This is a genomic window from Streptomyces sp. NPDC051684 (genome assembly GCF_044453445.1).
Taxonomy (GTDB): Bacteria; Actinomycetota; Actinomycetes; order Streptomycetales; family Streptomycetaceae; genus Streptomyces.
In genome coordinates, this window is the sequence record NZ_JBITCS010000020.1 from 47,093 (window position 1) to 162,435 (window position 115,343).

Annotated in this window: 102 protein-coding genes and 1 riboswitch (1 of these 103 cut by a window edge); of the genes, 22 read left to right on the top strand and 80 right to left on the bottom strand. The window is 71.1% G+C overall.

Features of this window, described 5'->3' with window-relative positions:
• Positions 1–96 precede the first annotated feature (96 nt).
• From fxsA to ACIA8D_RS23970, 4 genes are all read right to left on the bottom strand, one after another.
• The gene (gene fxsA, locus ACIA8D_RS23955) at positions 97–693 is read right to left on the bottom strand and encodes an FxsA family membrane protein (RefSeq protein WP_399235252.1); all 597 of its coding nucleotides are present in this window, start codon (positions 691–693) and stop codon (positions 97–99) included.
• Between the two features lie 58 nt (positions 694–751).
• Complete coding sequence (locus ACIA8D_RS23960) at positions 752–1,525, bottom strand: polyprenol monophosphomannose synthase (protein ID WP_399235254.1); 774 nt, start codon at positions 1,523–1,525, stop codon at positions 752–754.
• A 553-nt stretch (positions 1,526–2,078) separates the two neighbouring features.
• Positions 2,079–3,701, bottom strand: coding sequence for an amidohydrolase (locus ACIA8D_RS23965; protein WP_399235256.1), 1,623 nt, complete (start codon positions 3,699–3,701; stop codon positions 2,079–2,081).
• A 362-nt stretch (positions 3,702–4,063) separates the two neighbouring features.
• A complete protein-coding gene (locus tag ACIA8D_RS23970) occupies positions 4,064–4,504 on the bottom strand; it encodes an Lrp/AsnC family transcriptional regulator (RefSeq protein WP_161306038.1) in 441 nt (146 codons plus the stop codon).
• 233 nt (positions 4,505–4,737) lie between these two features.
• Between ACIA8D_RS23970 and ACIA8D_RS23975 the strand changes: the two genes are divergently transcribed.
• Entirely contained in the window at positions 4,738–5,190 is a 453-nt protein-coding gene (locus ACIA8D_RS23975) for a hypothetical protein (protein ID WP_399235257.1), read from the top strand.
• A gap of 28 nt (positions 5,191–5,218) precedes the next feature.
• Here the strand turns inward: ACIA8D_RS23975 and ACIA8D_RS23980 are convergent, their stop codons facing one another.
• Together ACIA8D_RS23980 and ACIA8D_RS23985 are read right to left on the bottom strand one after the other, a co-directional pair.
• Positions 5,219–6,337, bottom strand: a complete 1,119-nt coding sequence (locus tag ACIA8D_RS23980; RefSeq protein ID WP_399235259.1) for a phosphotransferase family protein — start codon at positions 6,335–6,337, stop codon at positions 5,219–5,221.
• A gap of 28 nt (positions 6,338–6,365) precedes the next feature.
• Positions 6,366–7,445 carry a hypothetical protein gene (locus tag ACIA8D_RS23985; protein WP_399235440.1) on the bottom strand — a complete coding sequence of 360 codons (1,080 nt, stop codon included), beginning with the start codon at positions 7,443–7,445 and terminating at the stop codon, positions 6,366–6,368.
• A 403-nt stretch (positions 7,446–7,848) separates the two neighbouring features.
• Between ACIA8D_RS23985 and ACIA8D_RS23990 the strand changes: the two genes are divergently transcribed.
• Complete coding sequence (locus tag ACIA8D_RS23990; protein ID WP_399235262.1) at positions 7,849–8,208, top strand: hypothetical protein; 360 nt, start codon at positions 7,849–7,851, stop codon at positions 8,206–8,208.
• 46 nt (positions 8,209–8,254) lie between these two features.
• Here the strand turns inward: ACIA8D_RS23990 and ACIA8D_RS23995 are convergent, their stop codons facing one another.
• Complete coding sequence (locus tag ACIA8D_RS23995) at positions 8,255–9,424, bottom strand: acyl-CoA dehydrogenase family protein (protein ID WP_399235263.1); 1,170 nt, start codon at positions 9,422–9,424, stop codon at positions 8,255–8,257.
• 309 nt (positions 9,425–9,733) lie between these two features.
• Here ACIA8D_RS23995 and ACIA8D_RS24000 point away from each other — a divergent pair, with 309 nt between their 5' ends.
• Entirely contained in the window at positions 9,734–10,975 is a 1,242-nt protein-coding gene (locus ACIA8D_RS24000; RefSeq protein WP_399235265.1) for a glycoside hydrolase family 18 protein, read from the top strand.
• A gap of 58 nt (positions 10,976–11,033) precedes the next feature.
• Here the strand turns inward: ACIA8D_RS24000 and ACIA8D_RS24005 are convergent, their stop codons facing one another.
• Entirely contained in the window at positions 11,034–11,663 is a 630-nt protein-coding gene (locus ACIA8D_RS24005) for a TetR/AcrR family transcriptional regulator (protein ID WP_399235267.1), read from the bottom strand.
• A 110-nt stretch (positions 11,664–11,773) separates the two neighbouring features.
• Positions 11,774–11,926: an SCO1431 family membrane protein gene (locus ACIA8D_RS24010; protein ID WP_399235269.1), complete on the bottom strand. Its 153-nt coding sequence runs from the start codon at positions 11,924–11,926 to the stop codon at positions 11,774–11,776.
• 111 nt (positions 11,927–12,037) lie between these two features.
• Here ACIA8D_RS24010 and ACIA8D_RS24015 point away from each other — a divergent pair, with 111 nt between their 5' ends.
• Positions 12,038–13,381: a M1 family metallopeptidase gene (locus tag ACIA8D_RS24015; RefSeq protein ID WP_399235270.1), complete on the top strand. Its 1,344-nt coding sequence runs from the start codon at positions 12,038–12,040 to the stop codon at positions 13,379–13,381.
• A gap of 69 nt (positions 13,382–13,450) precedes the next feature.
• On the opposite strand, the gene ACIA8D_RS24020 is transcribed toward ACIA8D_RS24015, so the two are convergent.
• The gene (locus ACIA8D_RS24020) at positions 13,451–14,845 is read right to left on the bottom strand and encodes a peptidase C39 family protein (protein WP_399235272.1); all 1,395 of its coding nucleotides are present in this window, start codon (positions 14,843–14,845) and stop codon (positions 13,451–13,453) included.
• 203 nt (positions 14,846–15,048) lie between these two features.
• Here ACIA8D_RS24020 and ACIA8D_RS24025 point away from each other — a divergent pair, with 203 nt between their 5' ends.
• Entirely contained in the window at positions 15,049–15,690 is a 642-nt protein-coding gene (locus ACIA8D_RS24025) for a uridine kinase (protein WP_399235274.1), read from the top strand.
• A 406-nt stretch (positions 15,691–16,096) separates the two neighbouring features.
• A complete protein-coding gene (locus tag ACIA8D_RS24030; protein WP_399235276.1) occupies positions 16,097–17,959 on the top strand; it encodes an AAA family ATPase in 1,863 nt (620 codons plus the stop codon).
• A gap of 217 nt (positions 17,960–18,176) precedes the next feature.
• On the opposite strand, the gene ACIA8D_RS24035 is transcribed toward ACIA8D_RS24030, so the two are convergent.
• From ACIA8D_RS24035 to ACIA8D_RS24075, 9 genes are all read right to left on the bottom strand, one after another.
• Positions 18,177–19,259, bottom strand: coding sequence for a hemolysin family protein (locus ACIA8D_RS24035; RefSeq protein WP_399235278.1), 1,083 nt, complete (start codon positions 19,257–19,259; stop codon positions 18,177–18,179).
• Complete coding sequence (locus ACIA8D_RS24040; RefSeq protein WP_399235280.1) at positions 19,256–20,593, bottom strand: hemolysin family protein; 1,338 nt, start codon at positions 20,591–20,593, stop codon at positions 19,256–19,258. Before ACIA8D_RS24040 ends, ACIA8D_RS24035 begins: the two co-directional genes overlap by 4 nt.
• A gap of 322 nt (positions 20,594–20,915) precedes the next feature.
• Entirely contained in the window at positions 20,916–21,353 is a 438-nt protein-coding gene (locus ACIA8D_RS24045; protein ID WP_399235282.1) for a PH domain-containing protein, read from the bottom strand.
• A gap of 11 nt (positions 21,354–21,364) precedes the next feature.
• Positions 21,365–22,222, bottom strand: a complete 858-nt coding sequence (gene hisG, locus ACIA8D_RS24050; RefSeq protein WP_399235284.1) for an ATP phosphoribosyltransferase — start codon at positions 22,220–22,222, stop codon at positions 21,365–21,367.
• Between the two features lie 55 nt (positions 22,223–22,277).
• The gene (locus tag ACIA8D_RS24055) at positions 22,278–22,550 is read right to left on the bottom strand and encodes a phosphoribosyl-ATP diphosphatase (RefSeq protein ID WP_399235285.1); all 273 of its coding nucleotides are present in this window, start codon (positions 22,548–22,550) and stop codon (positions 22,278–22,280) included.
• Between the two features lie 34 nt (positions 22,551–22,584).
• Positions 22,585–23,070, bottom strand: a complete 486-nt coding sequence (gene ribH, locus ACIA8D_RS24060) for a 6,7-dimethyl-8-ribityllumazine synthase (RefSeq protein ID WP_399235288.1) — start codon at positions 23,068–23,070, stop codon at positions 22,585–22,587.
• Positions 23,071–23,109: 39 nt separating this feature from the next.
• Positions 23,110–24,390 (bottom strand): bifunctional 3,4-dihydroxy-2-butanone-4-phosphate synthase/GTP cyclohydrolase II, encoded by a 1,281-nt coding sequence (locus ACIA8D_RS24065; RefSeq protein WP_399235292.1) that lies wholly within the window; start codon positions 24,388–24,390, stop codon positions 23,110–23,112.
• Positions 24,387–25,037, bottom strand: coding sequence for a nicotinamide riboside transporter PnuC (locus tag ACIA8D_RS24070; protein WP_399235294.1), 651 nt, complete (start codon positions 25,035–25,037; stop codon positions 24,387–24,389). The genes ACIA8D_RS24065 and ACIA8D_RS24070 overlap by 4 nt, the downstream gene beginning before the upstream one ends.
• Positions 25,034–25,636 (bottom strand): riboflavin synthase, encoded by a 603-nt coding sequence (locus ACIA8D_RS24075; protein WP_399235296.1) that lies wholly within the window; start codon positions 25,634–25,636, stop codon positions 25,034–25,036. Before ACIA8D_RS24075 ends, ACIA8D_RS24070 begins: the two co-directional genes overlap by 4 nt.
• A 160-nt stretch (positions 25,637–25,796) precedes the next feature.
• A riboswitch (FMN riboswitch) is annotated at positions 25,797–25,929 on the bottom strand.
• A 133-nt stretch (positions 25,930–26,062) separates the two neighbouring features.
• On the opposite strand from ACIA8D_RS24075, the gene ACIA8D_RS24080 reads away from it, so the two are divergent.
• Together ACIA8D_RS24080 and ACIA8D_RS24085 are read left to right on the top strand one after the other, a co-directional pair.
• Positions 26,063–26,977: an RNA polymerase sigma-70 factor gene (locus ACIA8D_RS24080; protein WP_399235297.1), complete on the top strand. Its 915-nt coding sequence runs from the start codon at positions 26,063–26,065 to the stop codon at positions 26,975–26,977.
• A 90-nt stretch (positions 26,978–27,067) separates the two neighbouring features.
• A complete protein-coding gene (locus ACIA8D_RS24085; protein ID WP_399235299.1) occupies positions 27,068–27,802 on the top strand; it encodes an SDR family oxidoreductase in 735 nt (244 codons plus the stop codon).
• Between the two features lie 310 nt (positions 27,803–28,112).
• On the opposite strand, the gene ACIA8D_RS24090 is transcribed toward ACIA8D_RS24085, so the two are convergent.
• Positions 28,113–29,279 carry an ROK family transcriptional regulator gene (locus ACIA8D_RS24090; RefSeq protein WP_399235301.1) on the bottom strand — a complete coding sequence of 389 codons (1,167 nt, stop codon included), beginning with the start codon at positions 29,277–29,279 and terminating at the stop codon, positions 28,113–28,115.
• A gap of 94 nt (positions 29,280–29,373) precedes the next feature.
• Here ACIA8D_RS24090 and ACIA8D_RS24095 point away from each other — a divergent pair, with 94 nt between their 5' ends.
• Together ACIA8D_RS24095 and ACIA8D_RS24100 are read left to right on the top strand one after the other, a co-directional pair.
• Entirely contained in the window at positions 29,374–30,588 is a 1,215-nt protein-coding gene (locus tag ACIA8D_RS24095; protein WP_399235303.1) for an MFS transporter, read from the top strand.
• Between the two features lie 123 nt (positions 30,589–30,711).
• Positions 30,712–32,109 (top strand): uracil-xanthine permease family protein, encoded by a 1,398-nt coding sequence (locus tag ACIA8D_RS24100; RefSeq protein ID WP_399235305.1) that lies wholly within the window; start codon positions 30,712–30,714, stop codon positions 32,107–32,109.
• A 1-nt stretch (position 32,110) separates the two neighbouring features.
• On the opposite strand, the gene ACIA8D_RS24105 is transcribed toward ACIA8D_RS24100, so the two are convergent.
• The 9 genes from ACIA8D_RS24105 to ACIA8D_RS24145 form a co-directional block, all read right to left on the bottom strand.
• Positions 32,111–32,671, bottom strand: a complete 561-nt coding sequence (locus ACIA8D_RS24105) for a UbiX family flavin prenyltransferase (RefSeq protein ID WP_399235307.1) — start codon at positions 32,669–32,671, stop codon at positions 32,111–32,113.
• On the bottom strand, positions 32,668–34,098 hold the full coding sequence (locus ACIA8D_RS24110) for a UbiD family decarboxylase (RefSeq protein ID WP_399235309.1): 1,431 nt from the start codon (positions 34,096–34,098) through the stop codon (positions 32,668–32,670). The genes ACIA8D_RS24105 and ACIA8D_RS24110 overlap by 4 nt, the downstream gene beginning before the upstream one ends.
• On the bottom strand, positions 34,085–34,828 hold the full coding sequence (locus ACIA8D_RS24115; RefSeq protein ID WP_399235310.1) for a hypothetical protein: 744 nt from the start codon (positions 34,826–34,828) through the stop codon (positions 34,085–34,087). The genes ACIA8D_RS24110 and ACIA8D_RS24115 overlap by 14 nt, the downstream gene beginning before the upstream one ends.
• Before the next feature lie 312 nt (positions 34,829–35,140).
• The gene (locus ACIA8D_RS24120) at positions 35,141–36,070 is read right to left on the bottom strand and encodes an amidohydrolase family protein (RefSeq protein ID WP_385763128.1); all 930 of its coding nucleotides are present in this window, start codon (positions 36,068–36,070) and stop codon (positions 35,141–35,143) included.
• A gap of 75 nt (positions 36,071–36,145) precedes the next feature.
• Positions 36,146–38,389, bottom strand: coding sequence for a molybdopterin cofactor-binding domain-containing protein (locus ACIA8D_RS24125; protein ID WP_399235312.1), 2,244 nt, complete (start codon positions 38,387–38,389; stop codon positions 36,146–36,148).
• Positions 38,390–38,479: 90 nt separating this feature from the next.
• Positions 38,480–39,199, bottom strand: a complete 720-nt coding sequence (locus ACIA8D_RS24130) for a GntR family transcriptional regulator (protein WP_399235313.1) — start codon at positions 39,197–39,199, stop codon at positions 38,480–38,482.
• 12 nt (positions 39,200–39,211) lie between these two features.
• Complete coding sequence (locus tag ACIA8D_RS24135) at positions 39,212–40,681, bottom strand: nucleobase:cation symporter-2 family protein (RefSeq protein ID WP_399235316.1); 1,470 nt, start codon at positions 40,679–40,681, stop codon at positions 39,212–39,214.
• Between the two features lie 87 nt (positions 40,682–40,768).
• Entirely contained in the window at positions 40,769–42,172 is a 1,404-nt protein-coding gene (locus tag ACIA8D_RS24140) for an amidohydrolase family protein (RefSeq protein WP_399235318.1), read from the bottom strand.
• Between the two features lie 115 nt (positions 42,173–42,287).
• Positions 42,288–43,412, bottom strand: a complete 1,125-nt coding sequence (locus ACIA8D_RS24145; protein WP_399235442.1) for a glycoside hydrolase family 6 protein — start codon at positions 43,410–43,412, stop codon at positions 42,288–42,290.
• Positions 43,413–43,570: 158 nt separating this feature from the next.
• Here ACIA8D_RS24145 and ACIA8D_RS24150 point away from each other — a divergent pair, with 158 nt between their 5' ends.
• On the top strand, positions 43,571–44,284 hold the full coding sequence (locus ACIA8D_RS24150; RefSeq protein WP_399235320.1) for a DUF5995 family protein: 714 nt from the start codon (positions 43,571–43,573) through the stop codon (positions 44,282–44,284).
• A gap of 83 nt (positions 44,285–44,367) precedes the next feature.
• On the top strand, positions 44,368–45,303 hold the full coding sequence (locus ACIA8D_RS24155) for an LLM class F420-dependent oxidoreductase (protein WP_399235321.1): 936 nt from the start codon (positions 44,368–44,370) through the stop codon (positions 45,301–45,303).
• A gap of 10 nt (positions 45,304–45,313) precedes the next feature.
• Here ACIA8D_RS24155 and ACIA8D_RS24160 read toward each other — a convergent pair whose 3' ends face one another.
• The 8 genes from ACIA8D_RS24160 to rpe all read right to left on the bottom strand — a co-directional run bounded on the left by ACIA8D_RS24160 (position 45,314) and on the right by rpe (position 54,203).
• Positions 45,314–47,017 carry a flavin monoamine oxidase family protein gene (locus ACIA8D_RS24160; protein WP_399235323.1) on the bottom strand — a complete coding sequence of 568 codons (1,704 nt, stop codon included), beginning with the start codon at positions 47,015–47,017 and terminating at the stop codon, positions 45,314–45,316.
• Positions 47,018–47,094: 77 nt separating this feature from the next.
• Positions 47,095–47,886, bottom strand: coding sequence for a carbon-nitrogen hydrolase family protein (locus tag ACIA8D_RS24165; protein ID WP_399235325.1), 792 nt, complete (start codon positions 47,884–47,886; stop codon positions 47,095–47,097).
• A 159-nt stretch (positions 47,887–48,045) separates the two neighbouring features.
• Positions 48,046–48,498, bottom strand: a complete 453-nt coding sequence (locus tag ACIA8D_RS24170) for an Lrp/AsnC family transcriptional regulator (RefSeq protein WP_399235327.1) — start codon at positions 48,496–48,498, stop codon at positions 48,046–48,048.
• A gap of 10 nt (positions 48,499–48,508) precedes the next feature.
• On the bottom strand, positions 48,509–49,990 hold the full coding sequence (locus ACIA8D_RS24175; RefSeq protein WP_399235329.1) for an amino acid permease: 1,482 nt from the start codon (positions 49,988–49,990) through the stop codon (positions 48,509–48,511).
• A 329-nt stretch (positions 49,991–50,319) separates the two neighbouring features.
• Positions 50,320–51,762: a GuaB1 family IMP dehydrogenase-related protein gene (locus ACIA8D_RS24180; RefSeq protein ID WP_399235330.1), complete on the bottom strand. Its 1,443-nt coding sequence runs from the start codon at positions 51,760–51,762 to the stop codon at positions 50,320–50,322.
• Positions 51,763–51,900: 138 nt separating this feature from the next.
• Entirely contained in the window at positions 51,901–52,188 is a 288-nt protein-coding gene (locus ACIA8D_RS24185) for a barstar family protein (protein ID WP_399235332.1), read from the bottom strand.
• 122 nt (positions 52,189–52,310) lie between these two features.
• Positions 52,311–53,294: a sugar-binding transcriptional regulator gene (locus ACIA8D_RS24190; protein WP_385763194.1), complete on the bottom strand. Its 984-nt coding sequence runs from the start codon at positions 53,292–53,294 to the stop codon at positions 52,311–52,313.
• A 222-nt stretch (positions 53,295–53,516) separates the two neighbouring features.
• A complete protein-coding gene (gene rpe / locus ACIA8D_RS24195; protein WP_385763103.1) occupies positions 53,517–54,203 on the bottom strand; it encodes a ribulose-phosphate 3-epimerase in 687 nt (228 codons plus the stop codon).
• 163 nt (positions 54,204–54,366) lie between these two features.
• On the opposite strand from rpe, the gene ACIA8D_RS24200 reads away from it, so the two are divergent.
• Positions 54,367–56,505, top strand: coding sequence for an MMPL family transporter (locus ACIA8D_RS24200; RefSeq protein WP_399235334.1), 2,139 nt, complete (start codon positions 54,367–54,369; stop codon positions 56,503–56,505).
• 57 nt (positions 56,506–56,562) lie between these two features.
• On the opposite strand, the gene ACIA8D_RS24205 is transcribed toward ACIA8D_RS24200, so the two are convergent.
• Both ACIA8D_RS24205 and fmt read right to left on the bottom strand, forming a co-directional pair.
• Entirely contained in the window at positions 56,563–58,002 is a 1,440-nt protein-coding gene (locus tag ACIA8D_RS24205; protein ID WP_399235336.1) for an RsmB/NOP family class I SAM-dependent RNA methyltransferase, read from the bottom strand.
• Positions 58,003–58,147: 145 nt separating this feature from the next.
• Positions 58,148–59,077 (bottom strand): methionyl-tRNA formyltransferase, encoded by a 930-nt coding sequence (fmt, locus tag ACIA8D_RS24210; RefSeq protein ID WP_399235338.1) that lies wholly within the window; start codon positions 59,075–59,077, stop codon positions 58,148–58,150.
• A 304-nt stretch (positions 59,078–59,381) separates the two neighbouring features.
• Here fmt and ACIA8D_RS24215 point away from each other — a divergent pair, with 304 nt between their 5' ends.
• The 5 genes from ACIA8D_RS24215 to ACIA8D_RS24235 all read left to right on the top strand — a co-directional run bounded on the left by ACIA8D_RS24215 (position 59,382) and on the right by ACIA8D_RS24235 (position 62,696).
• Positions 59,382–59,951: a hypothetical protein gene (locus tag ACIA8D_RS24215; protein WP_399235340.1), complete on the top strand. Its 570-nt coding sequence runs from the start codon at positions 59,382–59,384 to the stop codon at positions 59,949–59,951.
• A gap of 82 nt (positions 59,952–60,033) precedes the next feature.
• Complete coding sequence (locus ACIA8D_RS24220) at positions 60,034–60,480, top strand: hypothetical protein (RefSeq protein WP_399235341.1); 447 nt, start codon at positions 60,034–60,036, stop codon at positions 60,478–60,480.
• Between the two features lie 55 nt (positions 60,481–60,535).
• Complete coding sequence (locus ACIA8D_RS24225; protein ID WP_399235343.1) at positions 60,536–61,033, top strand: hypothetical protein; 498 nt, start codon at positions 60,536–60,538, stop codon at positions 61,031–61,033.
• A 60-nt stretch (positions 61,034–61,093) separates the two neighbouring features.
• The gene (locus tag ACIA8D_RS24230) at positions 61,094–61,846 is read left to right on the top strand and encodes a DsbA family protein (protein WP_399235345.1); all 753 of its coding nucleotides are present in this window, start codon (positions 61,094–61,096) and stop codon (positions 61,844–61,846) included.
• Positions 61,839–62,696, top strand: a complete 858-nt coding sequence (locus ACIA8D_RS24235) for a cytochrome c biogenesis CcdA family protein (RefSeq protein ID WP_399235347.1) — start codon at positions 61,839–61,841, stop codon at positions 62,694–62,696. The genes ACIA8D_RS24230 and ACIA8D_RS24235 overlap by 8 nt, the downstream gene beginning before the upstream one ends.
• A 206-nt stretch (positions 62,697–62,902) precedes the next feature.
• Here the strand turns inward: ACIA8D_RS24235 and ACIA8D_RS24240 are convergent, their stop codons facing one another.
• The 14 genes from ACIA8D_RS24240 to pyrR form a co-directional block, all read right to left on the bottom strand.
• Positions 62,903–65,044 carry a primosomal protein N' gene (locus ACIA8D_RS24240; RefSeq protein WP_399235349.1) on the bottom strand — a complete coding sequence of 714 codons (2,142 nt, stop codon included), beginning with the start codon at positions 65,042–65,044 and terminating at the stop codon, positions 62,903–62,905.
• 123 nt (positions 65,045–65,167) lie between these two features.
• A complete protein-coding gene (gene metK / locus ACIA8D_RS24245; protein WP_399235351.1) occupies positions 65,168–66,376 on the bottom strand; it encodes a methionine adenosyltransferase in 1,209 nt (402 codons plus the stop codon).
• Positions 66,377–66,667: 291 nt separating this feature from the next.
• Entirely contained in the window at positions 66,668–67,939 is a 1,272-nt protein-coding gene (gene coaBC / locus ACIA8D_RS24250) for a bifunctional phosphopantothenoylcysteine decarboxylase/phosphopantothenate--cysteine ligase CoaBC (protein ID WP_399235352.1), read from the bottom strand.
• 67 nt (positions 67,940–68,006) lie between these two features.
• Complete coding sequence (rpoZ, locus tag ACIA8D_RS24255; RefSeq protein WP_385763087.1) at positions 68,007–68,279, bottom strand: DNA-directed RNA polymerase subunit omega; 273 nt, start codon at positions 68,277–68,279, stop codon at positions 68,007–68,009.
• Between the two features lie 26 nt (positions 68,280–68,305).
• Positions 68,306–68,863, bottom strand: coding sequence for a guanylate kinase (gmk, locus tag ACIA8D_RS24260; protein ID WP_399235355.1), 558 nt, complete (start codon positions 68,861–68,863; stop codon positions 68,306–68,308).
• 72 nt (positions 68,864–68,935) lie between these two features.
• Entirely contained in the window at positions 68,936–69,259 is a 324-nt protein-coding gene (locus tag ACIA8D_RS24265; protein ID WP_026246651.1) for an integration host factor, read from the bottom strand.
• Between the two features lie 301 nt (positions 69,260–69,560).
• Positions 69,561–70,406 carry an orotidine-5'-phosphate decarboxylase gene (pyrF, locus tag ACIA8D_RS24270; RefSeq protein WP_399235356.1) on the bottom strand — a complete coding sequence of 282 codons (846 nt, stop codon included), beginning with the start codon at positions 70,404–70,406 and terminating at the stop codon, positions 69,561–69,563.
• Positions 70,403–71,509 (bottom strand): quinone-dependent dihydroorotate dehydrogenase, encoded by a 1,107-nt coding sequence (locus ACIA8D_RS24275; protein WP_399235357.1) that lies wholly within the window; start codon positions 71,507–71,509, stop codon positions 70,403–70,405. The genes pyrF and ACIA8D_RS24275 overlap by 4 nt, the downstream gene beginning before the upstream one ends.
• Positions 71,510–71,600: 91 nt before the next feature.
• Positions 71,601–74,909 carry a carbamoyl-phosphate synthase large subunit gene (gene carB, locus ACIA8D_RS24280; protein ID WP_399235360.1) on the bottom strand — a complete coding sequence of 1,103 codons (3,309 nt, stop codon included), beginning with the start codon at positions 74,907–74,909 and terminating at the stop codon, positions 71,601–71,603.
• Positions 74,902–76,044: a glutamine-hydrolyzing carbamoyl-phosphate synthase small subunit gene (gene carA / locus ACIA8D_RS24285; RefSeq protein ID WP_399235362.1), complete on the bottom strand. Its 1,143-nt coding sequence runs from the start codon at positions 76,042–76,044 to the stop codon at positions 74,902–74,904. Before carA ends, carB begins: the two co-directional genes overlap by 8 nt.
• Positions 76,041–76,622: a hypothetical protein gene (locus ACIA8D_RS24290; protein WP_399235363.1), complete on the bottom strand. Its 582-nt coding sequence runs from the start codon at positions 76,620–76,622 to the stop codon at positions 76,041–76,043. Before ACIA8D_RS24290 ends, carA begins: the two co-directional genes overlap by 4 nt.
• Positions 76,619–77,908 (bottom strand): dihydroorotase, encoded by a 1,290-nt coding sequence (locus ACIA8D_RS24295; RefSeq protein WP_399235365.1) that lies wholly within the window; start codon positions 77,906–77,908, stop codon positions 76,619–76,621. Before ACIA8D_RS24295 ends, ACIA8D_RS24290 begins: the two co-directional genes overlap by 4 nt.
• A 2-nt stretch (positions 77,909–77,910) precedes the next feature.
• The gene (locus ACIA8D_RS24300) at positions 77,911–78,891 is read right to left on the bottom strand and encodes an aspartate carbamoyltransferase catalytic subunit (protein WP_399235367.1); all 981 of its coding nucleotides are present in this window, start codon (positions 78,889–78,891) and stop codon (positions 77,911–77,913) included.
• 103 nt (positions 78,892–78,994) lie between these two features.
• Positions 78,995–79,567 (bottom strand): bifunctional pyr operon transcriptional regulator/uracil phosphoribosyltransferase PyrR, encoded by a 573-nt coding sequence (pyrR, locus tag ACIA8D_RS24305; RefSeq protein ID WP_399235368.1) that lies wholly within the window; start codon positions 79,565–79,567, stop codon positions 78,995–78,997.
• A gap of 242 nt (positions 79,568–79,809) precedes the next feature.
• On the opposite strand from pyrR, the gene bldD reads away from it, so the two are divergent.
• Positions 79,810–80,310 carry a transcriptional regulator BldD gene (bldD, locus tag ACIA8D_RS24310; RefSeq protein WP_266721805.1) on the top strand — a complete coding sequence of 167 codons (501 nt, stop codon included), beginning with the start codon at positions 79,810–79,812 and terminating at the stop codon, positions 80,308–80,310.
• Positions 80,311–80,553: 243 nt separating this feature from the next.
• On the opposite strand, the gene ACIA8D_RS24315 is transcribed toward bldD, so the two are convergent.
• From ACIA8D_RS24315 to ACIA8D_RS24385, 15 genes are all read right to left on the bottom strand, one after another.
• Positions 80,554–82,068, bottom strand: a complete 1,515-nt coding sequence (locus ACIA8D_RS24315) for an aminotransferase class V-fold PLP-dependent enzyme (protein ID WP_399235371.1) — start codon at positions 82,066–82,068, stop codon at positions 80,554–80,556.
• Positions 82,065–83,513 carry an MFS transporter gene (locus ACIA8D_RS24320; protein WP_399235373.1) on the bottom strand — a complete coding sequence of 483 codons (1,449 nt, stop codon included), beginning with the start codon at positions 83,511–83,513 and terminating at the stop codon, positions 82,065–82,067. Before ACIA8D_RS24320 ends, ACIA8D_RS24315 begins: the two co-directional genes overlap by 4 nt.
• Positions 83,514–83,706: 193 nt before the next feature.
• Positions 83,707–84,141, bottom strand: coding sequence for a transcription antitermination factor NusB (gene nusB / locus ACIA8D_RS24325; RefSeq protein ID WP_399235375.1), 435 nt, complete (start codon positions 84,139–84,141; stop codon positions 83,707–83,709).
• 2 nt (positions 84,142–84,143) lie between these two features.
• Positions 84,144–84,710 (bottom strand): elongation factor P, encoded by a 567-nt coding sequence (gene efp / locus ACIA8D_RS24330; protein WP_385763064.1) that lies wholly within the window; start codon positions 84,708–84,710, stop codon positions 84,144–84,146.
• Between the two features lie 61 nt (positions 84,711–84,771).
• Entirely contained in the window at positions 84,772–85,887 is a 1,116-nt protein-coding gene (locus ACIA8D_RS24335) for an aminopeptidase P family protein (protein ID WP_399235377.1), read from the bottom strand.
• A 328-nt stretch (positions 85,888–86,215) separates the two neighbouring features.
• Positions 86,216–87,091: a Pro-rich N-terminal domain-containing protein gene (locus ACIA8D_RS24340; protein WP_399235379.1), complete on the bottom strand. Its 876-nt coding sequence runs from the start codon at positions 87,089–87,091 to the stop codon at positions 86,216–86,218.
• Between the two features lie 134 nt (positions 87,092–87,225).
• Entirely contained in the window at positions 87,226–88,326 is a 1,101-nt protein-coding gene (gene aroB, locus ACIA8D_RS24345; protein WP_399235381.1) for a 3-dehydroquinate synthase, read from the bottom strand.
• Positions 88,323–88,841 (bottom strand): shikimate kinase, encoded by a 519-nt coding sequence (locus ACIA8D_RS24350; RefSeq protein ID WP_399235382.1) that lies wholly within the window; start codon positions 88,839–88,841, stop codon positions 88,323–88,325. Before ACIA8D_RS24350 ends, aroB begins: the two co-directional genes overlap by 4 nt.
• Entirely contained in the window at positions 88,838–90,022 is a 1,185-nt protein-coding gene (gene aroC / locus ACIA8D_RS24355; RefSeq protein ID WP_399235384.1) for a chorismate synthase, read from the bottom strand. The genes ACIA8D_RS24350 and aroC overlap by 4 nt, the downstream gene beginning before the upstream one ends.
• 131 nt (positions 90,023–90,153) lie before the next feature.
• Positions 90,154–90,987, bottom strand: coding sequence for a shikimate dehydrogenase (locus tag ACIA8D_RS24360; protein ID WP_399235385.1), 834 nt, complete (start codon positions 90,985–90,987; stop codon positions 90,154–90,156).
• Positions 90,968–92,596: an endolytic transglycosylase MltG gene (mltG, locus tag ACIA8D_RS24365; protein ID WP_399235387.1), complete on the bottom strand. Its 1,629-nt coding sequence runs from the start codon at positions 92,594–92,596 to the stop codon at positions 90,968–90,970. Before mltG ends, ACIA8D_RS24360 begins: the two co-directional genes overlap by 20 nt.
• Positions 92,597–92,724: 128 nt before the next feature.
• Positions 92,725–93,189 carry a Holliday junction resolvase RuvX gene (gene ruvX / locus ACIA8D_RS24370; protein ID WP_399235388.1) on the bottom strand — a complete coding sequence of 155 codons (465 nt, stop codon included), beginning with the start codon at positions 93,187–93,189 and terminating at the stop codon, positions 92,725–92,727.
• Positions 93,189–95,861 carry an alanine--tRNA ligase gene (gene alaS, locus ACIA8D_RS24375; RefSeq protein WP_399235391.1) on the bottom strand — a complete coding sequence of 891 codons (2,673 nt, stop codon included), beginning with the start codon at positions 95,859–95,861 and terminating at the stop codon, positions 93,189–93,191. Before alaS ends, ruvX begins: the two co-directional genes overlap by 1 nt.
• Positions 95,861–96,226: a DUF6167 family protein gene (locus tag ACIA8D_RS24380; protein ID WP_385763046.1), complete on the bottom strand. Its 366-nt coding sequence runs from the start codon at positions 96,224–96,226 to the stop codon at positions 95,861–95,863. The genes alaS and ACIA8D_RS24380 overlap by 1 nt, the downstream gene beginning before the upstream one ends.
• An 8-nt stretch (positions 96,227–96,234) precedes the next feature.
• The gene (locus tag ACIA8D_RS24385) at positions 96,235–96,681 is read right to left on the bottom strand and encodes a DUF948 domain-containing protein (protein ID WP_385763044.1); all 447 of its coding nucleotides are present in this window, start codon (positions 96,679–96,681) and stop codon (positions 96,235–96,237) included.
• A gap of 185 nt (positions 96,682–96,866) precedes the next feature.
• Here ACIA8D_RS24385 and ACIA8D_RS24390 point away from each other — a divergent pair, with 185 nt between their 5' ends.
• On the top strand, positions 96,867–99,110 hold the full coding sequence (locus ACIA8D_RS24390) for an ATP-binding protein (RefSeq protein ID WP_399235393.1): 2,244 nt from the start codon (positions 96,867–96,869) through the stop codon (positions 99,108–99,110).
• Positions 99,111–99,163: 53 nt separating this feature from the next.
• On the opposite strand, the gene rpsD is transcribed toward ACIA8D_RS24390, so the two are convergent.
• From rpsD to ACIA8D_RS24415, 5 genes are all read right to left on the bottom strand, one after another.
• A complete protein-coding gene (gene rpsD, locus ACIA8D_RS24395) occupies positions 99,164–99,778 on the bottom strand; it encodes a 30S ribosomal protein S4 (protein ID WP_327664298.1) in 615 nt (204 codons plus the stop codon).
• 366 nt (positions 99,779–100,144) lie between these two features.
• Positions 100,145–101,512 carry a replication-associated recombination protein A gene (locus tag ACIA8D_RS24400; RefSeq protein ID WP_399235396.1) on the bottom strand — a complete coding sequence of 456 codons (1,368 nt, stop codon included), beginning with the start codon at positions 101,510–101,512 and terminating at the stop codon, positions 100,145–100,147.
• A 60-nt stretch (positions 101,513–101,572) separates the two neighbouring features.
• Positions 101,573–102,214, bottom strand: a complete 642-nt coding sequence (locus ACIA8D_RS24405) for a vitamin K epoxide reductase family protein (RefSeq protein WP_399235397.1) — start codon at positions 102,212–102,214, stop codon at positions 101,573–101,575.
• Between the two features lie 177 nt (positions 102,215–102,391).
• Positions 102,392–103,654: a histidine--tRNA ligase gene (gene hisS / locus ACIA8D_RS24410; protein WP_399235399.1), complete on the bottom strand. Its 1,263-nt coding sequence runs from the start codon at positions 103,652–103,654 to the stop codon at positions 102,392–102,394.
• A gap of 13 nt (positions 103,655–103,667) precedes the next feature.
• Positions 103,668–104,378 (bottom strand): MBL fold metallo-hydrolase, encoded by a 711-nt coding sequence (locus ACIA8D_RS24415; RefSeq protein WP_399235401.1) that lies wholly within the window; start codon positions 104,376–104,378, stop codon positions 103,668–103,670.
• Positions 104,379–104,520: 142 nt separating this feature from the next.
• Between ACIA8D_RS24415 and ACIA8D_RS24420 the strand changes: the two genes are divergently transcribed.
• Entirely contained in the window at positions 104,521–105,300 is a 780-nt protein-coding gene (locus tag ACIA8D_RS24420) for a peptidylprolyl isomerase (RefSeq protein ID WP_399235403.1), read from the top strand.
• A gap of 202 nt (positions 105,301–105,502) precedes the next feature.
• On the top strand, positions 105,503–106,735 hold the full coding sequence (locus tag ACIA8D_RS24425) for a DUF349 domain-containing protein (RefSeq protein WP_399235404.1): 1,233 nt from the start codon (positions 105,503–105,505) through the stop codon (positions 106,733–106,735).
• 134 nt (positions 106,736–106,869) lie between these two features.
• Here ACIA8D_RS24425 and ACIA8D_RS24430 read toward each other — a convergent pair whose 3' ends face one another.
• The 7 genes from ACIA8D_RS24430 to ruvA all read right to left on the bottom strand — a co-directional run.
• Positions 106,870–109,392, bottom strand: a complete 2,523-nt coding sequence (locus ACIA8D_RS24430; protein WP_399235406.1) for a RelA/SpoT family protein — start codon at positions 109,390–109,392, stop codon at positions 106,870–106,872.
• A 170-nt stretch (positions 109,393–109,562) separates the two neighbouring features.
• Complete coding sequence (locus ACIA8D_RS24435; RefSeq protein WP_399235407.1) at positions 109,563–110,102, bottom strand: adenine phosphoribosyltransferase; 540 nt, start codon at positions 110,100–110,102, stop codon at positions 109,563–109,565.
• 155 nt (positions 110,103–110,257) lie between these two features.
• A complete protein-coding gene (gene secF / locus ACIA8D_RS24440) occupies positions 110,258–111,394 on the bottom strand; it encodes a protein translocase subunit SecF (protein WP_399235409.1) in 1,137 nt (378 codons plus the stop codon).
• Between the two features lies 1 nt (position 111,395).
• The gene (gene secD, locus ACIA8D_RS24445; RefSeq protein WP_399235443.1) at positions 111,396–113,150 is read right to left on the bottom strand and encodes a protein translocase subunit SecD; all 1,755 of its coding nucleotides are present in this window, start codon (positions 113,148–113,150) and stop codon (positions 111,396–111,398) included.
• A 140-nt stretch (positions 113,151–113,290) separates the two neighbouring features.
• Positions 113,291–113,800 carry a preprotein translocase subunit YajC gene (gene yajC / locus ACIA8D_RS24450; protein WP_399235411.1) on the bottom strand — a complete coding sequence of 170 codons (510 nt, stop codon included), beginning with the start codon at positions 113,798–113,800 and terminating at the stop codon, positions 113,291–113,293.
• Positions 113,801–113,964: 164 nt separating this feature from the next.
• Positions 113,965–115,044 (bottom strand): Holliday junction branch migration DNA helicase RuvB, encoded by a 1,080-nt coding sequence (ruvB, locus tag ACIA8D_RS24455; RefSeq protein ID WP_399235413.1) that lies wholly within the window; start codon positions 115,042–115,044, stop codon positions 113,965–113,967.
• Positions 115,045–115,091: 47 nt separating this feature from the next.
• Positions 115,092–115,343, bottom strand: the end of a protein-coding gene (gene ruvA / locus ACIA8D_RS24460; protein ID WP_385763018.1) for a Holliday junction branch migration protein RuvA. The gene runs 360 nt beyond the window's last position; the window shows 252 of its 612 coding nt (coding positions 361–612); its start codon lies off the right edge, out of view — the gene reads right to left on this strand; the stop codon is at positions 115,092–115,094.

Consider the following 115,343-nt stretch of genomic DNA (forward strand, 5'->3'; position numbering starts at 1 on the left):
CTGTGCCCCACAACCCCCCCCCACACCCGGCGGGGGCCGCACACCCCGGGGGGGCCCGCCCCCGGCCGTTTGTCGTGGGCCCCGTGGGCCCGTCGGTCAGGGGGTGAGCGGCGGACGCGGGTCCGTGTCGTCCCCGCGCGGGCCCGGACGCTCGTCGTCCTTGACGACCTCGCCCTGGATCACGGTGCCGCCGGACTGGCGCATCCGGGCCTGCTGGAAGGCGTCACCGAACGGGCCCTGGCCCGCCGTCGCGCCCATCCGCCGCTCGACCTTGCGCTCGGTGTACCGGCTCAGCGCCGTGCGCAGCGGCGGAACGAGCAGCAGCAGGCCGAGCGCGTCCGAGATCAGCCCAGGGATCATCAGGAGCAGCCCGGCGAGCATCAGCAGCCCATTGCCCTGCGAGCGCTGCTCCGGGGGCTTGGAGGCCTCGGGAGAACCGCTCTGCTGGCGCTGCAGCGTCTCCGTGAGGTTCTGGAAGGCGCGGCGCCCCGCGGACTTCATCACCACGGAACCGGCCACGATGCCGGCCACCAGCAGGATGCCGAGCGTGAAACCGCCGATCGCGCCCGCCACCACCGTGAGCAGCCAGATCTCCAGGACCATCCAGGCCGCTACGCCGAGCGGCAGATACCTGCGGAGCCGGGAGCGCCGGGCTCCGGTGGACGGGTTACGAGGCGGAGTGCCAGTGGTCATGCCCCCAGTCTGCCTGGGGCCGGGTGCGATTGGCGTAAGCGGGGGATCAAGATCGCTCTCAGCGATCGCCCGGCTTGCGGCCCAGGACCTTGTCCACCCGCGCGCCCACGCCCCACGTGGTGACCCGCCACAGCGCTTCCACGACGATGTCCTTGCTCATCTTGGAGTCCCCGCGCTCGCGCTCCACGAAGGTGATGGGGACCTCGACCACGTGATAGCCCTCGCGCACCGCGCGCCGGGCCAGGTCGACCTGGAAGCAGTAGCCCTGCGAGGCGACCTCGTCGAGCCCGAGGCCCTCCAGGGTCTCCCGGCGGAAGGCGCGGTAACCCCCGGTGACGTCACGGATCGGGACGTCCAGGAGAAGGCGCGAGTACGTGGAGCCGCCGCGGGAGATGAACTGGCGGGACTTGGGCCAGTTGACGATGCGTCCGCCGGGCACCCAGCGCGAGCCCAGGACGAGGTCCGCGCCCTTGAGGGCGGTCAGCAGCCGGGGCAGCTCCTCCGGCTGGTGGGAGCCGTCGGCGTCCATCTCGACCAGGACCCCGTAGCCGTGCTCCATGCCCCAGGCGAAGCCCGCCAGGTAGGCGGCGCCCAGGCCCTCCTTGCCGGTGCGGTGCAGGACGTGCACCTGCTCGTCCTCGGCGGCCAGCTCATCGGCGAGTTTGCCGGTGCCGTCGGGGCTGTTGTCGTCGGCGACCAGGACGTGCGCGGCAGGCACGGACTCCCGGACGCGGCCGACGACGGGCTTGATGTTCTCCGCCTCGTTGTAGGTCGGGATGATCACCAAGGTCGTGCCCAGAGGGCCGAACGTCCGCCCACCGCCGTCGCTCACAGCTTCCCCTTAAAACTTCCGTCCACAAGAGGACCACCATAGCGAGCACCCCAGTTCACGCCGATAAGGCGCCCTGGATGAGCTGTCGAGAGCCGGAAACGGGCCGGGGAGAGCGGGACACGGAACCGCTCGCTGCGGATCGACGAATACTGCGGATCGGGGCCGGGCGTCCTTCGGGCCGACCTGGGGCCCGCTGGCTGCGGGTCGACCTAAAGCCGTTGTCTACTGAACGCCCGGGCCCCACCCGGGTCGCACCTGGCCGACCGGCCGGAACGTTCCAGCGCCCCGTGGCGCGGGCGCTGGGCCTGGCTCCCAGTGGTGGTACGCCGGTGCGGCGCACCACCCCCTGACCCAGCTGCGTTCTACGACTGCCTGGACTTCCCCGGTCGTGCCTGGAGGTGGTGGACCCGGCCGAACCTACCCGTCGACCGCCGCGCCTTGTCAACAGGCGTTCGACCTGCGGCTCTCCGCGAACTCCGCTGGTCAGCGCGGAGGATTCGCAGGTCGCACGGGACCGTGTCGCGGCAAGATCGAAGTCGTGGCGCCCCGGTTATCACTCGTCCGGCCGTACGAAGACCGGCTGACCGAAGACCACCGTCCGCAGGCAGACCGGGAGTTGGGCCCCCGGGGAAAGGTCCGGCAGGCCGGGCGTGCCGGAGCGCGGATCGGTCGACCAGCGGGCCACACGGTCGTCAGGCGCCTGCACGACCAGCTCGTCCGTGCGCCAGACGGCGTAGTCGGCGGGGGCGCCCGGGACGAGGATGCCCGCGTCGTCGCGGCCGACGGCACGCCAGCCCCCGCGCGTGTGGGCGGTGAACGCGGCGCGTACGGAGACGCGGTGTTCGGGCGTCCGGTGGAACGCGGCGGCGCGGATCGTGCCCCACGGGTCGAGCGGGGTGACCGGGCTGTCGGAGCCGAAGGCGAGCGGGACGCCGGCCTTCAGGAGGGCCGCGTACGGGTTGAGAGTGCGCGCCCGTTCGACGCCGAGGCGGTCGGCGTACATGCCGTCCTCGCCGCCCCACAGGGCGTCGAAGGCGGGCTGCACGGAGGCGGTGAGTCCGAACTCGGCGAAGGCGGCGACGGTTTCGGGCGTGAGCATCTCGGCGTGCTCCACACGGTGCCTGGCCGCGCGTACGCGCGCGAGGCCGACCCGTTCGGCCGCGGCGCGCATGCCGTCGACCACGGCGGTGACGGCGGCGTCGCCGATGGCGTGGAAGCCCGCCTGGAGGCCGGACTCCGTGCAGGCGACCACATGGGCGGCGATGTCCTCGGCCGACATGTAGGCGGTGCCGCTGTGCGGCGCGGCGGCGGTGTCCGCGTACGGCTCGTGCAGGCACGCCGTGTGCGAGCCGAGGGCGCCGTCGACGAACAGGTCGCCCGCTGCGCCCAGCGCGCCGAGTGCGCGGGCCCGTTGGATGTCACGGTCCGCCCAGTAGCCGGCCACGCGCGGGCCGGGCTCGGAGCGGGCGAGGTCGAGCAGGCCGGTGAAGTCGTCCTCGGAGGAGATGTCGGGGCCCGCGCACTCGTGGACCGAGCCGATACCGAGCGAGGCGGCGTGCTGGAGGGCGGCGCGCTGGGCCTCCGTACGCTGCTGGGGGCCCACGGCGGCGAGGGCGGCGGCGCGGACGGCGTGGTGGGCGTCACGGGCGAGGGGGCCCTCGGGGTCGAATCCGGGGCGGTCCGTGATGCCGGGGACGAGGCCGAGGAGGGCGGTGCTGACGGCGGCCGAGTGCACGTCGATACGGGAGAGGTAGACGGGGCGGCCGGCCGTGGCCTCGTCGAGTTCGGCGCGCGTGAGGGGCGTGCGGTCGGGCCAGCGGGCGGCGTCCCAGCCGTGGCCGAGGAGGACGCGGTCGGTGGGGTTGGCCGCGGCGTGTTCCCGTACGCGGGTCAGGGCCTCGGCGCGGGTGCGGGCGGCCGTGAGGTCGAGGCCGGTCAGGGCGAGGCCGGTCGACGTGGTGTGGACGTGGGCGTCGGTGAACGCCGGGGTCACCAGGGCTCCGTCGAGGTCGATCACCTCGTCCACGCCGTCCGTGAACGCGTCCGCCGCGCCCTCCGAGCCGACCCAGGCGACGTGGCCGGCCTCCACGACCATCGCTGTGGCGAACGGGTCGGCGGGGCTGTGGATCTCGCCTCGGCGGAGGAGGACGGTGCGGGGGGTGGGGGGCGTGCTCATGGTGACAGTTTCCCGTGTCCGCGGGGTGGGGTGTGCCGGGGGGTGGTCGAGGTCGAGGGTGTCGGGTGCGCGGCACCGGGGTTTTCGGCGTGGCCGGGGTCGACGCCGGCGCATTTGACTGTATCGGGGTCGACGCCCACCGACCTCGTTGCGCGGCACCGGGGGCCGCCTTGCCCACCCTGCCGCCCCAGGCGGCAGATTGCCCAAGTCGGTGGCGGCCCGCCGCCAAGGGCGGGGAGCAGCGGGGGCCGGGGCGGAGCCCCGAGGCGTAGGGGTGGATGGGCGCCACCCGGGTCGGGGCGGAGCCCTGTGGCGTGGGTGGGCGGCACCGGGCCGGGGGCCCCGACCCACCGGCCCGCCCGCTAGATGCGTGGAGGGCGCGCCTCGTACGGGGTCGAGAGGACGACCGTCGTGCGCGTGGAGACGCCCGCCAGGGAGCGGACTCGGGCCAGGAGGTTCTCCAGCTCGTGGGGCGTCTCGACCCGCACCTTGAGGATGTAGTTCTCGTCGCCGGCCACGCTGTGGCACGCCTCGATCTCCGGCACACCCGCGAGCCGCTCCGCGATGTCGTCGGGGGCGCTCGGGTCGAACGGCTTCACCGAGATGAACGCGGTGAGCGGCAGGCCGACCGACTCCGGGTCGACGACCGCGGCGTAGCCACGGATCACGCCGCGCTGTTCGAGGCGGCGCACCCGCTGGTGCACCGCGGACGTGGACAGGCCCGTGGCCTTGCCCAGGTCGGTGTAGCTCATCCGCCCGTCCTTGACGAGCAGCTGCACAATCTGTCGGTCGAGCTCCTCCATGCCGCTGAACCTACCCGTCCCTTGATCCTCACGGATACCTGAAGGAACGAGATGGGCGATACGTCTACCGCCGGACGGGCAAGTCCATTCGACATGTGACGAAGACCACAGGCCTGGGGCCGTGTCCACCGGCATGGAGTGATTACCTCGACGAGGAGCCGGGAAATGCTTGCTGTGGCCGAGGCCGCCACTCATGGACATCAGCGGCCGGCCCACCCGAGGGGGAGAATCCCATGCAGAGCATGAAGCGTTCCGGACGTCCTGGCGCGCGCGGCCGCCAGCAGGCGATCACCGAGCCCCAGCCGGAGGGCGTCGAAACCGACGTCTTCGGCACCGAGGGGGACGCGGGCGACGGATACGAGACGTTCGAGATGTACCGGGTGGCCTGCCCCGACTGCGGCAAGGCCATCGCCCTCCTCGCGGAGGAGGAGGTGCTGCCGGAGCACGCCCATGTCACGTCCCCCTGGGACCCGTTCGGCCTCACCGTCTGCGTCGGCAGCGGCAGGACCGTCACGGACGCGCTGCCCACGGACGACCTGGTGGGTGCCCAAGAGCAGGACGCCGCACTCCTGTTGACGCTCCCTCAGGGGCTCGACTGGCGTACACAGCCCTTCTCGCACGCCGGTGGCCCCGGATCGCGCCCCATCCGGGTGCCCGACCAGCCCTACCGCCGGGCCGCCGCCTGACCCCGATTCCGACCCTGATCCTGATCCGCTACGGGCGCTCGTCCCAGTAACTGCCCCGCACCATGGCCCGCAAGCTGTCGTGGTGCAGGATCAGTGTGTCCGGGTCCGCGGGCGCTTCTGCCTCGCCGAAGTGGATCTGCCGGTAGGCGACGCGGAGCATCACGACGGCGTGCCGCAGGGCCGCGTAGAGCGTGTAGAAGTCCATGTCGCGCGGGGTGTACCCGGTGAGTTGGGCGTACCGGGCCTCGACGCGGTCGCGGCGCAGGAAGTCCGGCAGTCCGCGCTGCCCGAAGGCCTCGGTCAGATCCTGGAAGAAGCGGTGCAGATAGACCGTCCAGCCGAGGTCGACCTCGCGCGGGGCGAGCGCCGCCATCTCCCAGTCGAGGACGGCGGCGGGCGCGAATCCGTCCTGCTCGTAGATGATGTTTCCGATGCGGGCGTCGCCCCAGTTGAGGACGGAGGGGCCCGGCTCCCGCGGCCACAACTCCTCGAGGCGCGCGAAGGCGCTCTCGATGAGGGGCGAGGGGCCGCGGCCCGCCACCACCCAGGCGTAGTAGGCGCGTTGGGCGTCCACGTGCCGGCGCAGCGGGCTCCCCTCCCCCGGCAGTTCCAGGAAGGACGCCTCGGCCGCCGGTACGCCGTCGTGCAACCGCGCCACCACCTGGACGCTCGCGTCCTCCAGGCGTTCCCGCTCGTCGTCGGTCGCCTCGTGCAGCCAGTTCCCCTCGTACGTATAGGGCATGACGTCGGGCGGCACCCGGCCCGCCACCCGTTCCATGACGAAGAACGGGGCGCCGAGCGGCCCCTCGTCCTCCTCCAGCCACAGCACGCGTGGCACGGGAAGCCCGGTGCGCTCGGCCGCGAGGCGCATCGTCCGGTACTGGCGGGGCATGTCGTACACCGGGAAGATCGTGTACGCCGACGGGTCCGCGGCCAGCCGCAACGCGCAGGCGCGTACGGGCGGTTCGGGGTGTTCGATGTCGAAGAGCAGGGTCTCGCTCGACATGCCGTTGGACTCGGGGACGCTGACGTTCACCGCCTTCGCCCCGGGCAGCCGGCGGCCGAGCCACGCGGTCAGGCGCCGGGCGATCTCCTCGGGCTCGCGGGTGGACGTGCGGGGCCTGGGCTGTCGCGGTGCTGTCGCCATCGCCGAACTCCTCGTCCTTGAGGGGTGGTTACGACCGCTCGGGATCCGGGGCCACCGAGTCGAAGCCCGTGAAGCCGCTCGGGTCGTGGCGGCCGAAGGAGCCGTGCTCGAAGATGCCGTGCCCGACCTGCCCGTCGAGGGTGAAGCGGGCGGCGTGGTCGATGACCCCGTACGCGGCCAGGGGGTGTGCCGTCGGGTCCGCCAGGTCGTACGTCCGCCGCTCGCACCAGTCGCGGCCGCGCCAGGTCCCGTGCTGCCAGTCGTCGGCCGGCGGATAGCCGGCGCCGACGGCGAGCGGGGAGGAGGCGAGGATCTCGACGCCCACGTCGAGCGGTTTGCGGTCGACCGGGTCCATGAGGTGGATGACCGCGCGCTCGGGGTGGCGGGTGCCGGGGCGGTAGGTGATGTCGGTCTGCGGCCAGCCGAGTTGGCGGTCGCGGTGGCCCTCGCGGACGACCGTGGCATCGTTCAGGGTGCGGTGGCCGTCGGCGTCCTCCTGGGTGATCACCATGAGGAAACGGTCCTCGAAGCGGACCGGCGCCCAGATCCAGTGGAAGCCCTCGGTGGGGTGCTCCTGCGCGAAGCGGCCGCCCTCCTCCCCCGGCACCGGCCGCACGCCCCAGCTGCGGTCACGGGTCCCGGTCCAGCCGTCGAGCCGGACCTCACGGCCGCCGATCCGCAGCCATCCGTCGCACCGACCGGCCTGCACGAACCGCTTGCCCTCCAGCGTGAGCCGCGCCCCCTTGCGCTGCGTGTGGTGCGGCTCCCACAGGGCCGGGAAGTCGGCGCTCCAGTTGATCTCGTACGAGAGTCCGTCGGGGTCGTCCGGGTCGGCGGCGCAGGTGAGGATGAAGTCCTTCAGGGGGCGCTCGACCAGGATGTGCAGCGGCCCGACGCGCATGCTCATCCGCGTGTCATCGCTCAATGCGTCGGACGCGCGGACCGCGTGCAGGGTGTCGCCGACGCGCACGGTGGCGTAGGCGTCGATCACACCCAGGTTCGGATAGACGCCGAGGCCGAGGATGAGCAGGAACCGGCCCTCGGGGTCGATGAGGTGGAAGATGCAGCGGTCGTAGGCGTTGCGATCGCTGGTGGCGACGTGCTTCATCGACAGCGGGACCTGGTGGACGGGGTACTCGTCGAGGGCTACGGGACGGTCGGCAGTCTCGTCCGCTGACACGGCAAACCTCCCTGGAGGCACGACAGTTGATGTCGCCCGGAGGGGTGCGACCTGCCCGGCGGCGGAGTTGACGGTACGTCAGCTCGGCGTAGCTGGCCAGACGTTCGACCGGCCCTTGCCACGCGTACGGGTATGTCGTGAACTGACGCTCGAATTCGTCAATCAGTGACCTCGCTCATCCCTCTTTCGTTGAACGGGCATGACCTCGACGCAGACCTCGGCACCTGCGCCCACGGGACGACGCAGGCGCATCCTCGTACCGGTTACCGCAGAATCGGTTCACCAGGGGCGGCAGTCCCCCACGTCCCACCCGCTGCCGCAGGGCCGGCAGATGCCACAGGAACAGCAGTCCCAGCAAACGTCACAGGTTCAGCGCACCTCCCTGGCCGCACAGTCCCCGCGGCCTCCCGCCCCCTCGGCCGCGCAGCCCACCGCGCCGCAGCCGCCCGCCCTCCAGCCCGCGGGACCGCAGCCGCTCCCCCGGCCGCAGCAGGCCCGGCCGCCGCAGCCGCCGCACCCGCAGCCGCCCCAGCCGCGCCTGCACAACCCGCCGATCTACCAGGCGATGATCACGGCCTGGACCGAGCGCGGGCGGACGCTGCCGGGGCGCGAGGACCCGGAGTGGTCGCGGCTGATCGCACCCACCGTGCGCACCGGGCAGTTCAGCGCGATCCACAGCGCCCGGCAGTAGGTCCCGCGGCGCCGCGGGGTCGGGCACGCGCCTTCCGTCGCGCCACCTACTGCCGGGCGCTCTCGGGACCGGCGAGGTGGCGGGCGATGACCATGCGCTGGATCTGATTGGTGCCCTCGACGATCTGGAGCACCTTCGCCTCGCGCATCAGACGCTCCACGGGGAAGTCGGCCGTGTAGCCGTACCCCCCGAGGACCTGCACCGCGTCCGTGGTGACCTTCATCGCGGCGTCCGTGCACAGCAGCTTCGCCATGGCGGCCTGCTTGGAGAAGGGCCTGCCCGCGTCCCGCAGCCGGGCCGCCGACAGATACAGGGCGCGGCCCGCCTCGATCTGCGTCGCCATGTCCGCGAGCATGAAGCGCAGCCCCTGGAAGTCCGCGATGGGCCGGCCGAACTGGGCGCGCCCCTTCGCGTACTCCACCGCCGCGTCGAGCGCGGCCTGTGCGACGCCGACCGCGCAGGCCGCGATCCCGAGCCGGCCCGAGTCGAGCGCGGAGAGGGCGATCTGGAAGCCCTGCCCCTCGTCCCCGAGGCGGCGCGCGTCACTCACCCGCACCCCGTCCAGGTGGACCTGGGCGGTGGGTGAGCCCTTCATGCCCATCTTCTTCTCGGGGACCGCCGCGCTCAGGCCCGCCGCGTCACCGGGCACCAGGAACGCCGTGATGCCGTGGGCGCCCTCGCCGCCGGTACGGGCCAGGACCGTGTAGAAGTCGGCCACGCCGCCGTGAGTGATCCAGGCCTTCGTTCCCGTGAGCACCCAGTGGTCGCCGTCGCGGACCGCCTTGGTGCGCAGGGACGCCGCGTCGGAGCCCGAGGACGGTTCGGAGAGGCAGTAGGCGCCGAGCAGGCCGCCGCCCAGCATGTCGGGCAGGTGCTCGGCGCGCTGCTGCTTCGTGCCGAAGTTCGCGAGGGCGTGGCAGGACAGCGAGTGCACGCTGACACCGAGGCCCACCGTGAGCCGGGCGGCCGCGAGCTCCTCCAGGACCTGGAGGTAGACCTCGTACGGCTGCTCGCCGCCGCCGAACTCGGCGTCGTACGGCAGCCCGAGCAGTCCCGACTCGGACAGGAGGGCGAAGGTCTCGCGCGGGAAGCGGCCCGCCTCCTCGTCCTCGGCCGCACCCGGGGCGATCTCCCGCTGCGCGATGTCGCGGACCAGCCGCATCAGATCCTGAGCTTCGTCCGTCGGCAGCTGACGCTCGACTCCTGGCTCCGGCATGGCGACGCTCTCCTCCCTGGGCGGGCACTGCGGCGGCGGCCGCCGGGTGGGCGGGCGCCGCCGGATGGTCACTGCCGGGCCGATGCTGCCCTTCCGGATCACGGAAAGCGCAGACCAAGCGGCCGCGGCGTGTTGAGTATTCCCGATCCGGAGCGCCCCGTCACTGGTTAACGACCGCTTACTCAAAGTTTTTCCGCGAGAGCAGAATTGGTTCGTACCATTGACCCCACTGGTCTAGTCCTTCTAAGGTGCGGCGCGCAGGTCCACAGCACGAAACCCCCACGCTCCCCTCCCCCACGAGGAGACACGATGCTCAGACCGCACCTCCCCCGTAGAGGCCTCAAGGCCCTCCTCTCCGCCGCATGTTGCGCCGCACTCGGCGCGGGGCTGCTCGCCGGAGCCGGCGGCGCCTCGGCACAGCCGCAGAGCGACACCGAGCCGAAAGCGGCCGGCTCGAAGGTCGTCGGATACTTCACCGAGTGGGGTGTCTACGACCGGAACTACCACGTCAAGAACATCGAGACGTCGGGCTCGGCCGACAAGCTCACGCACATCAACTACTCCTTCGGCAACGTCCAGGGCGGCAAGTGCGCGATGGGCGACTCCTACGCCGCGACCGACAAGGCGTACACGGCCGACCAGTCCGTGGACGGCGTCGCCGACACCTGGGACCAGCCGCTGCGCGGCAACTTCAACCAGCTGCTGAAGCTCAAGAAGAAGCACCCGAACCTCAAGGTCCTCTGGTCCTTCGGCGGTTGGACCTGGTCCGGCGGGTTCGGCGAGGCGGCCAAGGACCCGGCCGCGTTCGCCCAGTCCTGCTACGACCTGGTCGAGAACTCCAAGTGGGCCGATGTCTTCGACGGCATCGACATCGACTGGGAGTACCCGAACGCCTGCGGACTCACCTGCGACACCAGCGGGCGCGACGCCTACAAGAACCTGATGGCGGCGCTGCGTTCGAAGTTCGGCGGCGACTACCTGATCACCTCCGCCATCCCCGCCGACGCCTCCGAGGGCGGCAAGCTGGACGCCGCCGACTACGCGGGCGCCGCCCAGTACGTCGACTGGTACAACCCGATGACGTACGACTTCTTCGGCGCCTGGGACGCGAAGGGGCCGACCGCCCCGCACTCGCCGCTGACCTCGTACGACGGCATCCCGAAGGCGGACTGGAACTCCTCGGCCACCATCGCGAAGCTCAAGGCGATGGGCGTGCCCGCCGCCAAGCTGCTGCTCGGGATCGGGTTCTACGGGCGCGGCTGGACCGGCGTCACCCAGGACGCTCCCGGCGGCACGGCCACCGGCCCCGCGGCCGGCAAGTACGAGCAGGGCATCGACGACTACAAGGAGCTCAAGAGCAAGTGCCCGGCCACCGGCACGGTCGGCGGCACCGCGTACGCGCGCTGCGGGAACGACTGGTGGAGCTACGACACCCCGGGGACCATCGCGGGAAAGATGGACTACAAGAACCAGCAGGGCCTGGGCGGCACCTTCTTCTGGGAACTGTCCGGGGACACGTCCGACGGTGAACTGATCAAGGCGATCAAGTAGCCGTAGCGGTAAGGCGATTCACTCCCCTGGTGGCACGCGCGCGTACGTTCGCGTGCGGTCAGGGGAGCACCGGCGCCGGGTGCGAGGGCTCGAACTCCTCGATCACCCGCAGGGTCTCGCCGAGCGTGCGCACCAACAGGGCGCGCACCGTGTCCCGTTCGAGCGCGGTGTGGCCGATCCAGTCGAGCGTGATGCCCTCGACGCTGCACAGCCAGCCGAGCAGCGCCGTCCGCGCGAGCAGCGGCACCTGCGAAGTCCCGTACGCGGCGCGGGCGATGGTGGCGATCAGCGCGTCCCGCACCCCGTCCCGGATGGCCTGCACCTGGGCGTCGAAGCCCACACCGCCGGTCACGATCGTGCGGTAAGCCGCCTGGTTGCGCTCCGCGTAGCGCAGATAGCCGTCCACGGTGCGGTGCACCCGCTCGACGGGGGCCAGGGCGCCGACGCTGCTCGCGCCGTCGACCAGCTCACCGACGGACTCCTCGATGATCGCCAGGTAGTAGCCCCGCTTGGACTTGAAGTAGTAGTAGATGAGCCCCTTGGCCACGCACGCGTGCCGCGCGATGTCGTCCATGGACAGCGCGTCGTAGGACGTGTCGGCGAACAACTTGCGGCCGATGGCGATGAGTTCGGCGCGGCGGGCGGTGGAGCGGTCGGCGCCGTGCGCCCGCTGTTGGCTGGTGTTCAATTCCGGCCCTGGTCTCGGACTCCGTGCGGATGCCGCAGTATGGCACTTTTCGGGGCGTCCGCATGACTTCCGGGGTGGGGCGTCTCACGTCGCGGTGGGCGACGGGGCGGTCACATCCAGCCGAGCTGGGTGACGAGCATCGCGAGGACCACGACGAAGGTCCAGCCCAGGACGTGTTCGAGGATCTTGGGCCCGTTGTCCTCGGGCCCGCCGGTGCGGGCGCGTGTGGAAGCGGTGGAAGCTGTGGCGGAATGCGCGGTCATGGGTGTCTCGCTCGGGTCGCGGTGCTGTTCCTGACTCCCCCGGCTGCGCCCGTGCCCCCCTGCGGCGCTCAGTCCACCTTGCCATCGGATCGCCGCCGTGCGGCCGAGACCTTGGTCACGTACAACCGGGCCGCGGCCAACGGCGGCTACACCGTGCGCCACTACACGCTCGACTTCGACTGGCAGGCGCCGCGGACCCCGTTCGCCGCCGCCACCACGATCAAGGCGACGGCGACCCAGGCGCTGTCCCGCTTCGACCTCGACTTCGCCGGGAACGTGCTGCGCTCGGTGACCGTGAACGGCCGTGCCGCACAGACCCGGCGCGACGGCGACGAGCTGATCGTCACGCCCGCCGCGCCGATCCCCAAGGGCGCCGCCTTCACCGTGAAGGTCGGCTACACCGCCGACCCGACGCAGGTGCGCCACCGCGACGACGCGATCGAGGACTACGGCTGGATCCCGACGCCCGACGGGACGGTCCTGTACCCGCAGCCCAACGGGGCCAAGATGATCTTCCCGTCGAACGACCACCCGAGCCGGCGCGCCCCCTTCACGTTCCGCGTGACGACCCCGGCCGACCGGACGGCCGTCGCGAACGGGCGCCTCGTCGACCGCAGCGAGCGGAGCGACGGACGGATCCGCTGGACGTACGACTCCGAGCAGCCGATCGCGACGCAGCTGGTCCAACTGGCCGTCGGGAAGTTCCAGTTGATCGACAGCAAGGGGCCCGGCGGGCTGCCGATCCGCGATGTCGTGCCGGACGATCTCGTGGCGCCCACCACGCAGTACCGCGATCTGACGCCCGATCATCTGACCTGGCTGCGGGCGAAGTTGGGACGCTACCCCTTCAACCGGTACGGCGTCCTCGTCGGCGACACGGACCTCGGGGTGGCCCTGGAGACGCAGACACTGTCGCTCGTCCCGAAGACGGACCTGCTCGGCACGAAGGTCGACGCCGAGCGCAATCTCGTCCACGAGCTGACCCACCAGTGGCTCGGCGACAGCGTCGGCATCGCCACCTGGTCCGACCTGTGGGTGAGCGAGGGGCACGCCCGCTTCTACGAGCGCTGGTACTCCGAGGAGCACGGCGGCGACAGCTTCGAGGCCGCCATGAGGACGGCGTACGAGAACCACGACCAGTGGCGCCACGACTACGGCGCCCCCGCCGAGCCCACGGAGCCGAACCTCTTCAAGCGGATGCGCTACGACGGCTCGGCGCTCGTCCTGTACGCGCTGCGCGAGCAGGTCGGCGCGGAGACCTTCGGCCGGATCGAGCGGGCCTGGGTCACCCAGTACCGCGGGAGGACGGCGTCGACGTCCGACTACATCAAGCTCGCGTCGAAGGTCGCGGGCCGCGATCTGACGGGCTTCCTGCGCCCGTGGCTGTACGGCTCGAAGACCCCTGCGATGCCGGGGCACCCCGACTGGGTGGTCAACCCGGTCGTCACGGGCTGAGCCCCCCATCGTGGTCTCCGCACGGCGGAGTCCGTCCGTGAGGAGACCACTGAGGGCGGTCGGCGCGCGTCAGCGCACGCCGACGGCCGCCAGCGCCTTGCGCTGCTTCTCGGTCGGGTTGGCCGGGAAGTACAGGTAGCAGACGCCGCCGGTGCCGGAGACGACCTTGCCGGTGGCGTTGTAGCGCTTGGTCCGGAGCCAGATGTTCTCCCACTCGCGCCTCTTGTAGACGCGGCGGACCGCCGGGTCGCTGGGTGAGGCCGGGTCGTTGGCGATCACGTCGCCGTCGGCGGTGAAGCCGATGACCGTCATCAGGTGTCCCGACGTGCCGTACCCCGCGCCGGTCAGCTCCTCCTTGAGGAACGACTGGGACGTTATGGCCGGGATGCCGGCCGCGATCAGCGCCTCCAGGTCGGCGAGGGAGGACAGCCGCGTGACGACGCCCTGGAGGTCCTTGTACGTCGCCGCGTACGCCGCGTTGAACGGCCAGTTCCCGCAGCCCTCGTACTGGTAGTCATACGTATGACGCGCCGCGTGGCAGACCTGCGGGTCGGCGTAGGACGGGTCCACCCAGGCGAGCTGCTCCGGTGTCGGCTTCCGGCCCCAGTACTCGATGATCATCTGCGAGGAGGTGGGGCTGCACCAGGCCTCTCCCCCGTTGTCGTACTCGGGGTACTGGCCGACGTGGATGTTCTGCGAGTAGCGCGGGACCTTCAGCTCCTTGGCGAGGCCCGGCGTGGACGCGGGGACCGTGAAGCGGTCCGGGACGTCCGAGCCCATGGCGCCCAGGCGCCACACCGTGGGCGCCGCCTTCGAGCCCGGCGCGCGCAGCAGCCGCAGGCGCAGCCGGTACGAGACCAGGCGCAGGCCCGAGGCCGCGTCGTCGATGGAGAACGTGTCCGTCCAGATGCTCGACTTGCCGTCCGACTGGTCGTCCACGGACGTGCGGCGGATGTCGGCGTCCTTGTCGTCGCCCGCGGTCCAGCGGCCCATGACGTACCAGGGGGTCGCCGCGCCGTCCGTGTAGGTGCCCTGGAGCTCGATCTGGATCCAGGTGCCCTTCGGGGTGCGCGCGTTCCAGGACGCGATGACCTCGGTGGCCGGGACCGAGAGCGCGTGCACCGGGGAGAGCCACTCGGCGTACTCCCACTCGGCCGTCCTGTTCAGGTGCGGATCCTTGTACGTCGTCGTACCGGCGGGCGCGCCGATCGTCACGCCGGGGCGCGCGCCGCCCACGACGCGCGTGCCGTGCGCGGTGCCGGAGCGCCAGTCGGCGGACGACGTCCAGGTGCGGTTGTCCACGAGGCGGTTCACGGCGCCTTTCCGTGCGGTCCGCGGGGTCTGCCGCGCGGGAGCGGCGGCGCGCGCGGCGCCCGTCGCGGCCGTCGTGGCGAGCGCGGCGCCCGCGGCCGCCGCGAGAACGGTTCTCCGGGAGAGCGGGGACGGGGGTTCGGGTCGGGTCATCGGCTGATCCCTCGGTCGTCGGTGCTGGCGGACGTGGCGGAGACGGAGACTGACGTGACAGAGTGCGCCAACTATGGCCGCCGGGGCGGGATTTCCACCAGCGTTTCGCAACCGCCACCCGCACAAATATTGGTCTTCACCACTGGCATGACCTGCGGCGGCGCGCGCGAAACCGATCCGGGCGGCGTCGTACCCTTGCGGCCGTGAGCTACCACCATGTGCCCCTCGCCGACTGCGCCGACCGGATCCGCCGACTGTCGCCCTCCTGCGGCCCCGTGCGGCTCGTCGGCATCGACGGGCACGCGGGTTCCGGGAAGTCGACCTTCGCGGCCCGGCTGGCCCGGGCGCTCGGCGGGGCGCCCGTCCTGCACCTCGACGACCTCGCGAACCACGACGCGCTCTTCGCCTGGACCGAGCGCCTGCGGACCCAGGTCCTCGACCCGCTCTCCCGCGGCGAGGCCGCGCGCTACGAGACGTACGACTGGCACGCCCGCCGCTACACCGCCGCGCGCGAGCTGCCGGCGGCGGATGTCGTCCTGATCGAGGGCGTGGGGGCGGGCCGCGGCGAACTTCGGCCGGAACTCGCGATGTTGCTGTGGCTCGACATGTCCCCCGAGGCCGCCTGGGCGCGGGGGCGCGCGCGGGACGGGGAGGAACAGCGGGAGTTCTGGGACGGCTGGATCCCAGCGGAACGGAAGCACTTCCAGGAGAACCCGTCCCTCCCCTTCGCACATCCTTTGGTGCGCGAGTGTCCAGAGGGATACGAGGTGCGCGAAGGGCCTGGTGGGATCCCACCCTTGAAGGCGTCCGTCACGCACAGTGATGAGCCGCCAGCGGTCCGGTGAACCTCTGGAAACAGCCTTCCGCCACTTTCCACGAGAGCCCCAACTCTGCTTGACCGGGGGGCCGTACAGGACTTACGTTCTCAATGTGCGGCCTTTCGGGGCCGCCTACAGACGCGAAGCCCCCGGTTGTTCCCCCGTGATCGGGGGCTTCGTTCTGCCCACAACACCCCTCGCCGAGCGCGCCGAGGCGCAGAACGCTCACCCTGGGTCACCATTCGGCACCGCGCCCACCTGCACCAAATCCCCCGCTCGCGCCCCGATCCGACCCCGTCGCGCCCTACGGCCGAGCTCGCCCCCGCAGGTACGATGCCCTCGGTGCGGTCTACGGACGGCTCGCTGTCCGCATCGTGACAACTCCCGTCCATGACAGAGCGGTTCATCGGGGGCACGGTTTGTGGGGGACGTGATGGACTTCGGCACCGGTGCACAGGCCGGCCCGGCCGACCTCGCCTGGCTGCGAGGCGTCGACGCCTACACCATGGGCGCCTATCCGCAGGCGGAGGACGAATTCCGCACGGCGGTACGGATGGACCCGGGGATGGCCGACGGCTGGCTCGGGCTGCACGCCCTGCGCGTCGACACGACGACGGCGCTGCTGCGCATGTTCCGGCACCGCGACCGGTTCGGGGAGCAGCGCGTCCGCCATCGGCGCACGCTCAACTCCTGGTACTGGCTGGGCTGGTGGGTGCAGCCGGTGCTTGAACATCCGCGCGACCTGCTGCTCGCGCACGCCTCGCACTGGCTGGACGGGCGCCATGTCCCGGACCTGGACCGGGCGTTGGCGACTCTGCCGCCGTTCGACGCGGACCCGCAGGTGCGGTTCCTGCACGCCTGCCGCTCGTACCTCGTGAAGGACTGGGAGCAACTGGTCCGGCACACCGACCCGTTGACCGACGACCCGATGCTCGGCATCGAGGCCGGCCTGTTCGGCGGCATGGCCCGGGTGCGCCTCGAGATGTACGGGCAGGCGGAGCCGCTGCTCTCGTCGGCCCTGATGCGGTGCCGCAGCGAGCAGCCGCAGCGCAAGGAGCTGCGCTACTGGCTGGCGAGGGCGCACGAGGGCACGGGGCGCTCGGCGGCCGCGCTCCCCCTGTACCGGGCGGTGCACCGGGTCGATCCCGCCTTCATGGACACCTCCGCGCGGCTCGCGGCGATCGCCGAGGGGGACGGGTACGGGGACTTCGGCGACGGGACCGACCTCACGCCGCTGCCCATGACGGGGTACCAGGACGGGTTCGACGGCGACGCGGGCGATCCGCTGTACGAGAGCGACGGCCGCAACCTCAAGGTGACCGACCCCGACCTGCCGCCTCCCGGTGGCGCGGCCGCCGACGACGCCGACATGGTGCGGGAGAAGGCCGTGGTGCCGGTGCCCGCGCCGCCGCCGGCCAGCAGCACGGATCCGGTGCTCCTGGAGGAGGCGCTCACCGAGCTGGAGCGGATGGTGGGCCTGGAGCCCGTGAAGCGTCAAGTGAAGGCGCTCTCCGCCCAGTTGAACATGGCGCGCCTGCGGTCCGGGCAGGGGCTTCCGGTCCAGCCGCCCAAGCGGCACTTCGTGTTCTCCGGGCCCTCGGGCACGGGCAAGACGACCGTGGCGCGGATCCTCGGGCGGGTGTTCTACGCGCTCGGGCTGCTCGGCGGGGACCACCTCGTGGAGGCGCAGCGCGCGGACCTGGTCGGCGAGTATCTGGGGCAGACCGCGGTCAAGGCGAACGAGCTGATCGACTCCGCGCTCGGCGGTGTGTTGTTCGTCGACGAGGCGTACGCGCTGTCCAACTCCGGTTACGGGAAGGGCGACGCGTACGGGGACGAGGCGCTTCAGGTGCTGCTGAAGCGCGCGGAGGACAACCGGGACCACCTCGTGGTGATCCTCGCCGGGTATCCGGAGGGGATGGACCGGTTGCTCGCGGCCAACCCGGGGCTTTCGTCGCGGTTCACGACGCGGGTCGACTTCCCGTCGTACCGGCCGCTTGAACTCACGTCCATCGGTGAGGTGCTGGCTGGGGAGAACGGGGACGTGTGGGACGAGGAGGCGTTGGACGAGCTGCGGTCCATCGCGGGGCACGTCGTCGACCAGGGGTGGATCGACGAGCTCGGGAACGGGAGGTTTTTGCGGACGCTGTACGAGAAGTCGTGTGCGTACCGGGACCTTCGGTTGACCGGGTATGTGGTTGAGCCCACGCGGGACGATCTGGCCACGCTTCGGTTGCCCGATCTTATGCAGGCCTACGGTGAGGTGTTGTCGGGGCGGGGGCCGTCCGCCGGGTGACGTTATGTGGCGGACGGCCCCCTGTTGCCGCTGGGCCGGGGTTGACGTCTCGGGGCTCTGCCCCGGACCCCGCGCCTCAATCGCCGGCGGGGCTTGATTTGGCCCAGCCGCTCAACCGGCACCGGGCTTGATTTGGCCCAGCCGCTCAACCGGCACCGGGCTTGATATGGCCCAGCGGCTCAACCGGCGCCGGGGCTTGAATGGTGCGCCGGGGTGCCTACGCCAGTGCCCCCTCGCGGTTGCGGGCCAAGGGGACCCGGGGGGAGTCCGGCTCGCGATGGGCCGGGTCGGTGACCTCGCCGACCAGGAGTTCCAGGACGTCCTCCAGGGCGACCAGGCCGAGTACGCGGCCGGAGGCGTCCGCGACCTGGGCGAGGTGGGTGGCCGCGCGGCGCATCACCGTGAGGGCGTCGTCCAGGGGGAGTTCCGAGCGGAGCGTCGCCATCGGGCGCCAGAGCTGCTGCGGGACCGCGCGGTCCGTGTCGGGGCCGTCGATCAGGTCGAGGACGTCCTTGACGTGCAGATAGCCCATGAAGGCGCCGTCGTCGGCGCAGAGCGGGAAGCGGGAGTAGCCCGTGCGGCCCGTGAGGTCGATGATCTCGGCCGGGGTGACCGCGGGGCCCACCGTCACCAGCGCGGCGCGGTCGATCAGCACGTCCGTCACCGGGCGGGAGCCCAGTTCCAGGGCGTCCTCCAGGCGCTCCTGCTCCTCGGGGGCGAGGAGTCCCGCCTGGCCCGAGTCCTCGACCAGGCGGTTGAGCTGCTCGCTCGTGAAGACCGCCTCCACCTCGTCCTTCGGCTCGACCCGGAAGAGCTTGAGGATCAGCCGGGCGCAGGCGCCGAGGGCGACGGTGACCGGCTTGCAGAGGCGGGCGAAGGCGACGAGGCCGGGGCTGAACCACAGCGCCGTCTTCTCCGGCGCCGCCATCGCCAGGTTCTTCGGGACCATCTCTCCGATGACGAGGTGGAAGAAGACCACGGCCGCGAGCGCGATCACGTACCCGAGCGGGTGGATCATGCCGTGCGGGACGTGGGCCGCCTCGAAGACGGGCTCCAGGAGGTGGGCCACCGTCGGCTCGGCCACCGCGCCCAGGGTCAGCGAGCAGACGGTGATGCCGAACTGGGCCGCCGCCATCATCTGCGGCAGGTGTTCCAGGCCGTACAGGACCTGCTTGGCCCGCTTGCCGGGGATCGGTTCGATCTGGCTGCGGCGGACCGAGACGAGGGCGAACTCGGCGCCGACGAAGAAGCCGTTCGCGAGCACCAGCAGGGCCGCGAAGACGAGTTGAAGTGCGCTCATCGGGCCGCCTCCAGGGCGGGCTGCGGGGCGTCAGCGGCCTTGACGATGCGGACGCGTTCCGCCCGGTAGTGGTCCACGGCCCGCACCGACAGGCGCCAGCCCGGGAGTTCGGCTCTGTCGCCGGGGGCCGGGATGCGGCCCAGGAGGTCGGCGACGAGCCCTGCCACGGTCTCGTACGGGCCCTCGGGGGCGTCGAGGCCGATGCGGCGCAGGATGTCGACGCGGCAGCCGCCGTCGGCGTCCCAGGCGGGGCGGCCGTCCTCGGGCGGGGCGACCGCCAGTTCCGGCAGGTCGAGTCCGTCGTGCTCGTCGCGGACCTCGCCGACGAGCTCCTCCACGATGTCCTCCAGGGTGACGACCCCGGCCGTGCCGCCGTACTCGTCGACGACGACGGCGATGGGCTGCTCGCTGCGCAGGCGCGCCAGGAGTGGCTGGACGGGGAGGGTCTCGGGGACCAGGAGCGGGGGTTGCGCGATGCGGCTGACCGGCGTGCGCAGCCGTTCGTGCGCGGGCATCGCGAGGGCGTCCTTCAGGTGGACCATGCCGATGATCTCGTCGATCCGCTCCCGGTAGACCGGGAAGCGGGACAGGCCCGTGGCGCGGGTCAGGTTGACCACGTCCTCGGCGGTCGCGGACGCCTGCAGCGAGCTGACCTTCACGCGCGGCGTCATGACGTGCTGCGCGGTCAGTTCGGCGAGGGAGAGGGTGCGGACGAACAGGTCGGCCGTGTCCTGTTCCAGGGCGCCCGCCTGTGCGGAGTGCCTGGCCAGGGAGACCAGTTCGCCCGGCGTGCGGGCGGAGGCGAGTTCGTCGGCCGGCTCGACGCCGAGCGCCCGTACGAGACGGTTCGCGACGGCGTTGAGCAGCGCGATCACCGGACGGAACAGGCGGGAGAAGGCGTGCTGCGGGCCGGCCACGAAGCGGGCCACCTGGAGCGGCTTCGACACCGCCCAGTTCTTCGGCACGAGTTCACCGATCACCATCTGCACGGCGGACGCGAGCAGCATGCCGACGACGACGGAGATGCCGCTGACGGCGCCCTCGGGGAGTCCGACGGCCGTGAAGGGCGCGTTCAGGAGCTGGGCCAGGGCCGGTTCGGCGAGCATGCCGACGACCAGGGAGGTGATGGTGATGCCGAGCTGAGTGCCGGAGAGCTGGAAGGACAGCTGCTTGAGGCTGTTGACGACGGTGCGGGCGCGCTTGTCGCCCGCGGCCGCGGCCTCTTCGGCGTCGGGGCGCTCCACGGTGACGAGGCCGAATTCGGCCGCCACGAAGAAGCCGTTGGCGAGGATCAGGAGGAAGGCGGCCGCAAGGAGCAGCAACGGGATGGTCATGCCGCCGCCTCCGGGGACGTCAGCGCGCGGGGCGCGCCATGTCGGGAGGGGGCGGCGCAGGTACTACCGGACGATCCGTCCATCGCTGGAGGGAGTCACTCCTCGGTTAGCAGGAGCCCTTGGCTCCGCCGGGGCGGCGGGGCAGGGGCGGGGCGGCGCGGTGGGCGCGCCCCGGGACCAGATTAATCAAGCGGGTGGCGTGTGCGTTAGGGGCTGCGCCCGGTCGAGTCGGCGGTGCCGTGGTCGGCGTCTCGGGGCTCCGCCCCGGACCCCGCTGCTCAATCGCCGCAGGGGCTTGAATCGGTCACCCGCCGCAGGGGTTCTATTGGGCTGCGTGCGCCGATTCCGTCAGCGCGCGGAGGGCCTTCGCGTCGCGGATGGCGGACTGTTTGGCCATGCCGGGCTGGATGCCCATCGCCGCCATGCTCGTGCCGTCGGTGAGGTCGAGGAAGACCCAGGGGTCACCGGGGCGCAGGTTGACCTGGACGATCTCCGCCCAGGTCAGGCGGCGGCTGCGCGCCACGTTGACCACCGTGACGCCCTCGGCATCGGCGACGACCTTGGGCCGGGCGAGCAGCCACAGCACGGCCCAGAACACGGCCCCGGTGAAGACGAAGCTGGCCTTCTCGCCCGGGCTCAGGCCGCCGAGCAGCAGCGCGACGACCGTGATCACCACGAAGGAGGCGGCGCCGAGCGCGTGCAGGACGGCGCGGGTGCGGCCCGGCCGGAAGGTGACGGGCAGGCTGGGGTGGTCGGGCATGGGTTGCGTCCTCAGAGGCGGCAGGCGTGGATGGCCGTGGTGAGGATGGCCCGCGCGCCGAGGGCGTACAGGTCGTCCATGATCCGCTGCGCGCCCTTGGCCGGGACCATGGCGCGCACCGCGACCCAGCCCTCGTTGTGCAGCGGCGAGACGGTCGGGGACTCCAGGCCGGGGGTGAGGGCGACCGCCTTCTCCAGGTGTTCGGCGCGGCAGTCGTAGTCCATCATCACGTACGTCCGGGCGACGAGGACGCCCTGGAGGCGGCGCAGGAACTGCTGCACCTTCGGGTCGGCCGACTCGTCCTCGGACGCGCCCTTGTGGCGGATCACGCAGGCCTCGGACCGCATGATCGGCTCGCCGAAGACCTCGAGGCCGGCGTTGCGCAGCGAGGTGCCCGTCTCGACGACGTCGGCGATCGCGTCGGCGACACCGAGTTCGATGGCGGTCTCGACGGCGCCGTCGAGGTGCACGACGTTGGCCTCCACGCCGCGCTCGGCGAGGTACTTGGCGACGATGCCCTCGTAGGACGTGGCGATCGTCCGGCCCGCCAGGTCCGCGAGGTCCTTGACGGCTCCCGGGCGCGAGGCGAAGCGGAAGGTCGAGCGGGCGAAGCCGAGCGGCAGGATCGTCTCGGCCTCGGCGCCGGAGTCGATCAGCAGGTCCTCGCCGGTGATGCCGATGTCGAGCTTGCCCGAGGACACGTAGATCGCGATGTCCTTGGGGCGCAGGTAGAAGAACTCGACCTCGTTGTCCGGGTCGACCGTGACGAGTTCCTTGGACTCCTTGCGCTGCCGGTATCCGGCCTCATGCAGCATGTCCGACGCAGGCCCTGAGAGTGAACCCTTGTTGGGGACGGCGATGCGCAGCATGAGGTCGGATTCCTTTGCGTAAGGGGGAGTTGCGGATGGGGAGGGGCGCGCGGGCCTAGAGGTGCACGTACACGTCGTCGAGAGAGATGCCGCGGGCGACCATCATCACCTGGACGTGGTAGAGGAGCTGCGAGATCTCCTCGGCGGCGGCGTCGTCGCTCTCGTACTCGGCGGCCATCCAGACTTCGGCGGCCTCCTCGACGACCTTCTTGCCGATGGCATGGACGCCCTTGCCGACCAGTTCAGCGGTGCGGGAAGTGGCGGGGTCGCCGGTGGCTGCCTTGTGCTGGAGCTCGGTGAAGAGCTCCTCAAACGTCTTATTGGACATGGTGGCGTCTACTTTACGCGTCCCGGGCCGGCCGTCAGCGCCAGGGCTCCGCGATCGTGCGCAGCGTGGTCGCGGTCGCGACGGCCGCGGTGACCGCCTCGTGGCCCTTGTCCTCGCTGGAGCCCTCGATACCGGCCCTGTCGAGCGCCTGCTCCTCGGTGTCGCAGGTCAGGACGCCGAAGCCGACGGGGACTCCGGTGTCGACGGTGACCTGCGTGAGGCCGTTCGTCACGCCCTGGCAGACGTATTCGAAGTGCGGGGTGCCGCCGCGGATGACGACGCCGAGCGCGACGATCGCGTCGTAACCGCGGCCCGCGAGAACCTTGGCGACGACCGGCAGCTCGAAGCTGCCGGGGACACGCAGGACGGTGGGCTCGCTGATGCCCAGCTCGTTCAGGGCGCGCAGGGCGCCGTTGACGAGTCCGTCCATGACCTGCTCGTGCCACTGGGCCGCGATGACGGCCACGCGCAGGTCGCCGCAGTTCTTCACGCTCAGTTCGGGTGCACCCTTGCCGCTCACGCGCTTCTCCTCGTACGTGTGTAACTGAAAACTGTTGGCTTACTGGTTGTTGCAGGCGGACGTCCGCGGGGCGTCCAGCCACGGCAGGTCGTGGCCCATGCGGTCCCGCTTGGTGCGCAGGTAGCGCAGGTTGTGCTCGCCCACCGTGACGGGCATCGGTTCCCGCTCGGTGACCTTGAGACCGTGCCGGGTGAGGGCCTCGGTCTTGTCGGGGTTGTTGGTCATCAGGCGCAGGCTGCGCACGCCGAGGTCGCCGAGGATCTGGGCGCCGGCGGCGTAGTCCCGGGCGTCGGCGGGCAGGCCGAGCTCCAGGTTGGCGTCGAGGGTGTCGCGGCCCTGCTCCTGGAGCTCGTAGGCGCGCAGCTTGGAGAGCAGTCCGATGCCGCGGCCCTCGTGTCCGCGCAGGTAGACGACGACACCGCGGCCCTCCTCGACGATGCGGCGCATGGATTCCTCCAGCTGGGGGCCGCAGTCGCAGCGCAGCGAGTGGAAGACGTCGCCGGTCAGGCACTCGGAGTGGATCCGGGCGAGGACCTCCTCGCCGTCGCCGACCTCGCCGTGCACGAGGGCGACGTGCTCGACGCCGTCGACCGTGGAGCGGTAGCCGTAGGCCGTGAACTCGCCGAAGGCGGTGGGGAGCTGGACGGTCGCCTCGCGCTTGACCGTGGGCTCGGAGGTGCGGCGGTAGTCGATCAGGTCCTTGATGGAGATGATCGTCAGGCCGTGCCTGCGGGCGAACGGGACCAGCTCGGGCAGGCGCAGCATCACGCCGTCCTCGCCCGCGATCTCGACGATGGCGCCGGCCGGGCGCAGGCCCGCGAGCCGGGCGAGGTCGACGGCGGCCTCGGTGTGGCCGTCGCGGACCAGGACGCCGCCCTCCTTGGCGCGCAGCGGGAAGATGTGGCCGGGGCGGACGAAGTCGCCGGCCATCGAGGTGCCGGAGGCGAGCATGCGCAGGGTCTTGGCGCGGTCGGCGGCCGAGATACCGGTGGTCACGCCGTGCGCGCCGGAGGCGTCGACGGAGACGGTGAACGCGGTCTGCATCGACTCGGTGTTGTTGCCGACCATCTGCGGCAGGTCGAGCCGGTCGAGCTCGGCGCCCTCCATGGGGGCGCAGATCAGGCCGCGGCACTCGCTCATCATGAAGGCGACGATCTCGGGCGTGATCTTCTCGGCGGCGACGACGAGGTCGCCCTCGTTCTCGCGGTCCTCGTCGTCGACGACCACGACGGGGCGTCCGGCGGCGATGTCGCGGATCGCCATCTCGACCGGGTCGAGGCTCAGGTCCTCGACCTCGTACAGGTTCGGTGCCGTACTCATGCGCGGGCTCCTTCCAGGGCCGGGGCGGGGGTAGCGGCGGCGCGGGAGCGCAGCCACCAGTCGCGCATGCCCCACAGGACGAGCGCGCCGTAGATGACGTAGACGAAGCCGGAGAAGGCGAAGCCGTTGGCGAAGTTCAGGGGGACGCCGACGAGGTCGACGAGCAGCCAGGCGAACCAGAACTCGACCATGCCGCGGGCCTGCGCGTACATGGCGACGACGGTGCCGACGAAGATGTACGCATCCGGCCACGGGTCCCAGGACAGCGTCGGGAAGGCGGTGAACAGGCCGCCCACGGCGAGCGTGCCGACGGCCGCGGCGCCGAGCAGGTAGCCGCGCTCGCGCCAGGTGGCGAAGCGGACGGCGATGGAGCCGTCCTGCGCCTGGCCCTTGCCGCGGTTCCACTGCCACCAGCCGTAGAGGGCGACGAGGATGACGACGAGCTGCTTGCCGGCGCTGCCCGAGAGGTGGGCGGTGGCGAAGGCGGTGAGCAGGATCGCGCCGGATATCAGCTGGGCGGGCCAGGTCCAGATGGAGCGGCGCCAGCCGAGCGCGAGGGCGATGAGGCCGATGGTGTTGCCGATCATGTCGGACCAGAGGATGTGCTGGCCGAAGATCGTGAAGGCCTCGGTGTTGAGCCAGTTCACCGGGCACCGCCCTGGGCGCCGAGCATCCGCTCCACGTACTTCGCGATGATGTCGACCTCGAGGTTGACCGGGTCGCCCGCCTGCTTCACGCCGAGCGTGGTCAGGGCGAGCGTGGTGGGGATGAGGCTGATGGTGAAGTAGTCCTCGGCAGCCTCGACGACGGTCAGGCTCACGCCGTCGACGGTGATCGAGCCCTTCTCGACGACATACTTCGACAGCTCGGCCGGCAGCGAGATCTTGACGATCTCCCAGTGCTCGGAGGGGGTGCGGTCGATGATCGTGCCGGTGCCGTCGACGTGGCCCTGCACGACGTGCCCGCCGAAGCGGCCGTCGGCGACCATCGGCCGTTCGAGGTTGACGCGGGAGCCCGTGGCGAGCGCGCCGAGGCTGGAGCGCTTGAGGGTCTCGGCCATGACGTCGGCGGTGAACTCGTCGTTCTCGTGCTCGACGACGGTCAGGCACACGCCGTTGACCGCGATGGAGTCGCCGTGTTTGGCGCCGTCGGTGACGACGGGGCCGCGGACGCGGAAGCGACAGGCGTCATCGAGCGTCTCGACGGCGGTGATCTCGCCCAGCTCTTCGACAATTCCGGTGAACACTTCCCGGGTCCTCCCTCTACGGGCCTGGACTCCGGGGCACTGTCGTACGACGACGACAGAACGTACGGGCTACGGCACCTGGAGCGACGCCGCGGTCGACACCGGTCCCCTGGGGGAACCGACGAAACAGCCGGCGACGCGCACTGGGAGTGCCCGCCCGCCGCGCACTGCCTCCCATCCGGACTTTAACCGTCGGTCCAGGAATTTCACCTGGTCAACCGGTCACAAGGTGCGTGACCGGGTCGCGGACTGTAACCGCCGGTTCGGACTTTCACCGACCCCGGAGTGCGCTGCTTCTGGTACAGAGCCAGTCTGCCACGTCTCCCCGACGTGCACGCATGCGAACGCTGTGGGCTGACTCACAGGGCGCGCCCCTGGTTTTCGCCCGCCCACGGGAATACGCCGCCGTTCTGGCAGTCTGAGGGCGTGACCAGCACGCAACACACCGAACGCGCGGCCCGTGCCGCCGAGTTCGAGAACCATCGGGGCCGGATGTTCGGGCTCGCCTACCGGATGCTCGGCTCGGCCGAGGAGGCCAAGGACACGGTGCAGGACGCGTACCTGCGGTTCGGCGCGACCGAACCGGGCGCCGTCGAGCACGTGGGCGCCTGGCTCGCCAAGGTCGTCACGAATCTCTGTCTGAACCGTCTCTCCTCCGCCCGCGTCCAGCGGGAGCAGTACGCGGGCCCCTGGCTGCCCGAGCCCGTCCTCACCTCGGACGGCACCCTCGGACCGCTGGAGTCGGCCGAGCAGCTCGACTCGGTGTCCTGCGCGCTGCTGGTGCTCCTGGAGCGGCTCACGCCGACGGAGCGGGCGGTGTACGTGCTGCGGGAGGCCTTCGCGTACGGATACCGGGAGATCGCCGGGGTGCTCGATCTCGGCGAGGCGAACTGCCGTCAGCTGTACCGGCGTTCCGTGGCGCGCCTGGAGGAGGAGCGGGCGCGCTTCGAGCCGTCGGAGCGGGTGCGGCGCGAGCTGGTCGAGGCGTTCGTCGGGGCGGCCCGGGAGGGCGATCTGGCGGCGCTGGAGGCGATGCTGGCCACGGATGTGCAGTGGTGGGGCGACGGCGGCGGCAAGGTCACCGCGGCCCGCAAGGCCGTCTCGGGCCGCGAGAAGGTGCTGCGCTTCCTGGAGGGCATCGCCGAGCGATATCTGGTGGGCGTGGAGCTGTTCGTCGCGGAGATCAACGGGGAGCCGGGGATCGTCGCGCGGCAGCCGGACGGCGAACTGTTCGCGGTGGTCTGCTTCGAGGTGCGGGGCGGGCGCGTCTCGGTCGGGCGGACGATCCTGAACCCGGACAAGCTGGGGTTCGTGACGCGTCAGCTCGGATCGGCCGCGTAGGGCTGTCACAAACGCGCGACCCGGCCGGTTCTCAGCTGGCGACGGGCGTTCCGCAGGGGGACGTCCGGGTGCGAAGGAGCTGAGAAGGCGATGACCACGATCCTGGTGACCGGCGGAACCGGAACGCTCGGCCGGCTCGTCACCGAGCGGCTGCGCAGGGCGGGGCACGAGGTGCGGGTGCTGAGCAGGCACAGCGAGCCGTACGCCGTGGATCTGCGGGAGGGCGGGGCGGCGCTCGACCGGGCCGTGACGGGCGTGGACACGATCGTGCACTGCGCGTCGACACAGACCGGCGGCGACGAGAAGGCGGCGGCGAACCTGATCGCGGCCGCGCGCCGGGCGGAGGTCCCGCACCTGCTCTACATCTCGATCGTCGGCGTGGACGAGGTTCCGTTCCCCTACTACAAGGCGAAGCTCGCGGTGGAGCGGCTCGTCGAGGAGTCGGGGCTCGGGTGGACGGTGCTGCGGGCGACGCAGTTCCACGATCTGGTGGCGACGATCGTGCGGGGCGCGGCGAAGCTGCCGGTGGTGTTGTTGCCCGCCGGGGTGAGCGATCAGCCCGTCGAGGTGGGCGAAGTGGCGGAGCGGTTGGCGGAGTTGGCGCAGTTGCCTCCGGCGGGGCGGGTCGCGGACATGGGTGGGCCGGAGGTTCTCGCGTTCACGGAACTCGCGCGTACGTATCTCAGAGCGGCCGGGAAGCGGCGGGCGGTCGTCTCGGTGCCACTGGCCGGGAAGGTGTATCGGGCGTTTCGGGCGGGTGGGCATCTGACGCCGGAGCGGCGGACCGGGAAGGTGACGTTCGCGGAGTATCTCTCTCGGCGCTGACCGTTCCTACGCCTCGGGGCGCTGCCCCGGGCCCCGCGCCAGGGGCTGACATTTACCGGCACCGGCGTTGACGCCACGGGGCTCCGCCCCGGACCCCGCGCCTCAATCGCCGGCGGGGCTTGATCGGCCCGCCCGCCAGCGGGACTCGACCCATCAATCGCCACAGGGACTTGATCTGTCAATCGCCGGCAGGGGCCTGGTCCATCATTCGCCGGCAGAGGCTTGGTCCATAGCCAGCGGCAGGGGCTGGGCTTGATCTATCAAGCCCCTGCGGCGATTGAGCAGCGGGGTATGGGGCAGAGCCCCAAGCTCAGCCCCGGGTGTCCCCGCGCGGGTAGACCGCCTCCTGGGCCGTCTCCCGGGCCATCAGGAGCGCGCCGCGCAACACCGCGCCGCCGCCCAGTTCGCCGGCGCGGACATCCGTGGGCAGCGGGGACATCGCGGCGACGCGGGTCGCTACCCGGTCCGCCAGCGCCGCGCCCCCCGCGCGGCCGATCTCGCCGGCCAGGACGACGCAGCCAGGGTCGAGGACGGCCACCACCGCGGCGGCGCCCAGGACCACCCGGTCGGCCAGCGCGTCGAGGAAGGCCCCGTTCCCGGCGCGCACCACGTCCGCCGCGCGCTCCAGCGGCTCGCCGGGGTCCACGAGCCCGTGCGCGGCGGCCAGTTCGAGGATCGCCGCCGAGCCGACCAGTGAATGAAAGCCTCCGTCGCAGCCGGACGCGGACGGCAGTCCGGCCGTCCCGGGCACCGGCAGGAAGCCGACCTCGCCGGTGCCGCCGGAGGCGCCACGCCGCAGCTTGCCGTCCAGAACGACGGCAGCGCCGATGCCGAGGCCCAGCCACAGCAGCGCGAAGGTGTCGCGGTCGCGGGCGGCGCCGTCGCGCCGTTCGGCAAGGGCGGCAAGGTTCGTCTCGTTCTCCACGAGGACCCGCGCGGGCAGTCGCTCCTGGAGCGCCGAGACCAGTCGGCGGTGCCATTCCGGCAGGCCGGAGGAGTCGCGCAGTTCACCGGTCGCGGGGTCGACGAGGCCGGGTGCGCCGACGCCGACGGTGTGCAGCCGCTCGACGCCCGCCTCCTTCGCCGTCCGTTCCAGGGCGGTGACGGTGCGCTCGACGGCGCCGCCCGCCGCCTCCCCCGCCCCGACCGGCACCGACGCCTCCGCGAGCACCGTGCCCAGCAGGTCCGCGACGACGAGCCGGACGCCGCGGGTGCGTACGTCGAGCGCCGCGAGGTGGGCGCGGCCGGCGACGATCCCGTAGAGACGCGCGTTGGGGCCGCGCCGCTCGGCGCCCGCCTCGCCCGCGACCTCGATGAGACCCGCCGCGGTGAGCCTCTCGACGAGATCGGCGACGGTGGGCCGGGAAAGACCCGTGCGTTCCTTCAACTGCCCCGCGGTGAGCGGCCCTTCCTCCTGGAGGAGGCGCAGCGCGAGCCGGTCGTTGATGGCTCGGGCGGTTCTCGGCGATGCGGGCATGGCGGGATCCTACGCGGATATCGCTGGCATTATCAGGCAGGGTTCCTGATAGTTTACGGCGGCACACAAGGGAGACTCGGGGAGGGCTCGCGGGATGGCGGAACTGACGTACGCACCAGGGGAGTTGAAGCGGGCGCGGTACGCCGTCGCCACCGTCTTCTGCATCCATGGCTCCGTGACGGGGTCGTTCGCGACGCGGGTGCCCTGGATCCAGGAGCACGCGGGCGTGAGCGCGGGCCAGTTGGGCCTCGCGCTCGCCTTCCCCGCGATCGGCGCCTCGCTCTCGATGCCGCTGGCGGGCAGCGTCACCCACCGCTTCGGCGCCCGCGCCGGGCTGCGCGGACTGCTCGCGCTGTGGACGCTGGCCCTGATCCTGCCCTCGCTGGCGCCCAATGTGGTCACGTTGTGCGCCGCGCTGCTCGTGTACGGCGCGACCGCGGGCATGTCGGACGTCGCCATGAACGCGCTCGGCGTCGAGATCGAGACCCGGCTCGACAAGTCGATCATGTCGGGGCTGCACGGGCTGTGGAGCGTGGGCGCCCTGCTCGGCTCGCTCGGCGGCACCCTCGCCGCGCACCTGGGCTCGGACGCCCGGCTGCACCACGCGCTCGCCGCGGGCGTCCTGACCGTGGCGGGCCTGATCGCCTGCCGCTGGGTGCTCGATCTGCGCCCGACGGAGGAAGAGGAGGCGCCGCCGCGCTTCGCGCTGCCGCCCAGGTCGGCGCTGCTCATCGGGGCCGTCGGATTCTGCGCGGTGTTCGCGGAGGGCGCGAGCCTGGACTGGTCGGCGGTCTATCTGCGGGACGTGCTCGGCACCTCGGCCGGGCTCGCGGCCGCCTGCACCACGGCGTTCACGCTCACCATGGCGGTGGCCCGGATCGCGGGCGACGCGGTGGTGGACCGGTTCGGCGCGGTGCGCACCGTGCGGATCAGCGGCCTCGTGGCCACGGTCGGCGCGCTGCTCGTGGTGATCGCGCCGAACCCGGGCGTCGCGATGGCCGGATTCGGCCTGGTAGGCCTCGGCATCGCGGTCGTCGTGCCGCTCTGCTTCGCCGCGGCCGGGCGCAGCGGGCCGAACCCGAGCCTGGCCATCGCGGGCGTCGCCACCATCACGTACACCTCGGGCCTGATCGCGCCATCGGCGATCGGCACGATCGCCGACGCGACCAGCCTCGTCGTGTCGTTCGGCCTGGTCACGGTGCTTGCGAGCGGGCTCGTGGTGTTCGCGAAGGTGCTGCGCGGCGGCGACCGTACGCGGACGGGGGCGGCGGAGCCGAGCGCCGCGCGGGCGACGGATCACGCCTCGTAGGGCGGGCCAGGTGGGCGGCGGCTCGGTACGAACTCGCACTTACGTCGCATTAGCATGAAGCGATCATTCCGAGCCGCACAGGCACCACCCACCTCACGGCCACCACAGAAGGCGGAAACTCTCATGGACCTCGGCGTGCGCTGGAAACTGCACGGCGACGGGCGCACGCCGGCTCCCGGCGCGGTCGTCCGCCCCGACGAACGCCTGACATGGCCGCGCACGGTCGGTCTCGGCGCGCAGCACGTGGTCGCGATGTTCGGCGCGAGTTTCGTCGCACCCGTTTTGATGGGTCTCGACCCGAACCTCGCGATCATGATGTCGGGCGTCTCGACGATCATCTTCCTGCTCGCGACGCGCGGCCGGGTGCCCAGCTACCTCGGCTGTTCGCTCTCCTTCGTGGGCGTCGCGGCCGTGATCCGGGCGCAGGGCGGCTCCAGCGCGACGGTCACGGGCGCGGTCTTCGTCGTGGGCGCCGCGCTGTTCCTGGTGGGCCTCGCGGTGCGGAAGTTCGGGGCACGGATCATCCACGCGGCGATGCCGCCGGTGGTGACCGGCGCGGTCGTGATGCTGATCGGCTTCAACCTCGCCCCGGTGACGGCCTCCACCTACTGGCCGACGGACCAGTGGACGGCCCTGCTCGTCATGCTGTTCACCGGTTTGGCCGTGGTCTGCCTGCGCGGTTTCTGGTCGCGCATCGCGATCTTCCTCGGCCTGGTCTTCGGCTACGCGCTCTCCTGGGTCCTCGACCAGGTCTTCGGCAAGATCCACTCACCGAACAGCGGCGGCAAGGCCGTCGACCACTGGCGGCTCGACCTGTCGGCGGTCGGCCAGGCCGACTGGTTCGGCCTGCCGTCCTTCCACGCCCCGTCGTTCCAGTGGTCGGCGATCCTCGTGGCGCTTCCGGTGGTCATCGCGCTGATCGCGGAGAACGCGGGGCACGTCAAGGCCGTCGGCGAGATGACCGGCGACAACCTCGACGGCAAGCTCGGCACGGCGATCTCCGCGGACGGCGTCGGCTCGATGCTCTCGACGGCCGTCGGCGGCCCGCCCAACACCACGTACTCCGAGAACATCGGCGTCATGGCCGCGACCCGCGTCTACTCCACTGCGGCGTACTGGGCGGCGGCGGGATTCGCGCTGCTCTTCGGCCTGTGCCCGAAGTTCGGCGCGATCGTCGCGGCGATCCCGGGCGGTGTGCTCGGCGGCATCACGGTCATCCTCTACGGCATGATCGGCCTGCTCGGCGCGCAGATCTGGATCAACGCGGGGGTGGACCTGCGCAACCCGCTGAACCTGGTGCCGACCGCCGCGGGCATCATCATCGGCATCGGCAACGTGTCCCTGAACTTCACCGACAACTTCTCGCTGAGCGGCATCGCCCTCGGCACGATCGTCGTGATCACCGGCTACCACGTGCTGCGGGCCATGGCCCCCGCCCACCTCAAGACGCAGCAGCCGCTGCTCGACGAGGGGACCTCCTCGTACGACGAGGAGTCCGAGGGCGGCGCCGGCAAGAGCTGAGTCAGCCTCCCGCCCAGCGGTCCACCTCCGGACCCGGCAGGGCGAGTTGATCGAGGACCCGGGCGACCGTGTGGTCGACCAGGTCCTCGATCGTTTTCGGGCGCTGGTAGAAGGCCGGCATCGGCGGGACGATCCGGACGCCCATGCGGGCGAGGGCGAGCATGTTCGCCAGGTGGATCTCGTGCAGCGGGCTCTCGCGCGCCACGAGGACCAGCGGGCGCCGCTCCTTGAGGGTGACGTCGGCCGCCCTGCCGATCAGTCCGTCCGCGTAGCCCGCCCGGATCCCCGCGAGGGTCTTCATGCTGCACGGCGCGATCACCATGCCGTCGGTGCGGAACGAGCCGGAGGAGACGGCCGCCGCCTGATCTCCCGGACGGTGCACGACGTCGGCGAGTTTCTGCACATCGGCGACGGTGCGGTCCGTCTCCAGCTCGATGGTCGTACGCGCCCAGCGGGTCAGGATCAAATGCGTCTCGACGTCGGGCAGGGCGCGGAGGGCTTCGAGGAGCCGGATTCCGTGGATGGCGCCGGTCGCTCCCGTCATCCCGACGACGAGCCTCACGGGGCGCCCCGGTCGAGGAGTTCGCGGGCGCGGGCGACGCGGGCCGGGTCCGTGCGGATGCGGACGGCGTCGAAGTGCGGGGCGCGGGTGGCGTCGAGGGCCATGCGGGACGTGGTGCCGTCCGGCGTCGACGAGGGGTCGAGCGGGCTGCCGGGCAGACCGTCGACCGTGAACAGGTCGGCGTGCGGCTGGAAGTGGGTCGCGAGCGCCCACAGCACGTCCGCGTCGCGGGTGACGTCCACGTCGTCGTCGACCGCGACGACCGTCTTCAGGTACGGGTCCCAGCCCAGCAGCGCCAGCATGATCTGCCGGGCCTGTCCGGGGCGGGCCTGGCGCAGCGCGACGTACGCGTGGAAGTGCGTGCCCGATGTCGGGTAGTGCAGCGCGGTGACCTCGGGAAACCGGGACCTGAGCTGTTCCGCCATCTCCGACTCGCGCGGGATGCGGGCCAGGTTGAGGTGTTCGGCGCTGTTGCCTCCGACGACGTCGAGCAGGACGGCGTCGCGTCGGCGCAGCACGCTGTGCACCGTGAGGACGTTGTTCGTGGAGCGGTCGGAGGAGTAGCCGGAGAACTCGCCGAAGGGGCCCTCGGGCGCGGTGCGGGCCGGGTCGATGACGCCTTCGAGGACGAGTTCGGCGCAGGCGGGGACACGGATGCCGTGCCGTGGCGTGCGCACGACGTCCAGCGGCTCCCCCAACAGGCCGCCCGCCAGGGTGCGTTCGTCGACGTCGGGGCCGACGCGGGCGGAGGCGGCGAGCTGGAAGAGGGGGTGGGCTCCGACGACCATCGCCACCGGCAGCGGTTCGCCGCGCTCCTCGGCGAGGCGCAGCAGCTGCCACAGGTGGCCGCGCGAGTGCAGGCTCGTGGCGAGTTCGGTGCGGCTGTGCACGAGGGCGCGGTGGTAGCTGAGGTTGCCGGAGCGGCGGGGTGCGTCGGGTACGTCGGGCGCGTTGGTGGGTGCTTCGGCCGTGATGACGCCGCTGGTGATGTACGGGCCGCGGTCCGAGTCGAAGTGCTGGAGGAGCGGGAGCGTGGTCAGGTCGACGTCCGGGCCCTCGGCGACCGTGTCGAGGACGGGGCCGGTGGGGACGACGCGGGGTTCGGCGCGGCGGGCGGCGGCCTGCTGGTAGGCGCGGTGCAGGCCGGCCGGGTCGGTGCCGAGGAGGCGGGCGACGCGGGTGCGCGAGGCGAAGAGGTTGGTGACCAGGGGGGTGCCGTCGAGTCCCGAAACCTGTGTGCAGACCAGGAGTTCGGCGCGGCCGCGGGCGGCGAGCTCGGCGACGAGGGCGGCTACGTCCTCGCCCTCCAGCTTCTCGTCGACGGTGAGTACGTCGCCGGGGTGGGCGGCGCGGTAGGCGTCGAGGAAGGCGTGCAGGTCCTGGCCGGTCGCGGTGGCGGTGGCACGGGCCCGCTCAGTGGGTGTCACAGCAGACTCCCGCGTGCACGCCGCCCGTGAACAGCGCGCCCCACGCCGGGGATTCGACGCCCGTGGCCAGCAGGTCGAGCCCGGTGCGGACGGCGACGCGGGCCCCGTCGTGCACCGGCTTGCCCAACTCCCGTTCCACCATGGCCGCGACGGGGGCGACCGGCAGTTCGGTGCCCGCGACCACCAGGCACTCGGCGTCGGCGGAGTCGGCGTCGAGGAGGATCCGGCGGACCTTCGACACCGGGAGTTCGGCCGCCTCGCGCGGGGTGGCGAGGTCGAGGGCGGTGAGGGAGGCGATGCGGAGGCCCGCGGCGAGACAGGTGTCGGCGAGGCGTCCCGCCTGTTGTGCGGAGCCGGCGGTGATCAGGGCGATGGAGTGGGTCGCGGCGCGGGCCAGGAGGTCGAGCTGGCCGAGGGTGACGGTGGATGCGCGGACGCCTGCGGTGCGTTCGATGATGCGGGCGGCGGCGCGGGCGTGGGCGGCGCCGTCGAGGCCGCCCGATGTTCCGTGCCACACGATGGCGTCGGCGCCGGCCTGGGCCAACTGTTCCGCTCCGCGTTGCAGTTCGGCGGTGTGGGTGGGGGTCAGGGCCGGGCCGTACTGGAACTCGGGGAGGAGGGCGCGGGTGGTCGGGTGAGCGATGTCCACCTGGACCGGGGCGCAGATCTGGGCGAGCCAGCGATCGGCGCCGAGGGAGGTGGCGGGGAGGAGGTGCCCTATCCGTCGCATGTCTACGGGGTCCTGTCTGTTGCGGTGGGCGGGGGCCGGGGGGTGGTTGGGGTGGGTGAGGTGGTGGGGGCGTTTGTGACGGGTGCGGGGGCCGCAGTCGGCGACCAGTCACCCAAGCCGGGAGCACGGTCGCCCGCGAGCCATGGGAGAGGGCGGGCGGGTGGGAGATGGGCGGCGGAACGGAGACCGGCGCCCGATGCCCCACCACCACACCCCGGAACCCGCCCCCCGTCGCCGCCCTCCCCCTCCGGCAACGCCCCCGTCACGGATCAATCCGCCGCCCCGGCCGCCGGGACCCGCCCCCAGCCACCGTCACCTACGCGCAACCGTGTCCAACGACGCGTACGTGTCCGTCAGGCGAAGCTGCGCCTCCTCCTGGTTCCTCGGCGGAGGCGTCGGTTTCAGGTCGAGGAGCTTGGCCATGTTGTTGCCGAGGTAGCCCTCCAGGTGCTCCTCGGAGAGGTTCATGCCCTGCGGCGGCGGCCCGCACAGCACCTCCAACTCCCGCGCCCACATGCCCGGTTCGTTCGGCGGCGAGTCCGTGCCGAAGACCAGCTGGTGCTTCTCCATCTGCTGCGCGAACTCCACGATCCGCGACTGGAGCAGCCAGCCGGACTCCCCGTACACGTTCGGCGAGTCGAGGATCATGTAGAGCGCCTCGAAGCAGTACACGCCACCGGTCTGCACACCGAAGTGGGCGAGGATGAAGTTGACGTTGGTGAACTCCCGGATGATCGGGTAGAACTGCGTCGGGATCGAGTACGGCCCGTCGCCGGTGTGGATGAGGACGACGACACCCAGTTCGTCGCAGACCCGCAGCACGGGCCGCAGCCAGTCGAGCGCCCGGTCGGGCCGGTAGGCATGCATGTTGGCATGCAACTTGAGCATCTTGTAGCCGTACTCCTTGACGTGGAACTCCAGCTCCTTCGCCCCGTTCTCGGGCCCGAAGCGCGGGTTGTACATGAAGTTCCCGATGAACCGGTCGGGGTACGTGGTGACCAGTTCGGTGATGTACGACATGTAGTCGCGGATGCCCTCGCGCCCGGTGCGCATCCCGTCCTGCCAGACGGAGTTGCCGGGCGGCGGCATGATGCAGCCGTAGTCGATGCGGCGCGGCTTACCGTTGATCATGTACGGGCCGTCCATCATCTCCAGCGTGCGCTCGCCCGTGAACGGGGAGCCGTCGTGCCGCCACGCCTGGTCGACGATGTTGGTGGGGTGCATATGGGTGTCGATGATCAAGGTCTTGTTTCCTTCCCAGCTGGTGCCAACCGTGTTCCGTGGTGGACCGTTTGGGGACCCAGGGCAGGGCCCGCCTCACCTCCCTTCGTCAAAAACGATGTGTTCCGGCCGCACCGGCACCTTCGCCAACTCCAGGCCCGTCGCGGCACGCAGCGCGTTCGCGATCGCCGGAGTCGACGACAGGGTGGGCGGCTCACCGACGCCGTTGAGGCCGTACGGCGAATCCGGGTGCGGAAGTTCCAGAAGCTCAATGGGCACGCGCGGCATGTCGGCGATGGTCGGGATCAGGTAGTCCGTGAACGACGGGTTGCGCAGTCGGCCCGCCTCCACCCGCAGCTCCTCCATCACGGCGAGGCCGAGTCCTTGCGCGCTGCCGCCCTCGATCTGGCCTTCCACGGCGAGGGGATTCATCGCCTTGCCGATATCCTGCGCGGTGGCCAGTTCGACGACCTTGACCAGCCCCAGCTCCGTGTCCACGTCCACGACCGCCCGGTGCGCGGCGAACGCGAACGCGATGTGGGCGTCGCCCTGCCCGCGTTCGTCGTCGACAGGAAAAGTGCGGCGGTGCCGGTACTCGTACTCGGCCTCCAACTCCCCGTACTGCGCTAGTAGTTCGGTCAACGGCCGGTCCCCCAGCGCCGTGATCCGCTCGCGCAGCGCCGTGCACGCGCCCTGCACCGCTCCCCCGCTCATCCAGGTGATGCGCGAGGCCGAGGACGAGCCGGCGTCTCCCACCTGCGTGTCGGCGGGCAGCACGACCACACGCTCGACACCCAGCTCCGTCCGGACGATCTGCGTCTGTACGGTGACGATGCCCTGGCCGCACTCGGCGGCGGCGGTGTGCACCTCGGCGACGGGTTCGCCGCCGCTCAGGACGAGCCGTACGCGGGCCACGGAGCGGTCGTCGACGCCGCCGGAGAATCCGATGGCCTTGACCCCGATCGCGTACCCGACGCCGCGCCGGATGCCTTCGCCGTGGCTGGTGTTGCTGAGTCCGCCGGGATTTCCGAACGCCCCCTCCCCAGCTCCGGGAAGCGGTCGCGCCCGCAGCCGTTCCAGCAGCTCCGCCGCCGGCGCGGGGCCGTCCACCGCCTGCCCGGTCGGCAGCACCGTCCCGGTCGTCATCGCGTTGCGGATCCTCAACTCGACCGGGTCCATGCCCAGTTCGCGTGCCAGCTTGTCGAGGTTCGACTCGACGCCGTAGCAGGACTGGACGGCGCCGAAGCCGCGCATCGCACCGCAGGGCGGGTTGTTGGTGAATACGGAGACGCCGTCGATCTCGGCGTGCGGCACGTCGTAGGCGCCGGCCGCGAAGTAGGAGCCGTTGGCGATGACGACCTGCGAGGTGGAGGTGTAGGCGCCGCCGTCGAAGAGCAGCCGCGCCTTCACGAAGAGGATGCGGCCGTCGCGCGTCGCGCCGTGCTCGAACCACATGCGTGCCGGGTGACGGTGCACATGGCCGTAGAAGGACTCCTCGCGGTTGTAGCTCATCTTCACGGGACGGCCGGTGCGCAGGGCGAGCATCGCCGCGTGGATCTGCACGGACACGTCCTCGCGTCCACCGAACGCGCCGCCCACACCGGAGAGTGTGAGCCGCACCTTCTCCGGTGGCAGGCCAAGCGCCGCGCACATCTGGTGCTGGTCGTCGTGCAGCCACTGCGTCGACACGTGGACGTCGACTCCGCCGTCCTCCGCGGGGATCGCGAGCCCGGACTCGGGGCCGAGGAATGCCTGGTCCTGCATGCCGACCTCGTACGTGCCGCTGACGATCACGTCGGCCTCGGCGCGGGCGGCATCCATGTCGCCGTGGCGGATGCGGACGTGCCGGACGACGTTGCCGTGCTTGCCGTCGACGCGCTCGGAGTGGACCAGCGGGCCCGTGCCCCGTACGGCCTCCTCGGGGTCGGTGAGCGCGGGCCGCTCCTCGTACGCGACGTCGATCAGCGCGAGCGCCCTGCGGGCCGTCTCGGGGTGGTCGGCGGCGACGAGCGCCACGGGCTCGCCCTGGTAGCGGACCCGGTCGGCGGCGAGGACCGGCTGGTCGGAGACCTTCATGCCGTACGTCGCCCGCCCTGGGACGTCCTCGTGGGTGAGCACCGCCAACACCCCGGGCAGCCGCAGCGCCGCGCTCGTGTCGAGCCGGACGATGCGGGCGCTCGGGTGCGGCGAGCGCAGGGTCGCGCCCCACACCATGCCCTCGGCCCACAGGTCGGAGGAGTAGGCGAAGTCGCCCTTGACCTTCAGTCGGCCGTCGGGGCGCGCGGCGCTGGCGCCGACGCCGTCACGGACAGCGGTGGCGGTGCCGGTTGCGGTGCTCACGGTCGTTCACTTCCCTTCTGGCTTGCGCTGAACGGGAGTTGAGACGCGAGCGGGACGCGTGGTCACGCTCGGTGGAGCTGTGCGGTGGCGCTATTCGACGGGGCGTACGCGGCCGGGCTCGGCTGGGCCCGAGGGCCCGGGCGCGACCGCCTGTGCGAGGCGGATGCGGAGCTTGCGGATGTGGTCGCGGGCCGCGAGGTCGGCGGCGTCGGAGTCGCCCGATGTCATCGCCTCGAAGATGCGGCGGTGTTCGGCGACGGCGAGCCGCGGTGCCTCCTGGCCGCGCCACAGCTGGTGCAGCGCGAGGTGGGCGCGGCCCTGGATGGTGTCGAGGGCGGCGGTGAGGTGGGGGTTGTCCGCCACCTCGCGGATCATCCGGTGGTACGCCATGTCCATCTCGATGTGGGTACGCTCGTCGACCCCTGTGCCGACCTCGCGCTCGTGCCGCTCGAGCAGCTCGCGCAGTTCGGCGAGGCGCGAGGCGTCGAGGCGCTCGGTGGCCAGGCGGGCGGCGAGGCCCTCCATCACCTCACGGACGACGTACAGCTGCCGCACGTCCTCCACGTCGACCGTGGCGACCACGGCCCCCTTGTGCGGGACGTGCGTGGCGAGGCCGTCGTGGATGAGGCGCTGGACCGCCTCGCGCACCGGGCTGCGGCTGATGCTCAGCTGTGCGGCGAGGGCGGGCACGGAGAGGGCGTCACCAGGGCGCAGCCGGTTCGCGAGGACGGCGCCCTTCAGCTCCTCGTACGCCCGGTCCGCCAGGAGGCTGCCGGCCGCGACCGGATTGACCGCACGCTCTGCGCTCATCTCAACTCTCCCTCACTGCTTGCCCGTTGGAGATACATGTTGCATGTAATGTTCGGGCGCGTCAATGGATCCGACGTCCTGGGACGGCTCCTCCGCGTTCTTTCGCCGCTTTCCGAAAGGAAGCCGCAGGTGGTGGAAGAAGAGGTTCAGGAACACCGCCGTGAGCGTGCCGAGGATGATGCCGCTCTCGAAGAGCGCGTGCAGCTGCCGCCCCGGCATCTGCTCGGCGAACTGCGGGAACGCGGTGGGCAGGAAGCCCACGCCCACGCTCGCGGCGACGAGGATGGTGTTGCGCTGGTCGGTCAGGTCGGCCTGGAAGAGGATCTGCACGCCGACGACGGCGATGGTGGAGAACAGCACGATGGTCGCGCCGCCGAGGACGGAGGCCGGCATCGCGGCGACGATCGCCCCCACCTTCGGCACGAGCCCGAGCACCATCATGATCACGCCGGAGGACGCGACGATCCACCGGGACTTCACCCTGGTCAGCCGGATCAGGCCGATGTTTTGCGAATAGACCGTGCTGGGGAAGGAGTTGAGGACCCCGGCGACCGCCGTGGCCAGTCCGTCGGCCCGCAGGGCGCGGGTCACGTGCTTGCCCTCGACCTTGCGGTCCACGATCTCGCCGACGGCGAAGAACTGCCCGATGGACTCGACCGCGATGATGACCATGACGAGGACGATGGAGAGCACCGCGACGACGTCGAAGCGGGGCGCCCCGTAGTGCAGCGGGGCCGCCGTGCCGAGCCAGGGCGTGGAGGCGATCCCGGAGAAATCGGCGAACCCGGCGAACGCGGCCACGACCGTGCCGATGAACAGGCCGGCCAGGACCGCCACCGTCGCGAGGAAGCCCCGCGACAGCTTGTGCAGCAGCAGGATGACGACGAGCGTGACGGCGGCGAGCCCCAGGTGCGCGGGCGAGCCGAACGAGCCCTTGCTCGGGTCTCCCCCGCCCACCTGCCGCGCGGCGACGGCGAGCAGCGTGATCCCCACGATGGTCACGATCGTGCCGGTGACCAGCGGCGGGAAGAACCGCACCAGCCTGCTGAAGACGGGCGCCACCACGAACAGGGCGAGCCCGGCCGCGATCACCGCCCCGAACACGGTCGGCAGGCCGGCCTTCGCCCCGCCCGCCGCGAGCCCCACGGACACCAGCGAGGGCACCGCGGTGGTGGAGGTGCCCTGCACCACGGGCAGCCTGATGCCGATGCCCGGAAGCCCGGCGGACTGCAGGAGCGTGGCGAGGCCGCAGGTCAGCAGCGAGGCGTTGACGAGCAGGGCGATGTCGTCGCCCTTCATGCCGATGCCCTCGGCGACGAGCAGCGGCATCACGACGGCGCCCGCGTAGAAGGCGAGCACGTGCTGGAACCCGTAGACGACGAGGCGCCACACGGCGGGCACGGAGTCGACGGCGTCCTTGGGCCGCACCTCCTCCACCGCGCCCGCCTCCGCCGTCCCGTCCTGAACTTCCTTCTCGGACATGTGCGTTACTCCCTCCACCCGGTGGTCCGGGTGTTGTCTCGTGCGCACTTACCGGGGCCGTGGACGGACGGCCGTGACCTGTGGCTTTCAGGTACGCCAAGCGGTGGCGAGGGGGTCGAGTCCGGCCCGGTGGACGAGGCGCTCGGCGCGTTCCTGGGCCTCCTCCAGCAGCGCCTCCTCGTCGACGAGGGTGCAGCGGCCGTCCTCGACCACGACGCGCCCGCCGACGACGGTCATGTCGACGTCGCCGCCGCGTGCGGAGTAGACGAGCGCGGCCACCGCGCGGTGCAGCGGGCGCAGGTGGGGGCGGTCGAGCGCGACCACGGCGAGGTCGGCGGGGGCGCCGGGCGCGAGCACCCCGGAGCCGTTGCCGACGTACCGGCCGCCCTCCCTGGTGGCCAGCTCCAGGGCCTCCTCGCAGCGCGCCACCGCCGGGTCGAGCGTGTCGAGACGCTGGGCGAACAGGGCCTGCTTCATGACCTCGAACATGTCCTGCCGGTGCCCCGCGCTCGGCCCGTCGGTGCCGAGCGCCACGACGGCCCCCGCGTCGCGCAGCCGCCGCAGCGGCATCACTCCGGAGGCGAGATACGCGTTGGAGGCCGGGTTGTGGGCGGCGCCCGCCCCGTGCTCGCCGACGGCCTTCGTCTCGGCGTCGTCGAGCCAGACGGCGTGCGCGAGGGTGGCGCGCTCGTCGAGCAGCCCCTCCGCCGCGAGCCAGCTCACGGGCCTGATCCCGTACGCGTCGAGGTAGCTCGCCGGGTCCTTGGCGCCCTCGCTGCAGTGCGTGTGCCAGCGGACGCCGAACTCGTGGGCCAGCGCGGCGGCGCCGCGCACCAGATCCTGGTCGCCGTAGCTGAGGTTGAGCGGGGCGGGCCAGATCTCGACGGCGGAGCCGGGCGGCCGGCCGCGCATGCAGTCCCGAGTGATGTCGAGTTCCTCGGCGACCGAGTACCGGAAGAGGGCGTCGGGCAGTCCGCGCGCGGCGGCGACGGCGGTCTTGTGCCCGATCATGCCGCGCGCGACGACGCCCCGAAGGCCGGTCGCCGCGATGGCGTCCGCCACCGAGAGAACCGTTTCGGCGTCGGTCGGCGCGTAGTGGTTGTCGACGACCGTGGTGATGCCGGAGCGCAGTGCCTCCACCGCGCCGAGCGTCGCCGCGACCCGCGCGTCCTCGGCGTCGACCGCGATCGAGTACGGCCACATGAACTCGCACAGCCACGGCCAGATCGACTGCCCCTCGCCGAGCCCCCTGGCCAGCGCCTGGAAGAGGTGGCTGTGCCCGTCCACGAACCCCGGAAGCACGGCCCGGCCCCGGCAGTCCACCACCCGCGCGCCCCGCCACCCGGCCTCGATCTCCGCCGTCGGGCCCACCGCCACGATCCGGTCGCCCGCCACCGCGACGGCGCCGGGTTCGTACACGTTCCTCGCGTCGTCCACGGTGACCACGTGGCCACCGGTGAGAAGAAGGTCGCACTGCCGAACGGAGTCCATAGAGCCTCCAGGGTCCAGGGGGTCTCGGGCATCGGCCACATTTCACATTGCATGCAACATATTCCGGCCACTGGAACTGTCAACCCCTCAAGCAGGCACGGAGGTTGAAGCTGGGTCAGTCCGCCAGCTCGTACGCGTAGTCCGCCGTGAACGTCCCCGGCTCGCCCTTGCACCCGTCCGACTCCCCGGGCAGCTTCACCCACAGATAGGCGTCGATACGGGCCTGACCGGTGCGCAGCGTCGGGGCCCGGCCCAGTTCACGGCCGTCGGGGTCGCACCACTCGCCGTCGCCCGGGGCGCCGTTGCCGTTGCGGCTCGTGTCGATGACGGCGCCCAGGCCGCTCGGCCCGCCCAGCGCGGCGAGCACCTTGCGGGCGTACGCGATCTCGTCCGGGGTGCGGTGGAAGTTGGAGACGTTGGTGAACACGCCGTCGGAGGACGCGCCGGAGGCGGCGCCCGCCGCGCGCAGCCGCCCGGCCTGGGTGCCGGGCGGGTTCCAGGCGGAGTGCCCGGCGTCGTAGTAGACGCGGGCGCGCGGGTTCGCCGACTTCAGGGCCCGGCCCGCGTGGGCCAACGCGGCCTGCCGGTCGGCCTGTTGGCCCTTCGTCAGGCACTCGGTCTGGGACAGCGCGTCGGGCTCCAGGATCACGATGACCTCGCCGGAGCCGAGGCCCCGCGCGAACCGCTCGATCCAGTCGCCGTACGCGTCCAGGTCGGGCGCCCCGCCCTCGGAGTGTCCGCCGCAGTCCCGGTCGGGGACGGCGTAGGGCACCAGCACCGGCACCTGTCCGGCGCGCGCGCCGGCCGAGGTCACCGCGCGCACCCGCGCCGTGATCGTGGCGGGCGCGTAGTCGGCGAACCAGACGGCGGCCGGGCGGTTCGCTATCCGGGACTCGATGAGCGGGCGGCGCGGGTCGGAGCGGTTGGCCCGCACCCAGTCGAGGACCTGGGAGTCGCCGTACCGGTACAGGCCGCTCGCGGCGGGCGGCGCGCTCGTCGGCCTCGGACGGGCGGGGGTCTTCTTCTTCGGCTCGGGCTTCGAACTCTTCGACGGCGACGGCGAGTTGCTCGTCGGCGACGGGGTCGGCAGCGCGGGCAGCGGGTGCAGGCTCGGGGTGGCGCCGGCGGTCGGGCGCGCCTCGTCCGCCTCGCCGCGGCCGTCGTCAAGGGCGGCGACGAGGCCCGCCACGGCGCCGACGGCCACCACGGCCGAGGCCGCCGCGGCGAGCGCTCCGCGCACGGTCCTGCGGCGCCGCTGCGCCCGCCGTTCGGCCAGCCGTCGCGCGCGTGAGCCCGACACCACCGCACCCTCCCCCTCCTGGTCCGCCGTTCCCTCGTTCTGGGGAAGCCCCCGGCCAGCCGACGTCCGTGCAAGGCTACGGCTGGGACGCTGCGTTCATGGCGCAGTTGGAGCGGTTCGCACAGGCCCGGATCCCGGCTCTCGGGGTCGACGACGTGATCGCACGGATGCGCGCGCTCGGCGCGGAGCTGCCACCGCGCGACGGCGTGGCCGTCTTCAACCGGGTCTATCTCTGTGTCACGGAGGCGGTCGACCGGGCCATCGACGGCGGCCCCACCGGCGGCTTCCCGGACCGGGGAGCGGCGGTCACGCTGGACGTCCGGTTCGCCGAGCGCTATCTCGGGGCGGTCGACGCGGCGGCCCACGGAGCGCGCCCGCCCGCCTGCTGGCGGCCGCTGTTCCAGTTCCGCCGGCATCCCGGCGTACGCCCGTTGCAGTTCGCGCTCGCGGGCATCAATGCGCACATCGGGCACGATCTGGCGCTCGCCGTCGTGGACGCGTGTCGCACCCTGGACTGCGAACCGGACGCCCTGGAAGACGAGTTCGAACGCGTGGGCGACCTCCTCGTCACGCTGGAGGAGCGCGTCCGCGAAGAGCTGATGCCGGGCCCCGACCTGCTCCAGGTGGCCGACCCGCTGACCCATCTGCTCGGCGCGTGGAGCCTGGAGCGCGCCCGCGACGGCGCGTGGGGCGCGGCCCGCGCGCTGTGGGCGCTGCGCGACCTGCCGTCCGTGGCGGCCGAGTTCACGCACCGCCTCGACGCCTCGGTGGGCCTGGTCGGCCGGATGCTGCTCACTCCGCTGCCCGACTGACCCCGGCCGCCGCGCCGGGAACATCCGTACCGCGCCCGGGCGTTGACACATGGACCCGCGCTGTCGAGCAAAGGAGCACGAGCATGGCGACGACGACCCGACTCGGCCTCGGACTGCCCCAGATGAAGCAGTACGACATCGGCAGGGACGTCCCGGACGTGGCGCGCGCGGCCGAGGCCGTCGGCTACGACAGCCTGTGGGTGTTCGAGCGGGTGCTGTTCCCCGAGCCCGCCACCCAGGGGCTGTACGGGATCCCGGGCCTGCCCTGGCCGGACCAGTACCGCTCGGTCGCCGACCCGCTCGTCGCGCTCACCCTGGCGGCGTCCGCCACGTCCCGCGCCCGGCTCGGCACCAGCGTCCTGGTGGCACCGCTGCACCTCCCGTTCCAGCTCGCCCGCTCGCTGGCCTCGCTGGACGCGGCGAGCGGGGGCCGCGTCGTCGCGGGGCTGGGCACGGGCTGGTCGCACGACGAGTACGCGGCCGCCGGCGTGGCCCCCTTCGAGCGGCGCGGCAAGGTCCTCGACGAACTGCTCGACGTGTGCCGCGCGGTGTGGGGCCCGGACCCGGTGTCGTACGAGGGCGAGCTGACGAGGATCGCGCCGTCCGTCATCGGCCCCAAGCCGGCCGGGCCGCTGCCGATCCTGCTCCCGGCGAACAGCCCGAAGTCGGCCCGCCGCCTGGTCGACAAGGCGGACGGCTGGATGCCCGCGGCGATGGGCGCGGAGAAACTCAAGCAGCAGTGGGCCGACCTCCAGGCACTCGCCGAGGAGCGCGGCCGCACCGCTCCCCTCCAGACGGTGCTGCGCGCCAACACGGTCCACACGCGCGAGCCGTACACCGGCGACGACCGCAAGCCCTTCCAGGGGAGCGTCGACCAGATCGTCGAGGACCTGGTCGCGCACGACGAGGTGGGCCTGGACGAGATCCTGATCGAGCTCCAGGGCCGGGCCCGCGACGCCCAGGAGCTCAAGGACGTCGCGGCCGAGCTGTACGAGAAGGCCCGGACGGCCGGGGTGTAGAAGCCGGGGATCAGTCCTCGGGGAGCTCCACCGGCGCGATCTCCTCGAACACGTCGCCCGGGCCGGGGTTGGCCGCGTCCGTGCCGCCGCCGAGGTGGTGCATGACGCCCCACACGGCGTTCAGCGCGGTCTGCACGGCGCCCTCGGCCCACCCGGCCGTCCACGAGATGTCGTCACCGGCGAGGAAGATGCCCCGCCGGTCCTCGGGCAGCGTCTCCTGCATGAAGTGCGTGAACAGGCGGCGCTGGTAGCGGTAGTGGCCGGGCAGGTTCGCCTTGAACGCGCCCATGAAGTACGGCTCGTTCTCCCAGGACACGGTCACCGGGTTGCCGATGATGTGCTTGCGGATGTCGACCTTGGGATAGATCTCGCCGAGCGACTTCAGCATCACTTCGAGCCGCTCGTTCGCCGACAGCGGCAGCCACTTGAGGCTGTCGTCGCACCACGTGTAGGAGAGGCAGATCGTGGCGGGCTTGTCGGGCCCGTCGTCGAGCAGGTACGTGCCGCGGGTCATCCGGTCGGTGAGCGTCATCGACATGACGTCACGGCCGGTGTCCTCATCCTTGTCCAGCCAGAACGGCCGATCGACCGGCACGAACAGCTTGCTGGATTCCATGTAGTGCGTGCGCTCGATCGCCGTCCAGTGGTCGATCGGGAACAGCGAGTCGTCGCAGTCCACCTTGGACAGCAGCATCCACGACTGGGCCGTGAAGATCGCGGCCTTGTACGTGCGGATGTCGCCGTCGGCGTCCGTGACGGTGATGTGGTTGCCGGCCGTGCGGGACAGCCGGGTCACGGCCGGGCGCGGCGTGCCGTCGGCGTGCAGGCTCGACAGCGACGTGCCGGGCGCCCAGTGCACGATCTTCTGCGGCTCGCGCTCCCACAGGCGCAGCGGCAGCTGCTGCGAACCGCCCTCGATGCCGCGGTGGTGGTCGTCGGCCTCGGTGTAGACGACGCGCAGGATCTCCAGGATGGAGTTCGGGAAGTCGGTGTCCCAGCCGCCGGTGCCGAAGCCGACCTGGCCGAAGATCTCCCGGTGCCGGAAGGACTTGAACGCCTCGGACTCGCAGAGGAAGCCGTAGAAGGTCTGGTTGTCGAGCTTCTCGACGAGCTTGCCCCAGATCTCGCGGATGCGCGGCACGTCGCGCTCGCGCATCGCCTGGTTCATGTCGGAGAAGTCGGCGCCCTCGTCGAGGCACTTGTTCCAGGCGTCGGCGACGTCCCGGTAGACCTGCGGCAGGTCGGCGAGGGTCTCGGCGTAGTGGGACTCACCCTTGAGGTCGACGACGGTGGAGGGGGTGGCCTCGGAGAGCGGGTTGGGGAACGCCCTGGTCTTGAGGTCGACCATGTCGATGTAGTGCTGGAGCGCCGTGGAGGACGGCGGGAAGCGCATCGCGCCCATCTCGGCGGTCAGGTCGGACGCCTGCGCCGGGGTGCCCTCGAAGCCGACAGTACGCAGGCGGCCGCCGATCTGGTCGGCCTCGTAGACGACGGGCTTGAGGCCCATCTTCATCAGCTCGTACGCGGCGACGATGCCGGACAGGCCGCCACCGATGACGGCGATCTCGGTGCCGTGCTCGGTCGCGGGTATCTGGCCGAGGCCCGCCGGGTGGGCGAGGAAGTCGTCGTACGCGTACGGGAAGTCCGGCCCGAACATCGTGATGGGCGGCTGGCCCTCGGTGTGCTGGGCTGCGGTGGGCACCGTGGACGTCATGGGGTGCGGACTCCTTGCGGGGTACTGAAGTGCTGGGCAGGAAGCGGGAGTTGAGGCGGGCCGGGGCGGGCGGGGCCTCAGGAGGCGAGCGAGCCGTAGAGGCCGGGGCGGCGGTCGCTCAGATACGGGTTGGCCGCGCGGGAAGCGGCGAGGAAGTCGGGGTCGGCGTCGGCGAACACCAGCTCCTCGCCACGCCCCGCGCGGGCGCGGGCCACCCCGTCGGGGCCGGCGAGCGTGGAGAGCCCGACGAACTCGAACTCGCCCTCCGCACCGACCCGGTTGACGTACGCGACGTACATCTGGTTCTCGAAGGCACGCACCGGCACGACCGATTCGGCGACGAACTGGAAGGGGTGCATCTGCGCCGTCGGCACGAGCAGCAGGTCGGTGCCGGCGAGGGCGTGGGACCGGACGTTCTCCGGGAACTCGACGTCGTAGCAGATCATGAGGCCGACCCGCAGACCGTTCACCTCGGCCTGCACGACCGGCTGCTCGCCGGGCGTGAACTGCTCGCGCTCGAAGCAGCCGAAGAGGTGCGTCTTGCGGTAGTTCGCGAGGCGGCTGCCGTCGGCGGAGATCAGCTGGACGGCGTTGAAGACCGTCTCCCCGTCGCGCTCCGGGTACCCGTAGGCGACGGCGAGGCCGTGCCGGTGGGCGACCTCCGCGACCGCGTCGGCCGCGTCCCCGTCGGCGGGCTCGGCGAGCCGGGCCACGTCGTCACCGATCGCGTACCCGGTCAGGAACATCTCCGAGGTCACGAGGATCCCGGCGCCCGCGGCGGCGGCCCGGCCCGCGGCCGCGTCGAGAACCTTGAGGTTCGCGGCGGTCGAGCCGGGGTGTCCTGAGCTCTGGAGCAGGGCGGTGCGCATGGGTGTCCTCAACCGGTACGGGGTGGGGTTCGGGGTCACCAAAAAGCTACGGGGGCCCGCCACCGCGTACAAGAAGCACCTGTTGCACGCTGCTGAGCTGTTCGTTGCGTGATTTTCGCGCGGAACGGCGATTCGTTGCGCGGGAGCTAAGGGCTGCCGCTACGCGGGCGAACCCGACGTGAAACGCCGCATCAGCGGCGACAGGACCAGCACGGATTTCGTCCGCTCGACGAAGGGCTCTCCGGCGATCCGCTCCAGGACCCGCTCGAAGTGCCGCATGTCGGAGGCGAAGACCTGCACGATCGCGTCCGCCTCACCGGTGACGGTGGAGGCGGACGCGACCTCGGGATAACGCTCCAGGCCCCGCCGGATCGCCTCCGGCGAGGTGTTGGAGCGGCAGTACATCTCGATGAACCCCTCGGTCTCCCAGCCGAGCGCGGCCGGGTCGACACGCACCGTGAACCCGGTGATCGCGCCGGTGGCCCGCAGCCGGTCCACACGGCGTTTCACGGCCGGGGCGGACAGGCCGACCAGCTGGCCGATGTCCGCGTAGGAGCGGCGGGCGTCCTCGGCGAGGGCGTGCACGATGCGTTCGTCGAGATCGTTCAGCAAGGCAGGAGGTTCACTTTTCTGCGTCTACGAGGCCTGTGTCAGAGGCGGCCAGACGGGAGCGGCGCATCCCGTAACTGAAGTAGAACACGAGACCGACGGCCATCCAGACACCGAAGACGATCCAGGTGATAGCGGACAGGCTGCCCATCATCCACACGCAGAGCGCGAAGCCGATGACCGGCAGAACCGGCGACAGCGGCACCCGGAAGCTGCGCTTCATGTCTGGGCGGGTCCGGCGCAGCACGATCACGGCGATGTTGACCAGGGCGAACGCGAAGAGCGTGCCGATGCTGGTGGCGTCGGCGAGCTGGCCGAGCGGGATCGCGGCGGCGAGGATGCCGCAGAACAGGGACACGATGATCGTGTTGGCGCGCGGCGCCCCGGTCTTAGGGTGGACCTTGGCGAAGACCTTCGGCACGAGGCCGTCGCGGGACATCGCGAACAGCACGCGGGTCTGCCCGTAGAGCACGGTGAGCACGACGGACGCGATGGCGATGACGGCGCCGGCGGCGAGCACCGTGCCCCAGAAGGGCTGCCCGGTGACGTCCTTCATGATCGCGGCGAGCGTCGCCTCGGAGTCGGTGAAGTCCGTCCACTTGCGGGCGCCCACGGCGACGGCGGCCACAAGGACGTACAGCGCGGTGACGATGATCAGCGACAGCATGATGGCGCGGGGCAGGTCGCGCTGCGGGTTCTTCGCCTCCTCACCAGCGGTGGAGGCGGCGTCGAAGCCGATGTACGAGAAGAAGAGCGTGGCACCGGCGGCGCTGACGCCCGCCATGCCGAGCGGCATGAAGTTCTCGTAGTTGCCGGACTTGAAGCCCATGAAGCCGATGACGCAGAAGAGGATCAGGGCCGCGATCTTCACGGCGACCATGATGGTGTTGGCCCGCGCGGACTCCTTGGCGCCGCCGAGCAGGAACACCATGGCGAGCAGCACCACGATCAGCGCCGGCAGGTTGAAGATCCCGCCGTCACCGGGCGGCGCGGACAGCGCGGCCGGGATGGTGACGCCTATCGTCCCGTCGAGCAGCTCGTTGAGGTACTCGCCCCAGCCGACGGCGACCGCGGCGACCGAGACCCCGTACTCCAGGACCAGGCACCAGCCGCAGACCCAGGCGAGAAGTTCGCCCATCGTTGCGTACGCATACGAGTAGGAGGAGCCGGCGACCGGGATGGTGCCCGCCAGTTCGGCGTACGAGAGCGCCGAGAAGAGTGCGGTGAGACCGGCGATCACGAAGGACAGCGTGACGGCGGGACCGGCCTTCGGGACGGCCTCGCCGAGCACCACGAAGATGCCGGTGCCGAGCGTGGCGCCGATGCTGATCATGGTCAGCTGCCAGAGCCCGAGGGAGCGCCGCAGCGATCCACCTTCTCCCTGGCCGCCCTCCGCAACCAGCAGGTCCACCGGCTTGCGCCGCATGAGGCGGGCGCCGAACCCCACGGGCGTGGGGGCTTGCGGGGTGCGCGGTGGTGCGCCGTGATCGAGCACGGACTGGCTCCTTGATCGCTGCCGGGTGGGGTTGACCGCAGCGAGGGGGACGCGGCGGAGCACACCCGGAAAACGGGTCCCGCCGAGCAGGCCGAACCCCCGCCACGCAACGTACAGCGGATGACTCTAGAGGAGTTCTCTTCTCAGGTGTAATGCAGCAACCTTGCGCAGTCGCGCATGATCGTTGCGCTACGTTCGCGGAGTCGGCCGATCGTTGCGCGCGACCATTCGTCCCTTGCGTGCGCATTGGCCGGAAACGACAAAACCCCGCGGCCCTCCGGAGAGGGACGCGGGGTTCGCGACGGGGTCGCGCCGGGCTCTGGGAGGGGTCAGCTCCAGCTGGCGTGCAGCGGCTTGCCCTCGGCGTAACCGGCGGCGGACTGGATGCCGATGGTGGCGCGCTGCTCGAACTCGGCGAGCGAGTTGGCACCGGCGTACGTGCAGGAGGAGCGGACACCCGCGATGACCGAGTCGATCAGGTCCTCGACGCCCGGGCGCTCCGGGTCGAGGAACATCCGCGAGGTGGAGATGCCCTCCTCGAAGAGCGCCTTGCGCGCGCGGTCGTACGAGGACTCCTCGCTCGTCCGGTTCTTCACGGCGCGCGCGGAGGCCATGCCGAAGGACTCCTTGTAGGCGCGGCCCTTGGCGTCGTGCTGCAGGTCGCCCGGGGACTCGTACGTGCCCGCGAACCACGAACCGATCATCACGTTCGACGCACCGGCCGCGAGCGCCATGGCGACGTCGCGCGGGTGCCGCACGCCACCGTCGGCCCACACGTGCTTGCCGTACTTCGCGGCCTCGGCGGCGCACTCCAGGACGGCGGAGAACTGCGGCCGGCCGACGCCGGTCATCATCCGGGTCGTGCACATCGCGCCCGGGCCGACCCCGACCTTGATGATGTCGGCGCCGGCCTCGATCAGGTCCTTCACGCCCTCCGCGGCGACGATGTTGCCCGCCACGATCGGCACCTGCGGGTCGAGCGCGCGCACCTTCTTGATGGCCTCGATCATCGACTCCTGGTGGCCGTGGGCCGTGTCGATGACGAGCGTGTCGGCGCCGGCGTCGAGCAGCTGCTTGGCCTTGCCCGCGACGTCGCCGTTGATGCCGACGGCGGCGGCGATGCGCAGCTTGCCGTTGGCGTCGGTGGCCGGGGTGTAGAGGGTCGCGCGCAGGGCGCCGGTGCGGGTCAGGATGCCGGCGAGGCGGCCGTCCTGGTCCACGGCCGGGGCGTAGCGGCGGTTGGCGCCGTCCAGCTTGTTGAAGGCGTCGCGCGGGTCGATGTCCGCGTCGAGCAGCAGCAGGTCCTTGGACATGACCTCGGACAGCTGCGTGAAGCGGTCGACGCCGGTCAGGTCCTGGTCGGTGACGACACCGACGGGCCGCTGCTCGCCGTCGACGACGACACCGGCGTTGTGCGCGCGCTTGTTGAGCAGCGCGAGGGCGTCCGCGACGGTCTGGTGCGGGGCGAGCACGATCGGGGTGTCGAGCACCAGGTGCCGCGTCTTGACCCAGGAGATGACCTCGGTGACGACCTCGATCGGGATGTCCTGCGGAATGACGACAAGGCCACCGCGGCGGGCGACGGTCTCAGCCATCCGACGCCCGGCGATCGCGGTCATGTTGGCGACGACCAGCGGGATCGTGGTGCCCGTGCCGTCCGGCGACGAGAGGTCCACGGCCTGCCGGGAGCCGACGGCGCTCCGGCTCGGCACCATGAAGACGTCGTCGTACGTCAGGTCGTACGCGGGCTTGATGTCATTGAGGAAACGCACGTGCGGACATCCCAGTCGGTAGAAGGGGACCCCGGAAGTCTGCCGCCGGGGCACAAAGCACGTACTTCATTTTCCCATGCCGCCCGCAGACGCGTCTTCGGGCCGAACGTCCCAAGGTCAGGGGCCCGGCCTGGATGATCATCCAAGCTCGAAGCGGATCCGCGCGGCCGACGCCTGTGCGAACACCTCACGGGCGATCGCCCACTGCGCCGGCTCCCGCGCCTCGAATCCGGCCCATCCGGTCACGACGACGGCGAGCGGCTCGCCCTCGGGGGCCTCGGGCAGCTGCCCCGGATCACCGAGGGCGTCGGCGAGGGCGTCCCAGTTCCGCCCGAACCACGACGGCAGCTCCAGCGCGGCGGCACACCGCTCCATGAACTCGTCCTTGTCGACCACGCCCTGAAGATCGAGCCGCCGCACACTCACCGATCCTCCAAAACAAGCCGGCATTCACGCTGCCGTCGGCGATCGAGCCATTTCAAGCCCCGCCGGCGGCTGAGGCGCGGGGCCCGGGGCAGAGCCCCGCGACGTCAACCCCGCCTCCGGCCTCACACCCCGTCGGGATCCGCCCGCTGCAACGCCGGCTTCGGCGCAGACCCGGCCGCCAACAGGAAATCAGCCGCCGCGGTATCGGTGACCAGACTGGTCACCAGCCCCGACCGCAACACCGCGTCAATGGCGGCAGCCTTCCGCTGCCCACCCGCGATCGCCACGACCTCCGGTATCCGCCGGAGGCGATCCGCCTCGACGGTGATGCACCGCTCCCCCAGGTCACGCCCGACCCGACGCCCCTGCGCGTCGAAGAGATGCGCGGACATCTCGGCGGCGACGCCCAGGGACGCGTAGTGCGCGCGCTCCTCGTCGCTCAGCATGTCGTGCACGGTCGAGATGCCCGGCTCCCAGGAGCCGATGGACACGCACGCGACGGTGACCTTGTCGAAGTACTCGAAGGCGCGGGCGATCCCCGTCTGGTTGCGCAGCGCCGCCGCCGTCGCGGCGTCCGGCAGCAGCATCGGCGCGTAGATGGGGTGCGCGTCGCCGCCCGACACCTGCGCGGCGCGGCGCACGGCCTCGACCGATCCGCGCTCGGCGGTCCCGGCGTCGTACACACCCGTCAACTGCACCACCGTGCACGGCGGAAGCCGGTCGAGGGCGGCCGCCATGTGGATGGTGGAGCGGCCCCACGCGAGGCCGAGCACATCGCCCTCGGTGACCAGCTCGCCCAGCAGATCGGCCGCGACCTCGCCCAGGTTCTCCGGGTCGGGGGACTCGTCGACCTCGGCCGGCGACTCGACCACGACCGCGTGCCGCAGCCCGTAGCGGGCCCGCAGCGCGTCGGAACGCTCGGCGTCCAGCTCGGCAGGGACCCGGATCTCGATGCGGACGAGATCCCGCTCGAGGGCCGTCTCGAGAACCCGCGCCACCTTGAAGCGGCTCACGCCGAACTCCTCGGCGATCTGGATCTTGGACTTGTTCTCGAGGTAGAAGCGACGGGCCATGGCCGCCGCCTGCACCAGCTCCGCGGGTCCCATCCGCAGGGCCGCCCGTCCCGCCGATGATGCGGACACGGCGTTCTCCTCACTTCTCTTACGTCACGAATTACGTCACGAAACTTCTCTTAAGCCATGAATTCGACTGCTGCTCATGAATCGACTCACGATTCGACCGCTGCACACAACCTGCATACGCCGTTCATCCTTGCAGATCCGACGCGGTTGATCAGCCCCGATGGACGCCGTTCATGTACCGGTGGCTCAGTGGTCGCACGCCCAGGCCGCGGACGCCGTGGCGCCCTCCGCCTGGGTGCGCAGTGCACGTACCGCCTCCGCCGGATCCTTCGCCCCGTAGACGGCCGAACCGGCTACGAAGACGTCGGCGCCCGCCTCGGCGCACCGCTCGATCGTCGCGGCGGACACTCCGCCGTCGACCTGCAGCCAGAGCTCCAGGCCGTGCTTTCCGATCAGCTCACGGGTGCGGCGGATCTTGGGCAGCATGATGTCCAGGAACGCCTGCCCGCCGAATCCCGGCTCAACCGTCATGATCAGCAGCATGTCGAGCTCGGGGAGCAGGTCCTCGTACGGCTCGATCGGTGTCGCCGGCTTCAGGGCCATCGAGGCGCGGGCGCCCTTGGCGCGGATCTCGCGCGCGAGCCGGACGGGGGCGGCGGCGGCCTCCGCGTGGAAGGTGACGGACCCGGCACCCGCTTCGACGTACTGCGGGGCCCAGCGATCGGGGTCCTCGATCATCAGGTGGCAGTCCAGCGGGGTGTCCGTCGCCCGCGCCAGCGACTCTACGACCGGAACCCCGAGGGTCAGGTTCGGGACGAAGTGGTTGTCCATGACGTCGACATGGAGCCAATCGGCGCCTTCGGCGGCCTTTGCCTCGTCGGCAAGGCGGGCGAAGTCCGCGGACAGGATACTGGGGTTGATCTGCACGGCCATGCCCCAAGCGTGCCATGCCCCGGCCCCCCGCTCCGCCTCGGTCCGTCCCCATACCCGAGACCGATACCGAGCCGTGCCCGCCCGTGCCATTCTTGGCGGCTCGCAGGAGGGGCCGGCCCAAGGCCCCCGGGGGAGCACCGCGCACGACGCAGCGGGGGACGCCATGGCGGACGAGCAGAGCACGGTGAGCACGGCGCCCGAGCGCCGGGGCGTCGCGTGGCTGGTGTGCGGGCGGCGCAGCAAGTGGCTGGTGCTGCTGCTGTGGCTGGTCGTCATCGTCGGCACGGCACCGCTCGCCCAGAAGCTCACCGACGCCCAGGACAACGACGCGCAGTCCTGGCTGCCCGGCTCCGCCGAGTCCACCCAAGTCCTCGACCTGTCCAAGGACTTCAGGCCGGAGACCATCCCCGCCGTGGTCGTCTACGCGCGCGGGGGCGGGCTCACCGTCGCGGACCGGGCCCGGATCGCCAAGGATGTCGCCCAGATCAAGCAGTTGAGCGCCCATGGCGTGCGGGGCACGGAGACCCGCGGCCCGCTCTTCGACAAGCGGCCGGGGCCGTCCGCGGCCCAGGTCTACGTCCCGATCACGATGGACTCGAAGGGCTGGGAACGGATCGCGCCCGCCGTCGACTCCATCCGGGACGAGGCCGGTACGTCGGCGGACGGTCTGCGGATCCACATCACCGGCCCGGGAGGCACCTCGGCGGACTTCTCCGAGGCGTTCGAGGGCATCGACTCCACGCTCCTGTTCTCCGCCCTCGGCATCGTGGTCGTGATCCTGCTGTGCACGTACCGCAGCCCGTCCCTGCTGCTCGTACCGGTGCTGAGCGTGGTGGCGGCGCTGTTCACGGCGCAGGCGCTGATCTATCTCCTCGCCCAGCACGCCGGGCTCACCGTCAACGGGCAGAGCGCGGGCATCCTGACCGTCCTCGTGTTCGGCGCGGGGACGGACTACGCGCTGCTTCTCGTCGCCCGCTACCGCGAGGAGCTGCGCCGACACGAGGACCGGCACGAGGCGATGGCCCTTGCCCTGCACCGGGCGGGCCCCGCGGTGCTCGCGTCGGGCGCGACGGTCGTCCTGAGCATGCTGGTCCTGCTGACGGCCGACATGAACTCGACGCGCGGCCTCGGTCCCGTCGCGGCGATCGGCGTCGCCGTCGCCCTGCTCGCGATGCTGACGCTGTTCCCGGCCCTCCTGGTGATCTTCGGCCGCTGGCTGTTCTGGCCGGTGATCCCGCACGTCGGCTCGCCGGAGCCCACCGAGCGGGGCGTGTGGGCGCGCACCGGGCGAAGGATCGCGCGCCGCCCGCGCCTGGTGTGGATCGCGACGGCGGCGGCGCTCGCGCTGCTCTCCCTCGGCCTGATCCAGCTGAAGGCGAGCGGCATCAGCAACGCCGACTCGTTCACCGACAAACCCGACTCGATCGTGGGACAGGAGATCTCGGCGGAGTACTTCCCCGCGGGCACCGGCGACCCGCTGGTCGTCGTCGCGAACCAGGCGCAGGGCGAGCAGGTGCGGCGCGCGGTCGCCACGACGGAGGGCGTCGTGCGCGGCAGCATCGGCGTGCCACCGAACACCAAGCCGGCGGCGGACGGCCGGATCCTCTTCGAGGCGACGACGACGGCTCCGTCCGACAGCCAGGCCGCCAAGGACACGGTGGACCGCGTACGGGCCGCGGTGCACGACGTGGACGGCGCGGAGGCCAAGGTGGGCGGCGGCACCGCGGCGCTGCTCGACATGGACCGGGCGACCACGCACGACAACAAGCTGGTGATCCCGCTGGTGCTGGTGGTCGTCCTGCTGATCCTCGGCCTGCTCCTACGGGCCCTGGTGGCACCCCTGTTGCTGATCACGACGGTCGTGCTGTCCTTCGCGGCGGCCCTCGGCATCAGCGCGCTGGCCTTCCGCCACCTCTTCGACTACGCGGGCGAGTCGACGGACTTCCCGCTGTTCGTCTTCGTGTTCCTGGTGGCGCTCGGCATCGACTACAACATCTTCCTCACGACCCGCATCCGTGAGGAGGCCGCACGCCAGGGCACGCGCTCCGGCGTCGTCACGGGCCTGGCCGCGACCGGCGCGGTGATCACGTCGGCGGGCCTGGTCCTCGCGGGCACCTTCGCGGCCCTCGGCACGCTCCCCATGGTCGCCTTCGCGGAGATCGGCTTCGCGGTGGCGGTGGGCGTCCTCCTGGACACCTTCGTGGTGCGCTCGATCCTGGTGACGTCCTTGTTCCTGGACGTGGGCTCACGGGTGTGGTGGCCGAACTCTACTGAGCACATTTCAAGCCCCTCCGGCGATTGAGGAGCGGGGTCCGGGGCAGAACCCCGGTCTTTCAACCCCGGCCGGCCGCAACGACACCTACGCCGTACGCCGAATCAACGCCAAATACATCGCATCGGTCCCATGCAGATGCGGCCACAACTGCACATCCGGCCCCTCCCCCAACGCCGGCACCCCCTCCAAAAACGGCCGCGCATCGACGAGTTCCGCCCCCGCGACCTGCTTCAGCACATCGTCCACGACCGCCCGCGTCTCCGCGAGGTGCGGCGAGCACGTCGCATACCCCACGACACCGCCCACCCGCACGGACTCAAGTGCCTTGCGCAGCAACCCCCGTTGCAGCGGACCGAACCCGTCCAGGTCCTCGGGCCGCCGCCGCCACCGCGCCTCCGGACGCCGCCGCAGGGCCCCAAGTCCCGTGCAGGGAACGTCCATCAGGATCCGGTCGAACGTCTCGGGCCCCCACGGCGGCCGCGTCCCGTCCGCGGCCATCACTTGGTACGGCCCCGGGTTCCCGGCCAGCGCCTTCGCGACGAGCCCGGCCCGGTGCGGCTGCTTCTCGGAGGCGAGCAGCGTCGCGCCCCGCTCACTCGCGAGCCCGGCCAGCATGGCCGCCTTGCCGCCGGGGCCCGCGCAGCCGTCGAGCCACTTCTCGTCGCGCCCCTCGATCGGAGCGTTCGCGAGTGCGATGGCTACCAGCTGACTGCCCTCGTCCTGCACGCCGGCACGGCCCGAGCGCACGATGTCGAACGAGCCCGGCTCACCCCCCTCGGCGAGCCGCACGGCGTACGGCGACCAGCGCCCGGGAAGCCCCGAATCCTCGCCCACCTCGGCGAGTACGGCCTCGGCCGTGGTCCTTCCGGGCCGCGCCACGAGCGTCACCTCGGGCCGCTCGTTGTCGGCCTCCAGGAGGTCCTCGATCCCGGCACGCCCGCCGCCCAGCGAGTCCCACAGAGCGGAAACAACCCATCGCGGATGCGAATGCACCACGGCCAGGTGATCGTCGGGGTCCTCGTCGTAGGGCGGCGCGACCCTCTCGACCCAGGCGTCGAGATCGTGCTGCGAGACCTTCCGCAGCACGGCGTTGACGAACTTGGCCCGCCCGTCGCCGAGCACGACGCGCGCCAGCTCGACCGACGCGGACACGGCGGCGTGCGTCGGAATCCTCGTCCCCAGCAGCTGGTGCACACCCAGATTCAGCACATCCAGAACCGGCGGGTCGACCTCGCGCAGCGGCCGGTCGATGCAGGCCGCCACGATCGCGTCGTACGTCCCCTGCCTGCGCAGCGTCCCGTACACGAGCTCGGTCGCGAGCGCGGCGTCCCGCCCGTCGAACTTGTCGGGGCCCTCCTTCTCGCGCGCCTTGCGCAGCAGCGGCGGCAGCACGAGGTTCGCGTACGCGTCCCGCTCGTCCACCGCGCGCAACGCCTCGAAGGCGAGGATGCGCACGGGGTCCTTCTTGGGACGACGGTGGGGCTTGCCGGGCTTACGAGGGGGCCGGCCGGGCTGGTCGCTCAAAGGTGCTCCGCTGCTGGGATCGTACGGGCGCTGCGCACGGTCGCAGACCGGGATCGGTGCTACGTACAGGCAGTACGCCGGGATGAACCCTCCCAGGGTACGTCCCGGCGCCGACAGCGCCCCACAGCGGTCCTCGCGGGACCCGTCAGCCCAGGGTCTCGCCCTCGGCGATCCGGGTGCCGCGCGCCCAGTCCGCCGCGGCCATCGGCTTCTTGCCCTGCGCCTGCACCCAGAGCAGCTCGACGGCGTGCGAACCGGTGCCCACGTAGAGGTTCTTCTTGCCCGCGCTGATCTCACCGGGCGCCAGATCGGTCCGGTCGGGCGCGAGGACGGCCGTGCGCACCTTGAGCCGCTCCCCGCGGAACTCGGTCCAGGCGCCCGGCGCGGGCGTGCAGCCGCGGACGACCCGGTCGACCCGGAGGGCGGGCGCGTTCCAGTCGATCCGGGCGTCGTCCACGGTGATCTTCGGCGCGAGCGTGATGCCGTCGGCGGGCTGCGGCACGGCCTGCACCGAACCGTCCTCGATCCCGTCCATCGTCGCGGAGAGCAGCCCGGCGCCCGCGAACGCGAGCCGGGTGAGCAGGTCGCCGCTGGTGTCGGTGCCCCGGACCGCCTCGGTCACCGTCCCGTACACCGGCCCGGAGTCGAGCCCCTCCTCGATGAGGAACGTGGACGCGCCGGTGATCTCGTCGCCCGCCATCACCGCGTGCTGCACGGGGGCCGCGCCCCGCCATGCGGGCAGCAGCGAGAAGTGCAGATTGACCCAGCCGTGGGCGGGCACGTCGAGCGCGACCTTCGGGAGCAGCGCCCCGTACGCGACAACCGGGCAGCAGTCGGGGCCGATCTCGCGCAGCCGCGCCAGGAACTCCTCGTCGCGCGGCTTGGCCGGCTTGAGCACCTCGATGCCGGCCTCCTCCGCCCGCTCGGCGACCGGGCTCGCGACCAGGCGACGGCCGCGCCCCGCCGGTGCGTCGGGCCGGGTGACGACCGCGGCGACCTCGTGCCGGTCGGAGGCGATCAGGGCATCCAGGGCGGGAACGGCGACCTCGGGGGTGCCTGCGAAGACGAGCTTCATCGGTGGCGTACAGCCTCTCGGGGCAGGGTCACGGGCAGCGCACCAGTCTATGGGCGCCGTGCGGCGGGCGCGTACGGGGCGCACGTCGCGACGTGCGCCCCTCGCATATGCGGATACGCCCGAACAGCGTGACCACTCACCGAATGGCGCGTTGGTCAAGAAAGAGTTGACCAGTCAATGGGCCGCATTCAGTCATTCGTCATCGTCCGCTCGTCGTTCACACGGCGTGCGCTCGTCTTCGTCGGTGTCGCTTGACGCGAGCGTGGCCCGATCCTTTTTCATCGCCGGTTCGAGAGGCTTGTTCATGGCCGACCACGCAACCCACGACGCCCAGGCACGGGCCAGCCTGCATCTTCTTGTGCGGGACATCGAGCGGGTCCGCCGTCAGGTGGACGCACTGCGCACCCTCACCGCACAGCTGGGCAACGTCTACCGCCCGCGCCGCTCAGGCCCCTCCGCGGGGTTCGTCGTCTACGGGAGGGCGCCCGCCCCCACCGTCCGTCTCGCCCAGGAACTGCGCGACAGCGTCGAGACATTGGTCACCGCAGCCGTGGACTTCGACCGTTCGCTGGGGTTCTCGTGGGACGCGGTGGGCTCCGCGCTCGGCGTCACCAAGCAGGCGGTGCACCGCCGGTACGGGGCGCGCAGGGCGGTCACCCAGGCGGCGGCCGAGGCCGAGCGCGGGGCGGAGACCCCGGCGTCGCCGGCCCCCGCCGTGCCGTCCCCCGCGGGGGCCGCGCGTCCCTCCATGCCGATGGGAGCGGGCCCGTTGGTGCCCGTCGCCCGCGCGCTGCCCACCCAGCCGACCGCGGTCACGACGGGCCTGCGCGACGACTCGCGGCCCAGCGCCTTCCCCGGCCCGCGCCACGGCTGAGCCGCCGCGTCGGACACTTCTGCCGCCCCGTGCGCGACCTGGCGCACGGGGCGGCAGAAGTATGTGGCATAGGGTGTCCGACATGAGGCGATGGGTACCCCGTTCGGCCACGACATCGGTCGTGCTGCGCGGAACCCTTGCACTCCTGGTCGCCTTCGTCGGTGTGCTGTGCGTGTTCTCGCGCGCGATGGAGCAGCGGCCGGTGACGGCGGAGCGACCGGCGGTCGCACAGGTCGACACACACGTAACCACGCACGTGAGCGCGCAGGTTGGCTCGCCGACGAGCGCGCAGGCCGGGGCGCGGCCCCAGGCGTCGGCCGCTTCCACGACGCCGTGCGGCAAGGTCAAGGCCGTCGCCGAGTCCGGCACCTCCCGCGCCGCCCAGAGCGAGGCCCACGCGCCCGCGCTCGCCGGCGCCGCCCTGGCCCCCGACGTCACACCGCGGTTCGCCCCGGACGCCGTCCACGCCCGCGCCTGCGGACCGGAGCCACCCCCACCACCCGCCACCCACTCCGTCCTGCGGATCTAGGCCGACCCGTGTGGTCCCGCCTTCCCTCTTCCCGCAGTTGAACGGAGTCCTTCCTATGCGCTCTTCCCGGCGCTCTGTCAGCCGGGCGGGCCGGTCGCTGCTCGCATGGCGGGCTCGACAGTGGTGGGTCGCGGGCGCCGGTGCGCTGGTCACCGCCGCCGTCGTCGGCATCCCGACGGATGTCGTGCCCAACCCGCTGTTCGGCCGTTCCGTCCCCGTCCAGTGGTGGAACTACCCGGCCCTCGCCCTGACCTCGGTCCTCGCCGGACTCGTCCTCGGTACGTACGTCACGGCGTCCCGCACTGAGCGGATGAGCCGCTTCGGCGCGGGGGGCGCGGTGCTGTCGTTCTTCGCGGTCGGCTGCCCCGTCTGCAACAAGCTGGTGCTGCTGCTGATCGGTACGTCGGGCGCGCTCAGTTACTGGGCCCCGTTGCAGCCGCTGCTCGCCGTGGTCTCCGTCGCCCTGCTCGCCGAGGCGGCGCTGCGCCGCCTGAGCAACGCGACGGTCTGCACCCCCGGCCGGGCCCGCCTGACGCGCGGCGCCCGCTCCTGACACCTGCTCCACCTCCTTCGCCTACGTATGCCTACGTAGGCCCACGCAAGGAACTTCCCCATGCCTTCCACCCCCTCCCACCGCCTGCGCCTGTACGTGGCCGGCGGCGTGTTCGTGGCCGCCGCGGCGACCGCCACGTTCGCGCTCACCATGAACGGCGACGCCGACTCCACTCGGAAAGCGGCCCGCGACAAGCCTTCGGCCGCCGCGTCCGTCAGCACCCCCTCCCCGGCTCCCGCCGACGACGGGCTCCTCGCCCTTGCCCGGCGCGACGCGTCCGACGCGCTGGCCGTGGGCCGCGCCGACGCGCCCGTCGTGCTGATCGAGTACGCGGACTTCCAGTGCCCGTTCTGCGGTCAGTTCGCCCGCGAGACCGGGCCCGAACTGCTGCGTCGCTATGTCGACAAGGGCGTCCTGCGCATCGAGTGGCACAACTTCCCCGTCTTCGGCAAGGAGTCCGAGCAGGCCGCCCTGGCGGGCTGGGCCGCGGGCCGGCAGAAGAAGTTCTGGCCGTTCTACGACACCGCCTTCGGCAAGCCGCGCGAGCGCAACGCGGGCGAGTTCAGCACCGAGAAGCTGGTGGCGATGGCCCGCGAGGCGGGCGTGCCCGATCTGGACCGGTTCCGTTCGGACATGGCGGGCGCGGCGGCCCGCAAGGCGGTCTCGCACGACCAGGACGAGGGCTACCAACTGGGGGTGACCAGCACCCCGGCCTTCCTCGTGAACGGCAGGCCGGTCCTCGGGGCGCAGCCGTTGAAGACGTTCGTCTCGACGATCGAGGCTGCGGAGAAGGAGGCGGGGGCCGATGACTGACATCGGCCTGCTCGCGGCGTTCCTCGGTGGCCTGCTGGCGCTGCTCAGTCCGTGCAGCGCGCTGCTCCTGCCGGCGTTCTTCGCGTACTCCTTCACGAGCCGCACGCGGCTCCTCGCCCGCACCGCGGTGTTCTACGTGGGCCTGTGCCTGACGTTGGTGCCCCTCGGTGTGGCCGGGTCCTTCGCCAGCCGGCTCTTCTACGGCCACCGCGATCTGCTCGTCACGGCGGGCGGCTGGCTGCTGATCGCGCTCGGCGCCGCTCAGATCGCCGGGCTCGGGCTCGGCTCGCGGCGCATGGCGCGGGCGGCCGGTGGGCGGCGCACCGGGACGGCTCTGTCCGTGTTCGCCCTCGGCGCGGTCTACGGTCTTGCGGGATTCTGCGCGGGGCCGATCCTCGGCGGCATCCTCACGGTCGCCGCCGTCGGTGGAAACCCGCTGCACGGTGGCCTGTTGCTCGCGGTGTACGCCCTCGGCATGGCCGTGCCGATCTTCTTCCTCGCACTGCTGTGGGACCGCTACGACCTGGGCCGCAAACGCTGGCTGCGGGGGCGGACCGTGCGGGTGGGCCGCTTCTCCCTGCACACCACGTCGGCCGTCGGAGGCGCCCTGTTCATCGTCCTGGGCGTGCTGTTCCTGCTCTTCGACGGCACGTCCGCGCTGCCCTCCCTGCTGAGCACGGACAGCGAGTTCGGCCTGGAACAGAAGGTCTCGGCACTGGGCGCCGCGGTCTCGGACCGCACCCTGCTCCTCACAACGGCCACCGTCACGGCCCTGGCCGCCCTCTACGCCCTCCTCCGCTCGGCCCACCGCCTCCGAACGCCAAAGGGAGACGCTCACCCGGACGACTAACCAACACCACCCACCACCTTCGGCAATCCGCCGGGACACGGCACCCGCCGCCACGCCTCCCCACCCATGGCGGTCGACCGCCCCCGCCTTGGGCAATCTGCCGCCTTGGGCGGCAGGGTGGGCAAGGCGGCGCCCCGGTGCCGCGCAACGGGAACGGCGGCCCCGGCCACGGTGCCGGGCGGCCCCGCGCCAGCCACCGCTCCCGCTCACCCGATGTCGAGCGGATCCACCCGAACCCGTACCGGCTCCCCGGCCCCCCGGGCCATCCGCGCCGCCTGCGCCTGCTTCAGGGCCCGCGCCAGCACCGCCCCACTCCCGGGCGGCACCCGCACCAGCACCCGCTCCCACTGCTCCCCTACCGGCGGCCCCCCGCCCCGGCGCGCACCCCCCGGTATCGCCTCCGGCACCGGAACCGGCCCCAACACCTCCGCGTCCCCCGGCAGTTCCACCGCCCCCATGAACCCGGCGACCGCCTCCGCCGTCCCCGTGACCGCCGCCATCCGTGACACCGGCGGAAACCCGAGTTCCGCCCGGTCCGCGAGCTCCCGTACCGCATGCCCCACCGGATCCCACCGCACCAACGCCTGCACGGGCCGCAACGTGGGCTCGGCGACCACGACCACCGCACCCCCCACCTCCTGCGGCCGCACCAGCGCGGACGCCGCGATCCACCGCCGCAGCGCCTCCTCCCCCGCCCGCAGATCGGCCCGCCCCAGCATCGCCCACCCGTCGAGCAGCAGCGCCGCCGCGTACCCGCCCTCGGCGACCGGCTCGGCCCCCGGCGTGCTCACGACCAGCGCGGGCGTCCCCGGCACCGTGTCGAGCACCTGCTCCCGCCCCGACGTCCGCACCGGCACCGTGGAGAACGCCCGCCCCAACTCCTCGGCGGTGCGCCGCGCCCCGACGACCTGCGCCCGCAACCGCGTCCCCCCGCACTCGGCACACTGCCAGCGCCCTTCCTCGCGCCCGCACCAACCGCACGCGAGCACCCCGGTCGCCTCCCCCGCCTCCAACGGCCCCGCGCACTGCCGGCACCGGGCGGGCTCACGACACCGCTGGCACGCGAGCCGCGGCACGTACCCCCGCCGCGGCACCTGCACCAGCACAGGCCCTTCCCGCAGAGCGTTCCGCGCCACCTCCCACGCGAGGCTCGGCAGGCGGGCGGCCCGCGCCGCCTCGTCGCGCGCCACGTCCCGGTCCCCCACGGTCCGTACGAGCGGAGCGACCCGCCGTACGACATCCCGCGGCGCGCTCACGGCAGCGGCCCACCCGCTGCGCACGAGCTGCGCGGCCTCGACGGTGCAACTCCAACTGCCCAGCAGGAAAGCGCACTTGTCGCGCGTGGCCCGCAGCTCCAGGACCTCCCGTACATGCGGGAAGGGGGCGTGGTCATCGCTGTGGTGCTGGTCCCCGTCCTCCCAGACCACGACAAGTCCCAGGTCCCGAACGGGCGCGAACATGGCCGCCCGCGTCCCCACGACGGCCCGCACGGCCCCCCGCCGCACGGCGAGCCACTCGGAGTACCGCCGCTGCTGACCGGCATCGGCCGTCAGCAGCGCGTGCTGCCCCTCCCCCAACTCCTCCCGTAGCGCGGCATCGACACGCGCCGCGAGCCGCACGGTCGGCACGACGACGAGCGCGCCCCGCCCCGAAGCGAGCGTCGCCCGCACGGCCCGCGCGATCTCATCGGCCCACTCGGGCCCGGGCAGCGCCGTCCACACGGCCCGGGGCGCGCCCCCCGCCGCCAACGAGCCCACGAAATCGGCGCCCCGCTCGTACCGCGCCCAGGAGCCGGCCTCGGGCGCCCCTGGCGGCGCGGGCGGAGCGCGAAACTCCCTGGCCTCCGCCTTGGCGTGCCGCGGCGGAATCGCCAGCTGGAGCACATCGGCAAGGCTCCCGGCGTACCGGTCGGCGACGGCCCGCGTCAGCCCGAGCAACTCCGCGTCGAGCACCGGTTCGGGCGACACCACCTGCGCGAGCGCGGCCAGCGGCCCCTGGTACTCGGCCTCGGCGACCCGCTCGACGAGAAACCCGTCGATCAGCCCGCCGCCCTCACGCCGCCCGTCCCGCACGTTCCGGTTCCCCGCGCCGAACCGCACCCGCACCCGCACGCCCGGCTGCGCGGCGGCGTCCAGCTCCTTCGGCACCGCGTACTCGAAGTACCGGTCGAGATGCAGCACCCCCTTGTCCACGAGCACCCGCGCCACCGGCAATTCGTCCGCCAGCGGCGCCCCCCGCCACGTCCGCGGCTTCGCCTTCGGCACCTTGGCAGCCCGCACGCTCTCCCGGATCAACGCAAGCTGCTCCGGCTCCCCGCCCTCGTCGCCCCTGTCGTCCTCGCTGCTCACACGTGCATTCCTACCAGAGGGCACTGACACAGGCGCCGGTCGGCGAAGGCGTCCGGAAACGCCGAAGGGCCCGGCCCTCCCGAAGGAGAACCGGGCCCCACGGACCAATCAGCGGCTCAGGGCCTACAGACCCGCGGCCTTGCGCAGCGCGTCCACGCGGTCCGTCTTCTCCCACGTGAAGTCGGGCAGCGCGCGCCCGAAGTGGCCGTAGGCGGCCGTCTGGGAGTAGATCGGGCGGAGCAGGTCGAGGTCGCGGATGATCGCGGCCGGGCGGAGGTCGAAGACCTCGGAGATCGCGGCCTCGATCTTGTCCGTGTCGACCGTGGCCGTACCGAAGGTCTCCACGAAGAGACCGACCGGCTCGGCCTTGCCGATCGCGTACGCGACCTGGACCTCGCAGCGCGCGGCGAGACCCGCGGCCACGACGTTCTTGGCGACCCAGCGCATCGCGTACGCGGCCGAGCGGTCGACCTTGGACGGGTCCTTGCCGGAGAAGGCGCCACCGCCGTGCCGGGCGTAGCCGCCGTACGTGTCGATGATGATCTTGCGGCCGGTCAGACCCGCGTCGCCCATCGGGCCGCCGATCTCGAAGCGGCCGGTCGGGTTGACCAGCAGGCGGTAGCTCTCGGTCTCCAGCTTGATGCCGTCGTCGAGCAGCGCCTTCAGCTCCGGCTCCACCACGAACTCGCGGATGTCGGGGGCGAGCAGGGAGTCCAGGTCGATGTCGCTCGCGTGCTGCGAGGAGACCACGACCGTGTCCAGGCGGACCGCCTTGTCGCCGTCGTACTCGATGGTGACCTGGGTCTTGCCGTCGGGGCGCAGGTAGGGGATCGTCCCGTTCTTGCGCACCTCGGACAGGCGCCGCGAGAGGCGGTGCGCGAGGTGGATCGGGAGCGGCATGAGCTCCGGCGTCTCGTCGCACGCGTAGCCGAACATCAGGCCCTGGTCGCCCGCGCCCTGCTTGTCGAGCTCGTCCTCGTCGCCCTCGACGCGCTTCTCGTACGCCGTGTCGACGCCCTGTGCGATGTCGGGCGACTGCGAGCCGATGGAGACCGAGACGCCGCAGGACGCGCCGTCGAAGCCCTTCTTCGACGAGTCGTAGCCGATCTCGAGGATCTTGTCGCGCACGAGCTGCGCGATCGGCGCGTAGGCCTTCGTGGTCACCTCGCCGGCCACGTGCACGAGGCCGGTGGTGATCAGCGTCTCGACGGCGACGCGGGACGAGGGGTCCTCGCGCAGCAGCGCGTCGAGAATGGTGTCGCTGATCTGGTCAGCGATCTTGTCGGGGTGACCCTCGGTCACGGACTCCGAGGTGAACAGGCGACGGGACACAACGCTCCCTGTGGTTGCAGCGGCTGCTGGCTGATCATTTGACGGTTGGTGCGGGGGGCTGCGCCCGGCACCGTCCGGGAACAGTTTATCGGTCGTACTCGCCGGCCGGTCCACGTGTCTCGCCCAATGGGAGCCCTGTGACCTGCGACACCGCATTCTGCGATACGACGATCGCTCTTCGGAAGGGTACTGCTCGCCCGAAAATGGCGTGTTTTCCGGGTTTCCCTGCGCCAAACGCGTCGGATGTGAATTTCACGTACCGGTGAGGTTCCGCGCGTGTTCGGCCAAGGTTCAGCCCGCCGCCGCGGGCGTGAGCCGCCGCGCCGTCTCGTCCCAGATGCGGTCGGCGAGTGCTTCCTTCGGGCCGTACGGGACCGGTGTCTCATGCCCGTCGGCGCCCAGGATCACGGCCTCGTTCTCCTCGGAGCCGAAGGTCTTGCGCTCCCCCACCTCGTTGACGACGAGCAGGTCACAGCCCTTGCGGGCGAGCTTGGCGCGGCCGTTGGCGAGGACGTCGTCGGTCTCCGCGGCGAAACCGACGACGACCTGGCCCGGGCGGGCGCGGTCGGCGGACAGCTCGGCGAGGATGTCGGGGTTGCGGACGAGGGCGATCGGCGCGGGCTCCTCGCCGTCCCTCTTCTTGATCTTCCCGGTGGCGTACGCCTCGGGGCGGAAGTCGGCGACGGCGGCGGCCATGACGACCGCGTCGGCGTCGGCGGCCGCCCTGAGGGCCGCCTCGCGCAGTTGTACGGCCGTCCCCACGTGGACGACGTCGACGCCCGCGGGGTCCGGCAGGTCGGCGTTCGCGGAGAGCAAGGTGACGCGGGCGCCGCGCGCCGCCGCCGTGCGGGCGAGCGCGTAGCCCTGCTTTCCGGAGGAGCGGTTGCCGAGGAAGCGGACCGGGTCGAGGGGCTCGCGGGTGCCGCCGGCCGATACGACGACGTGACGGCCGGCGAGGTCCTGCTCGGCGTCGCCGCGGACGAGCACCCGGCGCGCGTACTCGAAGATCTCCGTCGGGTCCGGGAAGCGGCCCTTGCCGGTGTCGACGCCGGTGAGGCGGCCGACGGCCGGCTCGATGACGAGGGCGCCGCGGCGGCGCAGCGTGGCGACGTTCTCCTGGGTGGCCGGGTGCTCCCACATCTCGGTGTGCATCGCGGGGGCGAAGACGACCGGACATCGGGCGGTGAGGAGCGTGTTCGTGAGGAGGTCGTCGGCGAGGCCGTGGGCCGCCTTGGCGAGCATGTCGGCGGTGGCGGGAGCGACGATCACCAGATCCGCGTGCTGGCCGATGCGCACGTGCGGCACCTCGTGGACCGCGTCCCAGACCTCCGTCGAGACCGGGTTGCCGGAGAGCGCCGACCAGGTCGCGGCGCCGACGAAGTGCAGCGCCGAGTCGGTCGGCACGACGCGCACGTCGTGGCCGGACTCCGTCAGTCGACGCAGCAGCTCACACGCCTTGTAGGCGGCGATTCCGCCGCTGACCCCCAGAACGACCTTCGGCTTCGACGACACCGGCTCTCCCCTGACTCGAACACGTACGAACGAAAAGACGTACGACTCCATGACACACCACAGGCCCGACAGCTGCGCTGCCGGGCCTGAAGTACCGAACCTACGAACTACACGAGCGTTACTGGACCGGGCCCTCGATGGCCTCGGACGTCAGCAGACCCGCGTTGATCTCACGAAGGGCGATCGAGAGCGGCTTCTCGTGGACGTGCGTGTCCACCAGCGGGCCGACGTACTCGAGCAGGCCCTCACCGAGCTGCGAGTAGTACGCGTTGATCTGACGCGCGCGCTTGGCGGCGTAGATGACCAGGCTGTACTTCGAGTCGGTGGCCTCGAGGAGCTCATCAATCGGCGGGTTGATGATGCCCTCGGGCGCGGTGATGGTAGAGGACACTCTCTGCCTTCCGATGGGGTTAAAGATCAAAGAACTTTCATCAAGGCTAGCAGCTCACGGGCCACGCCCTCGACGGAGGTATTGACAAGCGTGGTGTCGAACTCCGACTCGGCGGCGAGCTCCACCTTGGCGGCCCCGAGACGGCGCTCGATGACCTCCGGCGCCTCCGTACCGCGCCCGGTGAGCCGGCGGACCAGCTCCTCCCAGCTCGGAGGGGCCAGAAAGACCAGCTGCGCCTCGGGCATCGACTCCCGGACCAGGCGGGCACCCTGGAGGTCGATCTCGAGCAGCACCGGCTCCCCCGCCTCCAGGCGGTCGAGCACGGCCCGGCGCGGGGTGCCGTAGCGGTTCCCCGCGAACTCGGCCCACTCGAGGAGCTCACCGTTGGCGATCAGCTTGTCCATTTCCTCGTCGGTGACGAAGAAGTACTGGACACCGTGCTGCTCGCCGGGGCGCGGCTTGCGGGTCGTGGCCGACACCGAGAGCCAGACCTCGGGGTGTTCCTTGCGCATATGGGCGACAACCGTGCTCTTGCCGACCCCCGAGGGGCCGGAGAGCACGGTCAGCCGCGGACGTTCACTCATGCAGCGATTATTCCAGTTGTTCCGGAGTGCCCGGACCAGCTCCGGGAATCAGCCCGGGGCGGCCACGGCCACTCAGGCGCCGGTGCTGCCGAACTCGCGCTCCAGGGAGGCGATCTGGTTGGAACCGAGACCGCGCACCCGGCGGGATTCGGAGATCCCGAGCCGCTCCATGATCTGCTTGGCGCGGACCTTGCCCACGCCCGGCAGGGACTCGAGGAGGGCGGAGACCTTCATCTTGCCGATGACGTCGTTCTCCTGGCCCTGCTTGATGACCTCGTGGAGGGAGGCGCCGGAGTGCTTGAGTCGATTCTTGACCTCGGCCCGCTCCCGGCGAGCCGCGGCGGCCTTTTCGAGCGCGGCTGCGCGCTGTTCAGGGGTAAGGGGCGGAAGAGCCACGCCTACGTCACCTCGGATGTCGAACTGTCGGATACGGACCGGTGAGGAACCTAGTCGCCCCACACCTGGGGAGCAACGAACAACCCGCTGGCGTGCAGTTGACCGTTGACTCTCGACGGAGACTAGCGGGCATGGCCGCCAGAGTCAGCGAGAACAGACGAAAAGTCCTGGTCAGCCTCTGCCGAGCCGTACATTTGGGACAAATCGACCAAGAATCTGGACAGGTTTCGGACGCAAAACCCAAGGTCGGCACGGAGTGCCACCCTTAAACCTCGCGCCGACCCCCGATCCGACCCCCTCGTCAGGCCCCCGCGACGGCCTCGCGCACCTCGTCCGCGAACCGCACGGAGGCGTCCCGAAGGGCGGCGACCGACGGTCCCGCCTTGAGGACACCACGGCTCACACTCGGTACGACGTTGTGGACGGCCGAGCCGAAGACCGCGGGAAGATCGGCCGCCGTGGCACCCTGCGCCCCGATGCCGGGGGCGAGGAGCGGGCCGTTGATGTCCAGCTCGTAGGAGGACAGATCGCCGAGCGTCGCGCCGACCACGGCCCCGAAGGAGCCCATGGGGGCCTCCCCCGCGTTCTCCTCGGCGAGGTGCCCGAGCATCGTCGCCCCTACGTTGCGGCCGTCGGCGCGCACCGCGTGCTGCACCTCGCCGCCCTCGGGGTTCGAGGTGAGCGCAAGGACGAAGAGGCCGGCCCCGGACTCGCGGGCCAGGTCGGCGGCCGGCCGCAGGGACCCGTAGCCCAGGTACGGCGAGACGGTCAGGGCGTCCGAGAACAGCGGGGAGTCCTTGCGCAGGAAGGTCTCCGCGTACGCGGCCATGGTGGAGCCGATGTCGCCGCGCTTGGCGTCCATGACGACGAGCGTCCCGGCGGCACGCAGGTCCGCCACGGCCCGCTCCAGGACGGCGACGCCGCGCGAGCCGAAGCGCTCGAAGAACGCCATCTGCGGCTTGACCACGGCGACCGTGTCGGCCAGCGCCTCGACGCACGCGCGCGTGAATGCCTCCAGGCCCGCGATGTCGTCGTTCAGGCCCCAGGAGGACAGCAGGGCGGCGTGCGGGTCGATACCGACGCAGAGCGGGCCGCGCTCGTCCATGACGCGGCGCAGGCGGGCGCCGAAGGGTTCCATCGAGGTCATGCGGAGGCCTTCTTCCTCACGTCGGCGCCGATCGCGTCGGCGAGCGTGGCGTACGGGGAGTCGCGCAGGCGGGCGGCGAGGCCCTTGTGGATCGCGCGGGCGTAGCAAGGGCCTTCGTAGATGAAGGCGGAGTAGCCCTGGATGAGGGTGGCACCGGCGAGGATGCGCTGCCAGGCGTCCTCGGCGTTCTCGATGCCGCCGACACCGACGAGGGTGATCCGGTCGCCCACGCGCGCGTAGAGGCGGCTGAGCACCTCCAGGGAGCGCTCCTTGAGGGGTGCGCCGGAAAGGCCGCCGGTCTCGTTCACGACGTCGCCCTTGGTGGCGAGGCCCTCGCGGGTGATCGTCGTGTTCGTGGCGATGATGCCGTCGAGGCCGAGCTCCACGGCCAGGTCGGCGACCGCGTCGACGTCCTCGTCGGCGAGGTCGGGCGCGATCTTCACCAGGAGCGGGACACGGCGCGACGTGACGGTGCGGTCGGCCGCCTCGCGCACGGCGCTCAGGAGCGGCCGCAGCGACTCCGTGGCCTGGAGGTTGCGCAGGCCGGGCGTGTTCGGCGAGGAGACGTTCACGACGAGGTAGTCGGCGAACGCGGCGAGCCGCTCGGTCGACTTCACGTAGTCGGCCGCGGCGTCGGCCTCCGGCACGACCTTGGTCTTGCCGATGTTGACGCCGACCGTGGTCCTGAAGACCGGGTTGCGGGAGGCCAGGCGGGCCGCCACGGCGAGCGAGCCCTCATTGTTGAAGCCCATGCGGTTGATGAGCGCGCGGTCCTGCACGAGGCGGAAGAGGCGCTTCTTGGGGTTGCCCGGCTGGGCCTCCCCCGTCACGGTGCCGATCTCGACGTGGTCGAAGCCGAGCATCGACATGCCGTCGATCGCGATGGCGTTCTTGTCGAAGCCGGCGGCGAGGCCGAAGGGGCCGTGCATCCGCAGGCCCAGGGCTTCGGTACGCAGCTCCTTGTAGCGCGGCGCGAGATACGCGGCTACGAAGGTGCGCAGAACGGGTGTGCGGGCCGCCAGGCGGATCCAGCGGAAGGCCAGGTAGTGGGCCTTCTCGGGGTCCATGCGCTTGAAGACGAGGTTGAAGAACAGCTTGTACATGCCTGAAGTCCTATAGGTCCTCATGAGGCGGTGGCCTCATGAAGAGGGGGACACCGGTGTGGTGTCCCCCTCCTGGGCTGCTACTGGATCCTTAGTCGCGGGCCGCGGTCAGGTGCTCCGCGTGCTCCTGCAGGGAGCGCACGCCCACGTCGCCGTGGCCCAGCGCCTCGATGCCCTGGACGGCCGCGGCGAGCGCCTGGACCGTGGTCAGGCACGGCACGGAGCGGGAGACCGCCGCCGTACGGATGTCGTAGCCGTCGAGGCGGCCGCCGGTGCCGTACGGGGTGTTGACGATCAGGTCGACGTCACCGTCGTGGATCAGCTGGACGATCGTCTTCTCGCCGTTCGGGCCCTCGCCCTCGGACTGCTTGCGCACGACCGTGGCGTTGATGCCGTTGCGCTTGAGGACCTCGGCCGTGCCGGAGGTGGCGAGGAGCTCGAAGCCGTGGGCGACCAGCTCGCGCGCCGGGAAGATCATCGAGCGCTTGTCGCGGTTGGCGACGGAGATGAACGCGCGGCCCTTGGTGGGCAGCGGGCCGTACGCGCCCGCCTGCGACTTGGCGTACGCCGTGCCGAAGACGGAGTCGATGCCCATGACCTCGCCGGTGGAGCGCATCTCCGGGCCGAGGACCGTGTCGACGCCGCGACCGTGGATGTCGCGGAAGCGCGACCACGGCATGACGGCCTCCTTGACGGAGATCGGCGCGTCCATCGGCAGCGTGCCGCCGTCGCCGGTCGCCGGGAGCAGGCCCTCGGCGCGCAGCTCGGCGACGGTGGCGCCCAGCGAGATGCGGGCGGCGGCCTTCGCGAGCGGCACCGCGGTCGCCTTCGAGGTGAAGGGGACCGTGCGGGACGCGCGGGGGTTGGCCTCCAGGACGTAGAGGATGTCCCCGGACAGGGCGAACTGGATGTTGATCAGTCCGCGCACGCCGACGCCCTTGGCGATGCCCTCGGTCGAGGCGCGCAGGCGCTTGATGTCGTGGCCGCCGAGCGTGATCGGGGGCAGGGCGCACGCCGAGTCGCCGGAGTGGATGCCGGCCTCCTCGATGTGCTCCATGACGCCGCCGAGGTAGAGCTCCTCGCCGTCGTACAGGGCGTCCACGTCGATCTCGATCGCGTCGTCCAGGAAGCGGTCGACGAGGACCGGACGGGACGGGCTGATCTCCGTCGACTCCTCGATGTACGAGGAGAGGCGCTCCTCGTCGTACACGATCTCCATGCCGCGGCCGCCGAGCACGTACGACGGGCGGACGAGGACCGGGTAGCCGATCTCGTCGGCGATGGTCTTCGCCTCCGCGAACGTGGTGGCGGTGCCGTGCTTCGGGGCCGGAAGGCCGGCCTCGGCGAGCACGCGGCCGAACTCGCCGCGGTCCTCGGCGGCGTCGATGGCCTCCGGCGAGGTGCCGACGATGGGCACGCCGTTGTCCTTGAGCGCCTGCGCCAGGCCCAGCGGGGTCTGGCCGCCGAGCTGCACGATGACGCCCGCGACCGGACCGGCCTGCTGCTCCGCGTGGACGATCTCCAGGACGTCCTCGAGGGTCAGCGGCTCGAAGTAGAGGCGGTCGGACGTGTCGTAGTCCGTGGAGACCGTCTCCGGGTTGCAGTTGACCATCACGGTCTCGTAGCCGGCGTCGCTGAGCGCGAAGGAGGCGTGGACGCAGGAGTAGTCGAACTCGATGCCCTGGCCGATGCGGTTCGGGCCCGAGCCGAGGATGATCACGGCGGGCTTCTCGCGCGGCGCTACCTCGGACTCCTCGTCGTACGAGGAGTAGAAGTACGGCGTCTTGGCGGCGAACTCGGCGGCGCAGGTGTCGACCGTCTTGTAGACCGGGCGGACGCCCAGGGCGTGCCTGACCTCGCGCACGACGTCCTGGCGCAGGCCGCGGATCTCGGCGATCTGGCGGTCGGAGAAGCCGTGCCGCTTGGCCTCGGCGATCAGGTCCTTCGTCAGCTCGGGGGCCGCGGCGAGCTCGTCGGCGACCTCCTTGATGAGGAAGAGCTGGTCGACGAACCACGGGTCGATCTTCGTGTAGTCGAAGACCTCCTCGGGCGTGGCACCGGCGCGGATCGCTTCCATGACGGTGTTGATGCGGCCGTCCGTCGGGCGGACCGCGGCCTCCAGGAGCGCCTTCTTGTCGCCGGTCTCGCCGACGAAGGAGAACTGCGAGCCCGCCTTCTCCAGCGAGCGCAGCGCCTTCTGGAACGCCTCGGTGAAGTTGCGGCCGATGGCCATGGCCTCGCCGACCGACTTCATGGTCGTGGTCAGCGTGGAGTCGGCGCTCGGGAACTTCTCGAAGGCGAAGCGCGGGGCCTTCACGACCACGTAGTCGAGCGTCGGCTCGAAGGAGGCCGGCGTCTTCTCGGTGATGTCGTTCGGGATCTCGTCCAGCGTGTAGCCGACGGCCAGCTTGGCGGCGATCTTCGCGATCGGGAAGCCGGTGGCCTTGGACGCGAGGGCCGAGGACCGCGAGACGCGCGGGTTCATCTCGATGACGATGACGCGGCCGTCTTCGGGGTTGATCGCGAACTGGATGTTGCAGCCGCCGGTGTCGACGCCGACCTCGCGGATGATCGCGATGCCGATGTCGCGCAGCCGCTGGTACTCGCGGTCGGTCAGCGTCATCGACGGGGCGACGGTGATCGAGTCACCGGTGTGCACGCCCATCGGGTCGAAGTTCTCGATGGAGCAGACGACCACGACGTTGTCGTTCTTGTCGCGCATCAGCTCCAGCTCGTACTCCTTCCAGCCGAGGATGGACTCCTCCAGGAGCACCTCGGTGGTCGGGGAGAGCGTGAGGCCCTGACCGGCGATGCGGCGCAGCTCCTCCTCGTCGTGCGCGAAGCCGGACCCGGCGCCGCCCATGGTGAAGGAGGGGCGGACGACGACGGGGTAGCCGCCGAGCTCCTCGACGCCCTTCATGACGTCGTCCATGGAGTGGCAGATGTACGAGCGGGCGGACTCGCCGTGCCCGATCTTCCGCTTGACCTCCTCCACGACCTCCTTGAAGAGGTCGCGGTCCTCGCCCTTGTTGATCGCCTCGACATTGGCGCCGATCAGCTCGACGCCGTACTTCTCGAGGACGCCCTGGTCGTGCATGGAGATCGCGGTGTTGAGCGCGGTCTGGCCGCCGAGGGTGGGCAGGAGCGCGTCGGGGCGCTCCTTGGCGATGATCTTCTCGACGAACTCGGGGGTGATCGGCTCGACGTACGTGGCGTCGGCGATCTCCGGGTCGGTCATGATCGTCGCCGGGTTGGAGTTGACGAGGATGACCCGCAGGCCCTCCTTCTTCAGCACCCGGCAGGCCTGGGTGCCGGAGTAGTCGAACTCCGCGGCCTGGCCGATGACGATCGGGCCCGAGCCGATGACGAGTACGGACTTCAGGTCGTTGCGCTTAGGCACGGGCGGACTCCATCAGGGACACGAAGCGGTCGAAGAGGTACGCGGCGTCGTGCGGACCGGCCGCCGCTTCGGGGTGGTACTGGACGGAGAAGCCCGGCTGGTCGAGCAGCTGGAGCCCCTCCACGACGTTGTCGTTGAGGCACACGTGGGAGACCTCGGCGCGGCCGAACTTGGTGTCGCTCACCTTGTCCAGCGGCGCGTCCACGGCGAAGCCGTGGTTGTGGGCGGTGACCTCGACCTTGCCGGTGGTGCGGTCCTGCACCGGCTGGTTGATGCCGCGGTGGCCGTACTTCAGCTTGAAGGTGCCGAAGCCGAGGGCGCGGCCGAGGATCTGGTTGCCGAAGCAGATGCCGAACAGCGGCGTCCTGCGCTCCAGGACGGCGGTCATCAGTGCGACCGGGCCCTCGGCGGTGGCCGGGTCGCCCGGGCCGTTGGAGAAGAACACGCCGTCGGGGTTCACGGCGTACACGTCCTCGGGCGTCGCGGTGGCCGGCAGGACGTGCACCTCGATGCCGCGCTCGGCCATGCGGTGCGGGGTCATGCCCTTGATGCCGAGGTCGACGGCGGCGACGGTGAACTTCTTCTCGCCGATCGCCGGGACGACGTACGCCTCCTTCGTGGCGACCTCCTCGTACAGGCTGAGGCCCTTCATCGCGGGCTGCGCCTGTACGCGGGAGACGAGTTCGGCGTCGGCCGGGAGCGTCTCGCCGGAGAAGATGCCGGAGCGCATGGAGCCGCTCTCGCGCAGGTGGCGGGTGAGGGCGCGGGTGTCGATGCCGGAGATGCCGACGATGTCCTGCGCGACCAGCTCGTCGTCCAGGCTGCGCTTGGCGCGCCAGTTGGACGGTACGCGCGCGGGGTCGCGCACGACGTAGCCGGAGACCCAGATGCGCTTCGACTCGTCGTCCTCGTCGTTCCAGCCCGTGTTGCCGATCTGCGGGGCGGTCGCGACCACGATCTGGCGGTCGTACGACGGGTCGGTGAGGGTCTCCTGGTAGCCGGTCATGCCGGTGGAGAACACGGCCTCGCCGAAGGTCTCCCCCACGGCCCCGTAGGCGCGGCCGCGGAACACCCGGCCGTCCTCAAGGACGAGTACGGCGGGAACCTTCGCGGTTCCCCTGGTGGAGGTGGTCATCGTGCGGTGCCTTCCGTCGTGATCTTCGTGTCGATCATGTTGTTGATGGTGCTGACCCACTCGGCCTGCTCTGCCGCGTGGTCGGCGCGGAAGCCGGAGTCGATCAGCTTGTCGCCGTGCGCCCAGGTGACGATGAGCAGGCCGCCCTCCGTGAGGACCTTGCCGGCGATGCCCTTGTCGAGCCGGGCCTCGCGCACCGCGTCCGCCGGGATGAAGAAGTCCTGCGCCCCGGGGCGCACGACGTCCAGACCGTGGTCGGTGAGCGTCAGCTCGACGCGGCTGCGGGTGCCGAGTCCGTGCGCCACGATGCGGTCGAGCCACTGCCCGGCGCTGGTGGAGCCGTGGTACCGGCCGGTCGTCTCCAGTTTCACCGGGCCCTGCTCGGACGGCGCGCTGGGCAGCTCCGGCAGGTCGCCCTGCAGGGTGCCGCGCCACTTCCAGCCCTGACGCATCAGCCAGTAGACGAGCGCGATGAAGAGCAGCAGACCGACGATCCAGCCGATGCGGTTCGGCCAGTCGGTGACCTCGGCCGACTTCTGTTCGGCGGCGAGGACGGCGATTGGTTGCAGAGGTGTCACGCGAGCTTCCCGTCGGCGAGGGTGGCCTTGCCCCGCAGCCAGGTGTGGGTGACGCGCCCCGGCAGCTCGCGGCCCTCGTACGGGGTGTTGCGGCTGCGGGAGGCGAAGCCCGCGGGGTCCACGTCACCACGGTAGTCGGCGTCGACGAGAACCAGGTTCGCGGGCTCACCTGCCGAGACGGGACGTCCATGGCCGTGGGCCTGCCCGATCTCGGCGGGCTTCACGGACATCCGGTCGGCGACTCCGGCCCAGCTCAGCAGGCCCGTCTCGACCATCGTGGCCTGCACCACACTGAGCGCGGTCTCCAGGCCGACCATGCCCATGGCGGCGGCGGCCCACTCGCAGTCCTTGTCCTCGTGCGGGTGCGGGGCGTGGTCGGTGGCGACGATGTCGATCGTGCCGTCGGCCAGCGCCTCGCGCAGGGCCATCACGTCCCTCTCCGTGCGGAGCGGCGGGTTGACCTTGTAGACCGGGTTGTACGAGCGCACCATCTCGTCGGTGAGGAGCAGGTGGTGCGGGGTGACCTCGGCGGTGACGTCGATACCGCGGGACTTGGCCCAGCGGACGATCTCGACGGAGCCGGCGGTCGACAGGTGGCAGATGTGCACGCGGGAGCCGACGTGCTCGGCGAGCAGCACGTCGCGGGCGATGATCGACTCCTCGGCGACGGCGGGCCAGCCGCCGAGGCCGAGCTCGGCGGAGACGGTGCCCTCGTTCATCTGGGCGTCCTCGGTGAGGCGGGGCTCCTGGGCGTGTTGCGCGACGACGCCGCCGAAGGCCTTCACGTACTCCAGGGCGCGGCGCATGATCACGGCGTCGTGCACGCACTTACCGTCGTCGGAGAAGACGGTGACGCCTGCGGCGGACTCGTGCATGGCGCCGAGCTCGGCGAGCTTGCCGCCCTCCAGGCCGACGGTGACGGCGCCGATGGGCTGCACGTCGCAGTAGCCGTGCTCCTGGCCGAGCCGGTAGACCTGCTCGACGACGCCGGCGGTGTCGGCGACCGGGAAGGTGTTGGCCATGGCGAACACGTTCGTGTAGCCACCGGAGGCGGCGGCGCGCGTGCCGGTGAGGACGGTCTCGGAGTCCTCGCGGCCGGGCTCGCGCAGGTGGGTGTGCAGGTCGACGAGGCCCGGCAGGAGGACCTTGCCCCCGGCCTCGACGACGGTGTCGACACCGTCGCTCGAGATCCCGGTCCCGACCTCGGCGATCACGCCGCCGTCGATCAGGACGTCCTGCGGCTCGCCGCCCAGCACCTTCGCACCACGGATCAGGGTCTTGCTCATGGTTACTTCGTCTCCTCGGTACGAGAGTGGGACACGGCGGGCTCGTTGCCGCCGAGAAGCAGGTACAGAACGGCCATCCGCGTGTGCACGCCGTTGGCGACCTGCTCGATGACCGTGCAGCGGTCGGAGTCGGCGACCTCGGCGGTGATCTCCATGCCGCGGACCATCGGGCCGGGGTGCATCACGATGGAGTGCTCGGGCATCTTCGCCATGCGGTCGCCGTCGAGGCCGTAGCGGCGGCTGTACTCGCGCTCCGTCGGGAAGAACGCGGCGTTCATGCGCTCACGCTGGACGCGCAGCATCATCACGGCGTCGGTCTTGGTGAGCGTGGAGTCGAGGTCGTACGAGACCTCGCAGGGCCAGGCCTCGACGCCGACCGGCACCAGGGTGGGCGGCGCGACGACGGTGACCTCGGCGCCGAGTGTGTGCAGCAGGTCGACGTTCGAACGCGCGACGCGGCTGTGCAGCACATCGCCGACGATCGTGACGCGCTTGCCGTCCAGGCCCTTGCCGATGCCTGCGTCGGGGCCGACGAGGCGGCGGCGCATCGTGAAGGCGTCGAGCAGCGCCTGCGTGGGGTGCTGGTGGGTGCCGTCACCGGCGTTGATGACCGGGGCGTCGATCCAGCCGGAGGTGGCGAGCCGGTACGGGGCGCCGGACGCGCCGTGCCGGATGACCACGGCGTCGACGCCCATGGCCTCCAGCGTCTGGGCGGTGTCCTTGAGGGACTCGCCCTTCGAGACGCTCGACCCCTTGGCCGCGAAGTTGATGACGTCGGCGGACAGCCGCTTCTCGGCGGCCTCGAACGAGATCCGGGTACGCGTGGAGTCCTCGAAGAACAGGTTGCAGATGGTCCGGCCGCGCAGCGCGGGCAGCTTCTTGATGGGCCGGTCGGCGACGCGGGCCATCTCCTCGGCGGTGTCGAGGATGAGCACGGCGTCGTCGCGGGAGAGGTCGGCGGCCGAGATGAGGTGTCGCATCATCTGGGGTGCTCCGTAAGGCAGTTCAGGAGATTCGGGACATACGGACGCGCGAGGGCACACCTTTTGAGGTCGTGCGCGTACACGCGCACGACGAGAAGGGGTGCTACTGCTCGGCCGCCTGGGCGTCCGGCTTGGCACCGAGCAGCACGGCGTCGCGGCCGTCCTCCTCGGCGAGCTGGACCTTGACCGTCTCCCGCAGCGACGTGGGGAGGTTTTTGCCGACGTAGTCGGCACGGATGGGGAGTTCGCGGTGGCCGCGGTCGACGAGGACGGCGAGCTGCACGGCACGCGGGCGCCCGATGTCGTTCAGGGCGTCGAGGGCGGCGCGGATGGTGCGGCCGGAGAAGAGCACGTCGTCGACGAGGACGACGAGGCGGCCGTCGATGCCGTCACCGGGGATCTCGGTGCGGGCGAGCGCGCGCGGCGGGTGCATGCGCAGGTCGTCGCGGTACATCGTGATGTCGAGCGAGCCGACGGGGATGGTGCGGCCGGTGATCTCTTCGAGCTTCTCGGCCAGCCGGCGGGCGAGGAAGACGCCTCGCGTGGGAATCCCCAGGAGAACCACGTCCTCGGCGCCCTTGGCGCGCTCGACGATCTCGTGGGCGATGCGGGTCAGTACCCGCGCGATGTCAGGGCCTTCGAGAACCGGCCGGGCATCGGACTGCTGCGTGTCCATACGAAACGGACCCCCTTCTCCGCCTCACGGGACGGACCTTAAAGGACGTCGAATTTGCGGTGTCAACACTACCAGCCCCGGAACATCGCTGATCACCCGCCTGGAGGTGCGGGACGGCCGAATTCACGAGAAGGTCGGTACGGACCATTCGGCTTGACGCGGCCAAGTAACGCTGCGTAACCTCACAGTGAGTTACAGCCACGCGGCGCAGCCGCTTAGTGATGCAGTGTCCGGGGAGCTATATGTCCAGCGAATACGCCAAACAGCTCGGGGCCAAGCTCCGCGCGATCCGTACCCAGCAGGGCCTTTCCCTCCACGGTGTCGAGGAGAAGTCCCAGGGACGCTGGAAGGCGGTCGTGGTGGGGTCGTACGAGCGCGGCGACCGTGCCGTGACCGTGCAGCGCCTCGCCGAACTGGCGGACTTCTACGGCGTGCCGGTGCAGGAACTGCTGCCGGGCACCACCCCGGGTGGCGCCGCCGAGCCGCCGCCGAAGCTGCGCCTCGACCTGGAGCGTCTGGCCCACGTGCCGCCGGAGAAGGCGGGCCCGCTGCAGCGTTACGCCGCCACGATCCAGTCGCAGCGCGGTGACTACAACGGCAAGGTGCTCTCGATCCGTCAGGACGACCTGCGCACCCTTGCCGTCATCTACGACCAGTCGCCCTCGGTCCTGACCGAGCAGCTGATCAGCTGGGGCGTGCTCGACGCGGACGCGCGTCGCGCGGTGGCGCACGACGACGTCTGATCCGGCCACACGCAGCAGAAACGTCACAGCCCTGAGGGGGCGGAGCGATTGGGCTCCGCCCCCTCAGGGGTTTCCGGCCCTGGTCCGTGCCCTCGGTGTCTCGGGTCCGGGACACCGGCGCCCGGCCGCGGGGCTCCGCCCCGGCCCCCCGCCTCAAACGCCGGTGGGGCTGAAAATGCCCGGACCCCGCCGGCACCCGTCCAAGAGCGGGGCTGAAAATGCCCGGCCGGCCCGGCTTTCCCCTCACGTGCGGAACAGGCGTCCGATCACCTCGGGCAGCAGGCAGGCGCTCAGCCTCGGCGGCAGGGCCTGGAGGACCGCGAGCACGGGTGCCATCCGCTCCGGCAGCCGGCCGCCCTCCCCGACCCCGGCGAGCGCGAGCGCGATCTCGACCTCCTCCGAGGTCAGCGCGTCCGGGTCCAGCGTGGCCGCGGCCGCGACGACCTCGGGATCCACCCGAACGGGCCCCAGCTCACGCGCCCGTTCGACCGCCTTTGCCAGCTCGGCGAGGAGCAGCCGCGCGGTCTCCTCTTGCGCCACGGCCGCGGTCACTGTCAGATGCAGGGTTGCCGGTGACGCGCCGAACGCCGGCTGCGGCTGCAGATACCAGCCGCTCCCCCGCACCTCGTCCGCCACCACGAACACATCGATGTCCGGGTCGTCGGAGGCCACCGCGATCAAGGACGCTTCGGGCCGCGCGGCGAGTCGCAGACCGTCGATCCGTTCGACACCGTCGGCGAGCGTACGGGTCGTGCGGTGTACGCGCGTCGACAGCACCGCGTAACCTTCGGCGCCGACGCGCTCCGTCACCGCCCAGGCCGCGGCGAGGGGTCCGGCCGACTTGGTGCCCTGGAGCGTGGAGTTGACGACGGGATAGCCGGGCCAGGCGGCGTGCGCGAACCAGCCGTGGCGGCGCAGCCCCGCGTCCCGGAACAGGAGCAGCGAGGCCCCCTTCGCCGTGTACGCGTATTTGTGCAGGTCGACGGAGAGGGACGTCACGCCAGGGACGGACAGGTCGAACTCCGGGATGTCCGGTACGTCCTGCTCCTGGTCCTGCTCTTGGTCCTGCTCCTGGTCCTGCTCCTGGTCCTGCTCCTGGTCCTGCTCTTGCTCCGGCTCCTGCCGCGCCGCGAGCCGCAGATGTCCGAGGTACCAGCCGCCGATGCAAGCGTCGACGTGGCACAGCACCCCGCGCCGCTCCGCCTCCCGCGCCACCTCGGCGACCGGGTCGATGACTCCGTGCGCGTACGAGGGGGCGGAGACGACGACCAGGGCGGTGCGGTCACTGATCGCCGCCGCCATGTCCGCCGGGCGTGCCTTGAAGGTGTCCGGGTCGACGGGGACGCTCACCACGCGCAGGCCGAAGAGCTCGGCGGCCTTGTGGAAGGCGGCATGTGCGGTCTCGGGGAGCACCAGTTCGGGCTCGGTCACCCCGCGCTCCTTGCGGGCGTACTGACGAGCGGTCAGGACGGCGAGCAGGCAGCTCTCGGTGCCGCCGCTGGTGAACGTGCCCGCGCTGCCGCCGAGCAGCGCGGTGGCCCGGCGCACCAGATCGTTCTCCAGCTCCACGACGCTCGGGAAGGCGGTCATGTCGAGCCCGTTGACCCCGGCGAAGGCGGCCTGCGCGGCGTTCGCCAGTTCGTCGAGGCCGTCGAGCCCGGAGTCGTAGACGTACGCCATCGTGCGGCCGCCGTGCACCGGCAGGTCGCCCGCGCGCAGTGCGGTCAGCCGGGCCAGGATAGGGTCGTCGGTCGTCATGCGGACTCCTCGTCTCGCTGGGTGGGCTCGTGGGGCTCGCCGGACGCGAGGGACTCGTCGAAGTCGGCGCGCAGGCGGATCAGTTCGGACTCGGTGAGGCGGTACCTGGCCAGCAGCGGAAGGCTCAGCGCGAGCAGCAGGGCGGGCAGCGCGCCGAAGCCGACGACGATCGCGGTCAGCGCCGATCCGGGCTGCGCGACGCGGTCGGTGGCATCGGACGAGACGAACCCGCCGACGGCGAGGACCAGGCCGAACAGGCCGGGGCCAAGAGCGAGGCCGAGCGTCTCGCCCGCGGTCCACAGGCCGGTGAAGACTCCGGCCCTGCGGCGCCCGCTGGTGTAGGTGTCGGCGGCGATCGCGTCGCCGAGCATCGCGAGCGGCAGCATCTGCACGCCCGCGTACCCGATGCCCGCCACGGCGACGGCCACGTAGACCGCCGTCGTCGGCAGTTCGCGTCCCGCGGCGGCGCCGAGCGCCCCCAGCAGGAAACACACGGAGGCCCCGAGTGCCGCGTTCCGCTTGCCCGTTCGGCGGCCCACGGCCAGCCACAGGGGCATGGCGAGGAGCGACGGCACGATGAGGCAGGCGAACAGCACGGTGGTGGCGCTCGGACGGTCGAGGATGTACGTCGCGAAGTACTGGGTGCCGGCGAGCATCAGCCCGGACGCGGCGGCCTGCACGACGTACGCGCCGAACAGCCATCCGAAGGGCGCGTTGCCCCGGGCGGCGCGGAGCTGCGCGCGCAGGCCGGCGTCGCCCGTTGTACGTATGACGTCCAGTGGTGCGGATGTGTCGCCGGGCGTTGTACGTATGACGTCCCGCGTACTACGTATGACGCCGCCCGTTCCGGCCGTGGCGAGCACGGCGGCCAGCATCCCCACGGCGAGCAGCCCGCCGATCACCATGCCCATGAGCCGGTATCCGCCCGCGCTCCCCCGGTCGTCGCCGGTGGCGCCCGCGAGGACCGGGGCGACGGAGCCGGACAGCAGGATGGCCACGGCGAGGAAGGCGACGCGCCAGGCCATGACGCGGGCCCGCTCGTCCGGGTCGCCCGTGAGCTCCGCGGGCAGCGCGACGTACGGGACCTGGAAGCAGGCGTACGCGGAGGCGCTGAGCAGGAACAGGGCGGCCACGTACGCGGCGGCGGGCCCGCCGTCGAGTCCCGCGGGCGCCGCGAACATGCCCGCGAAGCAGACCGGCAGGGTGAGCGCGCCGAGCAGCATCCAGGAGCGGCGCGGCCCCAGGCGCGAGCGGGTGCTGCGGTCGGAGCGGCCGCCGACCCACGGGTTGAACAGCACGTCCCACGCCTTGGGCAGGAAGACGAGGAGCCCGGCGAGGCCCGCTCCGACGCCGAGCACGTCGGTCAGGTAGTAGAGCAGCAACAGGCCGGGGACCGTGCCGAAGGTGCCGGTGGCGAGGGAGCCGAGTCCGTATCCGATGCGCACGCGCGCGGGGAGGCCGGCCGGCGGGCCTGTCGATGGACCTGGTGATGGACCTGGTGATGGACCCGGCGCTGGGCCTGTCGGTGACATGACCAGAACCTAATGAAGATCCCCGGAAACGCACCAGGCCCGGAGCAGAACATTGTTCATGTTCTGCTCCGGGCCCGTGGAACGGTGCTGCGCTCGGCGGCGGGGCTCAGGCCTCGTCGCGACGCAGGGTCGACTTCAGGTCCTTGAAGCGACCCAACAGTCCGTTGATGAACGCCGGGGACTCGTCGGTGGAGAACTCCTTGGCCAGCGAAACGGCCTCGTCGAGCACCACGGCGTCCGGGGTCCCGTCGACCCAGACCAGCTCATAGGCGCCGAGCCGCACGATGTTGCGGTCGACGACCGGCATCCGGTCCAGGGTCCACCCGACGGCGTACTGCGAGATGAGCTCGTCGATCCGGGACGCGTGCTTCGCGTACCCCTCGACCAGCTCCATCGTGTACTCGCTGACCGGGGGCTGCCGCGTGTCACTGCGGGAGTGCCGGATCCAGTCCGCGAGGACCGTCAGGACGTCGGCGCCGCGCTGGTCTGCCTCGAAGAGGATCTGAAAGGCGCGCTTGCGGGCCGTATTACGGGCAGCCACGGTTAGCTGTTCACCCGGCCGAGGTAGTCGCTGGAGCGGGTGTCGACCTTGATCTTCTCGCCCTGGGTGACGAAGAGCGGGACCTGGATCTGGTGGCCCGTCTCCAGGATGGCGGGCTTGGTGCCGCCGGTGGAGCGGTCGCCCTGGACGCCCGGCTCGGTCTCCTTGATGACCAGCTCGACGGCGGCCGGCAGCTCGACGAAGAGCACCTCGCCCTCGTGCTGGGCGACCGTGGCCTCGAAGCCCTCGATCAGGAAGTTGGCGGCGTCACCGACAGCCTTGCGGTCGACGTGCAGCTGGTCGTACGTCTGCATGTCCATGAACACGAAGTAGTCCCCGTCCATGTACGAGAACTGCATGTCGCGCTTGTCAATGGTGGCCGTGTCGACCTTGACGCCGGCGTTGAACGTCTTGTCGACGACCTTGCCGGAGAGCACGTTCTTGAGCTTGGTGCGCACGAAGGCAGGGCCCTTGCCGGGCTTGACGTGCTGGAACTCGACGACGGACCAGAGCTGGCCCCCGTCGAGCTTGAGCACCAGGCCGTTCTTGAGGTCGTTCGTGGAAGCCACGGTTGCGGAATCTCCTGGACTGACGTGGACGACCCAGGGGCACGCGAGCAGCCTTTGCGGGCTAGAGCGCGAGCAGCTCCTTGGTCGTGATGGTGAGTAGCTCGGGTCCGCCGTCCGCCTCGGGGCGGACGACGAGCGTGTCATCGATCCGGACGCCGCCCCGACCCGGGAGGTGGACCCCCGGCTCGACGGTGACCGGCACACAAGTGTCCAGTTTACCCATGGCTGCGGGGGCCAACTGCGGGTCCTCGTCGATTTCGAGTCCCACCCCGTGTCCGGTCAGCGGCGCAAGCCCGTCACCATACCCTGCCGCGTCCAGTACGTGACGGGCGGCCCGGTCCACTTCGCGGCACTCGACGCCCGGCGCCAGGCTCTCGCGTCCGGCCCGCTGGGCGGCGAAGACGAGTTCGTACAGCTCGATCTGCCAGTCCGCGGGCGAGGTCCCGATGACGAACGTACGGCCGATCTCGCAGCGGTAGCCGCGGTACGTCGCGCCCAGGCACACGGAGAGGAAGTCGCCCTCCTCGACGCGGCGGTCGCTGGGGCGGTGGGCCACGCGTCCGGAGTTCGGGCCCGTGCCCACGGAGGTGGGGAACGCGGCGCCGTCGGCGCCATGGTCGACAAGTCGACGTTCCAGTTCGAGGGCGAGGTGCCGCTCCGTGCGGCCGACCAGGATGGACTCGAGCAGCTCGCCGAGCGCCTGGTCGGCGATCTCCGCCGCGATCCGCAGGCAGGAGATCTCCTCCTCGTCCTTGACGAGACGGAGCTGCTCGACGCCGCTGTTGAGGTCCAGCAGGCGGAGGCCGGGCGCCACGGAGCCGAGCGCCCGGTGCCGGGCCACGGTCAGGTGGTGCTCCTCGACGGCGAGCGAGTCCGCGCCGCGGGATGCGGCCACGTCCGCGGCGGCGACGGCCGGGTCGCCGGCGGGGACGTCGAGGACCTGTACGCGCAGTGCCTCGTCGAGGCGGCCCTCAGCCGGTTCGTCGCCGGGCGCTCGCGCGCACAGCAGGAGGTCGTCGTCGCCGGGGTCCCGGCCCAGCAGGAGGGCGGCGCCGTTCGGTGCCGCTCCTGCCAGGTAGCGGACGTTGGCGGGCCGCGAGACGAGGGTGGCCGCGCTGCCACCCGCCGTCGCGCGCTCTCTGAGCCGGTCCCGTCGGGCCGCGTGCACCTCTGCCATGTCGCCGAGCGTACGAGCGGGTGGGCCACGGGGCCGCGCGAGCGCGTCCGGACGGGTCCCCTCCGGGGGGCGGGTGGGGTTTTTGACAGCTGCGCGGCAGCAGAGTGCGGGGCTTCCACGGGGCCAGAGCCCTCGTCACCGTCCCGCGGCACCGGGGTTCCGCCTTGCCCACCCTGCCGCCCAAGGCGGGGGCAGGTGGTTGGGAGCTGGGCCGAAGGAACCGGCCCCGGGCGCCGCAGGCACTGGTCAGTCGGAGGCAACCGGCACGGCACGAGCGCCGCACACCCTCATCCGCCGCAACCAACCCACCCGGGCACGCCGCACACCGTCACCACTGCGGAGGGCTGGTGATCGCCCTGGCCAGGACCTCGTCCAGGACCTGCGCCGTGCCGGGGACATCCAGTTGGGAGTTGTCGATGATCGGGAGGCCCGAGCCGTACCAGCCCGCCATGCGGCCGTGGATGCGCGCGACCTCCTCGTCGGTGAGGCGGCGGTTGCCGCTGCGCCGGGAGTTGCGCTCCAGGACGATCTCCAGGCCGGGGAGGAGGACGACCGGAAGAAGGCCGGGCCCCACGTGCCGCTTCCAGCCGCCCAGGCCGACCACCGGCCGGTCCGGGAACACCGCGTCGTCGAGGATGCAGGAGATCCCATTCGCCAAGAAGTTCCGCGCGGCGAAACCGCAGGTGCGGCGGGCCAGTCGGTACTGCGCCTCGCTGTTGTCGTTCCAGCCGCTCTGCGGGTCGGCGAAGCCCGAGCGCACCCACTCCCGTACGTCGTCGAGGCTGATGTGGGCCGTCGGGACGCGCCGGCTCTCCGCCCAGTGCTTGGCGACGCTCGTCTTGCCCGCGCCGGCGGGGCCGATGAGCAGCACGGCGAGCGTGGTCGAGGTGGAGTCGGCGGGCGCCTGCGCGGGCGGCGGGCTCGGCACGGCGACAGGCGCGCCGGTCGGGAGTTGCACATGGCCGGTGGTCTCGCGCGGCGGCTGCTGCTGCGGATGCGAGGCCTGCGGCGGTGGCGGCGAGGACGGGGCCTGCGGCGCCTGGATGTGCGGCGGCTGGGCGGGCGGGTGGTGCGGCGGCGCTCCGCTGAAGCCCGGCATGCCTGGCGGCGGCTGAGGCGCGTGGCTCGCCTGCGGCAAGGGGCCGGACGGCGCCTGCCCCGGCCGATGGGGCGGCGGCAGCGGAGACCCCCCTGCGTGCTGCATCCGGTGCCACTCCATCTCGTACGACGGTCAATTGGGCGCCGGCGAACGGGGCGCTACTGAACGGTACCGTCCCCGGCCGCCGTTGTGTGAACGGCCGGGGAGGTCACGACGTGCCCGAACGTGAACGGACCTCCCTATTCCGCCACTTCGCCGTACGCGGCGAGCAGCACGGCGGGGTCGGGCCCTTCGAGAACGGTGGGCCGGCCGAGTCCGTCGAGGACGATGAAGCGCAGCAGGTCCCCGCGGGACTTCTTGTCGACCTTCATCGTTTCGAGGAGCTTGGGCCACTGGTCGTAGCGGTACGACAGGGGCAGCCCCACGGACTCCAGGACAGTGCGGTGCCGGTCGGCCGTCGCGTCGTCCAACCGGCCCGCCAGGCGCCCGAGTTCGGCGGCGAAGAGCATGCCGACGGAGACCGCCGCGCCGTGCCGCCACTTGTAGCGCTCGTTCTTCTCGATGGCGTGCGCGAGCGTGTGCCCGTAGTTGAGGATCTCGCGCAGGCCCGCCTCCTTGAGGTCGGAGGAGACCACCTCGGCCTTGACCCTGATGGCGCGCTCGATCAGCTCGGCGGTGTGCTTGCCCGTGGGCGTGCGCGCCGACTCCGGGTCCTCCTCGATGAGTTCGAGGATCTTCTCGTCGGCGATGAAACCGGCCTTGATGACCTCCGCCAGGCCCGACACGAAGTCGTGCACGGGCAACGAGTCCAGGGCCGCGAGATCGCACAGCACACCCGCCGGCGGGTGGAAGGACCCCACCAGGTTCTTGCCCTCGGCGGTGTTGATGCCGGTCTTGCCGCCGACCGCCGCGTCCACCATGGCGAGCACGGTCGTCGGGATGGCGATCCAGCGCACGCCGCGCAGCCAGGTCGCGGCCACGAACCCGGCGAGGTCGGTGGTGGCGCCGCCGCCGACGCCGACGACGACGTCGGAGCGCGTGAAGTTGGACTGCCCGAGGGCCTTCCAGCAGTACGCGGCGACCTCGGCGGTCTTGGCCTCCTCGGCGTTCGGCACCTGGATGGCGACCGCCTCGAAGCCCTGGTCGGCCAGGTCCGCGCGGAGCGCCTCGCCGGTCTCGGCGAGCGCCTCCGGGTGCACGATGGCGACGCGCTTGACCTTGTCGCCGATCAACGAGCCCAGCTCACCCAGGAGTTGACGCCCCACCAAGACCTCGTACGGGTCCGTTCCCGCGGTGCCGCCGACGTGGATACGGGTGACCTGTTCCGGCTGCTCGCTCATGCCTGCTTCAACTCCAGTGCGTCGAGGACCGCTTCGGCGACCTCGTCGGGGGTGCGGCCGTCGGTGGCCACGACCACCTGGGCGACCTCGGTGTACAGATGCCTGCGCGCCTCCATCAGCTCCCGCCACTGCTTGCGGGGGTTGACGGCGAGCAGCGGCCGGGCCGCGTTCAGACCGGTGCGCTTGGCCGCCTCCTCGACGTCCATCGAGAGATAGACGACGGTCGGGTGGGCGGCGAGCAGCGCGCGCGTGTCCGCGTCGAGGATCGCGCCGCCGCCGAGTGCGAGAACGCCCTCGTGCTCGGCCAGCCCGGCCGCCACGGACGCCTTCTCCAGCGCGCGGAATTGCTCCTCGCCCTCGTCGACGAAGATGTCCGCGATGGTGCGGCCCTGGGCGGTGACGATGTCCTCATCGGTGTCCCGGTAGGCGCAGCCGAGCCGCTCGGCGAGCAGCGCGCCCACCGTCGACTTGCCGACACCCATGGGTCCTACGAGGACGACCTGCGGGCCGCTCACCGGATCTGGAGGTTGTCGAGGTACGACGTGACGTTGCGCCGGGTCTCCGGCACGCTGTCGCCGCCGAACTTCTCCGCGACCGCGTCCGCGAGGACGAGTGCGACCATGGCCTCGGCGACGATGCCGGCGGCCGGCACGGCGGAGACGTCGGAGCGCTGGTGATGGGCCTGCGTGGCCTCGCCGGTGGCGACGTCGATGGTCTGCAGCGCGCGCGGCACTGTCGCGATCGGCTTCATGGCGGCGCGCACGCGCAGCAGCTCACCGGTGGTGAGGCCGCCCTCGGTGCCACCCGCGTGACCGGAGACGCGGCGGATGCCGTCGTCCGTCTTCACGATCTCGTCGTGCGCCTGCGAGCCGGGCACGCGCGCGAGCTCGAAGCCGTCACCGATCTCGACGCCCTTGATGGCCTGGATGCCCATGAGCGCACCGGCCAGGCGGGCGTCGAGCTTGCGGTCCCAGTGCACGTGCGAGCCGAGGCCCACCGGCACGTCGTAGGCGAGGACCTCGACGACGCCGCCGAGGGTGTCGCCGTCCTTGTGGGCCTGGTCGACCTCGGCCACCATCTGCTTCGACGCGTCGGCGTCCAGGCAGCGCAGCGGGTCGGCGTCCAGCTTCTCGACGTCGGCGGGGGTCGGGTAGACGCCCTGCGGCGCCTTCACCGAGCACAGCTCGACGACGTGGCTGACGATCTCGATGCCGGCCGTCTCCTTGAGGTACGACCGGGCGACCGCGCCGAGCGCCACGCGGGCGGCCGTCTCGCGGGCGGAGGCGCGCTCCAGGATCGGGCGGGCCTCGTCGAAGCCGTACTTCTGCATGCCCGCGAGGTCGGCGTGGCCGGGGCGCGGGCGGGTCAGCGGCGCGTTGCGCGCCATGTCCTTGAGGATCTCCGGGTCGACCGGGTCACCGGACATGACCTTTTCCCACTTGGGCCACTCGGTGTTGCCGACCATGATCGCGACCGGGGAACCGAGCGTCAGACCGTGCCGGACACCGCCCAGGAACGTGACCTCGTCGCGCTCGAATTTCATCCGGGCCCCGCGGCCATAGCCGAGGCGACGCCGTGCCAGGTGGTCCGCCACCATCTCCGTGGTGATCGGAACGCCGGCGGGAAGTCCCTCCAGCGTCGCGACGAGTGCGGGGCCGTGCGACTCCCCCGCGGTCAGCCAGCGCAACCTGCTCAACGGTGCTCCTCATGCTCGCGCTCTGTGTATGGGAACGATCCTCCCACGTCCGCGGAGCCCGGCGTTTCGGGTGTCCGGGGTGCGGACGCCACATGAGACGCGTGCCACACGCGCGAGCCCGGTGGCGGGGGTCAGCCGAGCGCCTTGACGCCCGCCTCGCGCATCGCGGCGAGCACCGGACGGGTTTCCCCGGTGAACTGCTCGAACTGGAAGACCGCCTGGTGCACGAGCAGGTCGAGCCCGCTGAGCACCGCCCCGCCGCGCCGCTCCCAGGCCGCTGCGAGCGGCGTGGGCCACGGATCGTAGAGGACGTCGAAGAGCGTGCCGACCTGCTCGGGGACCGCCTCGACCAGGTGGTCCGTGCCGCCCTTCGGCGTCGTGGAGATCACCAGGGGCACTTCGAAGGCGCGGTCCGCCTCGGACCAGTCGGCGATGCGCACCGGAACGCCGAGCCGCTCGCCCCAGCCACGCATCTCGTCGGCGCGCCCCGCACTGCGCACGTAGGCGGTGACGTCACCCGTGCAGATCCGGGAGAGGGCGGCCAGCGCGGAGGATGCGGTGGCTCCCGCGCCGAGGATCGCCGCCGACTCGACCTTCTCCACGCCGCGCTCGTGCAGCGCCGCGATCAGCCCCGGGATGTCGGTGTTGTCGCCGACCTTCCGCCCGTCGGCGCGCAGCACCACGGTGTTCACCGCCTCCACCGAGCGCGCCGTCTCCGTGATCTCGTCGAGCAGCGGGATCACCGCACGCTTCAGCGGCATCGTCAGTGAGAGCCCGGCCCACTCGGGCCCGAGCCCGGCGAGGAAGGCGGGGAGCGCCGCCTCGTCGGTCTCGAACCGGTCGTAGCGCCACTCGTCCAGGCCGAGCTCCGCGTACGCCGCGTTGTGCAGCTGCGGCGACAGGGAGTGCGCGATGGGCGAACCCAGAACCGCCGCCCTGCGCACGTCAGTTGACCTGGCTGGCATTGAACTTTTCCTTCAGCTTCTCGAACTCGGCGTTGGTCTTCGCGAACTCGGTCTTGTGCATGCCGTCCGTGGCCACGAAGTAGAGCCAGCCGTTGCTCGTCGGGTTGAGCGTCGCGGCGAGCGCCACGTCACCGGGGTTGCCGATCGGGCCGGGCGGCAGCCCCTTGCGCGTGTAGGTGTTGTACGGGTCCTTGTTGCTGTTGATCTCGGACTCGCCGATGTTGATGTTGCTCTGACCCTTGAGGTAGTTGAAGGTCGAGTCGAACTGCAGGAGCTGGTTGGTCTCGGTGTTCGACGTCTTGAGGCGGTTGTAGACGACCTCGGCCATCTTCCGGAAGTCGTCGTGCGTCTTGCCCTCGGCCTGCACGAGGCTCGCGACGGTGAGCACCTGCCACGGGTTGTCGAGGTGGAGCTTCTCGGCCTCGCCCTCGAGGTCGATCCGCTCGTACTTGTCGTTGGCCCGCGCCACCATGTCCTTCAGGACCTCCTCGGGCTTCATGCCCTTGGCGGCGGCGTAGCTCGACGGGTAGAGGAAGCCCTCCAGCGGGTCCTTCACGCTGCGGTGGTCCAGTGCCCAGTCGGGCAGGCCGAGGTCCTTGTAGTCCTTCTTCGCGACCTTGGCCGTGCTGCCCTTGGAGATCTTGAGCTTCTTGTCGATCAGCTCGTAGACCTTGGCGTTGCGCCAGCCCTCGGGGATCGTCAGGTTGGCGTGGCTCGTCGGGCTGAGCAGCAGGTCGACGGCGCTGGAGGCGGACATCTGCTTCTCCATGACGTACGCGCCGTCCTGGATCGACTTGCCCTTCGGGTCCGCGGACTGGGCGGCGACGAACGCGTCGACGCTCTGCACGACGCCGGCGTCCTTCAGCTTCTGCCCGATGGTGTAGCCGCCGGAGCCCTTCGGGATGACGACGGTGATCTGCTCGCCGTTGCCGCTGCCCGCGTAGTCCGGGGCCGCGCCGAAACGATCCTGGTAGAACTGGTAGCCGAAGTAGCCGACGCCGCCGACACCGGCCGCGAAGATCACGGTCAGGACCAGGCAGGCGCAGCCGCTGCGCCGCTTCTTCGGCTTCTTGCCGCCGCGGCCCCGGCGCCCGCCGCGCCCCTCGTCGTAATCGTCCTCGTCGTCGCCACCGCCGTTGAAGAAGGCTTCCTCGCCCTGGTCAGGTCCGGCGTCCCAGCCGGTACCCGGGTCCTGCGGGCGGCGGTGGCCCGGCGGCTCCGGCGGCGGGTAGGCGCCCGGAGTGTTGTAGTAGTCCGGCTCCTCGCCGTTGTACGCGGCGTGCTGACCGGTGCCGTACGGGTCCGCGGGGTCCACACCGTAGGGGGGCTGACCGCCCTGGCCGTTGTCCCAGCCGCCCTGGCCCTGCTGCTGTCCGCCGTAGGACTGCTGCCCGTAGCCGGGGTCCTGGCCGTAGCCCGGATCCTGCCCGTAGCCGTAGCCCTGCTGACCGGTGTCCCAGTCACCGCCGTAGGCCTGCTGCGGGTCGTAACTCCCCTGGCCGCCGTAGGCAGCCTGGCCGTGCCCGGCCTGCTGCCCCCACCCCTGGTCCCCGTACGGGTCCGCGGGATGCCACGGTTCGGGGCCTTGGCCCCGGCCATACTCAGTCATCGGTCCCCTACAAGCCGCGAGGCGGGATGGGCCGCTGTCCGATCTGGAAGGTCAACCGTTCCGCCTCTTGATGCTGTGCGGCGGCTATTCGAACACCGCCGGTCGCGCGGAACGTTACCGTATCGCGATCAGACAACCACTTCGACGCCCTCGCCGGGAGCAGTTCCTGACGCCCGTTCGGACTCCAGTGCCTGCTGGAGGATGATGACCGCGGCCGCCTGGTCGATGACAGAGCGGCCCTTTTTGGACTTAACGCCGCTGGCGCGCAGGCCCTGACTGGCCGTCACTGTGGTCATCCTCTCGTCGAGAAGTCTCACTGGAACGGGTGCCACGCCCTGGGCGAGTTCCTGGGCGAAGGCGCGGACCTTGGCCGCCGCAGGGCCCTCGCCGCCCTTGAGGGAGCGAGGGAGGCCGACGACGATCTCGATCGGCTCGTACTCCTCGACGATCTGCTTCAGCCGCCGGTGGGCGGCCGGGACGTCGCGTCCCGGCACGGTCTCCACCGGCGTCGCGAGGATCCCGTCGGGGTCGCAGGACGCGACCCCGATCCGGGCGTCCCCGACGTCGATCGCCAAGCGGCGGCCTCGGCGCATCAGTTCGCGGTCTCCGCGACGAGGCGCTCGACGGCGTCGATGGCGTCGCCGATCGCGGCCGGGTTCTGGCCGCCGCCCTGCGCGACGTCCGGCTTGCCGCCGCCACCGCCACCGAGGGTCTTGGCGGCCGTACGGACCAGGTCGCCGGCCTTGAGGCCGCGGTCGCGAGCGGCGTCATTGGTGGCGATGACCGTGAGCGGCTTGCCGTTGGCCGTCGTGAAGAGCGCGACCACGGCGGGACGGCCGCCCTGGATGCGCCCGCGGACGTCGAGGACCAGCTTGCGCAGGTCGTCGGAGCCGGTGCCGTCCGGGACCTGGCCGGTGACGACGGCGACGCCGCGGACGTCCTTGGCGGAGTCGGCGAGACCGGCGGCGGCCTGGAGGACCTTCTCCGCGCGGAACTTCTCGATCTCCTTCTCGGCGTCCTTGAGCTTGCCGAGCATCGCGGAGACCTTCTCGGGCAGCTCCTCGGAGCGGCCCTTGATCAGCTCCTGGAGCTGGGCGACGACCGTGTGCTCCTTGGCGAGGAAGCTGTACGCGTCGACGCCGACCAGTGCCTCGATGCGGCGCACGCCGGAGCCGATGGAGGACTCGCCGAGCAGCTTCACCAGGCCGAGCTGGGCGGTGTTGTGCACGTGCGTGCCACCGCACAGCTCCTTGGAGAAGTCGCCCATGGTCACGACGCGGACCCGCTCGCCGTACTTCTCGCCGAACTCGGCGATGGCGCCCTGCTTCTTGGCCTCGTCGATCGACATGACCTCGGCGTGCACGTCGAGCTCGCGGGCCAGGACCTCGTTGATCTTCTGCTCGACGTCCGTCATCACGGCCGTGGGCACGGCGGACGGCGAACCGAAGTCGAAGCGGAAGCGGCCCGGCTGGTTCTCGGAACCGGCCTGCGCGGCCGTCGGGCCGAGCGCGTCGCGCAGCGCCTGGTGCGTGAGGTGCGTGGCGGAGTGGGCGCGGGCGATGGCCCGGCGGCGCGTCACGTCGATGACCGCCTGGGCGGGGGCGCCGACGGTCACCTCGCCGACCTGGACGACGCCCTTGTGGACGTAGACGCCGGGGACCGGCTTCTGGCAGTCGCGGACCTCGACGACCGCGCCGTTGTCCAGCTTGATGCGGCCGGTGTCGCCGATCTGGCCACCGCCCTCGGCGTAGAACGGCGTGCGGTCGAGGACGACCTCGACCTCGTCGCCCTCGGAGGCGGCCGGCGACGAGACGCCGTTCACCAGCAGGCCGACGACGCGGGACTCGCCCTCGGTCGAGGCGTAGCCGATGAAGTCGGTGGCACCGGCGGCGTCCGCGATCTCGCGGTACGCGCCGACGTTGACGTGGCCGGTCTTCTTGGCCTGGGCGTCCGCCTTGGCGCGCTCCCGCTGCTCCTTCATCAGGCGCCGGAAGCCGTCCTCGTCCACGGAGATGCCCTGCTCGGCGGCCATCTCCAGGGTGAGGTCGATCGGGAAGCCCCACGTGTCGTGGAGCAGGAACGCCTTGTCGCCCGCGAGGACCGTCTTGCCGGCGGCCTTCGTCTCGGTGACGGCGGTGTCCAGGATGTTCGTGCCGCCCTTGAGTGCCTTGAGGAACGCGGCCTCCTCGGCGAGCGCGACCTGCTCGATGCGCTTGCGGTCGGTGATCAGTTCCGGGTACTGCAGACCCATCGTGTCGATCACGACGTCGAGCAGCTGCTGCACGACGGGGCCCGTGGCGCCGAGGATGCGCATGTTGCGGATGGCGCGGCGCATGATGCGGCGCAGCACATAGCCGCGGCCCTCGTTGCCGGGCGTGACGCCGTCGCCGATGAGCATCGTCGACGTCCGCATGTGGTCGGCGACGACGCGCAGCGAGACGTCCGACTCGTGCTTGGCGCCGTAGGCGACGCCGGTCAGCTCGGTGGCCTTGTCGATGACGACGCGCAGGGTGTCCGTCTCGTACATGTTCTGTACGCCCTGCAGGATCATCGCGAGGCGCTCCAGGCCGAGACCCGTGTCGATGTTCTGCGACGGCAGCTCGCCGAGGATCTCGAAGTCGTCCTTGCCGGTGCCCGGACCGCGCTCGTACTGCATGAAGACCAGGTTCCAGATCTCCACGTAGCGCTCGTCGTTGACGGCCGGGCCGCCCTCTTCGCCGAACTCGGGGCCGCGGTCGTAATTGATCTCGGAACACGGGCCGCAGGGGCCCGGAACGCCCATGGACCAGTAGTTGTCGGCCTTGCCCAGGCGCTGGATGCGCTCCTTCGGCACACCGACGACCTCGTGCCAGATCCGCTCGGCCTCGTCGTCGTCGAGGTAGACGGTGACCCAGAGCTTCTCGGGCTCCAGGCCGTAGCCACCGTCCGCCACGGAGCTGGTGAGCAGCTCCCAGGCGTACTTGATGGCGCCTTCCTTGAAGTAGTCGCCGAAGGAGAAGTTGCCGCACATCTGGAAGAACGTGCCGTGGCGGGTGGTCTTGCCGACCTCTTCGATGTCCGGCGTGCGCACGCACTTCTGCACCGAAGTGGCGCGCGGCGCAGGCGGCTTGACCTCGCCCAGGAAGTAGGGCTTGAACGGGACCATGCCCGCGGGGACGAGCAGCAGAGTCGGGTCGTCCGCGATGAGCGACGCCGAGGGCACGACCTTGTGGCCACGCTCCTCGAAGAAGCTCAGCCAGCGGCGACGGATTTCAGCCGACTCCATCAGTGGTCCTCATTCCGATTGTTGATCGAGTACCTGGTGTTCTCGAGGTACTTGGGTTGCTTGGTGTGAACGGCCTTCGTGGTGAAGGTGTTCTGGATGACGGCGAAGCGGCGCTGCGGCAGCTCCGCGGGGTCCGGCTGCTCGTTGATGCCGAGGGCGTCGCCCAGTTCGGCCTCGCGCTCCGCCATGTTGTCGCGGACATCGAGGGCGAAGTCCTTGAGCTTGTGGCCCGCTTCGACCGCCTTGTTGGCCGCCTGCGCGGCGAGCGACTCGGGAGTCAGCTGCTTGAGCTTGCGGTTGACCTTGGTGGTGGCCCATACGCCGGCGGCTGCGCCCGCGGTGAACCAGAACGTACGGCGGAACATGTCTGCGGTCAGTCCCTCTTGTTCCGGTTGGCCCGCTTGGCCCGCCGTGCCTCGGGGAGCGTGCGCCCCACGATCACGGTACGGCGCGACTCCTTGGCGGGCGCGTCCTTGCCCCGGCCACCGATGGCCCGGCGCACTCCGTAACCGAACGCGGCCACCTTGACCAGCGGCCCGCCGAAGGTGGAGGCCACGGTGGAGGAGAGCGCCGACGCGTTCGACGTGACTTCCTGGACGTCCGAGGCGATCGAGTCGACGCGGTCGATCTGGGTCTGCGCGGAGCGCACCGCGGCAGAGGCGTCGGCGAGCAGCGGGACGGCCTGTTCGGTCACGTCCGCGACCAGCTTGGTGGTCGCCCTGAGCGTCTGGGCCAGCCTCACGAGCGCCACCGCGAGGAAGGAGACCAGGATCGCCCAGAAGACAGCCACCAGAATCCCGGCAACCTCTCCACCGGACACTTGGCACCGCTCCCTAGCTCTGTGCGAAAGCCCTGTGCGAAAGCACAGCTGCTGAACATCGAAAAGTCGTCCCCCGAGCCTATCGCGCCCGACCCCGCGGTCCGTACCGCATTCGCGTCCCGAGCGGTGGACATTCGACAGTCCGATTGTACGGACCGCGCACGCCTGAGTACGCTCTGTGCCCCATGCGACGCTCTACGCGCCCCACTGATGTCCCCGCCGGTCCCCCACAACCCGGCAACCTCCCCCACGAACTCAATCGTTTCGTCGGCCGTGCCGCCGAACTCACGGCGCTGGCGGCGGCCCTGGAGTCGGGCCGCCTGGTCACGGTCACCGGGGTCGGCGGCGTCGGCAAGTCCCGCTTCGCCACCCACGCCGCCGCCCGGGTCCCGCGGTCCCTGTGTCCCGACGGGGTGTGGCGGGTGGAGCTGGCGACCGTGCGGCTGCCGGAGCTCGTCGAGTACACGCTCGCCGAGGCCCTCGGCCTCACCGACCACACCATCCGCGCACCCCGCCAGGTCCTCGTGGACCATCTCGCCGAGCGCCGGCTCGTCCTCGTGCTCGACGGGTTCGAACACCTCGTCGACGCGTGTGCCTCTCTCATACGGGACCTGCTGCGCGCGGCGCCGGGGCTCCGGGTGCTCGCGGTCGGCCGCAGGCCGCTCGCCATCGACGGGGAACGGGTGTTCCCGCTCGCCCCGCTGACACCGGCCGACGCGGCGGAACTGTTCGCGGACCGGGCCACGGCGCTGCTGCCGGGGTTCGAGCTGGACGGCCGCACGCTGATCGACGTACTGGAGGTGTGCCGGCAGCTCGACGGCCTGCCGCTCGCGGTGGAACTCGCCGCCGGGCGGCTGCGGGTGCTGTCGCCGCCGCAACTGATGGAGCGGCTCGACGACCGGTTCCGGCTGCTGCGGGGCGGCGGCCGGGACGTGCTGCCCCGCCACCAGACGCTGCGCACCACGATCGGCTGGAGCCATGAACTGTGCACGCCTCAGGAGCGGTTGCTGTGGGCGCGGCTTTCGGTGTTCTCCGGCTCCTTCGACCTGGAGGCGGCGGAGTACGTGTGCGGTGGCGAGGGCCTGCCGTCGGACGACGTCCTCGACGTCCTCGACGAGCTGCTCGCGCAGTCCGTGGTCGTCCGCGAGGAGGCCCGGGGCGAGGTGCGCTACCGGATGCTCGACACGGTGCGCGCGTACGGGGCCGAGTGGCTGGACGCCCTGGGCGACGGCCACCGGATGCGGCGTCGGCACCGCGACTGGTACATGGGCCTGGCCACCTGGTGCGAGCTGGACTGGTTCTCGCCGCGGCAGGGCGAGGTGGCCTTCCGGATCGAGGCGGAGCTGCCGAATCTGCGGGCGGCCCTCGACCACTGCCTGACCGAACCGGGCGAGGCGCATCTGGGCCAGTACCTGGCAGGCACGCTCTGGTTCTACTGGGCGGGCTGCGGGCGGCTGTCCGAGGGGCGGCACTGGCTGGACCGCAGCGTCGGCCTGGACGTCGAGTTCGACGACGGTGACGTCTGCCCCGGGGGCGGCGACGAGGGCATGGAGTACGCGGCCTCGCGCCTCAAGGCGCTGTGGGTGCTCGGCTACGTCGCGATCCTTCAGGGCGACACGGTGCCCGCGCTCGCCGCACTTCAGGAGTGCCGCGAGGAGGCGGAGCTGTCCGGGGACGCCACGGCGCTCGCGTACGCGGTGCACCGCACCGGGTGCCTGGCCCTGGTCACCGACGACCTGCCGCGCGCTGAGGATCTGCTGCGCACCGCGCTGGCCGGCTACCGGGAGATCGGCGAGCTCAACAGCAACGTCCTGATAGGCCAGGTCGAGCTGGCGATGGCGCTCGCGTTCCAGGGCGATCTGGCGGAGGCCGTGGCGCTGTGCACGGACGTCCGCCAGGTGTGCGAGGACCACGGGGAGCGCTGGACCCTCGCGTACGCGCTCTATGTGCTGGCGTACGCGCAGTGGACGGAGGGGCGTTGCGCGCAGGCCCGTGCACTGCTCGACGAGTGCCTGGCCATCGACCACGAGTTCCACGATCTGCTGGGCACGGTGCTGTCGGTGGAGCTGCTCGCCCTCGTCACGGTCGAGGAGGGGGACGCCGCCGAGGCGGCGGTGCTGCAAGGGGCGGCGGGCCGGATGTGGGCCTCCGTGGGGCTGCCGCTGTTCGGCTCGGCCTACTACAACGCGCCGCACGAGCTGTGCGAGCAGCGGGCGCGGCGGGCACTCGGTGACGCCCGATTCGCCGAACTCGCGCGCACCGGCGAGCAGTTGGAGCACGACGAGGCGGTGTCCCGCGCCCTGAGCCGCGGCGGGCGGCGCCGGGCGGCCGCGGCGGTCCCGCATCCGGCCCGCCCCGCGGAACCGGTCAGGGACAAACGCGAACCCGCCGCCTCCCGCACCTGGAAGGGCGGGGAGACGGCGGGCTGAACGCAGGTGGTACTACGTCCGCTCTCCCGTGCGGGAGACTCCGGTGAGGGAGATCAGCGGGCGTAGTACTCGACGACGAGCTGCTCGTCGCAGATCACGGGGATCTCCTTGCGGTTCGGGTCACGGTCCAGGCGGAAGGCCAGGGCCTTCAGGTTCACCTGGAGGTAACGCGGGGTCTCGCCCTCGGGGGCGAAGCCACCCTCACGCGCGACCTGGAACAGCGGCTTGTTGCGGCTGCGCTCGCGGACCATGACGACGTCGTCCGGCTTCACGCGGAAGGACGGCTTGTCGACCTTCTGGCCGTTGACCTCGATGTGGCCGTGCACGACCATCTGACGGGCCTGGTAGATCGTGCGGGCGATGCCCGAACGCAGCACCAGGGCGTCGAGACGACGCTCGAGCTCGATGACGAGCGCCTCACCCGTCTTGCCCTCGACCTTCTTGGCGCGGTCGTAGGCGCGGGCGATCTGCTTCTCGCTCAGGTCGTACTGAGCGCGCAGACGCTGCTTCTCGAGCAGACGGACCTTGTAGTCCGAGTTCTGCTTGCGGCCGCGGCCGTGCTCGCCCGGCGGGTAGGGGCGGGCCTCGAAGTACTTGACGGCCTTCGGGGTCAGCGCGATGCCGAGGGCACGCGACTTCTTGACCTTGGGGCGGGACTGGTTCGGCATGAACCAAACACCTCGTGTTTCTGATGCGAATACGGCTTCACCAGGGTTCGGGGAGGTCGCATCCGCAGCCCGGGAAACCCTCTCCTCGCTTCGAACAGCGGGGCAGGGCAGCCGCTCCCAGGTCTGGGCACATACGTGCAGCACGCGAGTGGCCCACCGACCGGGCTCCGGGCCCTCGCGGGCCGGGCTGGTGGTGGGCTGCCCGCGACACCTTCGACGGTGCGCGACGCTCCTGGATCTCCTGTGCCGCGCGGTTGTGACGCCGTACGGTTCGGGGGATCCGGCTTGATGTCCCGCTCTGGTGGTGCCGGTCTCCCTTTCGGGATCCCGGGCACGGGACACAGCACTTCGGGGCAGTCTACCGGATCAGTCGGACCCCTCGCCGCCAGGGCCCCCGAGCCGCTCGCGGACCCGCTCCACCACGTCCGCGTACCGGGCCTCCGCCCCGTAGCGCGTCGGCTGGTAGTAGCGGCGGCCCGCTATCGCGTCCGGGGCGTACTGCTGGGCCGCGATGCCGCCGGGCACATCGTGCGGATACACATAGCCCTGCGCGTGGCCCAGCTTGGCGGCGCCCTTGTAGTGCCCGTCGCGCAGGTGCGGCGGGACGGGGCCCGCGAGGCCCTTGCGGACGTCCTCCATGGCGGCGCCGATCGCGGTCGTCGCCGCGTTGGACTTCGGGGCCAGGGCGAGGGCGATCGTCGCGTGGCTCAGGGTGAGCGCCGCCTCCGGGAAGCCGATCATCGCGACGGCCTGGGCGGCGGCGACGGCGGTCGGCAGGGCCGTGGGGTCGGCGAGACCGATGTCCTCGCTCGCGGAGATCATCAGGCGGCGGGCGATGAAGCGGGGGTCCTCGCCGGCCTCGATCATGCGGGCCAGATAGTGCAGCGCCGCGTCCACGTCCGAGCCGCGGATCGACTTGATGAGGGCGCTCGCCACGTCGTAGTGCTGGTCGCCGTCCTTGTCGTACTTCACCGCCGCGCGGTTCACCGACTCCTCGACGCTTTCGAGGGTGATGCTCTCCTCGCCCTTGGCGATGGCCGCTCCGGCGGCCGCCTCCAGGGCGGTGAGCGCGCGCCTGGCGTCGCCCCCGGCGACCCGCAGGATGTGCTCCTCGGCGTCCTCGGCCAGGGTCACCGCGCCGGCGAGACCGCGCTCCTCGGTGAGCGCACGCGCGAGCAGTCCGCGCAGGTCGTCGTCGGTGAGCGGCTCCAGGGTGAGCAGTAGGGAGCGGGACAGCAGCGGGGAGATCACCGAGAAGTACGGGTTCTCCGTGGTCGCCGCGATCAGCGTCACCCAGCGGTTCTCCACGGCGGGCAGCAGCGAGTCCTGCTGGGCCTTACTGAAGCGGTGGATCTCGTCGAGGAAGAGGACGGTGTCCTTGCCGTGGGCGCCCAGGGCTCGCCGGGCGCCCTCGATGACGCTGCGCACCTCCTTGACGCCCGCGGTGATCGCCGACAGCTCCACGAACCGCTTGTTGGTCGCCTTGGACACCACGTACGCGAGCGTGGTCTTGCCGATGCCGGGCGGCCCCCAGAGGATCACCGAGGAGGCGCCGGCGGGGCCCGAGCCGCCCTCGCCGACCAGTCGGCGCAGCGGCGAACCCTGCTTGAGCAGGTGCTGCTGGCCGACGACCTCGTCGAGGGTGCGCGGGCGCATCCGGACGGCCAGGGGGCTCGCGGTCGGGTCCTTCTCCTGGCGCTCTTCGGCTGCGGCGGTGAACAGGTCGGCTTCCACGATCAGAACCCTAAGTCACGTCACTGACAACGCCGCGATCGCCGGTCGGTGCGGGGCCGCTCAGGCCCAGAGCGAGGAGCCCCAGCGCGTGAAGATCAGCACGGCGATGATTCCGATGTGCAGCACCGGCAGGGCCCAGGTGAAGTCCTCGAAGAACGTCCTGAGGGGGCGCGGCGCGGGCAGGAATCCGTTGCGGACGTTGAACGACGTGACGTACCAGAACATCAGGATCGTGGCGACCCAGGCCAGGCAGCACCACAGGCACAGGGCGTTGATCCGGTACAGGGACTGGAACTGCAGCCAGGAAACGAAGCAGACGCCGAAGAGGCAGCCGAAGTTGAAGGTCAGCCAGTACCAGCGCGGGAACCGCGCGCGGGCCAGCAGGCTCATGCCAACGCCGATCACGATGGCGTAGGTGACGAGGCCGAGCCACGGGTTCGGGAACCCGAAGGCCGTCGCCTGGTCGCTCTTCATGATGTTGCCGCAGGAGATGACCGGGTTCAGGGAGCAGCCCGGCGTGAAGTTCGGGTCCTCGGCCAGCTTGAGCTTGTCGAGCGTGATGATCCACGAGGCGAGCAGTCCGGCCGCGCCTGTGATCACCAGAAGCAGCCCGAAGGCTCGGCTGCCGCCGACGGATCGCGGTGCGGGCTCGGCACCGGTGTCACGGGAGACGGTGTCGCTTGCTGTCGTCGTCTTGCTCATCACGCCGATCCGTAGGTGAGTACGCGAGTGGGTGTGCTGCGGTCGTGCTCATTCTGCCGCACCCGTCCCGGAGTCCACCGTTCGTTGGACATAAGCAGGTACGCCTCAGGGGGCCAAATTGTTCGAGCCCCCGGAAGTCTGTTTCCGGGGGCTCGAACATCAACTGTGTAAATCGGCCTACTTCAGCTTCGCGGTGAGCACGTCGACGATCTCGTCGACGGCCACGGCGTCCTGCTCGCCCGACTCCATGTCCTTGAGCTGCACGACACCCTCGGCCAGATCGCGCTCACCGGCGACGAGCGTGAACCGCGCGCCCGAGCGGTTGGCGTTCTTCATGGCGCCCTTGAGGCCCTTGCCGCCGAAGGAGAAGTCCGCCGAGACACCGGCCTTGCGCAGCTCGGTCACCTTGGCGAACAGCACCCGCCGCGCCTCGCCGCCGAGCGGCACCGCGAACACGCTGGTGGTGGCGGGCAGTTCGAGCGCGACGCCCTCCGCCTCGAGCGCCAGGACGGTGCGGTCCACTCCGAGCGCCCAGCCGACCGAGGGCAGCGAGGGGCCGCCGATCATCTCGGACAGGCCGTCGTAGCGGCCGCCGCCGCCGACCGCGGACTGCGAGCCGAGGCCGTCGTGGACGAACTCGAAGGTCGTACGGGTGTAGTAGTCCAGGCCGCGGACCAGCTTCTCGTCGTCCTCGAAGGCGACGCCCTCGGCGGTAAGGAGTTCGCGCACCTGCTCGTGGTACGCCTTGCAGGCGTCGCACAGGTAGTCGCGCAGCAGCGGCGCGTCCGTGAGCTGCTTCTGCACGTCGGGCCGCTTGTCGTCGAGGACGCGCAGCGGGTTGATGTCGGCGCGGCGCAGGGTGTCCTCGTCGAGGTCGAGGCCACGCAGGAAGGTCTGCAGTGCCTCCCGGTACACCGGGCGGCACTCCTTGTCGCCAAGGGAGTTGAGCAGGATGCGGAAGTCGCGCAGCCCGAGCGAGCGGTACGCCTGGTCGGCCAGGATGATCAGCTCGGCGTCGAGGGCCGGGTCCTCGGCGCCGATCGCCTCGGCGCCCACCTGGGAGAAGTGCCGGTAACGGCCCTTCTGGGGACGCTCGTAGCGGTAGTACGAGCCCGAGTACCAGAGCTTGACCGGGAGGTTGCCCGCCTTGTGGAGGTTGGCCTCCAGGGCGGCGCGCAGCACGGACGCGGTGCCCTCGGGGCGCAGCGCCAGCTTGTCGCCGCCCTTGGTCTCGAAGGCGTACATCTCCTTGGTGACGATGTCCGTGGACTCGCCGACACCGCGCGCGAAGAGCTCGACGTTCTCGAAGCCGGGCGTCTCGATGTAGCCGTAGCCGGAGTTCCGCAGCGGCGCGGAGATCGCCTCGCGGACCGCGAGGTACGTCGCGGAGTCCGGCGGAAGCAGGTCGTAGGTGCCCTTGGGGGCCTGGAAGGTACTCACGGGAGGTTTCTCGTCACATTCCTCGTCGGGGAGCCTCGGTGGAGGGTCCCTGGCCGGCGGCCACCTGCCGCAGATACGGGTTGGTGGCGCGTTCCTGGCCGATGGTCGTCTGGGAGCCGTGTCCGGACAGCACCACGGTCGAGTCGTCGAGCGGCAGGCACACGCGTGCCAGCGATTCGAGCATGTCGTCCATGGAGCCACCAGGCATGTCGGTGCGTCCGATGGAGCCGGCGAAGAGCAGATCGCCCGAGAAGAAGACGGACGGAATGTCCGCCGCCTCGGGCATCTGGAAGGTCACCGACCCCTTGGTATGGCCCGGCGCGTGCGCCACGCCGAAGTCGAGCCCGGCGAGCTGCAGCCGCGCGCCGTCGGACAGCTCCCGCACGTCGTCCGGCTCCCCCACGGTCAGCTCGCCCATCAGCGGCATGCCGATGGAGCGGCCGATGCCCTTCTCGGGGTCGCTCATCATGTAGCGGTCCTCGGGGTGGATCCAGGCCGGGACGTCGTGCGACCCGCAGACCGGGACGACCGAGGCGACATGGTCGATGTGCCCGTGCGTGAGGACGACCGCCACCGGCTTGAGGCGGTGCTTCTTGAGCGCTTCCTCGACTCCCTGAGCGGCCTGGTGGCCGGGGTCGATGATCACGCACTCCTCACCCGCGGCGGGGGCAACCAGATAACAGTTGGTGCCCCAGGCTCCGGCGGGGAACCCGGCAATCAGCACAATCGTCCTTCGTATGTCGTCGAAACGGAATGCGGCCGGTGGAAGCCTACCGGCGCGGTCGATTCCACAGCGAACCCATATACGGTACGGGGCACTATCAGGGGCCCGTAGAAGGTCACGAGACGTACGAGGAGAAGACCCGGTGGTCAGCAAGGATCAGCGGCAGCGTCAGCTCGCCCGGGAGAAGTTCCTGCGCCAGCAGCAGCGGCGCGAGTCCGCTCGACGCAAGGCGCGCACCCGCAACACCGTGATCGCCTCCGTGCTCGCGGTGGCCGTCCTCGGCACGGGCGGCGCGTACGCCGCCGGGGCGTTCAGCGGTGACGGCAAGAAGGACACCTCCGGCGCGGAGGCGAGCCCGTCGGCCTCGCCGAGCAAGAAGGCGTCGGAGCCCAAGATGACGGTCGACAAGAAGGCCAAGTACGACATGGCCTTCAAGACGAACGTCGGCGACATCACGGTCGCGATGGACGCCGCGAAGACCCCGCACACCGTGAACTCGTTCAAGCACCTCGCGGACAAGGGCTTCTTCGACGGGACGAAGTGCCACCGCCTCACCACCAAGGGCATCTACGTCCTGCAGTGCGGCGACCCGGAGGGCACCGGCGCGGGCGGCCCCGGCTACACGATCCCCGACGAGAACCTGAAGGGGCTCGGCAAGCCGGCCAAGGACGGCTCGGTGACGTACAAGGCGGGCACGGTGGCGATGGCCAACACCGGGCAGCCCGACTCCGGCGGCAGCCAGTTCTTCCTCGTCTACAAGGACAGCAAGCTGACGCCCACGTACACGCCCGTCGGCACGATGGACGCGAAGGGCCTCAAGGTCGTCCAGGACGTCGCCGCGAAGGGCGTCACCGGTGGCTCGGAGGACGGGGCGCCGAAGCAGGCCGTCAAGATCAGCAAGGCGACGGTCGGCAAGAAGTGAGGCCACAGGGCCGCCCCACGCGCGCGTAGGCGCGGAATTGTGCCGCGCTGAGTGCGGACAGTGGGGCGGCCGGTCGCCTAGATTGGCTTCGTGCGGCGCGGATTCGAGCCGCGTTGTGGAGGGCGGGCCGGGCCCGCCAGGAAACTGTGGACGATGCCCCGGGGCGAGACACCCCGCGCAGGCATCATGTGGAGGAGGCGCTGTGAGCAGCGACCCGTGGGGCCGCGTCGACGAGACGGGGACCGTGTACGTGCGTTCGGCCGAAGGCAGCGAGCGAGAGGTCGGTTCGTGGAAGGCGGGGTCCCCTGACGAGGCCCTGGCCTACTTCAAGCGCAAGTACGACGGCCTGGTCGTCGAGATCGGGCTCCTCGAACGCCGGGTGCAGACGACGGACCTGTCGGCCAAGGACGCCATGACGGCGATCGAGCACCTGCGGGAGCAGGTCACGGACGCGCACGCGATCGGTGACCTGGAGGCGCTCGGCAAGCGGCTCGACAAGCTGGTGGCGAGCGTCGAGACGCGGCGCGAGGAGCGCAAGGCCCAGAAGGCCAAGCAGTCCGACGAAGCCCGGCACTCCAAGGAGGCGCTGGTCGTCGAGGCGGAGGAGCTGGCCCAGTCCGAGCAGTGGCGGGCGGCCGGCGAGCGGCTGCGCGCCCTGGTGGACACCTGGAAGGGCCTGCCGCGCCTGGACCGCAAGTCGGACGACGAGCTGTGGCACCGCTTCTCGCACGCCCGCTCGGCGTTCTCCAAGCGTCGCAAGGCCCACTTCGCCTCGCTCGACGCGCAGCGCGAGGAGGCCCGCAAGACCAAGGAGAAGCTGGTCGCGGAGGCCGAGTCGCTGTCGAACTCGACGGACTGGGGTGCCACGGCGGCCCGTTACCGCGACCTGATGACGGACTGGAAGGCCGCGGGCCGCGCGCAGCGCGAGCACGAGGACGATCTGTGGAACCGCTTCCGCGGGGCCCAGGACATCTTCTTCGCGGCCCGCAGCGCGGTGTTCGCCGAGCGCGACGCCGAGCAGGGCGAGAACCTCAAGCTCAAGGAGGCGCTCGCCGACGAGGCCGAGAAGCTGCTGCCGATCGGCGAGCTGAAGTCGGCACGCGCCGCGTTCCGCTCGATCAACGAGCGGTGGGAGGCCATCGGTCACGTCCCGCGGGACGCCCGGCCGAAGGTCGAGGGGCGGATGCACGCCGTGGAGCGCGCCATCCAGGAGTCCGAGGAAGCCGAGTGGCGGCGGACGAACCCGGAGGCACGGGCTCGTGCGGAGGGCCTCACCGGCCAGTTGCAGGCGGCTGTGGACAAGCTCACGGGTCAGATCGAGCAGGCTCGTGCCCAGGGCAACAACTCCAAGGCGGACAAGCTCCAGAAGGAGCTGGACGGCCGTCAGGCGCTTCTCGACCAGGCAGTGAAGGGGTTGCACGAGTTCGGAGGCTGAGCCTCCGTCGCAGCCGGAACGTGGACGGCCCCCGAGCACTGTGCTCGGGGGCCGTTCCCACGTCTCGGGGCTCTGCCCCGGACCCCGCGCCTCAATCGCCGGCGGGGCTTGATTGTCCGGACCGGCTCGAGTGGCTATGGCCGTCGCGCCGACGTCACCCGGTACACGTCGTACACGCCCTCGACCCCACGTACCGCCTTCAGGACGTGGCCCAGGTGCTTCGGGTCGCCCATTTCGAAGGTGAAGCGGGACGTGGCCACCCGGTCGCGGGAGGTCTGGACCGCCGCGGACAGGATGTTCACGTGCTGGTCCGACAGGACCCGGGTCACGTCGGACAGGAGCCGCGAGCGGTCCAGGGCCTCGACCTGTATGGCGACCAGGAAGACCGACGACTGCGTGGGCGCCCACTCGACCTCGAGGATGCGCTCGGGCTCGCGCGAGAGCGAGTCCACGTTGACGCAGTCGCTGCGGTGAACCGATACGCCGCTGCCGCGCGTGACGAAGCCGATGATCGGGTCGCCGGGCACCGGCGTGCAGCAGCGCGCCAGCTTCACCCAGACGTCGTCGACGCCCTTGACCACCACACCGGGGTCCGCGTTCGAGCGACGCTTGGAGCGGCCCCGCGAGGGCGGCGCGCTCTCGGCGATGTCCTCGTTGGCGGCCTCCTCGCCGCCGAGCGCCTGGACGAGCTTCTGCACGACGGACTGCGCCGTGACATGGCCCTCGCCTATGGCGGCGTACAGGGACGAGATGTCCGGGTAGCGCATCTCGTGCGCGAGCGTGACGAGCGAGTCGCCGGTCAGGATCCGCTGGATCGGCAGGTTCTGCTTGCGCATGGCGCGCGCGATGGCGTCCTTGCCCTGCTCGATGGCCTCTTCGCGGCGCTCCTTGGAGAACCAGGCACGGATCTTGTTGCGCGCACGCGGCGACTTCACGAAGCCGAGCCAGTCGCGGGACGGTCCCGCGCCCTGCGCCTTGGAGGTGAAGACCTCCACCAAGTCGCCGTTGTCCAGGGTGGATTCGAGGGGCACGAGGCGTCCATTGACGCGTGCTCCTATGGTCCGGTGGCCGACCTCCGTGTGGACCGCGTACGAGAAGTCCACCGGGGTCGCCCCGGCCGGGAGCGCTATGACGTCGCCCTTCGGCGTGAAGACGAAGACCTCGTTGCGCGACAGGTCGAAGCGGAGCGACTCCAGGAACTCGCCCGGGTCCTCCGTCTCCTTCTGCCAGTCGAGGAGTTGGCGCAGCCACGCCATGTCGTTGAGGTGGTCGTCCTTGCCCTTGCCGGACGACTTGGGGGCGTCGGTGCGCACCTTGGAGGCGCCGGCGACGGCCTCCTGCTTGTACTTCCAGTGCGCGGCGATGCCGTACTCGGCGCGGCGGTGCATGTCGAACGTACGGATCTGGAGCTCAACCGGCTTGCCGTTGGGGCCGATCACCGTCGTGTGCAGCGACTGGTACATGTTGAACTTGGGCATCGCGATGTAGTCCTTGAACCGCCCCGGAACCGGGTTCCAGCGGGCGTGGACGGTGCCCAGTGCCGCGTAGCAGTCGCGGACCGTGTCGACGAGGACGCGGATGCCCACCAGGTCGTAGATCTCCGCGAAGTCACGGCCGCGGACGATCATCTTCTGGTAGACGCTGTAGTAGTGCTTCGGGCGCCCTGTGACGGTCGCCTTGATGCGGGCCGCGCGCAGGTCGGACTGCACCTCGTCGGTCACTATGGCCAGGTACTCGTCGCGCTTGGGCGCGCGCTCGGCCACGAGCCGCACGATCTCGTCGTACATCTTGGGGTAGAGGATCGCGAAGGCGAGGTCCTCCAGCTCCCACTTGATGGTGTTCATGCCCAGGCGGTGCGCCAGCGGAGCGTAGATCTCCAGCGTCTCGCGGGCCTTCTTCTCCTGCTTCTCGCGCTTGAGGTAGCGCATGGTGCGCATGTTGTGCAGGCGGTCGGCGAGCTTGATGACCAGGACGCGCGGGTCCTTGGCCATCGCGACGACCATCTTGCGCACGGTCTCGGCCTGCGCGGCCTCGCCGAACTTGACCTTGTCGAGCTTGGTGACGCCGTCGACGAGCAGGGCGACCTGGTCGCCGAAGTCGCGCTTGAGGGTGTCCAGGCCGTACTCGGTGTCCTCGACCGTGTCGTGCAGCAGGCCCGCCATCAGCGTCGCCGGGTCCATGCCCAGCTCGGCGAGGATCGTCGTCACCGCGAGCGGGTGCGTGATGTACGGGTCGCCGCTCTTGCGCTTCTGGCCGCGGTGCCAGCGCTCGGCGACCTGATAGGCGCGCTCGACCTGGCGCAGCGTGGACGTCTCGATCTTCGGGTCGTTGCTGCGCACTATCCGCAGCAGCGGCTCCAGGACCGGGTTGTACGGGTTCGAGCGCTGCACGCCGAGGCGGGCCAGGCGGGCGCGGACGCGGTTCGAGGAGCCGGAACGCGCGGCGGGCTGGCTCGTGGCCGCGCGGATCGCGGGCGGCGGCGTGGGCCGCGGCTGGTTCGCGGGAGGCTTGGTGCGCGGCTGCTCGGCCGCCGTGCCGCTCGGCGGCGCAGGCCTCGCCGCCTTCCCGTCCTTCTCGGGCGTGCGGGAAGGAGCCGCGGCGCGCGTGGCCTGTTCGTCATGCGTGGCGGCGGAGAGTGGCTTGGCCTCGTCTGGCAACGGCGCTCCTCGTGCGCGACGGGTCCCCCGTTCAGGTCCCGGAGAGCCCATGGTATCGATCCGGCGTCCTCGGATCGCCCTGGGCGGACGGGACGCCTTCGTACTGGTGAAACAGCAGAGGCGGGCGCCGGATTCCTCCGGGCCCGCCGCCAAGGCTGTGAGCTGCGGCTTTACACCACGAGCAGGGCGTCGAGCGGCGCACCCTGAAGCGCGGATTCCAGCCGTCCGCGGCCGGGCAGAAAACCCAGCTCCATGAGGACGGCACAGCCCGCGACCTCGGCGCCGGCCCGGCGGATCAGATGCACCGCGGCCTCGGCGGTGCCGCCGGTGGCGAGCACGTCGTCGATCACCATGACCCGGTCGTCGGCGCCGAGGTCCTCGGCGTGCACCTCGATCTCGGCGGACCCGTACTCAAGCTCGTACGACTGCGCGAGCGTGGCACCGGGGAGCTTGCCCGCCTTGCGTACGGGGATGAAGCCGAGGCCCGCGCGGATCGCGACGGGGGCGCCCAGGATGAAGCCGCGCGCCTCCAGGCCGACGATCTTCGTGGCGCCGTTGCGGACGCAGAGCTCCGCGAGCGTGTCGGTGAGGGCCGTGAAGGCCGCCGGGTCCGCGAGCAGCGGCGTGATGTCCTTGAACAGGACACCGGGCTCCGGATAGTCCTGCACATCGCGGATGCGGCTGAGGAGCAGCTCCTTGATGTCGGTCATTTCTGCACCTCAGCGAGTATGTGAAGAGTTTTACCAGGAGATTCGACCGCTTTGCGGCGACCGCCAACCCTAGCAGTCGCGGCTGTCGGGAAACGCCGAGGGCGCCAGGGCCTCGAAGGCTCCTGGCGCCCTTGTGACGACCGTACGGGTGCGGCTCAGCGGCGCTTGCCCGAGGGGCGGCCGCGGCCGCGGTTGCGGGCCGGCTGGTTGCGCGGTCCCGTGGCGGCGGGACCGGCGCCCGCGGGGGCGGCGTCCTGCGGCTCCTCGTCCGTCGCGTACGAGCCGTCGGCCTGGTGGCCCACGACGGCCGTGTCGGCCTTCGCCGCGGCGGCGGCCCGCTTGACGAGCACCCGCTTCTTGAGCGCCTTCATCTTCGGCTCGCGCTCCTTGAGGTCGGCGACCAGCGGAGTGGCGATGAAGATCGACGAGTACGCACCGGCGGCGAGGCCCACGAAGAGCGACAGCGAGATGTCGTTCAGCATGCCCGCGCCGAGGAAGCCGCCGCCGATGAACAGCAGGCCGCCGACCGGGAGGAGCGCCACGACCGTGGTGTTGATCGAGCGGACCAGGGTGCTGTTGATCGACCGGTTGGCGACCTCGCTGTACGTCCAGCGCGTCTGCTTCTCCAGGTCCTTCGTCTGTTCCTTGAGCGAGTCGAAGACGACGACCGTGTCGTAGAGCGAATAGCCAAGGATGGTCAACAGACCGATCACCGTGCCCTGCGTGACCTCGAAGCCCACCAGGGCGTAGATCCCGACGGTGATCGTGATGTCGTGGATGAGCGCGACGAGGGCCGCCACCGCCATCCGCCACTCGAAGGCGATCGCCAGATAGATCACGACCAGGACCATGAAGATGGCCAGGCCCTGCCATGCCTTGTTGGCGATGGAGGCGCCCCAACTGGGGCCCACCAGGTCGGCGTTGATGTCGTCGGCCTTGATGTCCATGTCCTTGGACAGCTCGGCCTTGATCTGGTCCGACTTGGCGGTGTCGACGCCCGCGACCTGGATGCGCAGGCCGCCCGAGCCGAGCTCCTGGACGACCGCGGGGTGGCCCGAGGCGTCCGCCGCGTACTCCTCGGCCTTCTGGGCCGAGACGCTGGTCTTGGGCGTCGTGAAGATCGCGCCGCCCTCGAACTCGATGCCCATGTTCAGGCCGCGCACCCCGAGGCCGACGATGGCCGTGATGGTGATGAGGATCGAGACGCCGTACCAGATCATGCGCTTGCCGATGAAGTCGTAACCGACCTCACCGCGGTACAGCTTGGCGCCGAGATTGCCCAGCTTCGACATCTCACGCCTCCTTCGGGTCGACAGGGCGGGTGGCGCGGCGGGTGCGACGCAGCGGGGGCTGCACGCCCAGGCGCTTCGGGTCGAGGCCGGACCACTTGTGCCCGCCCGTGAAGAACTTCGTGCGGGCCAGGAGCGTCATCAGCGGCTTCGTGAAGAGGAAGACCACCACGATGTCGAGCAGGGTGGTCAGGCCGAGCGTGAACGCGAAGCCCTGCACCTTGCCGACGGTCACGATGTAGAGCACCGCGGCCGCGAGGAACGACACGAAGTCGGAGACCAGGATGGTGCGTCGGGCCCGCGGCCAGGCGCGCTCCACCGCGGGACGCACGGAGCGTCCCTCTCTGATCTCGTCCCGGATTCGTTCGAAGTACACGATGAACGAATCCGCGGTGATGCCGATGGCCACGATGGCACCACAGACGGCCGGCAGGTTCAGCGCGAAGCCGATGGCCGGGCCGAGCAGCGTCATCAGGGTGTACGTGAGGATGCCGGAGGTGAGCAGCGAGGCGAGCGCGATGAGCGACAGGCCCCGGTAGTAGACCACCAGGTAGATGACGACCAGCGCGAGGCCGATGGCGCCCGCGATCAGGCCGGCGTTGAGCTGCTCACCGCCGAGCGCGGCGGTCACCGAGGTGACGCTCTGCTCGTGGAAGGTCAGCGGCAGGGCGCCGTAGGACAGCACGTTCGCGAGGTCCTGCGCGGACTCCTGGGTGAAGGAGCCGGAGATCTCGGCGTTCTGGCTCAGGGTGGAGCTGACGCTGGGCGCGGAGACCACGTCGCCGTCGAGCACGATGGCGAACTGGTTCATCGGCGACTGCTGGCTCTTGAGCTTGCTGGTCGTCGCGGCGAACTTCTTCGAGCCGGCGCCCGTGAACTCCATGTTCACGACCCACTGGCCGGACTGCTGGTTGATGGTCGCCTGGGACTTCTTGACGTCCTTGCCGCCCACCTCGGACGGGCCGAGGATGTACTTCTGCCACTGCCCCTGGCTCTGACCGCAGGCAATGATCGGGTCGGAGGACTTCGCGCCCTCGTTGATCTTGGTGCGGGCCGCCTTGTCCGTGCAGTCGAGCTGCATGAACTTCTTCTGCAGCGCGGCGGTCGCCGGGTCGGTGCTGGGGCTCGGTGCCGCCTTCGCGTCGTCGCCGCTCTTCGCGGAGGCGCTCGGCGTCGCGTCGGCCTTGAGGCTGTCGGTGACCGCGCGGCCCTGCGTCGTGGCGGTGGGCGACGGCGTGGCCGTCGACTTGTCCGTCGCCTTGTCCGAGCCGGTGGTCTTGTCGGTCGCCTTGCCGCCGGTCGAGGCGCTCGGGGACGGGGTGGCCGACTTGTCACCCTTGCCGGCGGGCTGGCCGGCGGTCATCGTGAGCACCGGACGGAAGTAGAGCTGCGCGGTCGTACCGACCTGCTCGCGAGCCTGCTTCTCGTTCGTCCCTCGCGGGATGTTGACGATGATGTTGCTCTTGCCCTGCGTCTGGACCTCGGCCTCGGAGACACCCATGCCGTTGACACGGCGGTTGATGATGTCCGCCGCGGTGTCCATGTTGGTCTTGTTGATCGCGTTGGGCTTGCCCGGCTCGTTCTTGGCCTCCAGCGTGATGCTGGTGCCGCCCGCGAGGTCGATGCCAAGGCGCGGGGTGAACGTGCCGGAGGCGAACATCCCCCCGACGAGCGCGACCATGATGATCACGATCAGGCCCAGGGCGCGCCCCGGCTTCGACTGGGCACCTGCCCCTCGGCTCTTCTTAGGTGTGGCCACCTTCTCGTACTCCCTCTCCATCCGTCCGGCATCGGGGTTGGGTGCCAGGACGGCCATGAAATGGTCGAGAGTCCGCGCGGGTCACGCACGGACAGGAACCGCGGGGCACATCGAGCGGTCGCCCCACGGTTCCGGCCGTACTACTTCGCGTCGGACTCGCCGTCGGTCTTCTTCACCTCGGCGTCGCCGGCCTTCTCGGCCTTCACGTCGTCGGCCTTGTCGGCCTCGGCGTCCTCGGCAGGCTCGTCCTTCTTGCCGAGGTCGATGCGCGAGTCGTCGGCGGCGGCCGTCTCGTCGGTCTCGGTGAGGGAGGACGCGTCGTCCGGCACGACGGCGTCGTTGGTCAGTTCGTCATCATCAACGACTTCCTCGCCGTGGACGATGCGGTTGTACTCGTCATCGGTGAGGACGGCGCCGATGGCGTTCTTCGCGAACATGAGGTGGACCCCGGGGCCGGCGTCGAGAAGGACCGCGTCGTCGTGGACCTCCTTGACCGTGGCGTACATGCCCCCGATCGTGCGGACGCCGGAACCGGGCTGCATCTCATTGCGCATCTTTGCGGCCTGCTGCTGCTTCTTCTTGGCAGACCGGGTCATCAGGAACATAGCCCCGATGAGCACAATGAACGGGAGGAGGGTCACAGGACTCACGGGTAGGAACTTCCTTCATTCAGCCGCGTCGGAATGCGGCCGCGTCGATGATGGGGTATTGCGCCGCCGCAAAGGCGACGTCGGCGGAGTCTAAGCGAGTCCGCACTGTGGGAACAACGCTCAGCATGGCACCGGGGTTCCAGCCCCGGCGAGTACGCGCGCCGTCATGCCCCGAAGAGGTCTTGTTGTCCGCTTGCCCCAGGTCTCCCTTGGGGTGCGGTGAGTCCCAGGTGGGCCCACGCGGCGGGAGTCGCCACACGTCCCCTGGGGGTGCGCGCCAGGAGTCCTTCCCTGACGAGGAAGGGCTCGGCGACCTCTTCCACCGTCTCACGCTCCTCCCCCACGGCGACGGCAAGTGTCGAAAGTCCCACAGGTCCGCCGCTGAAAAGCTTGAGGAGCGCTTCGAGGACGGCGCGGTCCAGGCGGTCGAGGCCGCGGCCGTCCACCTCGTACACGCCGAGGGCGGCGGACGCGATGTCCCTGTTGATCTGGCCGTCGGCCTTGACCTGCGCGTAGTCGCGGACGCGGCGCAGCAGGCGGTTGGCGATGCGGGGGGTGCCGCGGGAGCGACCGGCGATCTCGGCGGCGCCCGCTGTGTCGATCTCCACATCGAGCAGGCTCGCCGAGCGGTGGATCACCCGCTCCAGCTCGGGAGGACCGTAGAACTCCATGTGGGCGGTAAAACCGAAGCGGTCGCGCAGCGGCGGTGGCAGCAGCCCCGCGCGCGTGGTCGCGCCGACAAGGGTGAAGGGCGGCAGCTCCAGCGGGATGGCGGTGGCGCCGGGGCCCTTGCCGACGATGACGTCGACGCGGAAGTCCTCCATCGCCATGTAGAGCATCTCCTCGGCGGGCCGCGACATCCGGTGGATCTCGTCGAGGAAGAGGACCTCGCCCTCCTGGAGCGAGGAGAGGATCGCGGCGAGGTCGCCCGCGTGCTGGATCGCGGGCCCGGAGGTGATGCGGATCGGGGCGCCCATCTCGGCCGCGATGATCATGGATAGGGTGGTCTTGCCGAGGCCGGGGGCGCCGGAGAGCAGGACGTGGTCGGCGGTGGCGCCACGCGCGCGGGCGGCGCGCAGGACCAGGTCGAGCTGCTCCCTGACCTTCTCCTGGCCGATGAACTCGCCCAGGTCCTTGGGGCGCAGCGCGGCCTCTACGGCCTGGTCCTCCGTGTCGGCGGACGCACCTACGAGCCGGTCGGCCTGCGGCGTCGCGGCGTCGTCGGTGGTCTCGTCCCAGTTCATGTGTGGAGCCTCGCGTTACGGGTGGGTGCGGGTGGTGGACCGGGCGGCTAGCGGGTGCGGTTGAGGGTCTGCAGGGCCGCCTTCAGGAGCTGGCCCACCTGCGGAGTGCCCTCGGTGGCCTCGGCCTGCGGGGCGACCGCGTCGACCGCCTCGTCGGCCTCGCGGGTGGCGTAGCCGAGGCCGATCAGCGCGGCGTGCAGCTGCTCGCGCCAGCCGTTCGTGACAGCCGTACCGATGGCGGGGCCGCCCGTGCCGAGCGGTTCGCCGAGCCGGTCCTTCAGCTCCAGGAGGAGCTTCTG

Bases quoted from the DNA above. Each gene is read 5' to 3' on its own strand.
- ACIA8D_RS24360 (WP_399235385.1), bottom strand. From the start codon at position 90,987: ATGCCAGCCAGGTCAACTGACGTGCGCAGGGCGGCGGTTCTGGGTTCG.
- ACIA8D_RS23995 (WP_399235263.1), bottom strand. From the start codon at position 9,424: ATGCCGGAGCCAGGAGTCGAGCGTCAGCTGCCGACGGACGAAGCTCAG.
- ACIA8D_RS24220 (WP_399235341.1), top strand. From the start codon at position 60,034: ATGAGGCGATGGGTACCCCGTTCGGCCACGACATCGGTCGTGCTGCGC.
- ACIA8D_RS24390 (WP_399235393.1), top strand. From the start codon at position 96,867: ATGCGACGCTCTACGCGCCCCACTGATGTCCCCGCCGGTCCCCCACAA.
- pyrF (WP_399235356.1), bottom strand. From the start codon at position 70,406: ATGACCTCGATGGAACCCTTCGGCGCCCGCCTGCGCCGCGTCATGGAC.
- ACIA8D_RS24150 (WP_399235320.1), top strand. From the start codon at position 43,571: ATGGCGCAGTTGGAGCGGTTCGCACAGGCCCGGATCCCGGCTCTCGGG.
- ACIA8D_RS24165 (WP_399235325.1), bottom strand. From the start codon at position 47,886: ATGCGCACCGCCCTGCTCCAGAGCTCAGGACACCCCGGCTCGACCGCC.
- fxsA (WP_399235252.1), bottom strand. From the start codon at position 693: ATGACCACTGGCACTCCGCCTCGTAACCCGTCCACCGGAGCCCGGCGC.
- ACIA8D_RS24190 (WP_385763194.1), bottom strand. From the start codon at position 53,294: ATGGGACCCGCGGAGCTGGTGCAGGCGGCGGCCATGGCCCGTCGCTTC.
- ACIA8D_RS24155 (WP_399235321.1), top strand. From the start codon at position 44,368: ATGGCGACGACGACCCGACTCGGCCTCGGACTGCCCCAGATGAAGCAG.
- ACIA8D_RS24225 (WP_399235343.1), top strand. From the start codon at position 60,536: ATGCGCTCTTCCCGGCGCTCTGTCAGCCGGGCGGGCCGGTCGCTGCTC.
- ACIA8D_RS24435 (WP_399235407.1), bottom strand. From the start codon at position 110,102: ATGACCGACATCAAGGAGCTGCTCCTCAGCCGCATCCGCGATGTGCAG.
- ACIA8D_RS24215 (WP_399235340.1), top strand. From the start codon at position 59,382: ATGGCCGACCACGCAACCCACGACGCCCAGGCACGGGCCAGCCTGCAT.
- ACIA8D_RS24295 (WP_399235365.1), bottom strand. From the start codon at position 77,908: ATGAGCAAGACCCTGATCCGTGGTGCGAAGGTGCTGGGCGGCGAGCCG.
- alaS (WP_399235391.1), bottom strand. From the start codon at position 95,861: ATGGAGTCGGCTGAAATCCGTCGCCGCTGGCTGAGCTTCTTCGAGGAG.
- ACIA8D_RS24130 (WP_399235313.1), bottom strand. From the start codon at position 39,199: ATGAGCGCAGAGCGTGCGGTCAATCCGGTCGCGGCCGGCAGCCTCCTG.
- ACIA8D_RS24045 (WP_399235282.1), bottom strand. From the start codon at position 21,353: ATGCCCGACCACCCCAGCCTGCCCGTCACCTTCCGGCCGGGCCGCACC.
- ACIA8D_RS23970 (WP_161306038.1), bottom strand. From the start codon at position 4,504: ATGGAGGAGCTCGACCGACAGATTGTGCAGCTGCTCGTCAAGGACGGG.
- ACIA8D_RS24090 (WP_399235301.1), bottom strand. From the start codon at position 29,279: ATGCCCGCATCGCCGAGAACCGCCCGAGCCATCAACGACCGGCTCGCG.
- rpsD (WP_327664298.1), bottom strand. From the start codon at position 99,778: ATGCCGAACCAGTCCCGCCCCAAGGTCAAGAAGTCGCGTGCCCTCGGC.
- ACIA8D_RS24055 (WP_399235285.1), bottom strand. From the start codon at position 22,550: ATGTCCAATAAGACGTTTGAGGAGCTCTTCACCGAGCTCCAGCACAAG.
- ACIA8D_RS24340 (WP_399235379.1), bottom strand. From the start codon at position 87,091: ATGCAGCACGCAGGGGGGTCTCCGCTGCCGCCGCCCCATCGGCCGGGG.
- ACIA8D_RS24040 (WP_399235280.1), bottom strand. From the start codon at position 20,593: ATGACCATCCCGTTGCTGCTCCTTGCGGCCGCCTTCCTCCTGATCCTC.
- ACIA8D_RS24010 (WP_399235269.1), bottom strand. From the start codon at position 11,926: ATGACCGCGCATTCCGCCACAGCTTCCACCGCTTCCACACGCGCCCGC.
- pyrR (WP_399235368.1), bottom strand. From the start codon at position 79,567: ATGGACACGCAGCAGTCCGATGCCCGGCCGGTTCTCGAAGGCCCTGAC.
- ACIA8D_RS23975 (WP_399235257.1), top strand. From the start codon at position 4,738: ATGCAGAGCATGAAGCGTTCCGGACGTCCTGGCGCGCGCGGCCGCCAG.
- ACIA8D_RS24275 (WP_399235357.1), bottom strand. From the start codon at position 71,509: ATGTACAAGCTGTTCTTCAACCTCGTCTTCAAGCGCATGGACCCCGAG.
- ACIA8D_RS24100 (WP_399235305.1), top strand. From the start codon at position 30,712: ATGGACCTCGGCGTGCGCTGGAAACTGCACGGCGACGGGCGCACGCCG.
- ACIA8D_RS24230 (WP_399235345.1), top strand. From the start codon at position 61,094: ATGCCTTCCACCCCCTCCCACCGCCTGCGCCTGTACGTGGCCGGCGGC.
- ACIA8D_RS24405 (WP_399235397.1), bottom strand. From the start codon at position 102,214: ATGAGCAAGACGACGACAGCAAGCGACACCGTCTCCCGTGACACCGGT.
- gmk (WP_399235355.1), bottom strand. From the start codon at position 68,863: ATGAGTGAACGTCCGCGGCTGACCGTGCTCTCCGGCCCCTCGGGGGTC.
- ACIA8D_RS24380 (WP_385763046.1), bottom strand. From the start codon at position 96,226: ATGTTCCGCCGTACGTTCTGGTTCACCGCGGGCGCAGCCGCCGGCGTA.
- mltG (WP_399235387.1), bottom strand. From the start codon at position 92,596: ATGACTGAGTATGGCCGGGGCCAAGGCCCCGAACCGTGGCATCCCGCG.
- ACIA8D_RS23985 (WP_399235440.1), bottom strand. From the start codon at position 7,445: ATGAAGCACGTCGCCACCAGCGATCGCAACGCCTACGACCGCTGCATC.
- ACIA8D_RS24200 (WP_399235334.1), top strand. From the start codon at position 54,367: ATGGCGGACGAGCAGAGCACGGTGAGCACGGCGCCCGAGCGCCGGGGC.
- ACIA8D_RS24065 (WP_399235292.1), bottom strand. From the start codon at position 24,390: ATGAGTACGGCACCGAACCTGTACGAGGTCGAGGACCTGAGCCTCGAC.
- ACIA8D_RS24020 (WP_399235272.1), bottom strand. From the start codon at position 14,845: ATGACCCGACCCGAACCCCCGTCCCCGCTCTCCCGGAGAACCGTTCTC.
- hisG (WP_399235284.1), bottom strand. From the start codon at position 22,222: ATGCTGCGCATCGCCGTCCCCAACAAGGGTTCACTCTCAGGGCCTGCG.
- ACIA8D_RS24135 (WP_399235316.1), bottom strand. From the start codon at position 40,681: ATGTCCGAGAAGGAAGTTCAGGACGGGACGGCGGAGGCGGGCGCGGTG.
- ACIA8D_RS23990 (WP_399235262.1), top strand. From the start codon at position 7,849: ATGCCACAGGAACAGCAGTCCCAGCAAACGTCACAGGTTCAGCGCACC.
- ACIA8D_RS24085 (WP_399235299.1), top strand. From the start codon at position 27,068: ATGACCACGATCCTGGTGACCGGCGGAACCGGAACGCTCGGCCGGCTC.
- ACIA8D_RS23980 (WP_399235259.1), bottom strand. From the start codon at position 6,337: ATGGCGACAGCACCGCGACAGCCCAGGCCCCGCACGTCCACCCGCGAG.
- aroB (WP_399235381.1), bottom strand. From the start codon at position 88,326: ATGAGCGAGCAGCCGGAACAGGTCACCCGTATCCACGTCGGCGGCACC.
- ruvX (WP_399235388.1), bottom strand. From the start codon at position 93,189: ATGCGCCGAGGCCGCCGCTTGGCGATCGACGTCGGGGACGCCCGGATC.
- fmt (WP_399235338.1), bottom strand. From the start codon at position 59,077: ATGAAGCTCGTCTTCGCAGGCACCCCCGAGGTCGCCGTTCCCGCCCTG.
- ACIA8D_RS24140 (WP_399235318.1), bottom strand. From the start codon at position 42,172: ATGGACTCCGTTCGGCAGTGCGACCTTCTTCTCACCGGTGGCCACGTG.
- ruvB (WP_399235413.1), bottom strand. From the start codon at position 115,044: ATGAACTGGGACGAGACCACCGACGACGCCGCGACGCCGCAGGCCGAC.
- bldD (WP_266721805.1), top strand. From the start codon at position 79,810: ATGTCCAGCGAATACGCCAAACAGCTCGGGGCCAAGCTCCGCGCGATC.
- ACIA8D_RS24300 (WP_399235367.1), bottom strand. From the start codon at position 78,891: ATGATGCGACACCTCATCTCGGCCGCCGACCTCTCCCGCGACGACGCC.
- ACIA8D_RS24235 (WP_399235347.1), top strand. From the start codon at position 61,839: ATGACTGACATCGGCCTGCTCGCGGCGTTCCTCGGTGGCCTGCTGGCG.
- secF (WP_399235409.1), bottom strand. From the start codon at position 111,394: ATGTCGAAGCTGGGCAATCTCGGCGCCAAGCTGTACCGCGGTGAGGTC.
- ACIA8D_RS24030 (WP_399235276.1), top strand. From the start codon at position 16,097: ATGGACTTCGGCACCGGTGCACAGGCCGGCCCGGCCGACCTCGCCTGG.
- ACIA8D_RS24095 (WP_399235303.1), top strand. From the start codon at position 29,374: ATGGCGGAACTGACGTACGCACCAGGGGAGTTGAAGCGGGCGCGGTAC.
- ACIA8D_RS24115 (WP_399235310.1), bottom strand. From the start codon at position 34,828: ATGCGACGGATAGGGCACCTCCTCCCCGCCACCTCCCTCGGCGCCGAT.
- ACIA8D_RS24335 (WP_399235377.1), bottom strand. From the start codon at position 85,887: ATGGCAGAGGTGCACGCGGCCCGACGGGACCGGCTCAGAGAGCGCGCG.
- ACIA8D_RS24000 (WP_399235265.1), top strand. From the start codon at position 9,734: ATGCTCAGACCGCACCTCCCCCGTAGAGGCCTCAAGGCCCTCCTCTCC.
- ACIA8D_RS24035 (WP_399235278.1), bottom strand. From the start codon at position 19,259: ATGAGCGCACTTCAACTCGTCTTCGCGGCCCTGCTGGTGCTCGCGAAC.
- ACIA8D_RS23965 (WP_399235256.1), bottom strand. From the start codon at position 3,701: ATGAGCACGCCCCCCACCCCCCGCACCGTCCTCCTCCGCCGAGGCGAG.
- carA (WP_399235362.1), bottom strand. From the start codon at position 76,044: ATGACCACCTCCACCAGGGGAACCGCGAAGGTTCCCGCCGTACTCGTC.
- rpe (WP_385763103.1), bottom strand. From the start codon at position 54,203: ATGGCCGTGCAGATCAACCCCAGTATCCTGTCCGCGGACTTCGCCCGC.
- ACIA8D_RS24160 (WP_399235323.1), bottom strand. From the start codon at position 47,017: ATGACGTCCACGGTGCCCACCGCAGCCCAGCACACCGAGGGCCAGCCG.
- coaBC (WP_399235352.1), bottom strand. From the start codon at position 67,939: ATGGAGTCGTACGTCTTTTCGTTCGTACGTGTTCGAGTCAGGGGAGAG.
- ACIA8D_RS24315 (WP_399235371.1), bottom strand. From the start codon at position 82,068: ATGACGACCGACGACCCTATCCTGGCCCGGCTGACCGCACTGCGCGCG.